Here is a 115,343-nt window from a genome sequence, read left to right as displayed (position 1 = left end):
GTTTCTTGCTTTTCTTTTATCTTTAAAATATTTAGTATAGGGTGCCTTATGGTACTGCCTTCTTTCTGTTGAAATAGATCAATGGGTTTTTCTTTATTATCGTAAGATCGCCTCTTTATTTCAAAATTTCTTAACTTATAGATATATCTTCCTATATCCCCAATAAAGGATCGATCTTTTAATGCGTCCTCAGGCTCTTGTAGAGTATTCATTCCCCAAAGTCCATAGGAAATGGCTATTGTCTCTTTATAGTCATCCTGAGGGAATTCTTCTAAGCTTATTTGATCACCTGCTTGAATAGCATATAAATTCTGTAAACCCTTTAAGAATACAGCTTTGCTATACCAAGGATTTTCTTCTATGTTATCATCACGAAAGCGATCTAGATCTAAAATATAAGCTATTTTTTCTTTTTCAAACTGTATGCTATAGTTTGCAGGCAGCTTTGATTTAATATTTTCATTTAACTGATTCAATTGTAAATGAATGAGATAATTTTTTAGTTCTTGAACCAGTTCTTCTCTTTCCATAAAACCTTTTTCTAGAAACATATATGTAGTTCGTATTAGTAGTAATCCCGTCAAAATCACCTGCGGATGTCTATTTAAGTAAATAATACTTTTATAGGCCTCTGCCTCAGCAGCAGCATAATTTTTATTTGTTAGCAAAACTGACAAAACCCGTGTAATACCATGACCTCTTTGATCCTGCCAATAAAACTTACTTTCGTAATAACTCTTGTTATCCTTGAACTTATTAATAAAGTTGCTAGGATTTCCATGACGATAGTATTGCCACAGTTTCAATTCCTCATAAAATCTTCGATAGTCTACAGCAACCTTTAACTCAGTTTCGCAATCTACCAGAGATTTTATCATGATCAGTATGACTTCAGTGACATAGCTATACTGGCCTTGTGGTTTTTCTATTGTAAGGTTTTCATTATATTTATATAAAAAGTCCTTCATTGCTTCCGTTTTCCCATCTGCATTTTCATTATAAAAACCTAGAGCATCACCATAAACCATCCACAAAAGAGCATTGGATATTTTCGTTTCCAAGGTCAACAACTTCTCCTCCTCTCATTGAATTATTCCTTTATTATAATATAAAAGATACAGCCCTTCAGCTGTACCTTTTATGTTACATTTTTTCCGGTGCTTTGATTCCTAATAGGGTTAAACCTATTTTAATTACCTGTCTAGCGGCAAGTACGATAGCTAATCTTGCCTTTTTTAGTTCTTCGTCTTCTACTAGTACAGGATGGTCGTGATAAAAACGGTTAAAGGCCTGAGCTAAATCAATAATGTGTCTCGTGACGATAGAAGGCTCATTTTTTCTTTGAGCATCTTGCACAATATCAGAGAACTGCTGTATTTTCTTTATCACTTCCATAGTGATATCATCCGTTAATAATGTTGTATTTACTTCACTGTCTATTTGTGTATTGGCCTTTCTCAAAACACTGCTTGCTCTAGCATGAGTATATTGAACATAAGGACCGGTTTCTCCTTCAAAGTTTAACACCTTTTCCCAGGAAAAAGTATAATCCTTAATACGATTATTTGACAGCTCTTGAAATATAATAGCCCCTACCCCTACTTCTTCTACTACTTGATCTATATTTTCTATATTAGGATTTTTTTCTAATATGATTTCTCTAGTTTTTTCTATTGCCTTCTTAAGTACGTCCTCTAAAAACACTACTCTTCCCTTCCTTGTAGCAATGGTTCCTTCTTCTAATCTAACCAATCCAAAGGGAACATGAATACAATCCTCAGCCCACTGGAAACCCATCACTTCAAGGATCTTTATCCATTGTTCAAAGTGCAAGTTTTGTTGAGAAGCTACAACATAGATATTTTTATAAAAATCATAGGTTTCCTTTCTATAAATTGCTGCTGTAAGGTCTCTGGTGATATATAGTGTAGAACCATCCTTTTTTCTAATCAACGCAGGAGGTAAACCATGGGCCTCTAGGTTTACAATATCTGCACCTTGAGATTTTTCTAATACACCTTTGTCCTCCATCATTTGTAAGACTCTAGGCATTTTATCAGAATAAAAACTTTCCCCTGCTAAGGAATCGAAGGAAACATCCAGCATTTTATATACACGGTTAAACTCTTCTAAGCTTACTTCTCTAAACCATTGCCATAATTTTAAGGCTTCTTCATCTCCGTCTTCAAGCTTCTTGAACCACATTCTTCCCTCTTCCTCTAAGTTGGGGTCCTTCTCTGCTTCATCATGAAATTGGATATATAGCTTTAATAAAGTTGGTATAGGACTTTCTCTTACTTCTTCTTCATTTCCCCATCTTTTAAAGGCTACGATCAATTTGCCAAACTGGGTTCCGTAGTCGCCTAAATGATTGATGGCTATGGTATTGAATCCTAAAAATTTATAGATTCTGTTGATGGAGCTGCCGATTACTGTACTACGGATATGTCCTATATGAAAAGGCTTTGCAATATTAGGAGAAGAAAACTCAACGATGACATTTTTTCCTTTACCTAGATCACTGCTGCCATAGCATTCTTTTTGTTCCAATACTTCTTTTAGCGTTTCCTTGATAAAAAAAGCTTTATGTATAAAGAAATTTACATATCCTCCAGCCTGTTGTACCTTTTCAAAGTAGTCGTTTATTTTAACAGCTCCAACAATTTCCTCGGCAATCAGTGGTGGAGCTTTTCTAAATGTCTTTGCTAGCTTAAAGCAAGGGAAAGCATAATCCCCCATATTTGGATTTGGTGGTACTTCCAGCATGGAAATAATTTCTTCTACTTCTAAGTCTGGTATTTGCTGTTTTAATACTTCAGCTACTTCTTGTTTAAAATCAAACATTCCTTTACCTCCTAAATAATATATTATAACAAAAAAACCCTCATCCCTAAAACTTAGAGACGAGAGTATAATCCCGTGTTACCACTCTTATTGGCACAATCTATGCCCACTTTTACTCCCGATAACGGTGGAAACCGCCTTGTCCTACTTATAAGTTTCGGACAGGACCTCCAAGGTGCGCTTCGACATAACTCTGTGCCAGACTCCCACCAACTCTGACTCGCTGAAACAAATCCTTATATCTACTTTCCTCATCATAGGTACATTGCTTATTCATTTTATCTGCTAATTAATATATCATATATTTTTACAATAATCAATGAATTTATACACACTTCTATTTTATATGCAAATTTGAAGCTTTTCTCTTGGGGTTTAAAATTCATAGATCCATATCTCTGTGCTATACATCTGCCTCCATAAAATTTTCTTCCGTATACACCTTAATATTTTTTCTCTTCAAAAGAGCAGCCGCAACACCATCACCTTCTGTTAATGTTTTTGTAAAGGAGCCATCATAAATCTTTCCACTACCGCAAGAGGGACTCCTTGCCTTCAAGATGGCGGCAATCACTCCGTTTTCTTCAGCTAATTTTAGTGTCTTTTCAGCACCTTTTACAAAGGCTTCAGTAACATCTTCTCCACCAGTATTCATTATGTTACCCTTCTTTTCCAGCACGTCTCCCCCTTGGATTTCTGCCGGCAGTCTTGGGGTAGTTAATCCCCCCAGCTCTTCAGGGCAAACTGGGAGAATATTTTTTTCACTCAGAAACTTTATAAGCTCTAAATTTTTATTGTTCGTACCATCATATCTACAATTAACACCTAAGAGACAAGCACTTACTAAAACCATATTCTCACCTACCTACATTTTCTACTTTAACTCTACAATAGTAACACCGGCCCCGCCTTCTCCATACTTGCCGTCTCGCTGACTTTTTACATGCCTATGCTTCTTCAGCATTTGCTTGATGCCTGCCTTCAATACCCCTGTTCCGACTCCATGGATAATTGTCACCTCTGTCAGTCCTGCTAAATACACATCATCTAAGTATTTGTCCACCTCTACATAAGATTCTTCTAAATTCTTTCCACGAATATCTAATTCATTTTTCGCACTGGTGGCCTTGCTTTTTACAATCTTTCCTAGTCCAGTAGTTTTTGATTGTTTTTTCTCATTTACATTTTCTAAATTAGAAACATGGATGTTCATTTTCATAATACCTATTTGAATAAAAACCTCTCCATTTTCGTTGGCTGGTTCTATCACATGCCCTACTTGATTTAAAGATAGTACCTTTACTGGATCTCCTGCCTTCAAGTTTTCTGGAGGTTTCCTGCTGGTTTTTGTAAAGAGTTTTTCTTCGAAACCTTCAGATAAGTTGTTTAACTGGCTATCCATATGGGTTTTTGCTTCTTGGATTTTTCTGTTGATTTCTTTTTCTTCTAACTCCACCTTTAATTTCCTTAGGTTTTCTACAACTTCTTCTGCTTCCTGTTTTGCTTCCTTGACAATTTTATAGGCTTCTTTCTTTGCTTCTTTTAGAATTTTTTCTCGCTGCTGTTCCAGTCTATCCTTCTTTTCTAAGTAACTGTCTAATGTAGCTTCTGCTTGTAATCTTAGACTGGCAGCCGTGTTTTTTTCTTTTTCTGCTTCTACCCTATTTTTCTCAATATTTTGCAGTAAATCCTCAAACTCAATGTTTTCTTTGGTTAACAGGGTCTTTGCCTCTTCGATTAGTTGGTTGGATAAACCTAGCTTTTTAGAAATTTCAAAAGCATTCGACTTCCCAGGAACACCTATCAACAGCTTATAGGTAGGTCTTAATGTCTCCACATCAAATTCCACCGATGCGTTTTCCACCTGATCCTTTAAGAGAGCATATTGTTTCAGCTCGCTATAATGGGTGGTGGCTATTACAGAAGTTCTTAAGCTTTTTAAATAATTTAAAACCGCCATGGCTAAAGCAGCACCTTCAGTTGGATCGGTACCCGCCCCAAGTTCGTCCAGCAACACTAAAGAATTTGGGGTAACTGCTTCTAGAATCTTTACAATATTGGTCATGTGGGAGGAAAAGGTACTTAAACTCTGTTCAATACTTTGTTCATCTCCTATATCCGCAAAGATATGATCATATACCGCTAATTTTGTTCCATAATCCGCTGGTACATGTAGTCCACTCTGGGCCATCATACTGAGAAGTCCTACTGTTTTGAGTGTGACTGTTTTACCACCTGTGTTGGGACCAGTGATCACCAATAGATGAAACTCTTCCCCCAGCCAGATATTTGTTGGCACCACTTCACTAGGATTTAGTAGTGGGTGTCGACCATTTTTAATAGCCACTTTGCCCTCTTGGTTTAAAGCAGGCTCTATCGCCTTCATGGATAGGGATAGCTTTCCTTTTGCAAAAATAAAATCCAGCTCCTGCAATATACTTTGGTTCCCCTTTATTTCCTCTCCTCTTTCAGCAATCATGGAAGAAATCTCCATCAAAATTCTTTCGATTTCTTTTTTTTCTTTAATTTTTAATTCTTTAAGTTGATTGTTTAATTCCACAACTGCCATAGGTTCAATAAACACTGTCGCTCCACTGGAGGACTGGTCATGTACTAAGCCTGGAAAGTGACTTCTGTATTCTTGTTTTACAGGAACTACAAATCTATCTTGTCTTATGGTGACAATGGCATCCTGCAAATATTTTTGATAGGAAGTGGAGTTAATAATACTGTTTAGTTTATTTCTTATAGCATCATTTTTAGAAGCCATCATTCTTCGAACGTTTCTTAATTCTGAGGAAGCATGATCGGAGATTTCTGTTTCGCTCAGCACACATACTTCGATCTTCTCTTCTATTTCCTTGACAGTATTCAGGCTCTGTATTAAACCCCTGATAATAGGGTACTCTGCCTCTTGTCTATCATCTTCTTTTAAAAATTGTTTTAGTTTTCGGGCAACAGCTAATGTATCTCTTAAATATAAAAGTTGTCCTGGATCCAGGTAAGAGCCAATCTCTGTTCTACGAACAAGGTGTAGAATATCATGTATCCCCCCTAGCGGAACATTGCCTCTTTTTATCAAAATACTTTGTGCTTCACTGGTCTCCTTCTGTAGCTGTTGTACTTTTTCAAGTTGATTAAAGGGTTTTAAGTTCTTGGCTAAATCCTTACCTAAAGAAGAAGCACACCCCTCAATCAATTTTTCAATGATTTTTGTATATTCTAGTACTCTTAAGCTTTTTTCATTCATTTGCCTTCACCTCTTGAAGCGTCTTGTTATAATAATTATATCAACTATATCTTGCACTTTTCTATTGTATCATATTACTTTTTGATGTTCTATTCAATTCCTTATAGGTATTTTCTAAATAATAGTAGGATGACTAACATTGGCAGGATTAAAAGCAGTTTCAATCCCTTATAGATATTTTCTAAATTAAGCAACTCAAGTCCACTAGAACATATAGAACAGTTTCAACCCCTTATAGGTATTTTCTAAATGTCTATGCAAAATCCGATGAGTATTTATTTGAGTGGTGTTTCAATCCCTTATAGGTATTTTCTAAATCAGAAAAAGAAAGAAGATATTCCAATTGACAGAATAAGTTTCAATCCCTTATAGGTATTTTCTAAATCAATAAAAATGGCTTTAAGAAAAGGATTTTTGATGGTTTCAATCCCTTATAGGTATTTTCTAAATCAATAACTTTCTGCGGGAGTAGCATATGAACTAAAATGTTTCAATCCCTTATGGGTATTTTCTAAATCGTTAAAGGTGAGCCTGTTATCTTAGGACAATTCGTGTTTCAATCCCTTATAGGTATTTTCTAAATGTATGTAGAAATAGAAAGTAAATGACCGATGCGGCGTTTCAATCCCTTATAGGTATTTTCTAAATCAGTGGGCGGTGAACGCTAGAAAGTGGGCAATGGAGTTTCAATCCCTTATAGGTATTTTCTAAATGGAAGAAAGAGATAGAGCAGAAAGAACAATTGAGTGTTTCAATCCCTTATAGGTATTTTCTAAATTTTTTAAAATTCCTTTTTAAAATAATCCTTTTCAAGAGTTTCAATCCCTTATAGGTATTTTCTAAATCAGGAGAAAGAGCTGCTGAACTAGGTAATAAACTACTGTTTCAATCCCTTATAGGTATTTTCTAAATCTCAACATCTATAGTAATGAAAACACGTTACATAAAGTTTCAATCCCTTATAGGTATTTTCTAAATCCATTAAACATATTGATTTTATCATGTTTGCTAAAAATTGTCAAAATTTAACTTAATTACTCAACTTCTTATTTTTTATAGGTGTTTGATCCTAACCTATTTAAATATCAATATCTTTTACAAAAATAAAATTGTCGTCGTTCTCCCGAGTTTTTTACCCGATTAGAGGTTGACGACAATTTTTCATGTATCTCTCAAAATTTATGTCTAAATCAGACTTTTAAATTTACAAAAAAATATCTTCCCCTCCTTTCTTAAGTCCATATTCTTCTCTTTTAGAATAGGTTTTAGACCTAAATATATAAAAAAGTATGGAATCCTCCTCTTTATTTATTTTACTTAACAGCTCATGCTTGAGTTTGACAAAGTTTGCTTCTGTAATATCTCCTTCTAGTACAGAGTTTTGTACCCAATTTAAATATTTTCTGGATGTTTTCAGTACTTTTCCAACACGTTTTATGTTTATATCATAGACTAATATCACAAACATTTTTTACCACCTTGAAATGTATGGAGTATATTCTTCTTCCTCCATAAAATGTTTTTGCAACTTATATGCTTCCATTCGAACCAATCTTTGATAAGATACATTTCTTCCAAGTTCTCTATGTGCAATAGTAGATGCTAATCTTTCATTAAAGCTTTGAACAAAGATTTTCCTGCCTTTTTCCTTTAACAAAATCCCTCCCATATCCTTTTCAAAATCTTTTTTTGTTAGCATCTTTTTCCCAATTAAAGTAAACATAATTCTATCAATGATAATAGGCTTAAAAATTTCTGCTATGTCTAGGTTTAATGTGAATCTTCTAAAGTTTGTAGTATGTAAATATCCAATACGAGGATCTAGATGAGTTTTGTAAATTTCACTTAAGACCAAAATATATAACAAAGAATTACCAAAGCTGATTAATGCATTTAACTCATTTTTAGGTGGTCTTCTGCTTCGTCCTTCGAATACAAAGTCTTCGTTTTCAAGAATAATATCAAAAGCTTCATAATAAGCTTCTCTAATATTTCCCTCAATGGCCATTAATTTAGCTACATTATTCATATCTTTTATCTTCGTACCCAAGTTTTCTATACTTTCAATAATTCCACCTAAATCCTTCCCCCTATTCTTATAGTAGACAAGTACCTTCAGTATATTCTTGTGGCTTCCATCTACGAAGCCCTTCGCAAGGAAAAGCCTTTTATCTTCTTCTAAGTAAAATCGAGCCTGATTCAATATCATATAACCAGAGTTTAAATGCTCCCTAGGATAATAAGTGCCCGAATAGTATCCATGATAGTTGAAAAAATGTAAACAGACCTCTTTTTGAGAAATAAAATCAATAAACTTCTTATTAAAAGTTACCTCACCAAAAATATATATATCATTTAAATCTTCAATAGGAATATAGGTTTTTCCTTCCTCTGTTTCAAAATAAATGGTGTTATCCTTGCGTCGAAACTCACCGTCACTGAATATATATCTTTTCTTTTTCATTTACTCACCCCCCTATGCATAACATAATTCATTGTAAGCACAATTTTTACAAAATGCTATTTTTTTTACTGATGGAGGCTGCTTTTGGTAGATAATCTGCAATATTTCCTTCGTGGTTTTACTTAATTCTGCCTCCTTTTCTTCTGTCAAAAAAACCTCTTTTCTTTTCTTTAGGAAACATCAAAGAGCCTGATGCCTGTATTCCCAAATCCTTGAGTTGTTTTAAGTAAAAAAGCAGCTGCATTCTAGCACTTTGTTTGAATTTTGAAGTTTTCTTTACCTCTCCCACTACAAGTTGTCCATTTTCTTTTTTAATTACATCGATTACAATATTCCCCAACGATATTTCTTTTTTATTTTTCTTGTAGCTTTCTTCATGAAAAAATCTTCCGATTTCTATATTGCTATCCTCCTGATCCGGTGTAAGCTGCCGACTCATTAACCAAACCTCTCGTTTACATATGTAATAATACCATATCAAGGTTCCTGTTATTTTGATTTCTTCCAAGATCTCTCCCCCAGACTTTATAAAATTAATATAAATAAGCCTCTAGATTTTCGGCCTTAAATCCAGTTTCTTCATCATAATAATCTTTCAACTGTGTCTTAGGAATCCAGTACATTTCTGAATATGCGTCACCTCTGGCACTAAATTCAATAGGTCTATTTTTCTTTAATTGATTAATTCTTACCTGAATGATATAATTACTTATTTTTGTAGATATTAGTTTTAGCAAGGTTTTCCTTCTATAATTATCTAACTCATGTATGAATTCTTCTAGGCTTTCTTTTTTCCCAAAAACATTTTTCAAATCTTCCATGGTGACCACTTCTCTCTTAAAAACCTTCTCATAAAGATCTGCTGTTCTAGTGGCCTCTTCATTCAATTCCACAAACACATCTTCTGCAGCTTCTGTATCGATTAATTTGAATTCTTCTAATGCGTTAAAATCAAGCTGTAAAATTCCTTCTTTCCACAGTTTAGAAGAAGTATCCGAAGCTCCTCGTTCTAGTGCATTATCATAATATTTTTCCGCAAGTACTCCATAATTTCCTTCATAAATTTCTTCTTGCTGCAACATCATTTCCAAGGTATCACTTCGAAGCATTAAGTCATACACATGACTACTATCCTTTTCGACTTTTACAATATAGACGGGACTATATTCACCTTTTTTTCCTTCTCGATTGACTCTGCCTGCTGTCTGTATAATTGAATCTAATGGTGCAAAATCACGAAAAGCCATATGAAAATCTAAGTCAACTCCCGCTTCAATGGTTTGAGTAGAAACCAAAATAACTGGGCGATTCTTTAACGCCTCCCTAACTTCCTTTATAACTATTCCTCTTTGAAGAGGAACAATATTAGTAGAAAGATAGTAAATAGGAACGTCTATTTCCTTAGCTATTAGTTGCTTCTTGATTTCGTTAAATATCCCAATGCTTCTTTTAATCGTATTGACAACGATCAATACCGATTGATTTTGCTGCCATTTTTGAAAAAATAGTTTTATAAATTCATCCTGATTTAGTTCTTTGTCCAAGATGGGAATAAGCTTCGTACGAGTTAATTGGCTAAAATAGCTTTCATAATCAGGAAGAAGTTTAATCTCCTTTATGTTTGCATCCTTAATTAATAGTTTGCCAAAGTCTAGAATTCTTGGTTGCGTAGCTGTCATCAGAATAAACCTGGTTCCTAAATATTCACTCAACTTTATTAAAAGTGCCCCCACAACAGGCATATATGCTTCAGGAATAGCCTGAGCTTCATCTAAGATCACTATACTCCCTGCAAGTTTATGTATCTTTTTAAGCAATCGGTTTTTTCCAGTAAAGATAGACTGAAATAGCTGTACAAAGGTAGTAAGTACAAGATCCCCTTCCCAAGACTCCACTTCCATTAACTTTTTGTCTACAGGAAGATTTTTTCCCCTAGGCTTTAATTGTGAAAAATCGTTTAATCGATGATGTACTATAAGTCTTCCATAGGTACCAAGAACATTTGCATATTCTGATTTATTTTGTTCTATAATGTTAACAAAGGGAATAACTGCAATAAGTCTAGATGTGTGATGTTCTATTTTCGAGATCTTTTCTTGAAGGGTCAAAGCTGCCTGTAAGGAAGCTAAGGTTTTTCCAATACCAGTTGGAGCGGTCAGCGTAAAAAATCGGACTTCTCTTAGTTCTTCTTCTGTTAAATTGTTCATGGAATTTAAAATGGTCTTTCTAGCTTTCTCTCTTTTATCAGCCAAGTCATAGGCTTTTTCTTTGGTACTTAAGTAGTTTTCCACCTGTATGGGGGAAATTGTCTTTGTTTCTTCCATTTTGACCTCAGCTGAATCCATTTTATCAGAATCAATCAGCAGGGAAAAAACATAAATTAGTATAAAGAACCATTTTGGATCCTTCATATTTCCACTACTCAACTCCCATGCAGTCTCAAATAGAGCATTATGTTTTATTATTTTTTCTGCTTCTTTTAATTTTTCGATGTTTTCCTCTATTTCGCCTTCTCCTAACTCCCATAAATCTACAGCAATTTGAGATTTATTTTTTAATAGGTTATCCCATTGTATCTGTAGCATTTTCCACATTTTCTTATTTTTGGATTTGTCTACAATTTCAATATCAACTGTTAGGGCATTGTGATGAAATCTGGCACATAGATAGGCAATTAACAATATAACTTGCTTTTCCTCATCTGACACCTTCTGAATTCTATTTTGTAAAGCTATATAAATATATATAGCAGAGATATGGGCATGTTGGCTGTAGGATGATGCTTTAGCATATTTAAGATGATCTTGAAAAAATGTCGTATATTTTCCAATATCATGGAATACACCTACTGTATAGGCAACTTCCTTTACAGTATCATTGGTAATATTCTCAAAGGAAACCATAGGGGAAACACGGTTTCTACAAACAGTTCCAACATTTATAAGATGCTCTTTTAATAACTGTTTATGTCCTGTTTTTCTCTCATAATGAGCTAAATACTCCATATACTGCTCCCTCCTTTGTGAATAGAAGCATCAAACCAAGAGCTTCGACGCTTCTATTCCATCCATATAATATTGGTTTGATCCTTCAACTGAATATATTCTTTCGCTCTGGCACGAATAGGACTACTTGAAAGACTGACCACCATTTGCCCTAAACCGTCCTGGGTTATTTGTCTTTCATCATTAAACTCTAATGGAACTTCTTCTTTTATTATTTTATATCCCTCCTTCATTTCCTCCACAACCAGATCCGCTACCTGCTTAAGGGGGATGGCAGTGCCTACATGAATAGGCTCCTGATCGCTTTTTTGTATTCCCTCATGAGTTCCCGCATATTCAAGCCAGCCTAAGCTAAATGCCGATCCTAATGCTAAACTGATTCCAGAAGATTGATAGGTTAAATGATCTCCTACCCGCTGCTCCAATTGATCTAAAATTTCTTTTTGATGATGACTTACCCATATCTGGTACTCTAAGAATCCTGTTCGAATATTTTGAGGAATCACCAACTCCGTAGGAGTTTGGCTATGATGTTCCATAGATCCATTAAAGTCTGTCTGTTTTTTTATCATTAAGTAATTAAGCGTTTGCATTGTTTTTTTAACGGGCTGATTAATTCCTACAGCAATCTTACATTCCTCTCGGTTGAAGACATCATAATAGGTGTCTCGCTCATACCCCAGTAATCCTGCTATTATACCTACTACTGTAGTACGTGGTGGAATAAAATAAGAGAGGGCAGAGGAATTAGAATAAACTTTCCTGAAATGAGCCATCTTGCCTTTTAATTTAAAGGAAACGATTTTCATTACTATTCCTCCATATCAATCGGTGCCCACAAATCTACCTCTTCGTATTCTGGAAAATTAAGCAGTCTACTTTCTGGTATATAGGGATGAATCCAACCAATAACCTTTTCGATATAGCCTTTATCCTTAATTTCTTCGATGGTTTTGGTCAAAGGAGAGAAATCCACCGTAACATCCTCAAGACTTCTTATCGATTTATTCTTCTTCCATGTAGTTTCAATAAATCTTCTCAAATCCCCTAGGTATCCATCAAATTGAGGCTTGTACACAATTTCTAAATAGAAGACTGGTTCTTGCCCCTGTTTACTATCGGTTTGATTCGTCATCATTCCCTGTACCAAGCTTTTTCTAAAAATATCTCGATCCTTCAGTGTCATACCCGTTTGTTTTCCACTATATTTATTGATAGTTCCATAATGAGCTACTAAGCTATAATAAACCTTTGGCTTTTTACCAAACGTAGAACTATCATCATTCATAATAGTAACAATAGTATTGGATTTCAATAATTCGACGGGATGTAGTGAATATCCCCAGGTCAACTGTACGGGGCCTGTAAAGGTTTTACTGATGCCATCTACCGCCATGGCACTTCCAAAAAGCCGAATATCAATTAAAGCATCCTTAATAATTTCTGTAATAAACAGATTATTAAATTGTTTAATGGCATCTTTTTCTTCCTTCCTACTTTTACTTACTTTTTCTTTCTCAAGATAGGTATTTTTATAATCATCTGTTTCACCAAAAAAATGCTTCCACTTTTCTTGTAAAACTTCATTTTTAGAGAATAATGCTTTTATTTTTTTTTCATCCTCTAAGTAGCTATCTTTTATATACTGAAACATAGTATCCATAGTTACTTTTGTATCGGCGATAGTATCGACAAATATTTGCTGTCCCTTCTTTTTTAAAAAATCCCTTATATCCCTTTTTCTTCTGGCATCACTTACCAAAAGAGTATTCGTTTCGTAATCCATTCTGGGCTTATTCTCTTGATCTGGATCTCCATTAGGATTCGTAAGGGTTGCTTGAAAACCAAATAAAAAATCACTGTTCTGATTGATAGTCATTCTTCTTCCCCCTCTTCATTATCAATATCTGTATCCTCTGAATTCAATTCATCTTTGCTGCCTTCCCATTTGCCAGCTAAGTAGCTATAACCAGACATAATATAAAAAACATTAGCATGTTCATCCAAGCTCCAGTAATCATTCATTGCACCATCATAATAAAGATGGAACCGATTATCTAAGGCCTCTGCATATAGGTCTAGCCTTTCATACTGAATCAGTTTTTCTATTACATCATAATAAAGTCTTAAAACTTCTCGCATGTTCATCCCTTGAAACTGAATCTTTTTCAAGATGGGTTTCTTTTTATGTCCTTTGTGGTACTGAGCTAAAGCCACCCTGTTAATTAGAGTTCCCAGGTAAAATAAAGCTTTTGCCTCCCTTGAAAATTGCTGTCGATCTAAGAAAGCTTCTACCTCTTCTATTGCTGTATTAATTTTTTCTGATGCTGTTATCAGTTTATCCATTGTTCCCTTCACCTCTCCGGTAAAAATTGTTTTTGAAACAAGCCCCAGTTCTTGAATGGATTGTAATAGTAGAAGATAACCTATAGAAATATTTCTAATGAAAAAGTCTACAGAACTCTCATTAAATTTATTCTTATAATAATCTAAGCCCATATTGTTGTAATTATCTATTCTTGCTTTTTCTAGCTGCTTTGTTCCCTTATCTAAAGCCTCTGTAAAATATTTGAAAATAGTTTTAGCATCAATCATGTAGCCTGATAGAATTGCATCATATAGAGATATCACTCGTTTTATATCCAGTTGATCTCCTGATTTATTAGTTCTTACAGGAACAAGAGAATAGATGTTTCCTAAAGTAAAATGATGAACATGTCCTTCTAACTTTTCTCTATTTTCATCAATAACATCAGCTACATTGACCAATCGTATGACTGGAATTTCTTCAATGGTTTGTAATATTGAAAGAGAAGTTCCATCGCTTCTATAGAAAACCATATTAGCACTATAGCCTTTTACTTTTTGCCGATAAGCATAATCTAACCCCTTCAACCATTTCAGTGCTTTTTGGGGATGAAAGGCCATGTCAATATCCTTGTGAATTTCCTGAACTCGCTCATAGTTAAAATCTGTTGTTAATCCCTCCGGAATAATAAAAACATTTTCATTGGCAATTCTTGAATTAAATTTACTGCTAATAATTTTTTCACCAGCCAACAAGTGTTTATAACAGGTTTTGCATATGCCGTAGCTGTCGTCACAGCTGTACTTCTTATTAAAGGAAGATGTGTTAATGGTGGTCGTAGTAAATACTTTATTGATACCACTTCTACTAAATTTTGCACTATAGCTGCTCAACACATCTTTACGTTTGCTTCCACATAGGTGACATATTCGTTCTATTCCATTAACCTTCTGTTCCTTCTCTTCTCCATCGTCCCCAAGATTATTTTCTTTCACCACTATTTCTTCATAATCTGAATGCTGAGATAGAACGACTTCATTTCCACTTTCATCAATAATAGTAGGCACAACCAAAACCATCTTATTCTTGCGGTTTTCTTCATTTATTAAGTAACGAATAAACCCTTCATAACTGTATTCATTATCACCAAGTATAATCTTTTTTTTTGCATGGTCTAGTTTGATTTCCTTCTGACCCTCTATAAATAACTTGTTTAAGTTTATCTGCCCCTGACCCTTTTTATTAGCTAGAGTAATTAATCCTTTATCTGATAGCTGTTTTAGTAAGTTTCCAATTGTCTTTTCTTGATTCTTATGCTTAAGCAAAATTTGATATAAATCACTGAAGGCAGAGGTCAAAATATAATGAAGACCGGTTGATTCTCGCACAATGTAATACTGAAAACCTGCAGCAGAATTATTACCAAAATAACGATATTCTTTAGAAGAATTTTCTGTAAGCCTTGTGAATAGTCTAAAATTGATTCTGTCTTTGGACATATCAAATACTAATTTGACCACAAAGCCTGCTTCATCAGACTTTAATTTCTTAGGCTGCTTTAATAAAGGATCTAAAATCTCTTGTTCTTGAGCAAAGGCTCTTCCTATACTGGCTGTCACTTGATTTAAATTCATCTTTTTACCCCCTTTCCTTATAATTACATAGGAGTTAACTTAAGCAAGTTATTTTCAAAACTACCTGAAGCTGTCATCCAAATCATATCAAAGAATCTTGTTGTGCCTAAATTAGACTGTAAAAAGTTTTTTCGATGTACTCCTTCTGGTTCTAAGATCCTTCGACTTCGCTTTGCTCCCCTCAGGATTACAAATTATAGTTTAAGTTAACGTTAATAATATTTTATATGGATTTAAATAATAGGTCCTTAAAAAATAGTGTATTACTTTGTTCTTTTAGCTGAATTAAGCCAAAGCCCTGTGCATTCTTACTTCCACATCCTGCTTCTAAAGCGATTTTAAGTAGTTCCCTTGGTCCTGTAATTTTAATTTTTCCTGTATAGCCCTTTATAATTGTTTTTTTATAATTAACGATTACCTGTTTACATGGAGATAGAGTTTTGACAGTAATACTCCCTTGAGGAGGCTCTGTTTTTAAAAAGGAGATGTATTTTTTCTTGAGATTTTCTGTAATTAGTCGGTTATAATCAGGATCTCCCGGTTGAAAGTAACAGGTATATTTTCTATTGTCCGGGCGCAGAAGGGTACTATATACCACAATAGGAGATAAGGTTCGTACGATAATTTCCTCACTTTCAACATCTATATGCTCACCCTCAAGGGAAGTGATTTTTAAATTGTTATTTCCCAATCGCACTATATTTCCTATGAGAAAAGTATGAGCTAGTGAGTTAAAGAACCCCTTAACTGGCGAGGTTATTACTAAATACATCGGTCCAGTAAAAACTATTTGTCCCCTGTCTTTATTAAGCTTATACTCCCCCATTAGTCTTGAAAAGGTAAACATTTTAAAGGAACGCGAATGATATTTAAAACCTTTTTCGTGAAGAAACTGTGATAAGTCTTTATTCAAACAATCATAAATAAAGCCTTGAATAATATGGTTATAATCAATAGGAAGTATCACTTGATGATTAGCTATAGGCTCCATCTTTATTTTTAGTAGCAAATAGATTCACAACCTTTCATATGCACATAGGACTTTCTGCCTATGTATATTACAATTTTCTACATACAATCATAAATTCCTGCTATATAATTGGAATTTATGTAAAATTTTACATATTATTGAGCGTTGCGACTTTTTGATTTTGAAGTTTTCATAGATTTTCCATAAGAATCAAGCAATTCTTTCAGTGTCATTTCATCAGAACATTGTCTTCCGTTTTTAAGGTAATATCTCAATAATTTTTCTAAAAAAAAACAATTTTCTTCTGGAAATTTTTTCATTATCCAATTCTCCTTTTTATTGTTATTGTTTTAAAGAATAAATTATAGATATAACAAAATTTCATTTATTCTGAATTTTTTGTATTTTAAAAAATTCCTTACTTTTTTAAAGTTAGCGGTAAAATGCTAAGTATATAATTACCTATAAAGACTTGAAACTTGTTTTTATTTATTAGGCAATAGATTATAGTATAATAAAAACCACTCTGCAATGATTGCAGGTGGTTTTTATTATACTATAATCACCCTACACCGCTATGCAGAGTGATTGAGTAGTTCAAATCCCTAAGTGGCAATCGCATTTACACAAATCCGATTACCTTAAAATAAACCATAAAACAAAAACTTAAGAATATTATTGCACTTACACACTACTCATTCAAATAATTCTTATTATGTACTCCCCACTCCTTCAACTGCTCGTGGGTGCCTATCCATACAGGTGTATGGAGTTTTACCATCTCGAATAACTCTGCTACATCTGAGTTAATCATTCGAACACATCCTAAGGAAGCATTTGTACCTATGGATTTTGGCTGGTTGTTGCCATGAATTCCATAGGAGCCTCCCCCTTTTAGGTTTAAACCCATCCATCGATAGCCTAAGGGATTGTTAGGAGAACCTCCTGCCACTGGAGCGGCTATTCCAGCACCTCCCCACCTTGGGTTTACTATTTTGTTAACAATAGTATATTTTCCTTCTGGCGTATAGGAGGAGTCTCTTCCTTGGGCAATAGGATATTTTTTAATTACCTGATCCCCTTTATAATAGGTGAGAATTCTTTTGGTTTTGTTAATGGCTATCCACTCCTTATTGGTGGGAGGAGTAGTAATAATATCAGAATATTGATAATTTTCATCCTCGAGCCTTTTTTCTAGAGCTTTATAAGATATTTCACCAAAAATCCCATCTACTGTAAGATTATGTTCACTTTGAAAACGCAAAACAGCGTTCCTCATATTAATTTCTTCGTTGCCATAATCTTTCTTATAATATCCTATTTCTTTAAGGACTACTTTATAGTCTATTTTTTCTTTCTCTACTTCTATTTCTATATCCTCTAACACTTCTATTTCTACTTCTATGACCTCTTTTTCTGCTTCCTCTAGTACTTCTTCAAGTATTTCTTCCAACACATCTTCTGGTGCTATAAAGTCATATTCCTCTTGAATGACGATATCCTCCTCCATTTCTATAGAATAATTTTCTACTGTGTCTGCAACTGTTGGTGTTAACATAGTGGTAGCAATACATAGTGATAAAATTTGCGCTAACACGACTTCACCTCCCTACTTTTTCATTTTTATTACAAATCTAAATTTTTTATTCCTAGTTTTTTAGACAAGCAACATGTTACTGCTTTTTTCATAAAAAATTTAAATTTATCTTTATTCCCTAGAAGAATGGGATATAATTATTAATAAATATCCTATCGTGAGGGGGAGGTCTATGAATACACTGCAAAGTCAAAAGGTATATAGTGAATTATGCACAATACTACTAGACAAAGACTTTTTAGAAGAACACCCAATAAAAAAGGAATTAATAAAAAAACATCTTGAAAATCCTAATTTTATTCATAATCTTGAAGCAATGTTAGTAGAAAATAACTATACCTGTGCTGCAGTATTTGAATTATGTAAAGATATGCTTCAAGCTTTATGGGGAGACAACTCACCGTCTCATCCTCTTCATTACATTTATCAATTCTCCCTTAGCCTTTCATTTCCCGACTCTGTAGAAATCACATTAAACACAAAACTAAATGAAGGCTGTTATTTATATCTTAAAGCATTAAGGGTAATTTCACAATATGAAAAATTGTTTGATCACGGTACTTTTGAAAGTAAGTTTCCTTTAAACCTACTGACTAAAGCAGAAGAAGACCCTTTAATGAATCTTCATGAGTATCATGCATTTCTTCACGCTTTCCATGATGAATACATTTATGAAATGATGAAGTTAAATTATGAAGTTGTTGGTCACAATACGTTAGCCCATATATGCGGGGTTCATTATCTTTCTGTATTTATTGCTAAACAATTGCTTAATAAGGAGGTTCCTTTAGATTTAGGCAGGGTTTCAGGTGCAGCAGCAGGGCACGATATAGGTAAATTCGGATGTAGAAGCTCTGAGTCTAAGCGAGTGGCCTATCTTCACTATTATTATACAGACCAATGGTTTAAAAATCATAACATACCCTATATCGGGCATATTGCATTAAATCATTCTGTGTGGGACTTAGAATTAGAGAATTTATCCATCGAGTCTCTCCTTTTAATTTACAGTGATTTCAGAATAAAAAACATGACTGCTGAAAATGGTCTTCAGGAAATGCAAATGATTAGTCTGAAGGACGCTTTTGAAACCATACTAAATAAACTAGACCAAGTGGACGAAGCTAAAGAAAAAAGATATCATCGGGTTTATATGAAGTTGAAGGATTTTGAAGATGCATTGATGGATATGGGTATCAATGTTGATCCTCTTGTAGTGATACAAGATGACTTAAGCGAAGAGAAAAAACACTATCCTATTATGCAGGGTAAAAAGATTTCAAATCATTTAAAGTATATTGCCATCCGTCATAATATCAACTTAATGTATAAACTACGGGATGAAACCTCCTTAAATGAGATTATAGAAGTTGCTAGAGCCGAACAAGATGCCAAAGTAATCAGGGAGTATTTAGACATCTTTCAAGAATATTCTACCTATTTAACTCAAAAACAAAAAATTATTGCTATGAAATTTTTATATGAGAAGTTGACACATCCTGAGGAGGATATCCGTAAACAATGTGCCTCTATTATAGGTGCTATGATTACGATCTTTGATGAGAATTATCGCAAAGAAATTCCTGAAGGATTATCCCTGGTAAAACCTGAGATAACCAGTAGTGAAATTTTAGATCAATATATAAAGCTTCTACTATATCCTAATCATAAGGTTATTCCTCTACACCGCAGATGGGTAAGGTATAACATAGGCATTTTAGCAGCTTCTTTATTTAATAAATCTTCACAACAACAGATAGAAGAATATCGAAGCGTACTGCTAAAATACTATGATGATTTAGAACAGTATGAAGAAGAAGTAAAGATTGTTTTAATGGAAGTACTAAAATATATTCCTTTAGACCCCCATACACCTGCCTTAGATACTGTAGTAAATTATATAATGCAAACCTTGCAAAGCGATTACAAGAATATCCGAATTTCTGCCTTAGATACTTTAAGCCACTTGCTTCAATATGTTTCCAAAGAATCAGAGGCTTATAGGAAAATAGAGAAATTTTTATGTGAAGTACAATATACTGCTCTTCCAGCGGAAAATTTCTTGCATTATAAAATGGCAAAGGCTTTATCCTTAGATGATGCTATTATAGAAAACATCCTTAGCTTTCATTATCAGGATATTAGTAAAATTTCTGATATGTTTTTAGATAATTTAAAAACTGAAACCAGTTGGATTATTAAAAAGTTTCATGTAGAACTACTTATGGAGTATACGCTTAAAGATGCCATCATCGATAAATTCTATATCGCCATGCACTTTTGTAATTTATTGAAGGTAAGTGCTGTAGAAACTGTAAGATGTGAAGCAGGAGAAGCACTGGTGAAGGTATTCCACCACCTTCCTATGGAACAAAGGAACGATATTGCTGTGGAATTACTTCGCACCCTTGAAATCGAAGGTGCTCAGTTTACAAAATACATACCTAGTTTTCTAGGGCAAATTATCATTTATCTCAAACCTGTAGAACTAGATGAAATTATTGAGGATGTTATTGAAAAGATCAAGCATGCTGATACACAGATTAACTCTTTACTACTAAAAACCATTGGGGTTTTTATTACTAACTATCCAAAGTATAAGGAAACATTTAAGGAGAATCAAGAAATCTATGAACAACGTTTATCAAAGCTATTAGGAATTTTACTAAATGGCTTGGTTCATCATAATCTTCAGATTAAACAAGTTTCTTTTAGTGTTATTGGTAAAGATGTTTTTGGTACGGACACTTTAACTTTAGAGGAAAAATATTATATATTTCAGCTGGTGGCAAAAAAAATCCTAACACTGCTAACAGATGCAGAAGAAAGTGAGTTGTTATTTCTTACTAATTCAGCAGGTTTAAATCATATTTATCGTTTTATCGCGGATTATAGATTTTTATATAAGGACATCGAAATAAAAACCAGCAATAAGGTCGCCTTTTTTCCTGGCTCCTTTGACCCCTTTACTTTAGGACACAAAGAAATTGCAAAAGCTATAAGAGATTTAGGGTTTGAGGTTTATCTTGCCGTGGATGAGTTTTCATGGTCAAAACGCACTCAACCTAGCATGATCAGAAAAAATATTATTCATATGTCCATTGCAGACGAAATGAATATGTATATTTATCCGGAAGATTTTCCTGTTAACCTTGCAAACCCTGAGGATTTACATCGTTTAAAAACCAGCTTTTATCCTTCTGATGTATATATGGTTGTAGGGAGCGATGTGATTTTAAATGCTTCCGCTTATAAAAATCCTACGGTTGAAGGTAATATTACTACTTTTCCTCATATCATTTTCGAGAGGCGAAGTGAGGATCTTGGTGATGAAAAAGTTCTTGACCTAGAAAAGTCTTTAGAAAACATACAGCAACCAGTGATTAAGTTAAATCTGCCACCACAGTATGAAGATATTAGTTCTACACAAATTAGAAATTATATTGATGAAAATAGAGATATCTCTAACTTAATTGACCCTCTTTCTCAAAAATATATATATAGCAACAATCTATATAGAAGGGAACCTCAATACAAGTCATTAATACAAACCGTCTCTATTGATATCGATGTTAGACATAATTTTAATTATGAGTTAATCAATACTCTTGCCTCTGGTTTCCATAAAAATTATCAACGGGCTTTTAGTAGTATTGAAAAAATAGGTCAGCAGCCTAATTCCCACATTGTTTTAATTCGTGATGTGAAAGAAAATGGTAAGATTTTAGCCTATTCCCTATTTCATTGGATTCCCTCTGATTTAATCTATCAAGAGTTTAAAGATAGTCGTATTTCTCAGTGTATTCGTGAGGGCTATACTGGAAGGATTATACTGATAGATGGAATTTTTGTTCGACAGGATGCAAAGCAGGATGATCTATATGAAATCATTCTATCCGAAACAATGGCATATTGTCTAAAAAATGACTATGGCTATGGCATTTTTGCCAATAAGATAGAAAATCCTACTTCTCCTGAATTGTTGGAGGTTTTAAAGCTCAGTGGATTTCAGGAGCTTCCCTGTCCTCAAGGAAGTCCACCTGTCTTAACTGTAAATATGATAAATCCTTGTACATTGAGCCTCGATATTCAAACCCTTATTAAAGAGCCCTTTAGAAGTAATGAACATGTGAAATCCATTGTTGCAGCTACTCGCAAAAGATTGCAACGGGCCCTTGTAAATCTTTATCCAGGTCATTTACTGCTTTCTTTGGATAGGGACTTAGTGGAGGAAGCCCTTGTGAAAAAAATCTGTCGTGAGAATGAAGTACCTCCGGTACCTCTGCAGCCCAGGAAGCTAGGACCTTCTATGTGTGTTCCTTTTGGCAACATACTAAATAGAGCCATCGTACCAAATACTGTGACAAAAACTCTCCATACTGAAAAAATGTTTAATCCTGATATAAGAGAATTTACAGTAGGACCCTTCCCCTACTATCTAGATTTAGTAAAACAAGCTAGAATGATTCATTCCTTCAACAGACCAGTAATCCTCGTAGATGACCTTCTGAACAAAGGCTACCGCATGAGGGTATTAGATCCAATATTAAAAAAGGAGAACATTCAAGTTAAGAAGATTATTGTAGGGATGTTGTCAGGTAGAGGTAAAGAGTTAATGGAAATTCAAAATAGAAGTGCGGATAGTCCCTACTTCATTCCTAAACTTCGCTTATGGTTTAATGAGGCATTATTGTATCCCTTTATAGGCGGAGATACCCTATGGAGAGGCGTCTATCCTAAAAAGAATATTCTTCCCTCCATTAACTTGATTCTTCCTTATACCTCACTTACTTTTATTAAGGAAGCCAATGATACTGATCTTTATAACTTCTCTCTCATATGTATAAAAAATGCTCTTGATATATTAAAGGTGCTGGAGATAACTTATCAAAAAATAAACGAGAGAAAGTTAACTTTGTCTCTATTGGGGGAGGTGTTTTTATATCCTCGTTCTCCTGATTTGGGAAAAAATATGTACTATGACTTTAATATAAATCCTTCTACACATCTTGAAAAAGATTTAGAGTTGTTAAAACGTCTGGAATATAGCTTCACTACATCTTATAGGGGGAGATGATACGTTGTATTATTATAGCTACTCAAATAAATTGTTATTGTCATTTCATGAGTGCACAACATTTAAAGCAGTAGATGAAAAACAACTACAACAGAGTGATAGCATAATTTATTATCTATATTCCATGGACCCATCTGTTTCTAGAAAGTCCTTTTGTATTTCTGATCCTTCTTTATTTCATTTAAAAGAAGAAGGGGTTCACCTGCTGCAACTTCACCAAGGGCAGGAAAAGAGTTTTCCCAGCTGGTTATATAAGAAAGTACAGGAAAGAAAGGTTATGGGGGTAAATACCGCCTTCCCTAACTGGCAGACAGTACTTTTTCATCAGCCTCCCCAAAAGTGGAGGGTACATATTGCAGGATTAGGTGATGTAGGAGGAACGCTCCTTACTGGTCTTCGCCTATTGGGAGGGGGATGTATTGACAGCATTGGTATCTATGACAGAGCATTGGATAAAGTGCAACGTTGGTGCTATGAGGCAAACCAGGTATATTCCCCAGGAAATGCTGATTTTCCAGAGGTATCCCCTCTTAATGAAGATGAAATTTTTGACTGTGATATGTTTGTATTCTGTATCGCTAAAGGCGTTCCCTCTATCGGGAAGGAAGCAAAGGATGTGCGTATGACTCAGCTTGAAGAAAACGCAAAGATAATAAAAACCTATGCTAAAAAAGCTCGTAATACTGGTTTTAAGGGACTCTTCGCGGTTGTTTCTGATCCGGTAGATCTTCTTTGTAAAATAGCTTTTGATGCCAGTAATACTAATGAGGTAGGGAATTTTGACTTCCAAGGTCTTGCTCCCGAACAAATTAGAGGCTATGGCCTTGGGGTTATGTATGCCCGTGCCCTTTATTTTGCAAAAACAAACCCTAAAACCCTCCACTTTTTAAAAGAAGGGAGAGCCTTTGGACCCCATGGAGAAGGACTTATTATCGCCGATAGTATTACAGACTATAACGAAAGCCTTTCTCTTTATTTAACTCATAAGGCCAAAACTGCTAATCTAGAAATAAGAAACATAGGCTTTAAACCTTACATCGCTCCTGCCCTATCCTCTGGCAGTCTGTCTATTTTGGCAACCCTTCAAGGAGATTGGCATTATAGTGCTACCTATATGGGGGGTGTTTATATGGGGGCAAAGAATCGCTTAAACCCCTCTGGGGTAGAAATCGAAAGATTATTAATGCCTGATTTATTATTAAATAGGCTGCAAAGCACTTATGAGCACCTGAGGAATGTTATATGACTTACTTAATCATGCCAGGGGAAGTTTCTAAACAATTGTGCGATATGGTAGAGGCTGCTACGAAAAACCATCAGGTAACTTCAATTAGGAATCATATCAATCTTCCTGACTTAAGAGATAAAAAAATCATCTTTGCTATTGAACTAGATCAATCAGGCATTAATATACCTATATATGAAATACTATCTTCCCTTTATGCTCAAGGCTATGAAGCTTTATCGGGTGCTTCAGCTGTCTTATTGATCCATAGTGCTAGTGAACTCCATACCAAAAATGTGGCAAAATCTATTGTTTTTAAAGCCAATCAATTAGGCTGTACTTTTATAGGTCATCCATTGGTGGAGGCTACTGCTACCTTAAGTAATTTTCGCACATGGCAAAAAACTTTTAGAAAGTCCTTAAAAGATATATCCTTAGACCTATCCTCCATTTTAGGTCAAAGGTTGCTAAATCAAAACTTCTCCATGGTGAAAAAACCTAAAATCTTAGCACTGCATGCCAGCTCCAAAAGCACCTCCAACACTTTAATGTTATGGCACATGGTAAAGAAGCATTTGCACCACTGTGAGATCGAAGAACTACATGTAGAAAATGGGACTGTCCTAGACTGTATTGGGTGTACTTATAACACCTGTAGGCACTTTGGCCTGCGAAGCAGTTGCTTTTATGGGGGAATCATGATCAAAGAGATTCTGCCTGCTATTGAAAACTCTGATGCAATTTTATGGATATGTCCCAATTACAATGACTCTATTTCAGCAAATCTTATGGCAGTGATTAATAGACTTACAGCTCTCTATAGAAAAATAAGTTTCTATAATAAGACTATTTTTTCTATCATTGTATCAGGAAATTCTGGTGGTGATGTTGTAGCAGAACAGCTTATTGATGCTCTCACCATCAACAAAGGTTTTAGACTGCCTCCCTACTTCTCTATGATGGAGACTGCAAATGATCCTGGAAGGATATTGGAGGTTGCAGATATTGAAAATAAGGCAAAGAAGTTTGCAGAACACATTCTCACCAATATAAAAACCTATGATTAATCATAGGTTTTCTTGGTTTTGCAACGTGTCAAAGCCCTTTGCAGCATTATAAGAGCTTCTTACAAAAGGACCGCTTTCTACAAACTTTATTCCTCTTTTTTCAGCTTCTTCTTTATAATGCTGGAACTTCTCTGGTGTAACATACTCCTGTACAGGAAGGTGTTCCTTCGTAGGGCGTAAATACTGACCAAAGGTGAGAATATCGCATTGAATCTTGACTAAATCCTCTACAAGTCCCATAACCTCTTCCTCTTTTTCCCCAAGCCCCAACATAATCCCCGTTTTTGTAAGAATAGAGGAATCCTTTGTTTTTACTCGCTGTAAAAGCTCTAAAGATCGCAAATACTGAGCTTGAGGTCTTACTACACTATATAGAGCAGCAACGGTTTCTAAATTATGGTTAATAATTTCTGGTTTAGCATCAATGACCTTTTGGATAGAGTTTTCTTTGCCATCAAAATCTGGAACCAATACCTCGATACTAGTTTTAGGATTATATTTCCTTACTGCTTTTATAGTATGTACAAAGTGCTCTGCCCCTCCATCTTCTAAATCATCCCTTGTCACAGAAGTAATTACAGTATGTTTTAGACCCAACTTTTTTACAGCTTTAGCAACGTTTTTTGGCTCCGCTGGGTCTGGATGAGTAGGTTCACCCTTTGTAACTGCACAAAATTTGCATTGTCTTGTACATATATCTCCTAAAATCATAAAGGTTGCGGTTTTATTTTTAAAGCATTCGCCTATGTTGGGACATTTAGCTTCTTGACAGACAGTGTTTAAAGATAAAGATACCAGCATTTCCTCCATCTTATTCAAACTTTCCTTCTCTGGAAGCCTTCTGATAAGCCACTCAGGTTTTTTATTTACCATAACAATCCCTCACTTCATTTATTGTTGTTTCCACCAATTCTACATTAAAAATCTTCTGAAAACTCTTTTTAACCTCCTCAGTAACCTGATTATATTCTACATTTGGATTTATTTCATTGATAGATGTCACACTAAATTCCGTAATTCCACAGGGGTTGATGAGATGAAAGTCTTCTAGATTTGTATTATAGTTTAAAGCAAAACCGTGCATGGCAACCCATTTTTTCATCCGAATGCCGATGGCACAAATTTTTTCATTTTCCACCCATACACCGATGTACTTGTCTTTTCTGCCAGCAGTTATCCCAAAGGCTTTTAAAGAACCAATAATGGTTTCTTCGATTTGGTGTACGTACCAATGTAAATCTTTCTTAAATTCCTTTAGATCCAATATTGGATACCCTACTACTTGTCCTAAACCATGATAGGTAATTTTTCCTCCCCGATCACTTTCGTAAACTTCTATGCCTTTTTCCTTAATTTCCTCAACAGAATACAAAAAATCCTTATAGGTACCGCTTTTACCAATAGTAAATACAGGAGGATGTTCTACCAGCAAAAAAATACCTATTAGTTCCTCATTGTTAAGGACATAGTCTAGTAACTCCTTCTGTAACTCATAAGCTTCACCATATTTCATTCGCCCTAAGTTTACCGTTAAAACCTTTTTCACCTCGTCCCTCTCCCTTATATATACAGTTTAGTCATAAATCAATAAAGAAATCGTTTTTATTTTATAATTTTTAGGATGAATACCCCATCATTTGGATAAAATCCTCAATAACCTCTAATTTTTCTTTATAGTCAGCTTCATATAAAGGTAAGCATCTTTTTACATTTTGTTGGCCACTAAGCAGTTTAGATGCAAAAGCTATACAGGTAACCTCTCCACAGCGTCTGCAATTTTGTTTTGGTAAGTAGCTATAAATTTCAATTGCTGTAGGTTTTGAACGCATTTCATCTAAGGGTTCAATTTTATCCCTTGATTCATGCACATTATTGATGAGTTCTTTAAGCTCATCGATAATATCATAGGCATCCGTCTCATTGATGGCCTTTGATACTGCTAGTTGATCTTTATATAGAGTAATGATTCTAAACTCTTTTCTTAAGGTCAAGCTAGGTATGTTTTTGTTGTAGATGACATCCTTTAAAGCTCCATTGACATAGGGTAAGATATCTCCAATATCTCTACTGAATTTTGCTTTAAATCTTACTTTAGAACTATCTGCAACACAGGATTGTATGTAAGTGATAATAATATCATCTAGATACATTGTTCTTCCCCCCAAAGTTTGACGTGTTTAATAATAACTTATCTTTTTTTTAATGTTTTGTCAATATTTTAACATGTTTAGTTGAAAACTTCCATTGACGCTACTTTGCTAATTATGATATGATTTTAACAAGGATACATAGTACTTCACAAGTTTTCAAAAGAAATGGAGGATTGTAAAATGTGTGAATCAGCAGCATATTTAATTACTGATAAAGGCGAACAAAAAATTATGGAAAATGTCGTTTACATGAAGCCTGAAAATGGCAAAGTTTTTTTAGCAGATCTTTTAGGAGAGCAAAAAATAGTAGAAGGCATTGTAAAGGAAATCAGGCTCATCGAACATAAAATTATCATTGCAGAAAAATAAAATATTTAAACTTCGGGGGGCCAAAGGATGATTATTGCAGTCATAGATGGTATGGGAGGAGGAATTGGAGGTCAGATTGTCAGTCACTTAAGGCAGGAGCTTCCTTCCCACTTTGAGATTTATGGATTAGGGACAAACTCTACAGCAACTTCTGTTATGCTAAAAAATCATGCTAATAAAGGTGCCACTGGAGAAAATGCTATTGTGGTATCTACAAAAAAAGCCAGTGTTATTATTGGACCTCTTTCCATCGTTATTCCGAATTCTATGATGGGAGAGGTTACTGATCAAATAGCCACAGCTATTGCTGATGCTGAAGCCTTTAAGATATTGCTTCCAGTTGTACCAGAAAACTTTGAATTAGTTGGTTTAGAGAATAAACCTTTAATGCTATTGATTAAGGATGCTATTAAACTTTTGAAAAAAGAGTTTAACATTAAATAAAATTACAGGAGGTTATACTATGTGTTGCAACGATAATAACCATTCACATGAACATCATCATCATCATTCTCACGAACATTCTCATGATCACGACCACGATCATCATCATGGCTGCTGTTCAGATGACAGTCATCTGAGTCAGGATGAAAAAACCTTAAGAGTATTGTTAGTGCATTGGATTAATCATAACAGAACCCATCAAGATAGTTTTTTAGAGTGGGTGGAGAAGGCAAAGAACATGGATAAAGCTGCTGCTGCAGATAATATTCAAAAAGCAGTAGAGTTCATGGAAAAAGCTAATGAAATGTTAATAGAGGCTAAAAAACATATGTAGGGGTTCCCTACATATGTTTTTTTATTTATATTGAGCATGGGATGGCTATTTTTCATAAAATAAGTTTTTTAGTTATAGAAAGGATAACTAAAAATAATATACATTTACTGTTTTACCAAGCCTTCTTAAAGTATTGATCATTTCACCAGTAATTCTAAACTTTTTTCCTAGTTTTGAAGAATTACCACTTTCTGTATGGGCTAAGTTTAAGGAATGACCTAAAAAAAAGTTTACATGTGTAGATTGATTTACCAGTCTATTGGCTAACATAGCGGCACCATTTTTTTCTTGTAATTCCTTCATTACTTCTATGGATATAGTTTGCATTAATACATTTTTTAAAATATTTAAGGTTTCATCCATTGTCAAAACCCCTTCTGTGATTAAATCAATTCCTTCCATATAAGAAATCGGTGGTACTTTTTTTGTAAGTGTCTTTATATCCATCTTTGCCTGCCTTTTTAACTCTCTAGCTACAATATTAGAAGCAGTTCCTCCACAGATGATTTTTTTACCTGGGCTTTCCATGAACTTTTCTACTAAGACAGCATCCTTCTCCTTTAGTATAGGAGGGCCTGTAAATATATTAATGGTTTTAGGTCTATTTACCTTGATAGTCAGTACACTTGCGTCATCTCCAGGCTTTTCTTCATATAAGTCACTACAGATAGTAAGCAAGGATTTAGAAATCATTAAAGCATTTTTACTACCACATAAAGACTCTAAATATTGTGCCACATGCTCCCATTCCCAACCATAATTTAATACTTCCCCTGCACCTGCATGGATTACACCGTCGGAAACAACAGTGATACAGTCGCCTTCCTTTAATTTGCATTGAATTTCTGTAATTTTCTTATCGTTAATAACTTTGGTACTTCCTTCCATTTTTGTCACCTTATTTTTTTCCTTTGAATAATAAAAAGGTAGCGGATTATCAAATATAGCAATATAGGCCTCTCCATTGTTTTTGATATATAGAATAGAAAAGGTAGAGTAAGCTATATCTCTCACCTTGCAGATGGGTAAGGTACTGGTAACTGTGTCGATAACCTCTGATAAATCAGAACCGTACTTTAACATAGTAGAGGCGATTTTGGCTGTTAGGGTTGCTAATATATTGGCTTTAACACCGCTCCTTAGGCCGTCCGATAAGACACAGATCGTGGCATCCTCTGTTCTAACAATCTCTATCTGATCACCGCATAGTTCCTCATTATGCTTATTCAATAAATCGAAACCTACTTCTATATGACCCCTCATCTATTCATCACCTGACTTTTCTACAGTTAAATCTAAAAATTTCTTTAAGATGACCTTTGTTTCAGCGGTTGTTTCTCCTAAAACGCTACAAATTTCCTGCGCAATCGTCATCTGTTTTTTGATAACCTTTTGTACCATTTCACCAGTTTTCTGTCGTACTTCCATTAATTGTTTTACTCTTTCTTCCTCTGTAGTTATGTTATTAAGAACAGCTAAGATGGCATCCTGTTCTTCAATATAAATCAAATTTTGCATTACAGTTAAATTTTGCATTTCTAGATAAACCTTCTGCCCAGAAATATTTTGTTTTGTTTCAAAAACTTCTAGATAGTCTAAACAGTCCAGTACCGTAGTTAAGTGCAATTTATTATCATGTGTTTTTTCAATGTTTAAATGTCTTATGGCCGCTGGATTGATGCTTAAAATTTCTAAACTTCTATTGACTAAAAACAGAAAGTTTGGTGAATGTTCAAATATTAAGTTAGATAATGTTTCACATTTTTTTCTCATATAAGGCAAGCACATATCTGTCTTATCCATGCCATTATAAATGGCTATGGCCTTTTCTCGACAAGTTTCATATCCACATGTACCACAATCTAACTCATCTTCTTTTTTAAACTTTCCCATTTCCTTTAAAATTTTTCTTATTTCCAAGTTATTAGGTAGCTCATTCCACACTCTCTTATCAAAGAAGTTTCTACGACACCCATCAGAAAATTCAACTGCTTCTTTAGAGGGCGTACCTGCTGTGTTTCTTGCATATTGTTTTACTTGCTTTGTTCTTGAAAAAAGATTTTCCTCAGCATTATGAAAATTCGGTCCTCCGATACATCCATTTAAACAAAAATTGATTTCTATGATAGCAGGATCTAATTCTTCTTGTTTAATGCTGTCTAAAACTTCTCTACTGTTTTGTGCCCCATGAACTTTAATAAAATCTTTACCCCCGTATAATTCTTCTTCCACTATAGGTAGTCCTAGAGCAGCATAAATCTTACCTTCTTTTGAACCTTCCTGATCAAAACACCCATCCTCTAAACGTTTTAAAGTAATGCCTTCTGAGATGATCCACTCTCTTAACTCTTTAAAACTCATGACTGCATCTAACTTTTGAATTTCTTGTAAAGACTCATCATTTGCTTCGATTCTAGCAGCTATACAAGGTCCAAAGAATACTACTTTTGACTTGGAACCATATTTTTCTTTAAGTAAATTAGCATGAATCATCATGGGTGGAAGTATCGGCAACATATAATTTATTAGTTCTGGATAATATTTTTGAACCATTAAGTTGACAGCAGAGCAATTAGAAGTAATATAATACTTTTGTTGGTCCGTTGTCCAAACTTCTTTATATTTATTAAAAAGTATATCTGAAGCCACAGAAGTTTCTTCGATGTATTGAAATCCAAGTTTTCTTAAAGCAGTGATTAGTTTTTTGTAGTTTTTCCCAAAATAAGCTACAAAGGTAGGATCAATACTTGCTACTAAAGTTCTATTACTATTCATAAGTGCTTTTACTCGAATAGAGCTATTTGCCATAGCTTTATTGTTTCTAGGACATACAGTAAAACATTTTCCACAGGCAATGCAACGAGATGGAGAAATTTCTGTTGTATTTTCTTTTAAATAGATGGCCTTTACAGGACAATTTCTAACACATTTATAACAATCTTTACAACCATGCTCTGATAAGGTTAAATCATAACTATTATTCACTATTCTTCCTCCCTTTAGGCATTACAAGTATACTGTTCCCTCTACTAAGTATAACATATTTTCTATAAAAAAAGATTTCCTTAAAGCACTTCAACCGCTTTAAAGAAATCTTTAAGTATAAAAAAGTTTTTATATCACTTTAATTAATCTTATTATCTTTTAGAATTTTTTCAACTGTAGGAAAGCGTTCAATATCTGTGTGAGGTAAAAAACAAGCAGAAATAAATTCATCCATATAAGTTGGATAAACACTTAACTCTATATAAGTCATGTGATTTGAAATCTCCTCTAGCTTTTTCCTTGCATCTTCACTCATTAGTGTAAGATAACATCCCATCAAAGAACTATTTCCTATATATACAAACTTATCTTTTTCTACATCAGGGAACAAACCTATCTCTATAGCTCTATCTATAGAAAGGCTGTTTCCGATACCTCCAGCAATATATATCTTATCGACAATAGAAAAATCCATTCCTAAGCTGGTAATCAGTGTAGAAAGTCCTGAATACACTGCACCTTTAGCCTTAATAAAATTATCAATATCAATTTCCGTGATGGTAATATCCTCTTGGATATCCCACTCTTCTTTAAAAGCTAGTACATATTCTCCAATGTTATACTCGTCAAATCGTATCCTATTATTATCAAGATTTTTATTTAATTTTCCCCTTCTATCGATCAAACCAGCTTTCAGCATTTCTGCAATAAGGTCTATGATCCCTGATCCACATATTCCCTTTGGCTTTTCATCATTTATAATCACAAGTTTGGGGTCATATGTTTCTCTGTTTATCTCAACTCTTTCAATGGCTCCACCAGCAGCCCGCATTCCACAACTAATTTCTCCGCCTTCAAAGGCTGGACCAGCTGAACAGGCACAGGTTACCATATAATCCTTGCTGCCAAAGACAAGTTCCCCATTGGTTCCTAAATCAATTAATAATACATTTTCTTCTGAAGTCCATATTCCAGAAGCTAAAACCCCAGCGGTGATATCTCCCCCCACATAGCTAGCTATAGAAGGTGTTATATACAAAAAGGTTTCAGAATTCATCTCTAATTCTAGTTCAGAAGCTTTAATAAAGGGTGCATTGGAAAATGTAGGAATATAGGGTTCTAGTCTCAAGTAGTCAGGATAAATCCCTAACAATAAATGTGACATCGTTGTATTCCCAGCTGCAACAAAAGCAATTACTTCTTCTTTGTCTATGCCTGCATCACGATACATCTTTACCAATAATGGATTGATGGTTTCATGTATGATGGCATGGCTTAGTTCTTCCAAGCCCTTCTTTTTTGTTGCATATATAATCCTATGAATAACATCGGCTCCATACTTCATTTGAGCATTACCAGCTGAAGCCTTCGCTAAAAGTTTACCCTGATAAAGATCCACAAGACAGGCAGCTACTGAAGTGGTTCCAATATCCAGTGCTATGCCATAAAGTCTATCTGTGGTATCTCCAGCTTCTATATTGACAATCATTGTTCTATTTTTTCCTCTAGGTATATGGGTGATGGTTACTTTAAACTCACTATCCCTTAAAATAGAAGGTAATTTTCTTAATATAGGTAATCTACAGAATACTTTTGAGTATCCTAGGTGATTTCTTAAGTGCCTCTTTATTCTATCCCAATCTGATATATTATCATCAAGGGTAGGTGCTTCTATCATAATATAATCCTTTTTTACATAGGAAGAAAATTTCATGCCATTATCTAAAACTTGAGCCTTTGCTCTTTCAAAAATCTCATGATCTCTTGGTCCCGATAAATCTTCTATCTTCATCCCCGCTAGATAGGAGGATTGTCCTTCAATCGTCTCAACAACTACGTCTTCTGTTACTTTCGTATCACAGGCCAATACGTATCCTGTTTTTAGCTCATCTGCTGTAATGTGACGGTTTGTCTTCGTATCAACTTGTCCTTCAACAATTTTAACCTTGCATTTTCCACAGGAAAGACTACCATTACAAGGGGCATCTATAAAGACATTTGCCCTTCTAGCAATCTCCAATAAACTCTCACCTATTCTTGCCTTGATTTCGATTCCTGCTGGTATAAACTTTACATTTATCATCTGAATACCCCTCCAATAATACTTGCCAGGATAAAGCGAGGCAATAGGATCATAAAAAAGCATAATAATATTTCTGCAAGGTATATTCCTCAGGCTAATCTTTAAAACATTGGCCTATCATTAGAGTCTACCTTGCAGAAACAGGTTTTTCATTTAAGTAAGTTAAAAATTATTCTAATCCACCTTGATAATCTTCAGCATTTAATAAAGCTTCTACTTCAGCTGCATCAGCTAACTTGATTTTAACGATCCAAGCATCATAAGGTGCTTCATTTATATATTCAGCTTCATCATCTAGTTTTTCATTTATTTCTAAAACTTCTCCAGTTACAGGAGCAATTAAGTCGGATGCTACTTTTGAAGATTCAACTACACCGAACTCTTCTCCAGCTTTAATTTCATCTCCTATTTCTGGCATTTCAACAAATAATACTTCGCCTAATTGTTGTTGTGCATAATCGCTAATACCAATTAAAGCAGTATCTCCTTCTACTTTTACCCAAGTATGCTCTTTATGATATTTTAAATTTTCTGGATACATATTTAAACCCTCCTTAAATTTTGTATAAGACTCCCACTATAAAAGTAGGAGTCTTATGTGTGTATTTTTACATTAATGGATCCATTTCTAAAGCTGGATGTCCTTTTTCAGTAAGGAAATTCAATACTTCTTCTGGATCAACTGCGATAGTTTCATCACAGATCATATCTGTAAAGTTATCTATTCCATACATTTCTTTAGCAGTTTGATTTAATCTTTCGCTTACATAGTCTTTTAATTCTTTAGGCATCCATACGATTCTCTTTGGACCACCTTCGTAAGCAGCGAACTTCTTAGAAGAGATGAAGAATCTTCCGTGTCCCATGAATCCTGGTGTTTGAACCCCACCACCACTCATAGAAGCAAGTTCTCCGAAGGTCATACCTACAGGTGTTGTTCCACCGTGCTCTCTATTTACGATAACTACACCATTAGCTTCTGGCATAATTCCAGCGATACACTCAAAACAACCACAAGAAGTCATAGGATCTTCCATTAAACTGTAAAGAGTAATTCTTTCTACAGCACCTTGTGATTTTTCAGCAACGTGCTCATTAACAGAATTCCAGATACCTTTATCTTCGTCTTCAACACCTTCTTTAAGAATTGGTTGACAAGGACCTGTTGGGTCTAACTCCTTAGTAGCTTTAGCATCTAACCAGCTTACCGCCCCACAAAGACCTAGTCTTTCAGGAGTAACGATACAAACGTGAGCTGGAGCAAAGGATTGACATAGTAGACAAGAGTAGAAAGTATCTACACTATCATCAGTTAAAGATGCAAGTCTTTCATCCCTTGCAGTATACTTAGGAATAGCATGAGTTTCCTTCATAGCAGCTACTTTTTCAGGATCTGTTACGATAGTGATTTGACACTTATCAACAACAGCATCAAACTCATCTCTCATTTTTGCATATAAAACTTCTCCAATATGCTTCAATCTAAATCCAGCATTGAAGGTATCATGGTTGATTCTGATCCAAGAAGTATCTCTTTGTCCTACGTGCATAACACCTTCTGTATAGTTCATGAAGTAGTGAATACGTCTTTCTAATACAGGCTCGAAGTCTTCTTGCATATTCTTACCAGCTACCTCAACAATGATTGCAAGTGGAAGACGCTTAGGAGTTCCTTCAATTTGATCAATGTCTGGTCCGATAATTTCTATCTTATGATCTTCGATATCACCTAAATCTCTAGCTTTAACTAATTCCCAACACTCAGTTTTGTTTCCACCAAATTCTACGTTAAGATCGTCTTTTCTAACTCTCTCACCTTCGAAGGCAGCAGCAAATCCAACTGGAATTGGAATTTCTGTAATCTTAATTTTGATACCTCTAGCTTCTAATGAAGTAGCAGGAACTTTATCATAGTCTTTTTGTGTTAATAATAATGTTGGCACTTCTAATACTGTTTGGTCAGTAATTACTGGGAATCCAAGAGCAATAGCACCTGCTCCAGCAGAAACTACTAACTCACTTAAAGGACCAAAGGCATTAACAAAAGCTGGTACTCTGTTTTTAGTATATTCCATATGTTCAGCAAGTTTTCCTGGCTCAACACCACCAAAGATAAGACTTGCTCTGATCGCTACAGATACAACGTGGATAACAGAAGTTACATCATATCCCAATGGGATTACTCTTAGTTCAAGTCCCATTTTCACATTTGCTTCTATAGCTTGATCAATAATCTTTCCAACTAAGAAAGTAAGTAAACCTTTTGATTGGTAATCTTTGATAACTTTAGCAGCTGTTTCGCTATCAGGACATTCTCCTAAAACAACGGCAACCCCTGGGATATCTCCAGTTACAAGTGGTACACCAAGTGAACGGATAATCGCATCACTGATATGCCCAGTACAAGGTGCCTCATAAGGTGTTTCATTTAAAGCGTACTTAACAGCTTCAATAATTTCTGCTGCAACTGCTGTAGCTAGACCTGCATTTAAAGCTGGCTCTAGTCGAGGTTGTTCATCGATTAAGCTCTTAACAACTCCGATAGCACCTTCTAAATCTTGCAGTGTGTTCATTTTTTGTCCAGTTGCTGCATAAATGATAGGAAGTGAATAAGCAGTTTCTGGAAAAGCTACTTTGTGGTCTACACCTTTTTCTTCGATAGCTTTTTTTAGCAGACCTTCAGCTGCCGCTAAAGCTTGGTTAGAACCAGTGTAAATAATATTAAACAAATTCATAAGTTGTTACCCCCTTTTTTATATTTATTACAAAAGTTATTATAAGTCTAAGTATGAATCAGCATATAGAATGTTGTTTTTAATAACATCACAAGATTTAATTGTGTCCATTAATTCTTTGTCACATGGATTGATGATTGCAGAAGAAAGTCCACATTGCATTGCCATAGCTGCAAAAGCTGAATCTAAAATTGGTCTTACATGCTTTGGAGCTCCATTAGAAACGTTACTTAATCCACCAGTAGTTTTAAGACCCATTTCAGTAATTTGTCTAATAGCATCTAAAACATCTGATTGCTTTTCTTGCATTCCTTTAATAACTAGGAAAAGCGGGTCAAATAATATGTCGCTTGGATCCATACCTAATCCCATAGCTTTTTCTAACATTTCTGTACAATAAGCAATACGTTCTTCAGTATCTCTTGGGATACCTTCTTTAGCACATAAACCTATAATCATTGCATCATGTTCTGCTGCTAAGTCAAATAAATCAATTCTTGGACCAGCATCTGCAGAGTTGATGATTGCTTTACCTCTTGATTTGTTATATACTTTTAATCCAGCTACCATAGCAGCTCTATTAATAGTATCTAATGCTAAAGGAACATTGTCAAATTCTTTTTGAATCAATTGAACAGCCCAAGTCATTAACTCTTCACCATCTTTTGCTGCTGGTCCTATGTTTACATCTACATAATCTGCTCCAGCATCAATTTGCTCTTTTGCTCTTTTTAATATAGGCTCAGGATTTCTCTCAGCTAATGCCTTTCTAATTACTGGTGAAATACAGTGAATTCTCTCTCCAATTACAAGGAACTTTTCCATGTAAATAACCCCCCATTTCTTATTTTTATATTAAGGAAAGGTGTGACCCTTTCCTTAATTTTAATCATACTAACTTATATATTATCTACGCAGTTGCATCTTCACTTGCTAATTGTTTTAAGAACTTTGGAATATGCATAGCTTCTTCTGGTCCTACAACAATTTCCCAGCCTGGCAACTCGTCTTCTAATTCACCCTTAAGTACAGCTACAAGTCCTGGAATAACTAACTTTCTTGATTTTGTTTTATCAGCTATACCACTATTTTTGATAAATTTACTAATGTTATCTGCACCAAATTTACCAGCAGCCCAAGCTGTAAGTACAGAATAACCGCCAGCATCTGGAACAGCTAACCATACTGGTACTTTAGATCTTTCAATCTCACCAGCTGCAATAAAGTAAGTTAAAGCAAAGTCAACAGTAATTAATACTGGAGAATTGTCATCTGCACCATTAATAGAATAGCAATCTGGCTCAACTCTCATTGGTCTTTGAGGATCAGTGTATACATTTTGTCTTAATGCAAATAACGGTAATGCTCTTGCATAGTCTATGTCATCCAGTACAACAATAGAACCATATTTTAATGTGAATAATGATGCTAAGGCAACTTCCATGTACTTGTCGCCACCTGTTAAATCATTAGCAAATACAACTGAAGGATAACCAAACTTTCTGTCCTGCTCTTTTAAAGCAGTTCTTCTGATTTGAACAACGTTTTTGAAGGTTTCTTTCACTGAAGGATCTTCTACAGCTAATAGTAACTCTTTATAGTCTAATGCTTGAACCTTATCTACTAAATCATATAATTCATCTAAATTAGCAGCTTTTAAACCTAAAGGAAGTTTTGCATCCTTCACTAGGTTTACCATAGCTTCATAATTGTCTTTTGTAGCACCATATACCACAGGTTTTTCATCTTTCACTAATTCTAAAGCTTCTTTAAGAACGTCAGCATCTTCACAAACTAGCATATAAACTAGTTGAGCATCGCTATCCTTAACTTTTTTAACAAGGTTGATGTAGTTGTCTTTGTTTGCTGTATATTTTAATGCAGCAATTTCAACCTTCATCTCTTCACCAATTCTTACATAGTTAACTTTTTTAATGTTAGCTAACTTTGCATCTACTTCTTCTGCAGTCATTGCATCGTTAAATGCTACTGCAAATCTATTTCTACTTACAAAAGTTTTTTCATGACGGAAAAGTACAGTTTCTCCACCTAGTGTATATTCATTATCACCAGTACCAATTTTAATAGCCTTCATTGGTGGTGCTGTAGCCTCAGATAATTTTTCTAATGCTTCTGCACTCATATGAGGACACTTACCTATTTCAACAGCTCCCGCTGCAACCTTCATACAAAATGCTAAACAAGTTGGAAAACCACAATCTTTACAGTTACTTTTAGGTGTTAATTTAAATATATCTAATCCTGTTAAAGCCATTTTTTCTTTCCCCCTTAAAAAATCATTTTACAAAGTATATTATTTATAAAATATGTTGTTGTTTATTTGAAAAATTTACGCTAATGCTGCTACAAATTTCTTTACTGTTTCCAATGATTTTGGATGACGAACGATCACTGCATCAGCACCTACTGTAATAATACTTGTAGCAGTTGATATTTCCATAGTAATACCACGTTCTTCTTTACATCCCCAATCTGGAGCATCTTCTACATCTGCAACAGCTTCTTTAACGTTCCATGTTTCAAAAGATACAGGTGTTATAATAGGCATTTGTAAAGTTTTGTCATTTTGGCTTAAAGCTGCTAATCTAATTCTATCTACAGTTGAGATAAGGTACTCAAATCCGTAACCTACAGCTGAACATCCAATGTGCATAACAACATCTTCAGTCTTAACACCAAGTTGGCCTAAAAGTACGTTTAATTGCTTTGCAAGGTTAATATCTACTGAAGATTCCGCGCCTACCTTATGACCATAAGCTAAACCTGCAGCAGCTCCAACACCTTTATAGTTTTCTTCTGTAGCAGCTAAAACAAGAACGTTCTTACCTTCAACAGCAGCAGCTACTTTTTCAAATAACTTAGCATCTTTATCATGGTTACCTGTTCCAGCAACAACTAGTGGTAAAGTAATGGCTTCAGCAACAGCTTTAGCAACTTCAGCACATTCTTCAACAGATTTATCTAATCCATTAGGATCAGCACCTATAAGTCTTAGACAGATAAAATCAGGATTTAATTCTTTTTCAACAAACTTTGCCCATTCAGCAGGATTGTTTGCTACATCCTTATACAATTCTTGTAAAGCTGGAATCCATTCTTCTGGATAAATATCTAAAATTTCAACACCTACTTTAGGTGTTTGACCTGCTGCACCATCAAAACTATAAAATGAAAGTGCTTCTTCTCCACCAACTTTAAAGGCTTTATCACCTTTACCTATTTCTACTTCATTAATCTTTCCTTTGTAATCCTGTACTGACATTTTAAATGCCACTAAAATCGCCCCCTTAAATAAAGTTACTATTAAAACTGGATTTTTGATAAGATATTTCTTAATGCCGTCTTAGAGATGGAATCCTCTGGAAGGTTTACCAGCGGTATTCCTTGGGCATCATATTCATAAACTTGTTGATCTAAAGGTACTACACCAAGCAAGCTTAATCCTTGTTTTTCAATTTCTTGTTTTGTGTCTTCTTTCAACTCACCATTTGCTACTCTATTCACGATAAGATGAATATTTTGAACACTAAGTCCTAGCTCTTTTACCAGTTGATTGATTCTTCCAACTGCTTGGATTCCTCTTTTTGAAGAATCACTTACTAATAATAGGGTGTCAATATGTTTGGTTGTTTTTCGGCTTAAATGTTCCATGCCGGCTTCATTATCAATTACTAAATATTTGTAGCTATCGGATAAGGAATCAATTTGTTCCCTAAGCATGCCATTTACATAGCAATAGCATCCTTGGCCTTCTGACCTACCCATAACGATAAGATCATATCCTCTACCTTCAATTAATGCACCATTCAATCGATATTTTAGATACTGAGCCTTTGTCATGCCACCAGGAAAACTATTCCCAGTATTTTCTCTTTTGCTAACTTCTTCTCTTATTTCACCTATAGTAAATTCAATTTCTTCACCCAATACTTCATTTAAGTTTGAATTAGCATCAGCATCTACAGCTAAGATAGGCTTTTCTCCTTTTTTTACTAAGTAGTCTATTAAAAGCCCTGTCAGTGACGTTTTTCCAGTGCCGCCTTTACCTGCTACAGCTATAGTGTATCCCATATAGTATCTACCTCCTGTTTGTTGTTGACAAAAGCTTCCCCTAATGGGACAGGGCTTTTTAATAGAACCCTATCCCTTATACAGAGTGAACGCAGGCTTTGTGTACATCATGCAATGCTTCCATAATACCTTCAGATAATGTTGGATGCGGATGAATAACATCTCCTACTTGCTCAGCAGTTAAACCTAACTCAACAGCTAAGCTTAATTCAGCCAAAAGGTCAGTAGCATGCGGGCCTACAATTGATGCACCGATAATTCTATCTTCAGCATCAGCTAGCACTTTAATAAATCCTTGGAAGTGACCCATAGCTTGAGCTTTTCCAAGTCCTCTAAAGTCAAATTTACCTACATGATATGCTATTCCCTTAGCATCAGCATCTTTTTCAGTGATACCAACAGCAGCTACCTCTGGTGAAGTATAAATACATCTAGGAACAGCTCTATAACTTACTGTTTTGTTTTTACCTAAAGCATTTTCTGCTGCTACCATACCTTCTTTAGATGCAACATGGGCAAGGAAAGGTGTGTCAACAATGTCACCTATGGCATAAATACCTTCGACGTTTGTCTCCATCTTATCATTTACAACAATTTTTCCTCTTTCCACGTTGATACCAACATTTTCAAGGCCTAGGTTGTCTAAGTAAGGTTTTCTACCTACAGACACCAACATTGCATCTGCCTCTAACTCTTTGCCGCCTTCTAAGTAGGCAACAACTTTGTCTCCTTGCACTTCACACTTTTCAATCTTTTGTCCAGTCATCATCTTTATTTTATCTTTTTTGAAGGATCTTTCCAACTGTTTTGCTACATCTTTATCCTCAAAAGGTAATAACTGATCAGCCATTTCAACAATGGTTACTTTTGTGCCTATTTTACTAAAAAACTGTCCAAACTCACAGCCAATAACACCCCCACCTAAAATCATCAAAGATTCAGGTGCTTCTTCTAAATAAAGAGCTTCATCACTAGTAATGATCTTCTTACCATCGTAAGGGAAAATCGGAGGAACAATCGGAACTGAACCAGTAGCTAAAATAATTTTATCTGCTTCAATTACTTCCTTAGAACCATCTTCCTTCTCAACTTCTACTTTGTTTTTATCGATTAACTTTCCAAAGCCGCTGATCAGCTTGGCACCTTTTTTATCAAATAAAAACTCTATACCCTTAACTAGTTGATCTACAATTTTATCTTTTCTTTTCATCATATACTGGAAATCCGCTTCAATACTACCATTAACATTTACACCATAGTCTTTCGCTTCTCTAACACCTTCAAGCATATCAGAACAAGCTAGTAAGGCTTTGGTTGGTATACAACCTACGTTAAGACAGGTTCCTCCAACTCTCTTTTTTTCAACTATAGTTACATCCGCTCCCAGCATCGCTGCTTTGATGGCTGCTACGTATCCCCCTGGACCGCCTCCAATTACAACTACCTTCACGTTCAACCCCCCTTTTGCAAACTATAAACCAGCTGCGTCTAGAATTGCAGGTACATTTTCTTCGGCACCAATAGCCATGATGTGTACCCCATCACATAGGTTTTCTTCTCTTAGCTGTCTGATAAATTCTCCAGCTATTTTAATACCTTCTTGTACTCTTAAGTCTTTTTCTGTGTTTTTCATTCTTTCAATTAATTCATCTGGAACAAAGATTCCAGGAACATTATTGTTCATGAATTTTGCCATAGGAGCAGATTTTAGAGGAATAATACCTGCTAATACTTTTGCATTGATATGCTTTGTTTTTTCTCTAAATTCTCTCATAGTATCCATATCAAACACAGCTTGTGTTTGGAAGAATTTTGCTCCTGCTTTTACTTTCTTTTCCATTTTAAGGATTTGTGCTTCCAAAGGATCAAATCTTGGAGTTACACAGGCTCCTAATAAGAAGTCTACTCCTCCTTCTATATCATTGCCCACCATATCTTTTCCGCCGATCATAGTTGTTGCAGCTTGTAGAATACCAACACTGTCTAAGTCATATACTGGCTTAGCACCTGGATGATCTCCCACTACTGTATGGTCTCCTGTAAGTGCTAGCACGTTTGGAATTCCAAATACAGCAGCAGATAAAAACTCACCTTGAATAGCAATTCTATTTCTGTCTCTACCGGTCATTTGCAAAACAGGCTCTAAACCTTCGTCTTTTAATAGTTTACAAGTAGCTAAAGATGTAGCTCTCATAACAGCTGATTGGAAATCTGTTACGTTAACACCATGAACTCTTCCTTTAATGGCTCTGGCACACTCCATTAAATGATGAAAATCCGTTCCTTTAGGAGGAGCCATTTCCGCCGTAACTGCAAACTCTCCATTTTCAATTGCATTTCTTAATAAGCTCATTATAATACCCCCTTTATCAAACTAAGCTTCAACAGTTTCTTTACTTTGATCTTTTAAATTAATTCTTCTTGGACTATTGCCCTTTGCAAAATCTTTAGGTTCTCTTAATTCCATCATGTTTGCTAATTGTCCACTTTCTTTTAACTTTTCAAAGATTAAAAGCCATGCACAATCATTGTCACTGCTAACTTCGCACTTTTTATTTTTCGCACCACCACATGGTCCGTTGATTAAACCTTTAGCACACTTTGTTATAGGACAAATAGATGCTGTCCATCCAAGTTCACACTCACCACAGGCTCTACAGGCTTCTTCAAATTGTCCGATTCTTTCTATTTCACCGATAAACATTGTATCTGTACCAGGATATACTGCACTCTTAACAACCTTTGCAACTGTTTGTGTACCGTCACCACATGATAAAGAAAGTACAGCATCAGCACTACTTAGCTCATCTTTTAATTTTTTAAGATCTTTTTTTGTATTTAATAAGTTACAGGCTGGTTCAAGAACGATTGAAGCTAACACTTCTTTGCCTTCTGTTTCTAATAGTTCCTTCATAGCTTGTAATTCCTCTTCGCCACCAACTTTACAAACGGTAGCACATTCAGAACAACCTGTTACAACTACCTTTTTACTATCCTTTAGAAACTTTAGAACTTCTTCAAAAGGCTTTTTTTGTGAAATAATCATTTTTTATTCCCCCTTAGTTCAACAAAGTTACCCTATTAACTTAGCGCACCAGTTAAAAGCATCTTTAACTTAAAACTGGTACAATAAGTTAACTAAGTACTTACCTATAAATTGTTTTGTTGCTTGCAGGCTTTTACTACATGCTTCGCTAAAATAGATGTAGTAACAGAACCTACTCCGCCTGGTACTGGTGTAATCATAGCTGCTTTTTCTTGAACATTGTCAAAATCTACGTCTCCACACATATTACCTTCTGCATCTACGTTGATACCAACGTCAATTACTACTGCACCATTAGCAATCCAGTTTTCTTTTACTAGTCTTGGCACACCTACACCAACTACTACAACTTCTGCTTGACTAGCTACTTTAGCTGAGTCTTTTGTAAAGATGTGGCATACTGAAATAGTAGCATTTTCGTTTAATAACAATAAGGCTGTAGGCTTACCAACAACCATAGAAGCCCCGATAACAGCACAGTCTTTGCCCTGTAATTCTACTTCATAGAACTTTAGAATTTCCATTACTGCTGTTGGTGTACATGGTGGGAATCCTGTTTTGTCTCCTTCTGTCATCTTTCCAACATTTACTGGGCTAAAGCAGTCTACGTCTTTTTCTGGAGCAATAACATATTTGATAACGCTTTCATCTAGTTGCTTTGGCAATGGTCTAAAAATTAGTATTCCATTAACAGCCTTGTCTTCATTTAATTTTTTCAATTCTTTTACAAAGTCGTCTTGAGTAATATCTTCTGCTAATTCAAAAACTTCTGTTTCAACGCCTACTTTTTTACATTTGCTAAGAGCACCTTTTTCATAAGCTAAATCGTCTGATCTAGCACCAACACGTACGATAGCTAGCTTAGGTTGAATGCCTTTACCTTTTAATCCTTCAATCTCAACTACCAAGTCTTCACTGATCTTATCAGCAACTGGTTTCCCCTTTATTACTTGTCCCATTTTCAAACCCCCTATTAATTTTTATATATTTTAAACATCTTGCTATATGTTGATAGCCTTCGCTACTTAAACTTATATGTTAACAGGTGTTTTCCCTTTACCTAATATTGTCGCTTTTTAATTATTCTGAAAGTACTTTTTCTACTTTTTTATAGACATCGTCAGCGATTTTTACTCCCTCTGCAACCAGTCTATCTGTCTCTTCTTTAACAGCACTTACATATTCTTGATCTTTGATCATTCCAATGTTAATGATTACGTTTAGCTGTCCACTGATCAAAGCTGCTCTTAAACATTGAACCCCTACCCCTACATCACTTATAGCTAACTTAGAACCTTTGTCAACTAAGTCCTCATGTAGTTTTATTGCCTCATAGGAAGTTCTTACTATTTTAATCGGTACACTACAAGCATTTTTCAAAGCATCTTGCAGCACTCTATCTTTTTCTGCTTTTTCTTCATCTGTATTTGCTGGCATACCATAAGCTTTTGATAATGGTAAAAACTCTTCAGCATCTTCATCCACCATCTTCAAGAAGCAGTTTTGAACTTCTTCTGTTTTTGCTAAGATTGCCTTAACTTGCTCTTCATACTGTGCATATTTTTTCTTTCCTATAGTTAAGTTACATACCATCCCTGCTAAGGCAGTTCCCAATGCCCCTACTAAAGCTGCTGCGCCCCCGCCTCCGGGGACCGCAGCTTTAGAGGCAAGGACGTTAGTAAATTCAACACTACTCTTATCTACTAACTTCATTGTCCTTCCTCCTAGTTATGTATTTTTAGAATAAACCTGTGATTACACCTGATTCATCAACATCAATTTTTTCAGCTGATGGAACTTTTGGTAATCCTGGCATTGTCATAATTTCTCCAGTAAGAGCTACTAGGAATCCAGCACCTGCTGATACTTTTACTTGTCTTACAGTAATATTGAAGCCTGTAGGTCTTCCTAATACATTTTGGTTATCAGTTAAAGAATACTGAGTCTTAGCCATACAAATTGGTAATTTGTCAAAGCCAAGTTTTGTTAATCTATCTATTTCTTTTAGAGCGGCTGGTGTGAAGTCTGCATTGTCAGCACCATAGATTTTTTGAGCAATCGCTGTAATCTTATCTTTGATAGGTGCATCTAATTCATATACATATTCTAATGTACTTGGTTGTTCAGTTAGTCTTATTACTTCCTTCGCTAACTCTTCTCCACCTTCTCCACCTTTTGCCCATACTTCTGATAAAGCTACGTTTACACCTAATTCTTGACACTTGCTCTTTACAAGAGTTAATTCTGCTTCAGTGTCAAGTGGGAATTTATTGATAGCTACCACTGCTGGTAATTTGAATACTTGTGTTATGTTTTCTACGTGCTTTAATAAGTTTGGTAAACCTTTTTCTAATGCTTCAAGGTTTTCTTGATTTAAATCTTGTTTTGCTACACCACCATTGTATTTTAATGCTCTTACAGTTGCAACGATGATTACTGCATCAGGCTTAAGATCTGCCATTCTACACTTGATATCTAGGAACTTTTCTGCTCCTAAGTCAGCACCAAATCCTGCTTCTGTTACTACATAATCAGCAAAATGCATTGCCATTTTTGTAGCAATTACTGAGTTACAACCATGAGCGATATTTGCAAATGGTCCACCATGTACAAATGCTGGTGTTCCTTCTAATGTTTGTACTAAGTTAGGCTTTAGAGCATCCTTTAATAATGCTGCCATAGCTCCATGAGCATTTAATTCTCCAGCTGTAACTGGCTTATCATCTTTTGTATAAGCAACAATAATTTTGCTTAATCTTTCCTTTAAGTCTACAATATCACTTGCTAAACAGAAAGCAGCCATTACTTCAGATGCAACAGTAATGTCAAAACCATCTTCTCTTGTGATACCATTACCTTTACCACCTAATCCATTTACCATATTTCTAAGTTGTCTATCGTTCATATCCATAGCTCTTCGCCATGTGATTTTTCTATTGTCAATTCCTAGTTGGTTACCATGGTTGATGTGATTGTCAAGCATAGCTGCCAATAAGTTGTTAGCTGCACCTATAGCATGGAAGTCACCTGTAAAGTGTAGGTTGATATCTTCCATTGGGATTACTTGAGCATATCCACCACCAGCAGCTCCACCTTTAACACCAAATACTGGTCCAAGAGATGGTTCTCTTAAAGCAACAATAGTTTTCTTGCCAAGTCTACTTAAGGCGTCTGAAGTACCTATTGTTGTAGTAGTTTTACCTTCACCTGCTGGAGTTGGGTTGATAGCAGTAGTTAAAATCAACTTTGCTTTTTTACCACCATTGTCTTGCTTAAGTAAATTATAGTCCACCTTTGCTTTGTACTTACCATAAAGCTCGATGTCATTCTCTGTTAAATTTAACTTTGAAGCAACCTCTCTAATGTCTTGTGGTGTGGCTTCTTGTGCAATTTCAATATCACTCTTGAAACTCATTTATAAAACCCCCTTTAATTTGTTTAAATATAAGTACTTGAATCTATTTGAATTTTAAGTACTTTCTCTTTAATTTGCTTGTTTGAATCAAAGGATTGCAGGTTTTTCCTGCTTATGTCTATAAAGCGCCCTTTAATTTGTCAGAAATCTTTTGAACTTCTTTCTTAATCTGCTCATTTGAGTCAAAGGGTGACAAATCACTTCTGTCAGAGTCTACGATATTGGGATTGTAATGGATAAACCCTAGGCATTCATCTTCATGTACATTTTCTAGTATGAATTTTTCATCTTGTTCATTTCTTATTTTATTAGCTACTACAAATATTTTCTTAACCCCGATATCTTCTGCCAATGTTTTTACTTTTCTATAGGTCTGTAGACTTCTTTCCCCTGGTTCTACTACAACAATAAAGGCATCTACAAATTTTGCTGTTCCTCTGCCTAAGTGTTCTATGCCTGCCTCCATATCCATCACTACTACATCTTTATTACCTAATATTAGATGAGACGTCAACGTTTTTAACAGGACATGCTCAGGACATACACAGCCTGAACCACCAGTATCTACTGTTCCCATAGTCAACACCTTTACACCGTTGTATTCCTTGCAGTATTGCTCAGGAATATCGCTTACTTTTGGATTCATTTTAAACATTGTACCAAAAGTACCGGGAGTAGAGGCTGTTCTCTCAGCTACTAGATTTTTCATTTCGGAAATTGGAACAATTTCATCTATCAATTGTTTTGGAAACCCTAGTGCTAATGCTAAGTTAGCATCAGGATCTGCATCTACACCTAAAACACTATAACCTTCTTCTGCTAATAATCTACTTATCATTGCTGCAAATGTTGTTTTACCTACTCCGCCTTTGCCTGTTATAGCTATTTTCATTTATATCACCTATATTCCTAAGTTTTTTAGGTTATTATCTATATTTTTCTGAGATATTAATCTTTAACAATCTTGTTAAAAATTAATTTCCTCAGGAATTTGCACATTTTATTTGAGACAATTGCTCTAGACAACTAGAGCAATTGCCTCAATTTCATCATCATAAATCTATTGTAAAACTATTGTAAATATTTTGCAAGTCCTAAGCGTTTTCTACAGCACATTCTTTTTCTTCAGCTCTTGCTGCAAGTTTTTGCTCTAGTTTTGTACGCTTTTCTTCGATTCTTGCTAACATCATATCAGTTAATTCGTGTGGGTTTGTGTTCACAAAGAACTTAGCCCCTGTCATATCTTCAATCTTGTTGGTTAGGATATCTGTAAAGTGTTTAGAACCAGTTACTGGAGGTGTTACTCCTAAGAATACGTCGATACCACTAGATACAACATATAGTCCGATACCTACAGCCTTCTCTGACATCCACTCTGGAGCTACCCCTACTACTGGTAAATCACAGTTGTCTACTCCCATCAAGTCTGCTACTGCACTAACTATTTTTAAGATACGAGTATTATCTACACAAGATCCTAAATGGATTACTGGTGGGATATCAACTAATTCACATACCGCTTGCAATCCTTTACCAGCTAATTTAACAGCATCTTTGCTTAATAATCCTGCTTTAGCAGCGGCTTGTGCAGCACAACCTGTAGTTACAACGATAACGTCATTGGCGATTAACTTTTTCATGATTTCTATGTGACTATATTCATGTCTAGTTTTTGGATTGTTACATCCAACAATACCTGCAGCTCCTCTTAAGACACCAGCCTTAAGAACATCTGCTAATGGCTTCACTGTTCCTTGAGGATCTATATGAGAGTTTACAACTCTATCTAATTGCTTAACAACAGCCTCTACAGAGTAACCTGTGATTGCTTGAGTTTTTGACTCTGGTATAAAGATTTTTTCTTTCTTTCTGTTGCCATAGTTTAAAACTGCTTCTCTTACGATAGCCTTTGCAGACTCTAAAGCTGTTACTTCATGGAATTCTATATGCGTTGCACCTTCAACCTTAGCCTTTGGTGAAGTAGTGATAAACTTAGTATGGTAGCAACTTGTCACTGGTGTTAGTGATGGGAAGATACACTGAACATCCACGATAACAGCTTCAATTACACCTGTTAATACTGCTAATTCTTGTTGGTAGAAGGTTCCAGCTATTTTTACACCATGTCTCATGGTTACTTCGTTACCTGTACAACACATACCTGCTAAGTTGATACCTTCAGCCCCTACTTCTTCAGCTAGCTTAATGATTTCTGGATCATTGGCTGCCAAAACAACAGCTTCAGATAAACTTGGGTCATGACCATGAAGTAAGATATTTACTTGATTTTCTTCTAAAACTCCTAGGTTAGCTTCAGTCATTCTTGGCGTTGGGGTTCCAAATACGATATCACTAAGTTCAGTTCCCATCATAGAACCGCCCCATCCATTTGATAAAGATGTTCTCATTGCTATACGAAGCATACTTTCAGCATCAGCTGTACATCCTATACTTGTAGAATGCATTACTGTTGCGATTTCTCTATCTATCGCTCTAGGAACAATGTCTAGTTCCTCCCAAATTTTCTGTCTTGGTGCTGGAGCTCTTTTGGGGAATCTTAATGTACCAAAAGGCTTACCAAATTCATTTAATGCTACTTCAGCAACTTCATGAGCGATATCATAGATATCTCTACCTTCTGTCTTTACTTCCCACTCTTCAGCTAATGCTAATAATTTTTTCTCATCTTTAATATTGTAAGCGCCATCTCTACTAGCCATATGCATTACATGTGCTATATCTCTAGCATGATCGGAGTGAGCTGATGTTCCTGCAGCTACCATTCTTGCAAAGTTTCTAGCTACAATTGTATCAGCTGTAGCTCCACAAATACCTCTTTGAGCACCTTTGCCTTCAACTGGGCTTACTCTACAGGGACCCATAGCACAAATTCTACAACATACGCCTTGCTCACCAAAACCACAAGGTGTCTTCATAGCTTTTTTTCTGTCCCACATGGTTTCTACACCTTCTGCTTCTGCTTTCTTGATCAACTGATCATCGATACTATCAAGAGATATCATTTTTTCTTCACTCATTTTTAACTCCCCCTAATAAAAATATATTTTATTGAACACATAAAAAACTATATCACAAATAAAAGCTTCATGCTTTTTTATAAGACTTCATTTCTTATGTGTTTTATCAAAACTAAAAAAAGTATTGTTTTTATTTCTAAGTAGATTTCAGTGAATTTAATTAGACTACAATCATTAAGGCAAACTATTTTTATAAACAAGTAGTAAAGCATAAATAATTGTGCTACATTTGACAAGTTTGGTTAGATTTATTTTTGAAATGATTGGAACTGATAGTGTCCCACTTAAAATGCAAGCGTTTTTATTTGTTAATTATATAACAAAGTTTTTTAAAAAATTATAAAAAAATTTGTTAATAAAATATCAAATATTAATAAAAAAAATGTTAATTTTCAGTTAACATATCATTGTTTTTTACTTGTTTTAAGTGTACCATACTTTTATTTTGTTTGCAATGAATATTTTGATTTTTTTCCAAAAAAATGTACCAAGCTATCCTTTGGGGACTTCTTGGATTTGAATTTCTTTAGAACATAGTATTCTGTGTATTCGGTTACTGGAATTTATTGTTGAATAGAGTCAAGTAGAAGTGGATTATGTAGTATTTTGGAGAAAATTTAAAACAAAAAAAACAAAACATGAAGTTATTCAGATCTATTTTAAAGATCTAGCAAAACCTTCATGGTTTTTAAAAGCTTCCTGCTTTAATTAGTTATTCTATTTATTATGTAATACATTTTACCATATTTTTTATATCGTGTAAAGAGTTTTTATAAATTGTTTTCGTTTTGAATTTATCAATCCTTTGTTATAATTTTACATAAAAAGGGTTAGACATATTTTTATGTGAAAACAATAAAAGCCTGTAGAAGGCTTTTATTGTTTTCAACAGATTTATATCTAAATCTTAATTATCGCAAAAAACTAATTAAATACGTCTACTAAATTATTAAAGATTTCCTGCTTTTCTTTTATCTTACCTTCATTACCTAATACACAAAAATGATTTTGTTCCATTACTCCCTTGATTAAGTTACTCAATTCTTTTATATCTTCTGGCTTTATGCTAAGTACTTGGTCTCTTTCTCTTTGTAAATCTTCTTCTGCGATCTGACTAATGTAATAGGCTGTTGCTTCTTGGCCCTTCATAGAGGGAGTCATGGGGGCATCCATTTTGCTGATGGTGCCAATTACAAATTTTGTCATTTCTCTTTCAGTAGAGGAAAATCCACTTAAATATTTATAAGCTTCGTCATACACCTTTAAGGTTTTATCTAAATTAGGATCTCTATAGGAAGTAAAGTATAGATTTCCATTTCTGCTAAAGCCTGCCATAGCACCATAGGCTCCTCCTAATACCCTTACCTTATTCCATAAGTAATTCAAACTAATGATCGTCTTTAATACTTGAAGGTGTCCCGTGTACTGATGCCCTAGTTTTTGGAAGTTGTAAGCCTTAGCTACATACTGTACTTTACTTGAAGTCAATAACCCCTCATTCTTTGGCGAGTAATCAAATTGATACTGCTGTTTTTCTAACTTTTTATCTCCTATACGTTTCATCAAAGAAACAAAAGATTCTTGAAAAGCTTTATAATCTTTTTCTTCTATAGTTAAGCTAACAAGTAGGTTTTCTCTATTAAAGATTATTTTAGCTGCCTTTTCTAAGTTGCTTTGGATTTCCTGTACTTTATCATCAAAGTTTCCTTCTAATTCAGTAATAAATTTATAAAAATCTATCCCTATACACAGTTCTTTATATTGTCCTATCGGTGAAAAGTAAGAGGTCACTCTCCTAGCAGCTACAATATGTCCATCCTGCAAAATATTCATTTCCAGTCTAGACTTTACTTCTCTAATAATCTCTTTTAATCGTTTTACTTCAGTAAATTTTGTGTTTTCAATAAGCTCACCTAAAATTTCAAACAATTTAGGCATCTGCTTTACTAAAGCACTAGATCTTACTATAAGCTTAGGGAAGTACTGACTATCATCATTCTTCAGAGAATAAGCTTCTACATTAAAGTCTATTCCTCCAGTATAAATATTAATTTCATTAGACAAGTCTTCATAGTTGTACTTTTCTGTACTTACCTTTCCTAGTACCGAACTCAGCAGACTAACATAGGGAATGAGTTGTTGCGGCACAGCTGAAGTATCAAACAATAGATTTGCATAAGCTATTTCGTTGGTAAACATTGAATGTAGCAAAACAGGTATATCTTCTTCTGTTTTTTCTATCAAAGGTACTTTATCTACCTTTGGCTCTATATCCGCTAAAGAAAGTAGTGGGATTTTTTCTAAATCTTTAGGATCGTTAGATGCTTCTTGATATTGTTTTAAAGTTGCTGTTTTTTCTACAAGTTGGTTAATCTCATCTTTCGATAACTGTTTTTTGTATGCTTGCAATTTTTGTTTTACTTCCACTTCTTTTTCATGAGCTAAACCTTTCTTGGGTTTTACCATTAAAACAGATCTATGCTGATTATTCAAAAGGTGTTCCTTTATGAGTTTTTCAAAGTAATCTGTAGTTAGAGCTGTTTTGATCTTTGCCAATACCTCTTCATAAGCTAAATGAAGCATTGGGTCTGCATCATAAAGCCAACTTTCCATACTCTTCATACAGTAAATCAAACCTCTCGGATATCTACCATAATCCCCTTCTCTTAACTTGAATTCGTAAATATTCACTGCTGCTTCAATGAGTTTTTTATCTATACCTTTGTCCGTCAACTCTTTTAACGTATTAAAAACCAGCTTTTCAAATTTTTCTTGGTCTTCCTCATTAGCATTTTTTACAACAACACTTAGTACTGGCTGAAAAATACTATGATCATAGGAACCAAAGACATCTTTTCCTAAATCTGCTTCTAACAAAGCTTTTTTTAGTGGTGCTGCTGGTGTCTCTAACAATAAATAGGTTAAGATATCAAAAGCCAAATGTAGTTCTGGGTTTGTAGACTTGCCTACAACAAAGTTTAGACTTAAAAAAGTTTTATTCTTTTCATCTTCATTATCTGAAATAGAGTATTCTACAACAGAAGTTTTAGGTTCCTTATAAGGGGGTTGTAGATCAATTTTAGAATCCACTTCAATTCTGTCAAAATCCTTTAAGTAAGCTTCATTTATAAACTTTAAATGCTCCATAATATCACCGTCTCCATATAAGTAAATGTAACTATTAGAGGGATGATATAGTTTGCTGTGAAAGTTTACAAAGTCCTCCTGTGTTAACTCTGGAATTACCTCAGGATCGCCACCGGAATCATATTTATATGTAGTATCAGGAAATAAAGATTCCTGCATTTTTCTAAATAGTACCTGTTCAGGAGAAGAGAAGGCTCCCTTCATTTCATTATAAACTACACCTTTATAAGTGATTTCATCCTCAACATTTTCTAGTTCATAATGCCATCCTTCCTGCATTAGTATTTTTTTCTCGTTATAAATATTGGGATAAAAAACAGCATCTAAGTAAACATGCATTAAGTTTAAAAAATCTTTATCATTTCTACTGGCAATAGGGTACATTGTTTTATCTGAAAAAGTCATAGCATTTAAAAAAGTGTTTAAAGATCCTTTAGCCAGTTCGACAAAAGGATCTTTTGCCGGAAAGTTTTTTGATCCACATAAAACTGCATGCTCTAAGATATGAGGTAGTCCAGTGCTATCGGTAGGAGGTGTTCTGAAGGTAATGGAAAACACTTTATTATCATCGTCATTTTGTATATAAAGTAGCTGTGCCCCACTCTTCTCATGTTCAAATACTCTTCCCATAGCATTCATTTCTTTTATCTCTTTTTCTTGCACTAATTTAAAACCATTATAGCTTTGTCCTACTGAAAATACCATAAATAAATTACTCCCTTCCAGTTTAATTAGTAAACGCCCTCAGCACAGCTGAATATAGAGCTTTTTACTGCATTTTTCCCAAAACTTATAGAATACATTCTATATATATTGAATTTCCTTAACCTGCTATTCTTATTCACTTATTTTTCTTATGATTATGTATTTTTCTAAAAATACTGCTTTAAATGGTCCCTTATTATTTTATACTCTTTTTGCAGTCGTTCAAACAAATCCTCTAACCCATGCTGTTGAGACTTTCTGCCGCACTTCTCTAGTTCATATGCAATATCATATATTGTGTTGATTCCAAGACAACCAGAAGATCCCTTTAGTTTATGGGCTCTTTTATATAGATTATAGTAATCCCTCAACTTCACTGACTCTTCTATCTCCTTTAATAGCTTTCCTCCGTATTCTTCATCTATAAAGTCTTGTATTAGTTCCCTAAGCAAAGCTTCATCTCCACCAAGATTGTTAATAGCTGCTTCCGTATCTACCTTTCTTTGAAAAAAATCATTCTCTGCTAATGTTTTTTCAACAATCCTATACAGCTGATCTGGATCAATGGGCTTTGCTATGAAGGCATCTATTCCTGCCTTTATACACTTTTTCTCATCCACCTCACTAGCACTCATGGCCACAACTGCAGCAGGATGTTCTTGGTATTTTTCCAGCTTTTTAACCGTAGCCGCCACTTCAAAACCATCTACTTCAGGCATGTAGATATCCACTAGTATTAGATTAAACATCTGTGCCGCAAGAAGTTTCAAGGCCTCTTCTCCATTTGAGGCTATGGTCACGTGCCACCCCTTCTTTTTTAACAAAGTATCTACTATTCTTTGATTAATCTTTTCATCCTCTACCAATAGGATGTGTATGGGAATATTATCTAATTTCAGCATATTTTTCCTCCTAATTTTCTATATGAAAAAGGCCTCAAATCTACCAAAATTTGGTGATAAGTGCCTCTAATGACTTTTATTTTTTTTCTGGATAACCTCTATAAAAACATTTACTAATGCAGGATCAAATTGTCTTCCTGCATAATCTCTAATTTCTTGCAGAGCTTCTTCAGGTTTTAGTGGCTTTTTATATATCCGACCATGAAGCATGACGTAATAAGCTTCCACAATAGCCAATAATCTTGCTGTAATAGGAATTTCTTCTCTTTTCACTCCCAAAGGATAGCCACTGCCATCCCACCACTCATGATGAAGTAAAATAGCCTCTGCAATAGGCATCAAGTTTCTAGAAGAAGAAGCAATTCTATATCCGGTGACAGGATGTTGCTTTATTATTTCCCGCTCTTTTTCTGTTAAAGCTGTGGTCTTATTAAGAATCTCCTTAGGAATAGCAATTTTACCTATATCATGAAACTCTGCTAGTAAAGCTAGTTCTGACAACAATTTTAAAGAAAGACTCATAAAGCTTCCTACTAAAAGAAGATTTTCTTTAATTTCCTCTATATGTTCCTTCGTTTCATGGGTCTTTTCAATCAAACTCTCCTTTAAAGAGCTAATGATTAATTCGTGAGCTCTCTTGCTAGATATTAACTTGTTCTTATACATTTTATCTTCTGCTTCTTTTAGCAGCCTTTGAATATCTTGACTTTCTTGAACTTTTGTTGAATAACCTAATGCTATACTAGTTTTAACCAAACAATCGGTTTCTTGTTTGCAAAAATTTGTTATACGCTGACAAATAGTTTTTGCCTCTTCTTCATTAGTTTTGGGGAGCAAAATTACAAATTCATCTCCCCCCCACCGGGCAATAAGGTCTTCTACACGACAACTTTGCTTTAGTTTTTCTGCGATCCTAATCAGAAGTTTATCTCCCTCATTATGACCAAATACATCATTAGCCAGCTTAAGACCATTGATGTCTCCTATGATTACACTTAAAGGTAGTTGTCTTGGAACATCATATCTTTTCAATTCTTCTTGAAAGTACGTCCTATTATAGAGTCCTGTTAGTGCATCATGAAAGGTTAAAAATTTAAGCTTCTCTTCTGAAGTTTTTCTTTCTGTAATGTCTGTTATTAGAATGGATAAGTAGCCATCCTGAAGTTTACTCACTGTAATAGAAAACCATTTTCCTACATAATCAAGAAAATATTCCTTTATATGAACCTTTTCCCCATAAACAGCTTCATTAAAAATTTCAATGTCCTTTAACAGATGATTATACTGCTCTAGTTGCAATATTTCATTAATGGTTTTACCCAAAATATTTTCTTTTTTTATACCAATCAATTTTTCAAAAGCATCGTTAACTTCTAAAAGAATATAATCTACAGGTTTATTAGTTTCATCAAAAACAATTTTGCAGTAGATAAATCCATCAAACATATTATCAAAAATATTTCTATACTTCACTTCATTTTCTTTAGCCTTTTTCTTCATTCTATGAGCATAGGTGGTCATTTCTATATTAGCATGCAAGTCCATTTTCCGAAAGGGCTTTATCAGATAAGCAAAACCACCTGCTGTTTTAGCTCTACTCAGAGTGATTCCATCAGACAATGCCGTTAAATAGATAATAGGGACATCAAAGAAGCTTCTAATTTTATCAGCAGTTTCAATACCATTCATTGGTCCTTCAATCTCTATATCCATTAAGATCAAATCAGGCTCTTGATGAAAACATGAAGCAATAGCATCTTCTCCTGTAGCAACACTATCAACCACCTCATAACCTAAACTTATCAAGGCACTTTTTATAATTTTTGCTGTTATTTTACAGTCTTCAACAATTAGAATCCGTACTTTCTCCATCTACTCACCTACGTTACAATTAAGTTTGTATATTCCTCTACTATATTAGTTATGCTAACATTCTAATATAATAGTAACATAGTTGCTATCCATTTTCCATTTTAAATCTCAAAAAACATCTGATGGAGAATAACTAACTATAAAACAAAAACCTCTTTCATCTAGGAAGGAGGTTACCCATTTTAAAAAAACTCATTATTTTTTCGTTTCCATTCGCCATTCCTTTAAATACTTCCTTAATTCCTTTACTTTCCCCGAGAATACAAACACCTTCATATATACACCTCCACATAATATGCTTCTATGGCTTCATCATTCTATTTATATTGTATTTTTATCTTCTCAAAAATATGATGCATATTATACTTTTTATAATTATATTATAAACGAACGTTTGTTCGTTGTAAAGATGTAAATTATACTTTTGAAAATCTCTAATTCTCGTCTCTCTCCTGTACTTTATTTGTTGAATCTTTTTGCTTTCCACTCCATACCCATACTAAAGCAAAGCCAATAGCAAAGATTAATATAAGATAAGGTTTAAAGGAATAGGGCAGAAGTGCTCTAGAAGAACCTAAGATTAATCCCGCAAAAAAATAAGAAATAATGCTCCTGTATTTTTCGTATATATTATTCAAAATCTTGATCAGAAGAAAAATCCCCATAACACTTCCTATGCCAAAGGTTAATAAATTTAATAGTTCTAACTCTTTTATAGAGTATAAAATACTGTCATAAATTCCTAAGACAATTAGTACAGAACTCCCTGGAATCCCTGGTATAATCATAGCAGCACTAGATAGTATGCCACCTAACATTAATAAAATTAAACTAACCTCCTCCGTCTCTACCATAAGTCCGATGGGCTCTCCTCCCATAGAATATCCCACAAGCAGTCCTAAAATTAAAAAGAAAGTTCCTTGTAAATTAAGCTTTTCACAGGGCTTTAAGACTGGTCGAATAGAAGCTATCAAGCATCCCATAAGAAAAATAGCTGTCTGATCCCTAAAGGATTCAAAGAATAACGCAAAAAGCATGCCGCTGGCAAAAATACCTATAAGTGTCCCACCTAGTAGCGGTAAGTAAGGTTTTATGTTAAGTTTGGCTAAATCCTTCAACATATTTTCATAAATACCGAAGATAAGAAAAACCGTTCCTCCACTCATGCCTGGCAATACAATAATAAAGCCTAAAATTATTCCTTTAATCATTCGCCTAATCCGCACCTCCAACTTATGTTAAATTCTACAAATTATACTTAATCTTACTCCAAAGATATATAATAGTCAATGAAAGCTTACCCTTTAAACATACAAATTTCTTAAGGAATTTTTCATTTCCATACCTTTTAAAAAATAAGTCCTCCATCAGTTTTAGAAATGAACAATGAACATCGTAGTCATTTTCTATAAAAGTATACGGTCTATACTTTATTAAGCTTTGTAGTTGATTATCTATAACAGTCTTTTATTATTAAGGTTAATTTTACATGATAAAAAAGGTTATAGATTAAAATATCTATGAAGATACTAATAGCAAGGAGGGATTTTATGGCCAAAAACAGATTTAAAGAAAAACATCTAGGTCGAACAATAGAGCATCATACAACCGCTTCATTAATGAATATGAAAGATCTTAAACCTGTATCTAGAGTACCTATTCCAGATGAAGTAGAAATAAAAAACGCTAAGGAGTACGTAGATACAAATGAAAAGTAATTAAAAGCTATTTTTTGTGACTTAAATGTTTAAAAAAGGGACTGAATTCAGTCCCTTTTTTATTTAATACTGCATTTCTGCCAACCGTCTATAGGTTTCATATCTATCTTTAGCGTTTTTCTCTGCTGCTTCAAACAACTCGTCAGCTATCTCTGGGAATACGTTCATGATTTGTGAATATCTTATTTCTCCTTCAATAAACTCTCTAAAGGGCTCTTTTGGTTCCTTTGAGTCTAAAATAAATGGATTTTTTCCTTGTTCCTTTAATTCTGGGTTAAAGCGATATAGATGCCAGTATCCCGCCTCTACCGCCTTCTTTTCCTGTACTACACTTGTGCCCATGCCGGTTTTAATACCATGACTAACACAAGGTGCATAACAGATGATTAAGGAAGGTCCTTTATAAGCCTCTGCTTCAGTGATGGCTTTTATGGTATGATTCATATTAGCTCCCATCGCTATTTGAGCTACATAGACATAACCATAATTGGTTGCCATTAACCCTAAATCCTTTTTACGGATTCTTTTTCCAGAAGCTGCAAACTTTGCTACAGCAGCGGTAGGCGTTGCTTTTGAGGATTGTCCACCTGTATTAGAATAAATTTCTGTATCCATTACAAAAAGATTTACATCTTCTCCTGAAGCTAACACATGATCTACGCCTCCATAACCTATATCATATGCCCAACCATCTCCTCCAAGAATCCATACAGAACGTTTAATCAAATAATCCTTCTTTTCTAAAATTTCTTTGATAATAGGATGATCTTGATACTGTTGGTTCTCGATAAGATTCAGCAGTGCTTCTGAAACCTCTCTAGATTTTTCTCCGTCGTCCATTGCTTCAAGCCATCTCTTACAAGCATCTTTGAGATTACTATCTAAATCGCTATTTAATACCTGTGTCATTAAATCTGCTAATCTTTCTCTAATTTGTTTGGCAGCTAAGTACATACCAAAGCCATATTCAGCATTATCTTCAAATAGTGAGTTAGCCCATGCTGGTCCTTTGCCATCAGCAGTAGTACTATAGCTAATAGATGGTGCACTGGCACCCCAGATAGAAGAACAACCTGTGGCATTGGCAATCATCATTCTATCTCCAAAAAGCTGGGTTATTAGCTTAACATAAGCAGTTTCACCACATCCTGCACAAGCACCATGAAACTCTAGTAAAGGTCGAGCAAATTGACTGCCTTTTACGGTTTTCTTGTCCATTAATTCATCTTTTTCTTTCACTGACAGAGCATACTCCCAATTTTCTTCTTGTCTTACTGTTTCCTTTTCTGCATCCACCATCACCAAAGCCTTTTCTGGTGCAGGGCAAATATCAGCACAATTAGCACATCCAGTACAATCCATCGGACTAATTTGAATACGATACTCCAACCCTTCTAAACCTTTACCAATAGCTTTTTTAGTTTCAAAAGTATCTGGTCTAGCCTGCATTTCCTGATCATTAAGAAGTAAAGGCCTGATAACAGCATGGGGGCAGACATAAGCACACTGGTTACATTGAATACACTTATCTGTCTGCCACTGTGGAATCATGACAGCAATCCCTCGTTTTTCATAAGTCGTTGTACCTAGAGGGAAAGTACCATCCTCCATCCCTTTAAATGCACTTACTGGCAGTTCATCTCCTTCTAATCTTGCCATAGGTCGTTGTATATTTTTTACAAAATCTGGTTCTTCTTTTATAGGCAATGCTTCTTCTTTGGCTTGACTCCAGCTAGCTGGAACATTGACCTTCAATAAGCCTTGTATTCCTTGATCCACAGCTTCATAATTCATCCTTACAATTTCTTCACCTTTTTTACCATAAGTATCTTGGATAGCTTCTTTTAAGTACTTAACAGCATCTTCTTTAGGAATAACATTCACTAAATTAAAGAAAGCTGCTTGCATAATCATATTAATTCTTCCGCCAAGACCAATTTCATGTGCAATTTTCACTGCATCAATAATATAAAAATTAATATTGTTTTCTGCAATATACTTTTTAATCGTTGCAGGGATCTTGTCTTCCAGTTCCTCTTGAGACCATGGACAATTTAGCACAAAATTACCGTTTTTCTTAAGACCCTTTAATAAATCATAGTGGTGTAAATATGCTTTGTTGTGACACGCAATAAAGTCCGCATCATAAACGAGATAAGGAGACTTTATAGGTTTTTTACCAAATCTTAAGTGAGAGACTGTTGTTCCACCAGATTTTTTACTATCATAGGAAAAATAACCTTGTGCATACAAGTTTGTTTTATCTCCTATAATCTTGATAGCTGTTTTATTAGCACCCACTGTTCCGTCAGAGCCTAAACCCCAAAACTTACAGCTGATGGTACCTTCAGGAGTAGTCTCCACAATACTTTCTTCTGGTAAAGAAGTATGGCTTACATCATCCACAATTCCTATAGTAAAGTGATCTTTTGGATTTTCTTGTTTTAGATTATCAAAAACTGCTACAATTTGAGCAGGTCTTGTATCCTTAGAACCTAATCCATATCTACCTCCAACAATAATAGGCTTTTCTGCTCTATCATAGAAAATACTTCTTATATCTTCATAAAGAGGCTCTCCAAAGGATCCTGGTTCTTTCGTTCTATCTAGTACTGCTATTTTCTTGACTGTTTTTGGGAATACATCGAAGAAATACTTTGGTGAAAAAGGTCTATACAATCTTACCTTAATGGCTCCTACTTTTTCACCCTTGTCTATTAAATAGTCTATTGTTTCTTCTATCGTGTCACAACCAGAACCCATAGCTATAATAATTCTATCGGCATCTTCAGCACCATAATAGTCAAAAGGATGATACGTTCTCCCTGTTATTTTAGTTATTTCTTTCATATAATTTGCAACAATATCCGGTACCGCATCAATAAAAGGATTTGCTACTTCTCTACCTTGGAAATATATATCTGGATTCTGAGCAGTTCCTCTTGCTACTGGATGTTCAGGGCTTAGAGCTCTATCTCGAAACTCTTTTACTGCTTGGTAATCCAATAGTTTATCTAAGTCTTCATAATCAATCAATTCTACTTTTTGATACTCGTGAGATGTTCTAAAGCCATCGAAGAAGTGTAAAAATGGTACCCTTGATTTAATAGCAGCTAAATGGGCTATTCCTCCTAAATCAATTACTTCTTGAACACTACTGGAGGCTAAAAGAGCAAACCCAGTTTGTCGAACCGCCATAACATCTTGATGGTCTCCAAATATAGATAATGCATGGGCTGCTACTGCTCTGGCACTCACATGAAATACTCCAGGTAGTAGTTCACCTACCATTTTATACATATTAGGAATCATCAATAGTAATCCTTGAGAAGCTGTGTAGGTTGTAGTTAGTGCTCCTCCCTGTAGGGAACCATGAACAGTTCCAGCAGCTCCTGCTTCTGACTGCATTTCTACTACCTTCACTGGTTGCCCAAATAAGTTCTTCATTCCGTGGGCAGACCATTCATCTACCCCTTCTGCCATAGGTGAAGAGGGAGTGATTGGATAGATTGCCGCTACTTCTGTAAAAGCATAGGATATATAAGCAGCAGCTTCATTTCCATCCATTGTTTTCATTTTCTTAGCCATAAAATTCCTCCTTTGCATATGTAAAAATACTTTTTTAGTTAATATATAGTATTTGCTTATCAAATCTTATTATTTAACCTTTTTAGAATATCATACATAAAATAAGATTTAATTCAGGAGAGTTTTTGTTTTCTCTAAATTATTTACTATATTGCATCGGAGAGGAAAAAAACTCCCCTTCAAACCTATTGAGATAAATATTCTCAAAGTCTTAAAGAGGAGTTTTGTTTTTTATCTATATTATGATTATGCTACTGTTCTTCTATTTAAAATTGCATTCAATGCTACACCAACGATAGCTGCAAAACTCAAACCACTTATTTGTACTACGTCATTTATAGGAATACCTACAGAGATCCCAAAGTTTGATCCTAAACCAAGAACTAAGATAGATATCATAATTAATATGTTTTTCACATTGAAGGCTACACTATTATCTTTTATAGTTCTTACACCTATTAAAGCGATCATACTAAACAGCATTATACTAATACCTCCCATAACAGCCACAGGAATACTGTTTAGAAAACCTCCAACCTTAGCCACAAACCCTAAAACGATAGCAAGTACTGCAGCGATTCTTAAAATGGAAGGATCATAGTTTTTTGTAATAGCTAGTACACCAGTGTTTTCACCATAGGTAGTATTAGCAGGTCCTCCTAAAAATCCAGCAGCTAATGTTGCCAACCCATCACCTAACAATGTGCGGTGTAGACCTGGATCTTCTATAAAGTTTTTCCCTACTACTTGACCATTTGTTGTTATATCACCAATATGCTCCATAAAAACAGCCAATACTACTGGAGCAATAATTGCTATGGCTCCTAGTTCAAACTTTGGAAGAGTAAAGTTTGGTACTGCAAAGAATTGTGCTTCTCTTATAACTTCAGTATTTACAAGACCTACATTAAGAGAAATAAGATATCCTACCACAACTGCTATTAAAATCGAAAGCTGCTTTGTAAATCCTTTTGCCATTAAAGTAATTCCTAATGCTGTAAAAAGTGTAATACCAGCAATAATAAAATGATCTGATGCCATTCCATAAGCAACCGGCACTAAATTCAAACCAATCACGATAATCATAGGTCCTACTACCTGTGATGGTAAGTATTGTTTAATTTTATTTACCCCTACCTTTTGAATTATAAAGGACATTAGCACATAGATTAATCCCGCTACCATAATACCACCTTGAGCATAAGCTAAGTCTCCGTTGTATAAACTACCTACAGTTATAATTACTGGTATAAAAGCAAAGGATGAGCCTAAAAATACAGGAACCTTACCGTAAGTAACAAGGTGAAACAACAGTGTTCCTATCCCTGCTGATATTAAAGCAACGGAAGGGTTTAAGCCTGTTAGCATTGGTACTAATACAGTTGCTCCAAACATAGCAATCAAGTGTTGTAGACCTAAAATTAACTTTTTAGCAGAATCTAATGCTGTAGCATTTTCTTTTACTTGAAGATTTGTTTTTGTCATTGTGTTTTCTGTCATCATAAAAACCTCCTTTTATTTTGGGTTAAAGGAGAAAATGATTTTTCTCCCTTTTCAACCTCACTGGGTTGAATTAAAGGTATATCTATAAAACATAAAAAAACTTCTTAGCCGCCGGCAAGAAGTCATAATTATCCTATAATCTACTATTGCAATTATATATAACCATCTTACCAGCCTCACTGGACTGAATTAAAGATACTTTGTTTTCAATTAAAGTAATTATATCACTTTTATCCTTTAGATGCAATAGACAACAAACAGTTTATATCTTTTTAATATAATATATATTCTAAAATTTTAATATTTTTATCGTAGCGCTAGTTTACCTATGATTTGTCATCCTGAGGGGAGCAAAGCGAAGTCGAAGGATCTTAGTGTTAGTGAAATTCTTCGTTATTTCAAGATCCTTCGCTATGCTCAGGATGACAATAAGTTAACGCTTATGATATTTTAAGATGTCTTTAACCACTTGCTGATGTTCATCGCATCCTAAAACTTCTTGAGGATCTAGTGAACTTCTTTGCTCAATTAAAATTCCTCGGTCATACTTAACAGTTAAAATTCTTCTTATAGATTCCTCCAACCTTTCCTCCGTTATTATTCCTTCTTTAATAGCTTTCAATAAGCCTTCATAGGCCTTTTCAAGAGAGGATGGCATGAGTAAAATATCAGCACCTGCCTGAAAAGCTAGAACTGCTGCTTCTTCTGGTCCCCAATATTTTGTAATGGCCTCCATTTCTAATGCATCTGTAATCACCAATTTTTCATGTTTTAAGTCTTTTCTCAGTATGTCCATTATTATTTTTTCTGAAAATGTGGCTGGCAAAGAGTTTGAAGTGATGGAAGGCACCTGCAAATGTCCCAACATTACCCCATCCACCTCTGCTTCAATCCCCTTTTTAAAGGGTACAAATTCCACTGCCTCTAATCTTGCTATATCGTGTGGAAGAATCACAGCACCTTTATGGGTATCTAATGAAGTATCCCCATGTCCCGGGAAATGCTTGACAACAGCACTAATATTTTCATCTTGTATCCCTTTTACCACTTGTGCTACCATTTCTCCTACTCTATAAGGGTCATTGCCGAAGGAACGTTCTCCAATTACAGGGTTTCTTGGATTTGTATTGACATCTGCTACAGGGGCTAAGTTCATATTAAACCCTAGAGAGGCTAGTTCTTTTCCTAGTAATCTTCCTACTCTATAAGCAAGCTCCAGATCCTCTGTGTCTCCTAGCACTTTGTTATTTGGTAACTTTGTTGCAGGCATCTTAGGACTGCTATTCAATCTACTGACAATGCCACCTTCTTCATCAACAGCTATAAATAAAGGTGTTTTGCTTACTTGCTGCATATCTTCAATTAAGCGTTGGGTCTGTTCTATTGTGTCTATGTTTTGAGAAAAAAATATCACACCCCCTAAGTGATAGTTGGAGATTTTATTTCTTGTATTCTCGTCTAAAATGGTCAGGGGTCTATTCTTTGCATCATATCGAAAATCAGGCATAAGCACTTGTCCCACTTTTTCTTCAATGGTCATGTTTCTTATATATTCTTCGATATAAGAAGCTTTTTCATCAGTTGAATTTTTCTCTTCATCACGAGATACTTCTACAGCGTTTTCTACTAAGACAATTGTGGTTGTACTACTTTGGCAGGCTATTAAATAAAACCCGTTCCACAGTAAAAAAAGCATAAGAAAGAGTTTTTTATTCATGGTATTTCTCTCCTGCTGTGGCCACTTCCTGTGCAAAACTTTCATACTCTATGGATGCCCGCTGCTGTGCTAAACTTCTTATATGATTCATTTCTTCAAAGTTTAGTCTAATCAATTCTACTATTCTGCCGTCCAATGCGAAGGATTTCTCCATATCTGCCAGAACATCTAATGTTTTCTCACATGACATGCCTTTTCTATAGGGTCTGTCTTCTGTTATTGCAGTGAATACATCTGCTACTGCCATAATTCTAGCACCTTCTTCTAAAGCATCTCCTATAATATGAAAAGGGTAACCATTACCATCTAGGCGTTCATGGTGATAAGAGGCATAGGTATTAATATCCTGTAATCCATCGATTTCATCTAATAAATGATAACTATAGTAAGCGTGAGACTTGATAATATTATATTCTTCATCTGTAAGTCTATCGGGCTTCATTAAGATTTCGTTAGGTATAGCCAACTTTCCTAAATCATGCAAATATCCAGCAATTTCAATTTTTTTGCAATCTGCTTCCGACCATTGAAGCTCTTTAGCTAAAGCCTTTGCCACTGCTGCTACACCACTACTATGAATAGAAGTAAATCTACTTCGAAAATCTGTAATACGTGCAAAGACCTTTGTGATTTGTAATAGCTTCTCTAAATCTAACTGTAAGTTACATTCTGCCCACATTTTTCGTAGTCTATCGTCAATAGATGGGGAAACGACATCTAACCAAAAACTTTCCTTTGACTTTATTCTTTGAAAGATTTTGACCAGTTCTGGATGAAACATTGTGTCACTATTTTTCTCAATGATAGTATTGATTTTATTGACTTGACCTATAATTTCTTTTTCTTGGTCAATAGCTACAGAAATACGATCTGCTAAATGTACGATATGACTTTCAATAGGCACTTCTTCTTTTTCATAATATTTCCCCTTACCCCTCTTCCAATGCAAATGATGATATTTTATTACTCTTCCTACATTTTCAAGATCTTCAAAGTCCTTTAGTAAAAAATATCCAGTAACCGCATGTCGATAAGCATTCTCACTCTCAAACTCTAAAGCACTAATTCTATCCCCTAGATTCAAACATCCAATGTCATGCAATAAACTAGCTATTACAAGTTCATTACGATTTTTATTGGATAACTCCAGCTCTTTACCTATATTGTAGGCAATGTAAGCCACTTGCTTATGATGATTGTTTAAAACAGGACTTATTAAGTCAATAGCATTGGATACCATCAAAGTTAAATCTAAAAGAGATATATCTAAATCTTTTTTATTCATATATCCACCTCTGTAAAAATTTTATTATATTTAATGTATTTATATGTTCTAAATATATATTATAGCATAAAATTTAAGCTTATCCAAAATGTGGATAAGCTTAAATAGTAAAGTAATATACTGTTTTAAACCAATTTTACTTGGTGATATACTTTTTTCCCTTTTTTTACAATAATCTTGCCTTCTTGAAAATCATTTGTAGTAAGGATGTGATTCAGGTCTTCTATCTTATGATCTTCTACACTGATTCCTCCCTGCTGTACAAGACGTCTTCCCTCTGACTTTGATGCGATTAAACCAGTTTCTATTAGCAGGGTTAAAATGTCTATTCCCTCATCAAATCTAGCTTTGTCCATCTCTGTAGTGGGCATTGACTCCGACACAACACCTCCACCAAATAGCGACTTAGCCGCCTCTTGAGCCTTCTTAGCTTCTTCTTCTCCATGTACTATTTTCGTAACTTCATAAGCTAAGACTTCTTTAGCCTTATTGATCTGGGCACCTTCTAATGCACCAAGTCTTCTTACTTCCTCCATCGGCAGGAAGGTTAATAAAGCTAAAGTCTTTTCTACGTCTTTATCATCAACATTTCTTAAGTACTGATAAAACTCATAGGGAGAAGTTTTATTGGCATCTAACCATATGGTACCTGCTTGTGTTTTACCCATTTTTTTGCCTTCACTGGTGGTAAGTAATTTAAATGTCATGGCATACACTGAATCTCCATCCACTCTACGAACCAATTCATAACCTGCTAAAATATTAGACCATTGATCATTGCCACCCAACTGCATTTTACAATTATGCCTGCGGTATAATTCTAAAAAGTCGTAGGCTTGCATTAACATATAGTTAAATTCAAAAAACGTCAAACCATCTTCTAATCTGCTTTTATAACATTCTGCTGTAAGCATTCTATTCACTGAAAAATGTCTTCCCACTTCTCTTAAGAAGTCAACATAGTTTAACTCCAATAACCAGTCTGCATTGTTTTCTATAATAGCCTTACCATCTTCAAAGTCTAAGAACTTAGAGATTTGATCTTTAAACCTCTCAGCATTTTTAGTAATGATTTCTTTTGTCAGCATCTGCCTCATATCACTTCTACCAGAAGGATCTCCTACCATTGTGGTTCCTCCACCTAATAAGACAATGGGTCTATGACCAGCTCTTTGCATATGCATCATTACCATAATTTGTAGAAAGTGACCAAGTGTTAAACTGTCAGCGGTTGCATCAAAGCCTATATAAAAGGTTGTAGATTCCTTACCTAATAGTTCCCTTAGTTCTTCCGGGTGGGTTGCTTGTTCTATATACCCTCTTTCTTTTAATACATCAAAGATATTCTGCATTTTTTTCCCTCCTAATTTTTATGTGAAAAAGAAAAAGGGCCTTATATCATCCTTGCGCTAAGGACGAGTAAGACCCGTGGTACCACCTTAATTTGCATCTATTCCAAAGATGCCTCTTTGTCAATATATCGGTTGACTGCCGCAATGATTTCCCATTGAAACTCCCGAGTGTAATTCACAACTTTATGTACTATAGACTTTTCACCCACCAGCCTACTCTCTATATTGTAACCACAAAGCGCTACTTTATCTCTTTCATCGTTTGTAACTATCATTTTTCAACTATAATATTATATTCACACACTTCTGTCAAGGCATCTATCAAAAATTTATTCAACACCTCTATAATAATGGCCTCTAGTAAAGTTGCTAATCCCTAATTCCTTGATCATGCTTTTCTCCTTATCTAGTAAGCTTTGTCGGCATGTTCTTATAACTTCAGCAATATCTTGTGGATTTTCATTAGTAAAGATTAATCTTAAAGAAGTGACACCTATCTCCGTAAAACTTTTTATTTTATCAATCATGTACACAGGATAATTATTTATTATGATACTTCTTCCCCAATCATCTTTTGCAAAAGGGAAAACAGCCTTCTTATCATCCTTTAGCCCCCAATGATAATAAAAGGGTCTACTTTTACAGTGGTCACAATAATCTTGGCATTGATCACCACTGGTTAGAGGACAGGTTTCTGTAGTCATAATAGCTAATTTCCCATAAACCAATGCCTCTACCTCTAGATCTTTACTGGCTCTGATCTCTCTAATGCCTTTTAAGTCCAGTTCATTGGAAAGACTTATTCCCTTAAGACCTCTTTCTTCTAAAAAAGTAATGGTACTACTATTCATAATATTTAAGGTTGTATCTGCAATAATAGGAAGTTGTAAAGTGTTTCTTCCGAAGTCTATTATACCTAACTCTCCAGCTAAGATGCCGTCAAATTTATATGTTTTTAATTTTGTCTGTAGGATTTTGTTCTCCTCATCCTTAATAATCGAGGGGCTTCTGAAAAAAATTTCTACATTGTTAGCCTTGCATAGTTCTATAGCTTTTTGAAAGTTCTGTAGGTTACCATAATAAATCCTATCAACCTTTTCTTGTAATACATACTGCAGTTGTTCTAAGGTATCTACCTGAACTGTTAACTTAGGCAGTCTAGCATCTTCTGTAGGCTTTTTTGAGTTTTCTACCAAAGTTGGAATATGGTCTAGGGAATAATTCACTGAATCATGAGATCTTTTATGTTTATTCTTTCTAATAGTCATTAAATCTTCTATGCTTTCTCTTCTAATTTTATTAATGACAGAAATAGGTATAGCTATACTTCCTTCCACTTCCACCTTCATTTCTTGTAATTGAAAAGGAGTATTGCCTAATTTACTCAAATTCTCTATAATCTTTTCCTCCGTTAAGGGGACTTTTTCGGCCTTTTCCGCAACCTCTCGGCTTTCTTTATACACAGTATTTCCCTCGTCATCCCATATATATAACTTTAAAGGTTCTGCCAATTGCACCTTAAGTTCTCCCCATATACTGACTTTCTTGTTTTCTATATCGTTGCTGTAGGTTTTTTCTAAGTCCTTTGATAGTTGCAAGTCCAACGTCTTATAAACCCTATCATCTTTTTTTATCTTGCCCTCTATTTGTATTTCTACTGTTTCTCCTGCCTTTGCCTCATGGATCAATTTATTATGTAGGTACATTTTATTGACAGTTCCTCCTATACTATCACTCCCCCAGACTTCAATGCCGTCTCCTTGTCGTATCCCCTCTGTCAGCTTTATTCTTACTCTTTTTTTTCTGTCGTCATAAGCATCTACTTTTCCTATAGCTAATCCCCTATTATTGGGTTTTTCAGCATTTAGCATCTTCTGTGGCGGGCTGCCTAAAATATAGCCCTCAGTAAATTTCCGATTAAACATTTGTGTTACTTCCTTTATAACAACTGTATGTAGCAATTGCTGCTTCTTATTTAGATAGTCGTCTATAGCTCTACGGTAAGCTCTAACAATAGAGGCCACATATTGAGGTTTTTTCATTCTTCCTTCAATCTTAAAGGAGGCTGCACCACTCTCTATGATTTCTCCAATGTTTTGTAAAGTATTTAAGTCTCGGGTACTTAAATAAAAGGAAGGTCTTTTTTTCTCTTTTCCTTCTTTATTATGTAAGGAGATCATTTCATACTGTTTTCTGCAAGGTTGTGCACACCTCCCACGATTTCCGCTGCGACCTCCTATAATACTGCTCATTAAACACTGACCTGAATAAGCATAGCAAAGTGCCCCATGGACAAATACTTCTAACTCCATTCCTGTGTTTTCATGGATGGTTTTTATATCTTTTACACTTAATTCTCTAGCCACCACCACCCGACCAACGCCCATTTCCTTCAGTAACTGAATACCTGCACTATTATGCAGGGTCATCTGGGTACTACAATGAATTTCTAAATCAGGGAATATCCTTCTAAGAATTCTAACAACCCCTAAATCCTGTACAATCACAGCATCTACCCCTATACAATACAGATCAGAGACGTATTTTATCAGCTCTACAACTTCAGCATCTTTTATTAGGGTGTTTATTGTAACATAAACCTTCACCCCTCTTATATGGGCATAGTCTATAGCCTTTTCTAAGGTTTCTCCATCAAAGTTGGAGGCGTAAGCTCTGGCACTAAAAGCTTGTCCCCCTAAATAAACTGCATCTGCTCCATTTTGAATAGCTGCCATCAAAGCTTCATAAGAACCAGCCGGTGCTAATAGTTCTACTTTTTTCATAGATTTTAACAACCTTTCTTTTTTATATAAATAACAAAAAGTAGTAATATTATTATATCACTACTTTTTAAAAAACTTTCATTACCTTCAATTTATTCTTTATTATTATGTTCTTCTAGTTGCTTTTGAACCTGAACCAATGCTATTCGATTTTCAAAAAGTTTATTTTGTAAATCATTAATGATGTTTTCTGCATTTACTAAATCTTCATCTCGATTTTGTAGCTTTTCCTTTAATTGAGTGTTTTCCTCTTCAATATTTTCTTTTGAAAGTACTAGTTCTTCAACCTGCTTTTGAAGAAGTTGAAATTCTTCTTTTTTCTCCTCCAACTCCTTTAATAGGACATTGTAACGTTCTTGTACATCTTCTAGCTTATTTAGGGGGTCTACTTGCTCTCTTGTTACTGCATCTAGCTGTTTTTGTAGTTTGAAAAATTGATCTGCTATGTTAATACAGGTCAATACTGCAATCATAGAGATACTTAATTTACTGTTATTTTTTGCAACTAAATCCATTTGTTCATCAACAAAATTTCCTATTTTTAGTAGGTATTCTTTGGATTCTATTCCTATAATAGGATAATCTTGGCCATTTATTTTTACTGTTACTTTATTTTTCGTTTCCATAGTAGATCAACCCCTTATCTGCCTTATAGGATTTCATTATATATCATTTCTTTATAAATAACCAATATCCTGCTAAAAAAGTTATTCTCAAAAAATTTTTTCTACTATTCTCTTAAGACGCCTCCTAGAACTTCTTTGATCACTTCTAAAATTCTTTCTTGAACTTTATTAACTTCTTCCTCTTTTAAGGTGCGATCCTTGTGTCTATAGGTCAATGTATAAGCGACACTTTTATATCCTTCATTAATTTGATTTCCTCTATATACATCAAACAAACTATAGCTTTCTAGGATTTTTCCACCTTCTGCAGTAATAATATCCTCTATTTCCTTCACCAATGTAGTTTCCTTCACTACTACTGCAAAGTCTCTAGTAATCGATGGATATTTAGGCAGCGGCTGATATAACTTATCTAAACGTGTTAACTTAAGTAACTGGGTAAAGTCTAGTTCCGCACAATAACATTTTTTATGAATACCATAGTTTTCCATGACCTCAGGATGAATTTCACCTAATGTCCCTATTGTATAATCAGAGTAAACGATGTTACCACATCTTCCTGGATGGAAGCTTGGATGATGCTTTTCAACTACATACTCATAATTTTTTATACCTAATCTTTCTAATAGGGTATTTACAACACCTTTTAAAGTGAAGAAATCTTCTTCCCCATACATTCCTAAAACTAAGTTCATTACTTCATAAGGCAAAGGATCAGAGGTATCTAGTTTAGGAAGAAAAATTCTCCCTAACTCAAAAGCTCTGAAATTCTCCACTTTTCTATTAAAATTCCTTGCTGCTACCTCCAGTAAGTTAGGTAGAAGCGTAGTCCGCATAACGCTGGTTTCGTCTCCAAGCGGGTTTAATAGGTGAATGAAGTTTCTTTTAATGCTATCTTGTCCTACTCTGATCTTGTCAGCACCTTTAGGACTTACAAAAGAATAAGTAAGTATTTCATTTAGTCCCATAGCATTTAATGCTTCTTTTGTAATATCTTCGATAATTTGTCCCCGTGTTTTTCCACCAACAACAATGTTTCCTCTAGCCATCGTTGCAGTGATACGATCATATCCATAAATTCTTCCTATTTCTTCAACAAAGTCCGCCTCTTGGTTTAAATCAATCCTATAGGTAGGAGCAATCACTTCTAAAGTATCTCCTTGGTCCTTTACATCTATCTCTAGCTTTTGTAAAATTTCTCTCATTTCCCCATTGGTCAAAGCTGTACCTAATAAAGCATTGATGCGATGAGGTCGAATACTTTGCTGTTGAGACTGGTGTTTTTCAGGGTACACATCTACAGCCCCCTTTAACACCTTTCCTGCTTTTAATTCTTCTATTAGCTGACAAGCACGGTCTGCTGCTATACTGGCGATATTAGGATCTAAGCCTTTTTCAAATCTTGAAGAAGCTTCTGTTCTTAATCCCAGTTGTTTTGAAGTCAGACGAATACCTTCTGGATGAAAGTAAGCTGATTCTAATAGAATAGTTTTTGTTTTAGAAGTAACTTCGGATTCTTCTCCACCCATCACACCAGCTATAGCTAGAGATTTTTTTGTATCACAAATCATCGTTATATAGTCTTTAACTTTTCTTTCTGTCCCATCTAATGTCTTAAAAGTCTGTCCACGTTTACCTTTCTTGACAACAATTGTATGATCTTCAATATAATCTAGGTCAAAAGCATGTAAAGGTTGTCCATACTCTAGCATAACATAGTTTGTTATATCTACGATGTTATTAATAGGCCTAACCCCTGCCCTTGCCAACCTTTGCTGCATCCATTGGGGTGAAGGTTCAATAGTAACATCTTCTATCACTCTGGCTACATATCTTTTACAACCTTCAGTATCTTCTATGACTACCTTTACTTGATCAGCACTGCTTTTCTCTATTTCCTTTACTTCAATATCAGGATACTTTAATGTTGTTCCTATTGTAGCACCCACTTCTCTAGCTATCCCAATCATACTCAAACAATCTGGTCGATTGGAAGTAATTTCAAACTCTATAACCTCGTCTTGAAGATCTATTACTTCTAACAAATTTTTTCCTAAAGGATAAGCTTCCTTCAGTATCCAAATACCATCTTTTTGATCCTCTGGTATAACGGACTTAGGTATGGCAAGTTCTTCTTGAGAACAAAGCATTCCCTGTGAAACCTCACCCCTAAGCTTTCCTTTTTTTATCTTTACACCTCCAGGTAGTTTCGCTCCGTCTACAGCTACAGGTATGTAATCACCTACTGCTATGTTGGTGGCTCCCGTAACAATTTGCAAACATTCTTCTCCAATATCTACCTTAACAATCACAAGTTTATCTGCATTGGGATGATTTTTAATCTCTTCAATTTTACCGATAACCACACCCTCAATATCCATCCCAGTTTTTTCTACCGTTTCAACCTTTGACCCTGACATCGTCATTCTATCACATAAATTTTTTATATCTATATCAATATCAACATAATTTCTCAACCATTTTACAGGTACTAACATCTATGAAATCCTCCTCTACTTTTTACTAAAACTATCCTTAAAACTGATCTAAAAACCGCATATCATTTTCAAAGAACAATCGAATATCGTCTACCCCATATTTTAACATAGTCAGACGGTCTATACCCATACCAAAAGCAAAACCGCTGTATATCTCAGGATCAATACCACAATTTCTAAGTACATTTGGATGCACCATTCCAGCCCCCAATAGTTCTATCCATCCACTACCTTTACAGAAGCTACAACCATCTCCACCACATTTAAAACAAGATGCGTCTATTTCTGCACTAGGTTCAGTAAATGGAAAGTAATGAGGTCTAAATTTAATCTCTGTATTGCTGCCTAAAAATTCTTTAGCAAACACTTCTAATGTACCCTTTAGATCTCCTAACGTAATCCCCTTGTCTACTACTAAACCCTCCAATTGGTGAAACATTGGGGAATGAGTGGCATCTGGTGTATCGTTTCTGAAACATCTTCCCGGAGAAATAATACGAATAGGAGGTTTCGTTCTCTCCATTACTCTTACTTGCACAGGAGAAGTCTGAGTTCTTAAGATCACATCCTTGTTGAAGTAAAAGGTATCCGTCATATCTCTTGAAGGATGATTGCTTGGAGCATTTAAAGCATCAAAGTTATAATAAACTGTCTCTACCTCAGGCCCTTCAGCAATTTTAAAGCCCATTCCTATAAAAATGTTTTTCAACTCATCTAGTCCTTGTGTTAAAGGATGTTTTTTTCCTAACTTTACTTGCTTACCCGGCATAGTAATATCAATTGCCTCAGCCTCTAACTGTTGTTGTAAAACCTTATTTTTCATGGTCTTTTTTGATTCTTCTAAAAGACTTTCTATTGCTGCCCTCACTTCATTGGCTATTTTACCTACGATAGGTCTTTCCTCTGCAGATAAGCTCCCCATACCCCTCAATATTTCTGTCAGTTCACCTTTTTTTCCTAAGTATTTTACTCTAGCTTTTTCTATCGTCTCCATAGAATCTGCCAGCATAATCTCTTTTTCTGCATCTTCCTGTAGTGCTTTTAACTTATTTTCCATAACAAAACTCCTTTCTTTCTTAAGTAGTATAACAAATTTTTCCTTTTATACAACAAAAAACCTCCATCCCCTAAAGGGACGAAGGTCTAATCCGCGGTACCACCCTAATAGCACAGTATTTTGTGCCTCTCTAAGACAATAACGGTGTCCTTCCGATAAAGCCTACTACAATGTAACCTTCAGCTCTACAGCTCCAGAGCGAACTTCTGCTATACTTATTTGAAGTGTTCTCAGCCCATGACAACTTCTCTCTGTAAAACAGTTTATAACATACTTTTCTCCTTCTTAGCTATTACCATTATATATGTTTTGATTTATCATTAACTTCTTGTACATCATATAGGCCGTTATGGAGCCAGTTAGTTCAAAGATTCTCCAAAATGTGTTTGCTATTTTCACCGAACCACACTCCTTCCCTTAGCCAATCATCGTAGATTTATTATAGCATAGGTCAGGGATGGAAAACAAGGGAGAGCACCGAAATAGCTGTAAGTTTTTTGAAATTTCTAAAGATTTACAGCTTGTGCTCCACTGCTTTATAAATCAAAATAGCTGCAGCAGTAGAAGCGTTTAAAGACTCTATTTTTCCTAGTATAGGTATTTTTATGGATAAATCTACATAATGCAAAAGGTTCTCATCTATACCATTGGCCTCATTACCGATGATGATAGCAATCTTACCCCTATAGTCTACCTTGGTATAATCATAATCAGTATTTAAATTACTGGCTATCAATTTAACATGACCTTTTTTCAAAACCTCAATCCATGTATTATTGTCATTTACTTCTATGATTGGGATATGAAACAAAGCCCCCATCGTAGCTCTTATAGTCTTATTATTATAAGGGTCCACACAGCCCTTTGTCAAAACAACTGCATCCGCACCAGCGGCTTCAGCGGTTCTTATAATGGTCCCCATATTACCGGGATCTTGAATTCTATCTAGTATTAGAAAAAAGGCATCTTCTTTTATATTGAGTGTATCTAGGCTATGGTCTTGTATATTGACTACTGCCATAATACCTTGAGGAGTTTCAGTATGGGATAATGTATCAAATAGTTTTTTCTCCACCTCGTAACTTTTATACTTTTTAATCCCCCGCTCTAAAAGCTCTCTTCCTCCCTGTACCGCCTCTACATCTTCTGTATAAAGGAGATACTCTATAGGCACTTCGTGCAAAATACATTCTTCTATGATACGAATACCCTCTATCATAAACTGACCATGTATTTTTCTGTTTTTCTTGTTTTCTAATGCTTTAATATGCTTGATAAGCTTATTTTGCTGGCTGGTTATTACTTGTTTCTCCATTACAATTCACCTAAATTCAAGGATACTATTTTTGTAACTTTTTCAAATCATTGTTGTGACCAATCACTACCAAAACATCCCCTCTATGCACCACATCACTGGCGGTTGGTGACACATTAATGTGATTACCATGTTTTACCGCCATAATGTTAATACCAAACTTCGAGCGAATATTCAAATCTAGTATAGATTTTCCATTCCACTCATCTAGTGCAGTGATTTCCATGATGCTATACTCTGGTGCTAATTCTATATAGTCTAATATGTTGGTAGAAACTAAATTGTGAGCAACCCGCATACCCATATCTCTTTCAGGGAAAACTACTCTGTCGGCACCAATTTTATATAGTACTTTGGCATGTATCTCACTTTGTGCCTTAGCCACTACATACTTCACCCCCAGATCCTTTACAATCAACGTCGCCATAATAGAAGATTGGATATCAGAGCCTATGGTAATTACAGCAACATCAAAATTTCTTAATCCCAAAGAGCGTAAAGCATGTTCATCCGTAGCATCTGCCTGAACAGCATGGGTTACTTTGTCAGAAATACTTTGCATAGTTTCCTCATTTTCGTCTATAGCTAATACATCATGTCCTAGTTTATAAAGATTTTCTGCAACACTTCTGCCAAATCGTCCACAACCAATGATCACATATTGCTTCATGTTTTCACCTTCCTAACCTACAATTATTTTTCCTTCAGGATATTTTATTATGCCTTTATTTTTTCTTTGTTGTCTTGCTAATGCATAGGCAATGGTCAAAGGACCCACTCTGCCGGAAAACATCATAAATATAATGACCATTCTCCCTGGAATAGTTAGCTCCGAGGTAATGCCCAGAGACAAGCCTACTGTGCCAAAGGCAGAAGTCGCCTCAAATAATACATCTAAAAACGAAGTGCCTGCTTCTGTTATCGTTAGAACCATAGTGATAACAATGATTAAAGTGATTCCTATAACTGCCACTGTAATGGCTCTGTTCACAATATCTCTTGGAATTCTCCTATGAAACAACTCAGTATCTTCTTTACCTCTTATTACTGAAACGACGGTGAAGAGGATCACACCTAATGTGGCGGTTTTGATTCCCCCAGCTGTAGAAGCAGGAGAACCCCCAATGTACATCAATACAATGGTAAGGAGTTTAGAGGCATTGGTCATTGCATCTAGGGCTATGGTATTGAATCCCGCTGTCCTTGTGGTCATAGATTGAAAAAAACCTCCTAGCAACTTACCGCCAACACTTAATTCTCCTAAAGTTTCTGGATTATTCCATTCTAAAATTAAAAATCCTCCAAAACCAATCAGTAATAATAATGCAGTAATAAATAAAACCATCTTTGTATGTAATGAAAGGCGTTTTAGGTTTTTATGATTCATCAAGTCTACCATGACCGAAAAGCCGATACCTCCCACAATGACTAAAAAGCCGATGGTAAGATTTACAATAGGATCACTCACATAAGGTGTCAGACCTCTACCTTCTCCAATAATGTCAAATCCTGCATTACAAAAGGCAGAAATGGCATGAAATATGGAGTAGGAAATTCCCTTGATCCAACCGTATTCTGGTATAAACCTAAAGGAGAGGAAAAATGCACCTATACCTTCTATCATAAAGGTACCTACGATAATATACTTTGTAAACCTTACAATCCCTTCTAGAGAATACTGATTTAAGGCTTCCTGCATAATCAATCTTTCTTTTAAAGATATCTTTTTTCCTAGCAAAATGGCAAACATCGTTGCCATTGTCATAAAACCCAGTCCACCTACTTGAATTAATATGACGATGACTGTCTTACCAAAAACAGTCCAATGGGTTCCTGTATCTACCACCACTAATCCTGTAACACATACAGCAGACGTAGCAGTGAAGAGAGCATTAACAAACCCAATACTCCTTCCATCTTGAGATGCAATAGGTAGATTTAGTAATATGGCCCCAACCAAAATGACGACTGCAAACCCCGCTACCAAAATCTGTGTCGGCTCAAGACGTAGGTTTCCTAGCTTTTCCTTCATCATGTAACACCACCTAAATTTATGTTCCTAAATACGTTTTGCCTCTCGTTTCTACAAGATAATTTAAAGAGCCCTTATGTAAGGACTCTATTGATTATGCGTTTAGCTTTTCTTTTGCTACGTTTACTAATTGAGCAAAACCTTCTTTATCATAAATAGCCATTTCAGCTAATACTTTTCTATTCATTTCGATACCGGCTGTTTTTAAACCGTTCATAAATCTTGAATAAGATAATCCATTTGCTCTAGTTGCAGCATTGATTCTTGTAATCCATAATTTTCTAAAATCTCTTTTTCTTAATTTTCTACCAGCATAAGCATGTTTTAAAGCCTTCATTACAAACTGATTTGCAGGTTTAAATAGTTTGCTTCTAGCACCCCTAAAACCTTTTGCCAGTTTAAGTATTTTTCTATGTTTTTTCTTAGCGTTAACCGCTTTTTTTACTCTAGCCATTGTTTACAACCTCCTTTAACGATATCTAATTTGCTATAATTTGTGCTAATTTTTTGGCTTCACCTTTAAACACCAATGCAGCTTTACGTAGGTTTCTTTTTCTCTTAGCTGTTTTCTTGGTCAAGATATGACTTTTGAAAGCCTTCATTCTTTTAATCTTACCTGTTTTTGTCTTTTTGAATCTCTTTGAAGCTCCTCTATGGCTTTTCATTTTTGGCATTATTACTTCCTCCTTCTAATCTATGAATTCTTGGGAGTCAAGACCATAATCATTTGTTTCCCTTCTAGCTTTGCTTCTTTTTCAACTAAACTGATTTCAGTTAGTAAATCCTTAAAATCATCAATAACTTTTCTACCCATACTGACATTACTAAGTTCTCTACCTCTGAAGCGTAAAGTTACTTTTACTTTATCTCCATTCTTCAAGAACTTCGTTGCCTGTGCTACCTTAACTTGCAAATCATGTTTTTCAATATTAGGGCTAAGTCTAACTTCTTTAACGGTAACAACTTTTTGATTCTTTTTGGCCTCTTTTTCCTTTTTAGCTAGCTCATATTTATACTTTCCATAGTCCATGATTTTGCATACAGGGGGTTTCGCCTGTGGTGCAATTTTTACTAAATCTAAATTTTTGCTATTGGCCAATTTTTGTGCTTCCTTAGCTGCTACGATTCCTAGCTGATCTCCATTGGAGTCAATAAGTCTAACTTCCTTATCCCTAATTTCTTCATTAATTTGAAGCTCGTTAATATCTCTAATAATTTGACACCTCCCAATAAAAGTTCCCAATAAAAAAAACGAATAGTCTTTTACTATCCGCTTCCAATTCAATAACATAACAATGATCATTCATCTATTTCCATTAACATAGTCAGTTATGAACCTTTGCAACTTATGCTGCAAGGTGAGAAGCGGTATCTTCTACTTTGTTTTCTATAATAGAATATCAGTACCATCATCATTTGTCAAGCTATTTATTTCAAAAATTTTTATGCATTTATTTTTCTTCATATATTTACCTTCGTTTTTCTTCTCCATACCTATCATGTTTGTTTATGATTTTGGGTATGCTACTTTTAAAGACATATAAGGTGGTGATACAGTGAAGAAAAAAATAATACTCATACTGTTCTTGTTTTTTCTAGGTTTAACCTTCTTCTCTAGTCTCTCATCCTTTGGAGGAAACGAGTTCAGTATTGGTTTTGGAGGTAAAGATCGTCTAATACTTATTGCTGTAACAGCTTTCTTGTTTGTTTACTACATCAAGTTGGATAAACCCTTCCAATATGCACATGCTATGATAAACGATGAGAAAAAAAGCTGTGAAAATAACAATGAGGTCTTTACTAAACCAAAGGTAACCTTTGAAGATGTAGCAGGCTTAGATGAAGTAAAAGAAGAGCTAGTTGAAGTGATTGACTTTATTAACCAAACAGAAAAGTATCAAAAAATGGGTGCTAAAATTCCTAAAGGAATTATGTTCTATGGTCCCCCAGGTACTGGTAAAACCCTACTAGCTTCCGCTGTAGCTGGAGAAACGAAGTCAACTTTTTTTACAGCAAGCGGTTCTGAGTTTGTGGAAAAATATGTAGGCGTTGGTGCTAAAAGAGTACGTACCTTGTTTGAAAAAGCAAAAAAAGAGGCACCAAGTGTTATCTTTATTGATGAAATTGATGCCATTGGTGCTAAAAGACATTTAGATAGTAATAATGAAAAGGATCAAACCTTAAACCAGCTTCTCATAGAATTAGATGGCTTTAATACAGATCAAAGCGTTGTAGTCATTGCTGCTACCAACCGTCTTGATTTATTAGATGAAGCTTTACTTAGACCTGGTCGTTTTGATCGTCACATGTTTATTGGCAATCCAAACGTGAGGGCAAGAGAAGAAATTCTTAGGGTCCATACAAAAAATAAACCTTTAGATGAAAGTATTAAAATCCAAGACCTAGCTAAAAAAACCCATGGTATGAGTGGTGCTCATTTATCCAACATCGCTAATGAGGCTGCTATTATCGCTGTAAGAGAAAATAAAACAACAATTTCTATAAAACATTTTGAACAGGCTATTGAAAGAGTCATTGCTGGTTTACAAGTAAAAAACCCAACTGTGTTACTCAAAGAAAAAGAGATTGTTGCTTATCATGAAGCTGGTCATGCTCTAATTGGCAAGATACTCAATACCGATATTGTGCAAAAAGTATCTATCATCCCAAGGGGTCAAGCTTTGGGCTATGTATTACATATGCCTCAGGATGATCGTTATATTATGACTAAAGAAGAATTGTGCAGTAAGATCATGGTAATGTTGGGAGGTAAAGCTGCTGAAGAATTAATTTTTGGCCACCTTTCTACAGGTGCCAAGGATGACTTAAAGAAGGTAACCGATATAGCTATGCAAATGGTTTGTGAATATGGCATGAGTGATTTGGGCTATATGTCGAATAACGCTACTATGATGCAGGTTTTAGGAAGACAAATCAACAAAGAAATGAATAAAATTATTGATGACTGCTATGCCATGACTCAGCAGCAACTACAAAGCTATAAAACAGAGTTAGAAAAAATTTCTTCTGCTTTAATGGAGCGAGAAACTTTAAACTGTGATGAGTTAAATGAATTATTAGGAGATTTTATAGTAAAGCCTACAACACAGGAAGAAGTAAAAGAAACAAAAGAAGAACTGGAAGCTGTATAACGAATAAAAGGAGCAGATTTTTTTCTGCTCCTTTTGTCTTTATTGTTTTTATGGGATGATTTTTACTTATATATTCTTGTTTTCTATTTCCTCTAACAAGTCTTGTATAAAAGAAGCCGCTTCCACACTTCCAAGCTCTCCCTTTTCTCTAGACCTTACCGCTACTGATTGTGTTTCTACTTCTTTGTCTCCTATTACCAGCATATAGGGTACTCTAGAAAGCTGTGCTTCTCTGATCTTATAACCTATTTTCTCATTTCTAGTATCCACTTCTACCCTTAATCCCTTTTGAGCCATTTCTTCCTTAAGCTTTAATGCATACCCATGATGATGATCAGTAATAGGTAGTATTTTTGCTTGTATAGGTGCTAACCACGCAGGGAACTTACCAGCATAATGTTCAATCAAAATACCAATAAATCTCTCAATACTGCCAAAGATAACCCGATGAATCATAATAGGTCGATGTTTTTCTCCATCTGCACCTACATAATGGATATCAAATCTTTGAGGCATTTGAAAATCTAATTGTATCGTACCACACTGCCATGTTCTTCCGATGCAGTCCTCCAAATGAAAATCAATTTTAGGGCCATAGAAGGCACCGTCTCCTTCGTTAACTTTATACTTTAATTGCTTTTCATCCAATGCCTCCTTCAAAGCATTGATGGCCAAATCCCACTCTTCATCGGTTCCCATAGAGTTCTCTGGTCTAGTAGAGAGTTCTATATGGTATTTGAATCCAAAGATGTTATAAAAATAATCTACAAAATCAATAACTCCAATGATTTCATCTTTGATTTGTTCTGGCAACATGAAGATATGGGCATCATCCTGCGTAAAACATCTTACCCTCATCAATCCGTGCAGTGCACCTGATAATTCATGTCGGTGCACTAGTCCAAGTTCTCCCATTCTAATAGGAAGATCTCTATAACTGTGCATTTTTCTCTTATACATTAGTATAGATCCTGGACAGTTCATTGGTTTCACCGCATAATCAGCCTCATCTATCTTCGTAAAGTACATATTTTCTTTATAATGATCCCAGTGACCTGACTGATGCCATAAATCTTCATTTAATATAATCGGTGTTCTTATTTCTTCATAACCTCTTTTGATATGTTCAGTTCTCCAGAAAGATTCCAACTGATTCCGTAAAACCATTCCTTTAGGATGGAAGAAGGGAAAGCCTGGACCCTCTTCCTGTAAACTGAAAAGGTCTAGTTCTTTTCCTATTTTTCGATGATCTCTTTTCTTAGCTTCTTCTAATCTGTGTAGATATTCCTCTAAATCTTTTTTCTTTTCGAAGGAAGTACCGTAAATCCTTTGGAGCATCTTGTTTTTTTCATCACCACGCCAGTAAGCACCAGCTATACTTAGTAGTTTAAAAGCCTTTACTTTATCTGTTGATAAAACATGAGGTCCAGCACAAAGGTCTACAAATTCTCCCTGCTTATAGAAAGAGATGGTTTCATCCTCTGGAAGATCTTGGATCAACTCTACTTTGTAAGTCTCATTCTTTTCTTCCATAAGTTTTAAAGCTTCTTCTCTAGAAAGTTCAAATTTCTCCAAATCTAATTTTTCCTTCACGATTTTTTTCATTTCTGACTCTATTTTTTCTAAATCTTCAGGAGCAAATTTATGCTCTGAGTCAAAATCATAATAAAATCCATTGTCTATTGCAGGACCAATAGCTAATTTTGTATTAGGGTATAGCCTTTTTACTGCCTGTGCTAAGATATGAGCACTTGTATGTCTCAAAAAATCCTTTCCTTCTTCATCCTCGAAACGCAGAATATTTATATTACAGTCTTTCTCTACTTTATAGCTTAAATCTACTGCCTCATTATTTACTTCAGCACCAATGGCCACTCTTGCCAAACCTTCACTGATTTCTTTAGCAATATCATAAATAGATGCTCCTTGATCTACTTCCTTTACAGTGCCATCTTTTAATGTTATTTTTATTTTTTGCACTTTTCTTCCTCCTTCACGTAATATAAATAAAAAAAGCCCCTCATCCTGTAAAAATACTAGGACGAGAGACTTAGCTTCCCGCGGTTCCACCTAATTTGATAAAATCCACCTCAATCATTGACTCTAACGTTGTCACCGGTTTTCTTTTCACATCTTTATGCTAATCAGAAACAGCTCAAGGGTAGTTTTCAGTTAGTCCTTATACAAAAACATTTGCAGCCTAAGATGTTTTCTCTCTAAGTATTGGAGTTAACTTACTTTTCCTTTTCATAGCTAGAATATATTATTTTAGATTATTATATTGATGAAAAAAGTTTTTGTCAAGGTATTCTTAAGTTATTTTTTCAATTTGATAAAGAAAATATACCAGCTATATAGGTTCCAATAAAATTAGTTTTTACGCAGTCTGCCACCCCTGTAGCGTAGCAAAAGGAGTTGTCCCTGTGGGATACGTCTTTACTGCAAATTATATATATTTCTTATATATATATCTACTGTAGTAAAATAATAATAACACCTTGTAGCAAACCAATAACAAAACCCAAAACAGCACCTAATATTTCAATATGTTTTAACTCGTTTTTAGCAATATTGAAAACAATTTCTTCTAATCGATCCATAGGGAAATCATTGATTTTTTCTTCAATCATTTCTGCTATCTGTATGCTGGAAGCACTCTTTTCTATAATACTCTCTACAATATCAGCAACAATTTTTTCTCCCTCTTTGTTTATGATGTCATCTATATAACCTTGAATCATCCCTTTAAATGCTGATGGAATAATTCCTGGCAAACGCTCATTGATAAGTTTACTGATCTTGCTTTTAATCACTAAAAAAATTTCTTCTTTATTATCATTATTCACCAGTCTAGATACAATATCTTCAGCGGATAACAGGTCAGCCTCTATGGTTTTTCCAATACTCACTGCAATTTCATTTCTTCTTTTAGGAATTAGTCCCTGTATTTTTATATGTAACAAAGGAATTTCTATAGGGTCAAAAGGCCTAAATAGTAGTTTTACCGCTAAAAGATTCGTTACCCAACCAATAATAGCACCTATGGAGGCCAGGAAAGCTATTGTTATCAAGTTCATTGTTTCACCTCTTCTTAAGTTTTTCATAAAATCCCATAAATGATTATACCATGTTATTTTTCTATTGCAAGTAAATATTTATCCATATTTTACTTTCATAGGACTTCACTTAACCCTATTATTTCCAATATTTCCTCGCCAACTGTCATCCTGAGCATAGCGAAGGATCTTGGAATAACGAATTTTTTTCCTAATTCTAAGATCCTTCGAGTTCGCTTTGCTCCCCTCAGGATGACAAATTATGGATTAAGTTAACACCTGTCATTTTACTTTTAAAGTATAGGTATCCCCTATAAAAAAACAAAAGTCTTCCTTTGGAAAATTTAAAGGATGACTTTGTTGAAACCAATATACGGAAATTATAACTTATCCACAATTTATAAAGTTTATAATTTCCTATTGGTTATAAAAAAGCTCCTTTCTCAAAGGAGCCTACCTATTCTTTCTCTACTTTTACTTTTACTTTGCACCAATCACAGCTATCACATACTTTTACCTTATTTACAAATACCCGTGATATTGTTTTAATGATCTCCACATTACTAAGATTAGATATTTTATGAATAAAAATTTGATTAGGAGCAATGGTGATTAAGGAACTAATCAGCAAATCTTCATAGTTAATATCTTTATCTACCATTTCGGTAGCCACCATTTTTAAGTAATCATTGTTTACTATATTTCCATATTGATCATATAATTTATACTTGCTATCCTCTTCTAATAGGATATGCACGATATCAATTTTCGCTTCTTGAATATCTACAAAATACTTTAATAGCTTAATAAACTCATTATACTCTTTGTTCATAAGAAAGTCTTCTACTGCCCTTTCCACTAAATCCTGCAGCTCTAAGGTATAATCCTTCAATCTAAAAGTGATAAAACCTTTGAGGTTGATTTGAGAACTAGTTTTAAGGTGCTCCATCATTTGCTGAATCATAGTAAATTTTCTATGATGAACTTCATCATGTGCATCCTTCATCCTGTCACTTTGGTTCTTTAAATCTACTTTAATTATATTTTCAATCTCCATCCGTTCTTTTATACTAAAATAGTAATAGTCGTAGTTAATAAGCTTATGAATTAACAAAGGCTCCTCATATATTTTTATATATTCAAACAATCCATTGGCTATACAATACTTAAATATATTTATAAAATCACTAATAGGATAATTTTTCACACTTTCTATTTTTACATTATATTCCAAAATACCAAAAGATTCATGATAAGTAACACTTTCATCTATTTCAATTTCCTCATTTTTAAAAGGTTCTATTTGTTTGCTTAGTTGTTGCTGTAATTCCTCTACATTTTCCTCAACAATAATTGACAGCAAATTCATCTGTATCACTCCTTCCTGCTGTATTAGTAGTATATGTTTAATTTTTTATCATATTCTATATGATTTATTACATATAATTGAAATTAATCCATTTCTATTAAAGGAATCAAAGTTCCATAATCTTGCAAATTCTTACTACTTAAACTTCTTGCTTTTTTATTATATTTTTTTAAAAAAAAGCAAATTTTTTCATAGTCTTCATGAAGAACAATGTTCCCATAAAAACCCAGTGTTTCTTGGTCTAAGTAACCACAGGCACCTCCTATAAAGCCATAGTTGACTCCCGGTAATAAAATCCCTCCTTTTGCAATCAATAAAGAATCTATACCAAACTTTACAACTTCTTGATGAATTCCATGGTCTGAAGTAATGATGGCCTTTTTATCCACTACCACCACAGAACACTTTGTATAGCCTTGGGCAACATGTATTTGCACAAAATTTCTTTTTTGTAAGTAATTTAATAGCACTTCATCTGTATATTTAAAGTTGTGTATCACATAATTGCCTACCCTACAAATATTATATGCAATATTATCAGGGTAGTTACTCTTTAAATAAGTCTTTCCTGCAAAGACTCGAAACCCTAAAGATTCCAACTTTGACTGATAATATTGCATAAGATTTGGAGCAACAAGAATGTCTCCCCCACCTAAATGCTGTACTACCATATCAGGATGTCCTTTAACAGCTTCATATAATTCATTACATGCCACAGTGCTTATTAAGCTTATACCCTGTTCTTCTAATACTTTAACAATCTCTTCATCTATTCTATAATCTACTAGTGCATATTTCACGATGTTCTTAGGGAGATGAGGTGCTTCAATATGTTTTCCTTGCATAATGATCCCCTTCACGATAATATTTTCTTATATAGATATCTTATCTTAAACCCTGCATAAAAAAATGCTACAGTTAAATACTTGTAAAGAAGTCTATAGCTATCGTTATTCTTATGCTTTTCAGTGTTGTTATAATAAAAGCATAGTCAATAATATTCATGTCATTTTCTTATTAAATATTATTGACTTTTCACTCCATCAGTACTAAAATTTTATCCTAAGAGGTGATTCCATTTGTCTACAATAATACGTATATCTGAAATGCTTTCCATCGCTTTGCATAGTATGGTGGTTATTGCTCATAAAAACCAAGAACTGTTGAATGTTAAAGAAATAGCCAAAATAATAGGTTCTTCAGAATCCCATTTGTCCAAGGTATTACAACGCCTTGTAAAGGCTAATTACATCCGTTCTGTTCGAGGACCAAAAGGAGGATTTTCTCTTTTAAAATCTCCAGAAGAAATTACTTTTCTAGACATATACGAAGCAATAGAAGGACCCTTCACCATCAACCAATGTCCCACCAATTGTCAGATATGTTCCTTTAAATCCTGTATTTTCGGAGGTCTTCCTCAAAAACTTAGTGAAGAATTTATTGAATATTTAAAAGGACAAAAATTAAGCGACGCCTTAGCCGCTTTAGACTAAGGGTCGCTTAATATCTATATATAAATTGGGGCTGGGGGCTATTATGCTAATGCTTCTCCCAAGAAGATATTGATGTCATTTTCTACATCAGTGATGCCGCCTATTCCAAAAGTTTCTACTAATACTTTTGCAACATTTGGTGATAAGAAGGCAGGCAGTGTTGGCCCTAAATGAATGTTCTTAACACCTAGATATAATAAAGCCAATAACACAATTACTGCTTTTTGCTCATACCATGCAATATTGTAAGCAATCGGTAATTCGTTGATATCTTCTAACTGGAATACTTCTTTTAATTTAAGAGCTATCACCGCTAATGAATAAGAATCATTACATTGTCCTGCGTCTAGTACTCTTGGTATGCCTCCGATATCTCCTAAATCAAGCTTATTGTATCTATATTTAGCACATCCTGCTGTTAAAATCACTGTATCCTTCGGTAGTTCCTTAGCAAACTCTGTGTAATAGTCTCTAGACTTCATTCTTCCATCACAGCCAGCCATGACAAAGAATTTCTTAATGGCTCCACCCTTAACTGCTTCCACTACCTTATCAGCAACACCTAAAACAGCATTATGAGCAAATCCACCTACAATTTCTCCTTTTTCTATCTCAACAGGGGGTTGACACTTTTTAGCATGCTCTATGATTTGAGAAAAATCTTTCTCTCCACCCTCTGCTTCGATATGCTTTAATCCTTCAAAGCCTACAACACTTGTAGTATATACTCTATCTTTATAAGCATCCTTTGGCGGTATTAAGCAATTGGTTGTCATAAGGATTGGCCCGTTAAAGGATTCAAATTCTTTATCTTGCTTCCACCAAGCATTTCCATAGTTTCCTACAAAATGATCATATTTCTTAAAGGCTGGATAGTAATTGGCTGGTAACATTTCACTATGTGTATATACATCAACACCAGTTCCTTCTGTTTGTTTTAGTAATGCCTCCATGTCTTTTAAGTCATGACCACTGATTAATATACCAGGATTATTTCTTACACCTATATTTACTTTAGTAATTTCAGGATTTCCATAAGTACTTGTATTGGCCTTATCTAATAATGCCATGACATCTACTCCAAACTTCCCAGTTTCCATGGTTAGTGCCACCAATGCATCAGCACTTAGGGTATCGTCTGTTGTAGCTACTAAAGCCTTTTGCATAAATTCAAAGAGGGCTTCTTCTTTATAACCTAATACATAAGCATGCTTAGCATAAGCAGCTATACCTTTTACACCATAAATGATCAATTCCCTTAAGGATCTCACATCTTCATTTTCAGTAGATAATACACCTACAGTTTTAGCTTTTGCTGCAAACTCTTCGATACTTTCAGCAGTCCAAGTAGCCGCATCATGAAGGTTACCTTCTAATTTTCCTCCAGCTTGAAGTACTTGTGCCTTCACTTCTTCTCTTAAAGCCAAGGCCTTTTTGATTCTCTCTACAAATGCATTTTCATCAAAGTTTGCATTTGTAATCGTAGCAAATAAACTTTCCATAATAAATTTATCTACTTCTTCCTTCTTTACTTCTAGCTTTTTAGCCTCTAGGTTGTAAATAGAAATCCCCTTCAATAAATAGATCAGTAAATCTTGTAGATTAGCAACGCTATCTGTTTTACCACAGACACCCTTTACACTACATCCTGACCCTTTAGCCGTTTCTTGACACTGAAAACAAAACATACTCATTCTCCATCCCTCCACTTATTTTTTCATTTTCTTGTTATTGGTAATTATGTCTATATAAGCATTTTAGTACTTTAATGCTTAATTGTCAATAATCTAGACTTGTGATATTTGTCACATAAACGATTGCCCCTCTTAGGTAAGTTCCCTTCAACAAACTAAATACATCCAACCGTAAATATTTATAGTGACTATTTACCCAAGATGAAAAAATCTAATCAAAAACTTAAAAATCAACTAGAACACTTTGCTCTAGTTGATTTTTTCATTATCCTTCAGTAATTACATCTTCTATTGCTGCACCTGGAGGCACTATAGGAAACACGTTATCATCTTTATCAATCATACAGTTAATTACTACGGGTCCTTTGCTTTCTAAAGCCTTTTTAAATACTTCTTCAAATTCCTCTTTTTCGGTAACCTGATACCCCTGTGCTCCATAAGCTTCTGCTAATTTTACTAGGTTAGTACCTCTATCCAAGTTGGTTTCTGAATAGCGTTTATCATAAAATAGTTTTTGCCATTGTCTAACCATACCTAAAACCCCATTATTTAAAATAACCACAATAATAGGAAGATTATACTTTATAGCTGTAGCCAATTCATTGGAGTTCATCTGGAAACTACCATCTCCAGCAATATTGATTACTTGTTTGTCAGGCTTAGCAAGCTGTGCTCCTATACAAGCTCCTAACCCATAGCCCATTGTACCTAACCCTCCAGAAGAGATAAAGGTCCTTGATTTTGTAAATTTATAATATTGGGCTGCCCATATTTGATTTTGTCCTACCTCGGTTGTAATGATGGCTTCCCCTTTTGTTATTTCATAGATTCTTTCCATAATATATTGCGGCTTTAGATGTTCTCCTTGTCTATAACCTAAAGGATACTTTTCTTTCCACTCTTTTATTTGGTTCATCCATGATTGATTTTCCTGAGGAGCTAAGCTTTTGTTCAATCGTTTTAGGACTTCCTTCACATCACCTATAATATGATAATGCGTCTTGATATTTTTATTGATTTCTGCTGGATCAATATCAATTTGAAGTACCTGAGCATTAGGTGCAAAAGCTTCTACTTTGCTAACCACCCGATCACTAAACCTTGCTCCTATGGCTATAAGTAAATCGCATTTTGTGGCTGCTAAATTAGAAGATTTTGTACCATGCATACCTATCATACCAGTAAAAAGCTCGTGGGTAGCTGGAAACCCTCCTAGCCCCATTAGGGTACAACATACAGGTGCTTTTACTTTTTCAGCAAAGGCTACTAGGTCACCATTGGCATCCGCCTGGTTTACTCCCCCTCCTACATAAATCAGAGGTTGTTGTGAATTTTGTAAAAGTTCTAAAGCATGGTTTATGTTTTCCTCAGTAATATATTCTGTCACCTTATCTATTGCTATAGGCTCTTCTTTAATATATTCTGTCATTTGAGCTGTTATATCCTTTGGTATATCCACCAACACAGGACCGGGTCTACCTTCCTGTGCTATATAAAAAGCTCTTCGAACTGTGGCTGCTAAATCCTTAACATCCTTCACAATAAAGTTATGTTTTGTTATAGGCATTGTAATTCCTGTTATATCCACCTCTTGAAAACTATCTTTTCCCAGTAATGCTAAAGGAACATTTCCTGTAATAGCTACCATAGGAACAGAGTCCATATAGGCTGTGGCAATACCTGTAACTAAATTCGTAGCTCCTGGACCAGAAGTTGCCATACAAACCCCTACTTTTCCTGTCGCCCTAGCATAGCCATCAGCTGCATGAGATGCTCCTTGCTCATGAGAAGTTAAGATATGTCGAATCTCATCTTGGTGTTTATAAAGGGCATCATAAATATTTAGTACCGCCCCTCCAGGATAGCCAAAAATAGTGTCTACACCCTGTTCCTTTAAACATTCTATTAAAATTTCCGCACCTGTTAGCTGCATCCTATTTCCGCCTCCTTTTTATCCTTTAAGTAATGCTTTATCTCAATTTTCTATCTACTTTAGTTCTCCTACAATTAGTTTTCCCATTTCCTGTGTTCCTACTAATGTCATACCTTTACTCATAATATCTCCTGTACGATAATTCTTTTCTAGCACTTTTATTACTGCTTCTTCAATGACTTGTGCCTCTTTATCTAATTGTAGAGAATAACGAAGCATCATAGCCGCAGATAAAATGGTTGCTATAGGATTTGCTTTATTTTCTCCTGCAATATCTGGTGCCGAACCATGAATAGGTTCATACATTCCTAGATTCCCCTCTGCAAGGGATGCTGAAGGTAACATACCTATAGATCCTGTAAGCATACTGGCTTCATCAGATAGTATATCGCCAAACATATTACTAGTGACGATTACATCAAACTGTTGAGGATATCTTATTAACTGCATTGCTGCATTATCTACATACATATGATCTAAGGCAACCTCTGGATAATCCTTAGCTACCTCCACAACTACAGAACGCCATAATCTAGAACTTTCTAGGATATTGGCCTTATCTACGCTGGTTACTCTCTTGTCTCTTTTCATAGCTATTTCAAAGGCAGTTCGGGCAATTCTTTCTACTTCTCCAACGCTATAAGCTTCTGTGTCATAGGCTTCTTCTCCCATTTTGCCTTCCTTTTTTCTTCCTCTTTCACCAAAGTAGATTCCCCCGGTCAACTCCCTTACTACGCATATATCAATACCTTGTTCAACAATATCACTTCTTAAAGGCGATGCTTCCTTAAGAGCTGTATATAAAACCGCTGGTCGAAGGTTGGCGTATAAGCCCAATGCTCCTCTTAATCCTAATAATGCCTTTTCTGGTCTTTGATCTCCCGGAAGGGTATCCCACTTAGGACCTCCAACTGCCCCTAGTAAAACTGCATCACTGTTTTTACAAACTTCTACCGTTTCCTCTGGAAGAGGTTTTCCAGTTTTGTCGATGGCAATCCCCCCTGCCAATACCTCTTGGAAGGAAAATTCATGGCCATATATTTCTCCAATTTTATTTAATACTAAAATCGTTTCTTCTATTACCTCTGGTCCGATCCCATCCCCTGGAATGGTTGCTATATTGAATTTCATATCTATTCCTCCATATCCTTTATTTCTTTAAGTTGTTCTTAATATATTGAATAAGTCCGTCAGCTGCCATAATATTTTGCATAAATTCTGGAAAAGCTTCACCTTGATAAGACTGGTTTTTTGTTAGATTATAAATAACCCCGGTGCTAAAATCCACCTCTACTTCATCGCCACTTTCAATGTTTTCTACCGCTTCTTTACATTCAAGAATTGGCAACCCAATATTGATGGCATTTCTATAAAAAATTCTTGCAAAAGTAGTAGCAATGACACAAGATACCCCTGAAGCTTTTATTGAGATAGGTGCATGCTCTCTTGAAGAACCGCAACCAAAGTTTTTGTCCGCTACAATTAAATCCCCTTGCTTTACTTTTTTAGCAAAATCTGCATCTATATCTTCCATACAATATTTAGCTAACTCCGCTGGATCAGAGGTATTTAGATATCTTGCAGGAATAATAACATCTGTATCTACGTTACTGCCGTATTTAAAAACGCTTCCCTTTGCTTTCATGGTTTTTGCCTCCTCTATGCTATATCTTCTGGATTTGAAATTTTTCCTGTTAAAGCTGAAGCTGCCGCCACAGCTGGACTTGCTAAATATACTTCAGATTCAGGATGTCCCATTCTTCCTACAAAGTTACGGTTTGTAGTAGCAATGGCCCTTTCACCCTTTGCAAGAATACCCATATGTCCTCCAAGACATGGTCCGCAGGTAGGTGTACTTACTACTGCTCCTGCTTCAATAAAGTCCTCAATTAAACCTTCTCGTAATGCTTGAAGATAAACTTTTTGTGTCACTGGGAAAACAATTACTCTTACACCTTTTGCCACCTTTTTACCCTTTAAGATTCCAGCAGCTACCCTCATATCCTCTATTCTACCGTTGGTACAAGAACCAATTACTACTTGATCAATTTTCACTTCACCAACTTCATCAATCGTACGAGTATTGTCAGGTAAATGTGGAAATGCTACAGTAGGTCGAATGGTACTTAAATCAATCTCATATACTTTATCGTATTCTGCATCTTCATCAGCAGTATAGATGGTATACTCCTTCGTTGAATGTTCCTTTACATAAGCTAGGGTTTTCTCGTCTACTGGGAAAATTCCGTTTTTCCCCCCCGCTTCAATAGCCATATTTGCCATAGCAAGACGATCATCCATAGACAAGTTTTTAACACCCTCCCCTACAAATTCCATAGACTTATAAAGGGCACCATCTACGCCGATCATACCTATAATGTGTAAAATAACATCCTTACCGCTCACCCATTTAGAAAGTTCTCCCTTTAATACAAACTTTATAGCTGATGGCACTTTAAACCAACATTTTCCTGTGGCCATTCCTGCTGCCATGTCTGTACTACCAATCCCTGTAGAGAAAGCTCCTAAAGCACCATACGTACAGGTGTGAGAGTCCGCTCCAATTACCACATCTCCAGGTACGACTAATCCTTTTTCTGGGATAAGACCATGCTCGATCCCCATCTCTCCAATTTCGAAATAATTTTCAATCTCTTTTTCGTAAGCAAACTCTCGAATCATTTTGCATTGCTCAGCACTTTTAATATCTTTATTAGGTGTAAAATGATCTGGAACAATAGCTACTTTTTTCTTATCAAATACATTCTCTACCCCGATTTTTCTAAATTCATTTACAGCTACAGGCGTTGTAACATCATTCCCTAAAACCAAATCTAAATCTGCTTGTATCAATTGACCAGCTTTCACAACTTCTAATCCTGCATGAGCTGCTAATATTTTTTGTGTCATCGTCATTCCCATTTTTATTCATCCTCCTGTTAGTAAACTCGACTCACCTTTACCTAATCAAATATACGCCCTTATTTTATCTTCGATATCTTTGATTAATTTATATTCAATAGAATCTACTAAAGCAATCCAACTGGCTTCAATAATATCTGATGAAACCCCCACCGTTGTCCATACGTTATATCCATCAGTAGACTCGATTAATACGCGAACTTTAGATGCAGTAGCAATAGTGGTGTCCAATACCCTAACTTTATAATCCTTTAAGTGTACTTCCTTTAACTGAGGATAAAAAGTTTCTAACGCCTTTCTAAGAGCTTTATCTAGAGCATGGACTGGTCCAACACCTTCAGCTACCGTCATTTCAATTTTGCCCTCCACATTGATTTTCACCAATGCTGAAGCTATGTTTTCTCCTCCCGGCTGATTTTCTCCAATAATTTTATAGTTGATCAGTTCAAAGAAGGGTTTGTATTTTCCTAAATGCTTTCGGATCACTAAATCAAAAGTGCTTTCTGCTCCTTCGAATTGATAGCCTTCATGCTCCAGTTCCTTCAAGCGATCTATAAGTTTTTGTGTCTCTGGAGAGTTTTTCTTTATATTAGGATTAATTTTTTGTATCTTAGCTAATACTGTACTTTTTCCTGAAACTTCTGACATTAAAACCCGTCTTTGATTGCCTACTTTTTTAGGATCAATGTGTTCAAAGGATTTAGAAGCCTTATTTATACCATCAATGTGCATACCACCTTTGTGAGCAAAAGCACTGTTTCCTACATAAGGTTCCCTTTCATTCATGGCTACATTAGATACCTCTGCCACTAACCTGGCAGTGGAGGTAAGGTTCATCATCTCATCCTCGTGAATACATTGTTTTCCACGCTTTAATTGAAGATTAGCAATAACTGTACTTAAGTTTACATTTCCGCATCTTTCTCCAAAACCAATATAGGTTCCCTGTACCTGCGTAGCACCTGCTTCTACCGCCATAACAGTGTTTGCTACTGCCATACCACCATCATTGTGACAATGAATACCTACCTTAACAGGAAACTTTCCAGCAACTTCTTTTGTAATCTTATATATCTCATCGGGAAAAGCACCCCCGTTGGTTTCACAAAGAGCTAGCCAGTCAGCGCCTCCTTTTGCTGCTGCTTCTAACGTGGCCATAGCATAAGTTGGATTTGCTTTGTATCCATCGAAAAAGTGTTCGGCGTCGAAAATCACTTCTTTACCTTTTTCTTTAAAGAAGGCAATTGTATCCTGAATCATGGCTAAGTTTTCTTCTAAAGTGGTTTTAATAATATCTGTAACATGAAAGTCCCAACTCTTACCAAATATTGCTACTGCTGGAGTATTGGCATCTAATAGTGATTGAACGTTATTATCCTCTTCTACATTGATATTGGCTCTTCTAGTGCTACCAAAGGCAGTTAATTTAGCATGTTTGAGTTTTTCCTCTCGCATATGGGCAAAGAACTCTAAGTCCTTAGGATTAGAGCCGGGGTTACCAGCTTCAATATAGCTGATCCCCAAAGCATCTAATGCCCTTACTATTTTTATCTTATCTTCTACTGAAAAGGAAATACCTTCAGCCTGTGCCCCATCTCTTAAAGTGGAATCAAATACTTCTATTTTATTGTTCATTTAATTTCACTCCTCTTGCCATTCTAACTCACTCAGCATTTTGTTAATAGCATTGATGTAAGCCTTAATACTGGCCTCTACCACATCGGTACTAATTCCTCTTCCGTGATAAATTTCTTCTTGCATCTTTATCTTCACAGATGCTTCTCCCTGTGCATCTTCCCCCTCTGTAACAGAGTTTAAGGAATAGTCCTCTAGAGAAAAGCCATTTCCAACGATTTTATCAATTGCCTTAAAGGCAGCATCTACTGGTCCATGTCCGGTTGCAACTTCTTCAATTTCCTTGTCATTTTTTATTAGTCTAACAGTTGCAGTTGGCGTAATAGTATTCCCACTATTTATAACAAATTGACCTAGTTTACAGAACTCTTTAATTCTTACGGATTTTTCTTCTACCAATGCCTCTAGGTCTTTATCGTAAATCATTTTCTTTTTATCTGCTAAAACTTTAAACTCTAAGAAAAGTTTATTTAAATCATCTTTAGACAAGTGATAGCCTAATAGGTTTAACCTTTCTTCGAAGGCATGGCGTCCTGAGTGTTTTCCTAGAACTAGCTTATTATTAGTAAGTCCTACAGACTCAGGGGTCATGATCTCATAGGTATTTTTATGGGCTAGCATACCGTGTTGATGTATCCCCGACTCATGGGCAAAAGCGTTGTCTCCTACAATAGCCTTGTTGTGCTGTATTTTCATGCCAGTTAGCTTAGTAACCAAACGACTGGTAGGATAAATTTCCGTAGTTTCTATATTGGTAGTTAAATCGTATAGGTCTTTTCTCGTATTCAGTGTCATAGCAATCTCTTCTAAAGCTGCATTCCCAGCTCGCTCTCCAATACCATTGATGGTACATTCTAGTTGAGTAGCCCCAGCCCTAGCAGCAGCTAATGTATTAGCTACAGCTAAACCCAAATCGTTATGACAGTGAACAGAAATCTCTGCCTTATCAATGTTTTTTACATTATTCCTAATATTTAATATAAGATTATAATACTCGTCTGGAGTGGTATACCCTACTGTATCAGGAATATTAACTACCGTTGCTCCTGCTTCAATGACTGCCTCAAGGACCTTATAAAGAAAAGCTGCTTCTGTTCTTGAAGCATCCTCCGCAGAAAATTCCACATCACTACAAAGGCTTTTGGCATACTTCACCATTGCAATAGATCGTTCTAACACTTCTTCTTCAGTGGCTTTAAGCTTATACTTCATATGAATAGGAGACGTCGCTATGAAGGTATGTATCCTAGGAGATTCAGCATGTTTAACAGCTTCATAAGCTCTTTTTATATCCTCCGGCAACGCTCTTGCTAAACTAGCCACTTTACAATTTTTAATCGTTTCTGCAACTGCTTTTACTGCTGCAAAATCTCCAGGGGATGCAATAGCAAAACCTGCTTCGATTACATCCACCTTTAACCTTTCCAGCTGCCTTGCTAGTTCAAGTTTTTCTTGTAGGTTCATACTACAACCCGGTGATTGTTCTCCGTCTCTTAAGGTTGTATCAAATATTTTTATATGCTTTGCCATTTACATCCCTCCAGCCTATCTCAATTTATTTTTTTAACCAAGTCATCATCTTTCTTAATTCTTTACCTACTACTTCGATTAGACCATTTTGTTCTATTCTTCTTCTAGCACTGAAAGCAGGACGATTTGCTTGGTTTTCTAAAATCCAGTTCTTTGCAAAAGTTCCTTCTTGAATTTCCCCTAAAATTTTCTTCATTTCTTTTCTTGTATCTTCAGTAACAACACGTTTACCAGCAACATAGTCTCCATATTCTGCTGTATCACTAACAGAATATCTCATATAGCTTAATCCACCTTGATTAATCATATCTACAATAAGTTTCATTTCGTGAAGACACTCGAAGTACGCTACTTCTGGTTGATATCCAGCTTCCACTAATGTATCAAAACCTGCCTTAATTAACTCTGATACACCACCGCATAGTACAGCTTGTTCTCCGAATAAGTCAGTTTCTGTTTCTTCTTGGAAAGTAGTTTCAAGAATACCAGCTCTAGCTCCACCAAGACCTGCTGCATAAGCCAATGCAATGTCTTTTGTATCGCCAGTAACATCTTGATAAATAGCAAATAGACAAGGCACCCCTTTACCTTCTTGATATTGAATTCTTACTGTATGTCCTGGTCCCTTAGGTGCCACCATAAATACATTTACATCTTGTGGTGGTACAACTTGACCATAATGAATGTTGAATCCATGTGCAAAAACTAAATACTTTCCTGCTGTTAAGTTTGGTTCTATGCTTTCTTTATATAATTTCGCTTGTTTTTCATCGTTAACTAGGATCATAATCACGTCTGCTTCAGCAGCTGCTTCAGCTGCTACAGCAACCTTTAGTCCAGCCTCTTCTGCTAACTGCCAAGATTTACTACCTGTATATAAGCCTACGATCACCTTTACCCCAGATTCATGTAAGTTTAAAGCATGGGCATGACCTTGGCTACCATATCCAATTATTGCTACAGTCTTTCCCTTTAATAATTCTAAGTTACAGTCATTTTCATAATACATTTTTGCCATTTTATGTTCCTCCTCAAATTTATAATTAATATTGTTTTATTTAGTTACTCCATCGTCCTAAGGCAGTCATACCTGTGCGGACAATTTCCTTAATACCATAACTCTTCATCATATCAATAAAAGCCAAAACTTTTTCTTGATCCCCTGTCATCTCCACTGTTAGATGCTCACTTGCCACATCGATTACTTTTCCTCTAAATATGTCTACCACTTCTAAAATGGATGCTCTAGTAGATTCATCTGCAGTTACCTTTACTAAAGCTAACTCTCTATAAACTGCTTCTTCAGGCTTTAATTCTGTAATTTTCACTACATCAATGAGCTTGTTTAATTGTTTTTTTATTTGGTCTAAGGCTTGATAGTCTCCATTTAATACAATGGTTAAGCGACTTAACCTTTCATCCTCTGTCCCACCTGCTGTAAAACTATCGATGTTGTATCCTCTTCTACTAAACAATCCCGATACTCTACTTAATACGCCCGGTTGGTTTTCCACCAATACGGAAAGCACATGTTTATTCATGGTGTACCCTCCTTTTAATTATAACTTAAATTTTTTAAATTATTGTAAGATATTTTCACCAATAATGCAAGAGTTTTTTAATAAATAATTAATTTACATGTAAAATTTTTAACTCTTCTAAAATTTTGAAAATTAGCTCCAATAAAAAATCCCCGCCACTGCATAATTATAAACTGAATTATACAGGGACGAGGAATTATTCCGCGCGTTACCACCCTAACTTGCATCTACTTCACAGCAGAAACCACTCTCTAGGTTCTATCAAACCCTTGCCTATAACGGGGCTTACCGTTTACCTCTTACTGGAGCTATGTATCTGGTTTCAGAGGAACTGCTTGGGAGGGATTTGTATTCCACGACAGTATCGGTTCACAGCTACCACCGACTCTCTGAAACTGCTTTATGCAAAATACCGTTCTCCTTCATTGCATTTGTATATGTTGTTATTAAATTTTGAATTTAATTTTTAATTTAATTTATGTATTGTATTCTAACAATATCCGCTAACATTGTCAAGTGCTTTTAAAAAACTTTATAAAAATTTTAATATTAAAGAAATTTTCTATAATAAAAAAAAATGAATTCTTTTAAATTCATTTCTTCGTTTACTTCTTTTAATTTTATTGGAGGCGGCACCCAGATTTGAACTGGGGAATAAAGGTTTTGCAGACCTCTGCCTTACCACTTGGCTATGCCGCCGAAACTTTATATTGGAGCGGAAGACGGGACTCGAACCCGCGACCCTCGCCTTGGCAAGGCGATGCTCTACCACTGAGCCACTTCCGCGTCTTTTATAAAATTAGTTATAATATTGGTGCCCAGAGGCGGAATCGAACCACCGACACGGGGATTTTCAGTCCCCTGCTCTACCGACTGAGCTATCTGGGCTGGTGGGCGCAACAGGACTTGAACCTGTGACCCCCTGCTTGTAAGGCAGGTGCTCTCCCAGCTGAGCTATGCGCCCTCAACAGTGACAAAATCTAGTATACATTATCCTGGTCACTATTTCAAAGCTTATTTTAGACAGTATTCCATGATTACAACTAGATAAGTCACTTTATATACCTATAGCTTCTTTTTTCTGTTGTTTTTATAATTCTTCTAATAATTTTTCAAGTTCTTCTTTGTTAAAATAATGTTTTTCATTACAAAAGTGGCAAACTAACTCTGCGCTCTCATCTTCTTCAATAATTTCGGTTAAATCTTTTCTACCGATACTTATTAAAGCTCTCTCAAATCTACTTTTATTACAATCACAAACAAAGTCCACTTCATATCTTTCCACGACTTCTGGGGATAAATCTCCTAAAACATGGTAAAGAATGTCCTCCTCCTTCATCCCTTGATCCATTAGCACTGTGATTGGATCAAGAGAGAGAAGTTTTTCTTCCAATTTCTCTAATACTTCTTCTTCTATATTGGGCAGTACTTGTATGATAAAACCACCGGCTGCCTTTACAGTATAGTCTCTTTCTACCAAAACGCCTAATGCTATCGCAGAAGGCTGCTGCTCTGAGTGTAGAAAATAAGAGGCAAAATCCTCTGCTATTTCTCCCGATACTAAAGCAGAAGTTCCTATATAAGGGTCCTTTAGACCTAAATCTTTAATAACGGTGATGTCACCATTTGCCCCTACAGCCTTTCCTACATCTAACTTTCCAGGCTTTATATAGCTACTCTCCACCTGTGGATTAGCTACATATCCTTTTACATTACCTTGACTGTTTCCTACTACTACAATACTTCCTAATTCTCCACCACCATTAATTTTTACAGTAAGTTGATGATTTTCACTTTTTAACATTAAACCCATCATAGAGGCAGCTGTCATTGTCCGTCCAAGGGCAGCGATAGCTACTGAAGATGTTTCATGAATTTGTCTGGCTTTTTCCACCATACTAGTTGTGTTAGCAATAAAAGCTCTAATACTATTATTGGCAGCAGTAGCACGAATAACACAGTTTTTCATAGTTCCACCTCTTTCTTTATTATCTTATGTACACTACTTAGTATGCCATGTTTTTGTTTATTCACTAGTCCTACAGAAAAAATTTATACATGAAAAAAAACAAGTTGGCATGCCAACCTGTTTCAAATTCATGGTAAATTCTTATATATTTAATCCCTGAGGATTTGACTACAAGATTAACCTACATATTTCTAATATTATCCTCTACTTACGTTTGTAGCTTGAGGTCCTTTGTCACCTTGAACAATTTCAAATTGAACTGTTTGACCTTCTTCTAATGTTTTGAATCCATCCATTGTAATTGCTGAAAAGTGTACGAATACATCGTCACCGTTTTCTCTTGAAATAAATCCATAACCTTTTTCAGCGTTAAACCACTTTACTGTACCTTTTTCCATTTAAAAATTCCTCCTAAAACTTAATTTAAATTAAACAAAGACACTATGTATCCCCATTCATTATTAGTTTAACATAGGCAAATATTGATGTCAACTTTTTTTTCGTGTATACATTTCGCCTACCCTCTGATTTTACTATTCTTCAGCTACTTTTTTCAATTGTTTTTTTCGTACTGTCATAAGACCACCAATTCTTCCTGTCTCCTTGGCAGTTAAACCTCCCCAACCCAACTTTTTCACTTTGTCTATGAGACCTAACTCTTCAGCAATCTCATACTTCATCATTAAGTCAGGGGTAAACTCTTTTTCTGGTTGATTTTTCGTCATACAAATCCCTCCCTATTTTTTATTATGGTATAAAAATGGAAGAAATATACAACCTTCTCTATCCAAGGCCAATAATTTCTCTGATTTGTATGATAGCAATTAATAAAAACAAAGGTAGTACTAATAGTAAAGGGATAAAATCCCCTAAGGACACAGAGTGTATTGTCTTTTCATATTTTTCGTCTTCTTCTTGTAAGTTATTCCTCTCTAGAAGATTTTTTTGTTTTTCTCTATCTTTTTTTATTATTTTTATTAAACGAAAAGCAAGATAACTAGTGATTATAGCTATCATACCAAAAACCAGCACATTGATCAGCAAAGCCAACGTTGTGGAGATTTCAGGTGCTGCTTCTTGGCTTTCCTCTAAGAAGCCAGCAAACTTATTAAGAACATATCCTAAAGTAACAGCAAAACCATTATTAACAATATGTCCAATCATTCCTGCGTAGATAGAATTTGTTAAAATAATTAGATAGGAAAATACTAATCCTAATACGATAGGCCCAAGCAAATTGTATAGGTTAAAATGAAATATTCCAAATAAAATGGAGGAAATAATAATAGCTTTTTTTGTTCCCAAGTTTTCATAACCCGGAAGTATAAATCCTCTAAAAAACACTTCTTCACAAATCCCCGCTGAAACAGAAATGATAAACATTAAGACAATGTATTCTGTTGGATTCGTAGCTGTAGGCAATTCTGGTATGTTTAGGTTTCCCAGCATGCTCATTAGAGCCATAAAAAGGGCATTAGCAAAAACAGCCGCAGGGTACATAAATAGCGTTATGAATACTACTAAAATACTATGTTTTATACTAATTTTGTTAAAGCGCATTGTTTTTTTTATAGGAATCTTCTTCATTTTTAAGTAGATGATAGGAGGCAGTAATATCAAGAGATATTGTGTTATAATTAACCCCCATTTTAGACTTAAACTTTGAAAATAAAACCCCAGAGTAAAGAAAAGAATAGCCCCAATTAAGTATAAAATATTGGCATCTACTAATCTTAATCGTTTCTCTTCTAACATGCAGCACCTCCTTATTATATTTATATTTCATTGGCCTTAACTTAAACCTTAATTTATTGTAATGCACCACGATATTTTAGCAAATTAACATAAACTTGCAATCCATAACCCAGAACTTTTTCATCAAAATTAAATTTTCCATTATGCAGAGGATAAGTAAAACCTTTTTCTTGGTTTTTAGTGCCTAGAAAAAAGAAAAGTCCTGGAATTTCTCTTTGATAGAAGGAAAAATCCTCTGCTAGCATAATAGGGTCTATGATTTCTATATCATCTATACCACACTTTTCTTGAGCTTCAATAAAAGTTTCTGTTAGATGAGGATCATTATATACTGCTGGATACATATCCCTAATTATCATGTCAATCTGACATCCATAATTGATCTCAAGCCCCTTTTTAAAGTCCATCATTCTTTTCTTAATTAAATCATAGGTTTCTTGACTAAAGGTCCGTATGGTTCCTTCCAGCACGGCTTCTTCAGCTATGATATTGCGTTTTTCTCCTGCCTCTGCTCTTCCTATAGTAATCACAGCGGGTTCAATAGGGTTGATATTACGGCTTATAATAGTTTGCATACCTAGCACCATTTCACTGGAAACAACAATACTATCTACACCTACATGGGGCATAGCACCATGAGCACTTTGTCCTTTGATAAAAATATCAAATTCTCCATTCTGTGACATCATTGCTCCAGGTCGAAGTCCCAATTGGCCTTCCTGCAATCCTGGAAAAAGATGCAGACCATATATTTCTTCAACACCATACTTTTTTAAAAAACCTCCCTCTAAAATAGGCAGTGCTCCACCGGGACCTTCTTCTGCTGGTTGAAATAATAAAACGATATTATCCTTTAGCTTTTCTTTGTTTTCCACTAGAGTTTTTGCAAGACCTAAAAGAATGGCTGTATGACCATCATGTCCACATGCATGCATTTTTCCGGTGTGTAGTGATTGATACTCTAACTGATTTTGTTCCTGCATCCCTAAAGCGTCTATATCAGCACGAAAACAATAGGTTTTTTTAGGGTCTTTACCCTGAAAGTAAGCTATGATACCTGTTTCTAAGACATTTTCCTCATACTTTATATCTAACTGTTGTAAATAGGTTTTGATATATTGAGAAGTCTTTTCCTCTTCCAAACCCAATTCAGGAATTTTATGTAAATCTCTCCGAAGTTTCTTTAGTTCTTCCAGTAAGTTTTTGATTTCTATAGATAATTCCAAGTTTCTTCCTCCCCTAATTTTTTTGTCTATTCTATTTTATAGTTTTTCTCTCTTTAAAACAACTTATTTCATTGGTTGTATGTTATATTTTGCTATTTAAAGTTTTATAACACACTTTTTTAATTTTTTCATAGTATATTAAAGACAGTTATTTTTTATTGAAAATACTAATATATATAAGTTGTAGTAAATATCTTACACTTAAGTTGTAAAAATTTTATTGCAACTTATGTACATAATAATACTACAGCTTATCAATAGGGTAAGTTAGTATGCGAATGTTGGTGTTGAAGGAAAGTAGGCAATCCAAGAAAGGAATGATTACAAATGAGTAGTAAGGTTGAAAAGCTAAAAAATTCTTTTGACTTAACAGAGGCACAAGCAATTGCAAAATTTATAAAAGAATCAAAAAAATCTACGCCAGTTAAGGTTTTTGTTCAAGGGAAACTTCAACCCGCTATATCAAAAGAAGTGAAGGTTTTTGGACAAGAAAATTTTTGGATTCTAATTGGAGAGTACGAAGAAATAGCTGAACTCTTAGATAAAAACAAGAAAAATATTGAGGACTATTACTTAGAGAATGACCGAAGAAACTCCGCTATTCCCCTGATGGAAATTCTTCATCTTCCAGCAAGAATTGAACCTGGTGCCTTAATAAGAGAAGGGGTGGAACTAGGTAAAGATGCAGTGATCATGATGGGGGCCGTCATAAATATTGGTGCTAAAATCGGTGAGAACACTATGATCGATATGAACTGTGTCATCGGTGCAAGAGGCTTGATTGGTAAGAACGTTCATGTGGGGGCGGGAACAGTAATTGCAGGAGTTTTAGAACCTCCTAGTAAAGACCCTGTTATTATAGAGGATGAAGTTTTTATAGGAGCTAACGCTGTGGTGTTGGAAGGTGTAAGAGTAGGCAAGGGAGCTGTGGTTGCCGCTGGTTCTGTTGTAACAAAGGATGTGCCTCCTAATACGGTAGTTGCTGGAACACCAGCAAGAATTATTAAGGCAAAAGACGCAAAAACTACTGACAAGATTAAATTGCTAGAAGATTTGCGAGGATAAAAAAAGTGTCTCAAAAATGAGGCACTTTTTTAGCGGTCTTCTTCCGTGACAATAAATACATAAGGAATATTACGGTAGTAGTCTCCATAGTTCAGTCCGTAACCTACCACAAATTTGTCTGGAATGGTGAACCCTACATAATCTGGCACCAATTCAACCTTTCTTCTCTCAGGTTTGTCCAACAATACACAGCTCTTAATACTGGCAGGGTTTTTCTTATTTAAATGCTCCATAACATGTTTCATCGTTAAAGCAGAGTCTGTAATGTCATCCACTACTAAAACATCATAGCTAGTTAAGTCTTCTGTTATATCTGATACAATTTCTACTGAACCACTGCTTTCTAAATCATGACCATAACTAGAGGTGGTTATAAAATTTATTTTAACTGGAACACTTATTTCTCTCACCAAATCTGCTGCAAAAATAAAACTTCCCTTCAATAGAGAAATTACATACAGTTTTTTATCCTTATAATCAACAGACAACTGTTGCCCTAACTCTTTTAATCTTTTTTTTATGTCTCCTTCTGAGCAAAGGATTTCCCATGCTTTCTTATCTATGTCCATTGGTTCCCCTCCATTGTTTTACTCTATAATATCATTCAATATTCTAATGTAAACAACTCCTTATGTCAAACTATTTATTAGGACAATGGTTAATATATAAATGAATATTTTATTTATTCCCCTGTTATACCATAATTATTTATAAGGCTTGTTTTGTATAGTCAATAAAATTTCTTTCATTTCTTTTAATAAAACAATAATTTTGTTAAGTGAATATTGTATAGATATTAAAATGATCAACAGAATAGCTGCAGCCACAATATAATTCCCATAGTTTGGCATTTTATTCCCCCTTCATTTTAAGATTGGTAAGAACAACGATGAACCCATTTAAGTAAACTTATTAATTCTTATGTTGTTCTTAATTATAACATAATTTCTGACATGCTCCCACCCTCTATGCTCATACTTAGAGGAGCTTATTTGAAAAGTAATGATTGCTATGTTGCATTTCTAAATATACAATATAATTAGCGATTCTTGGTAATTGGCGTTTTAAAATACCATCGGAATAAGGGTGATTATGTATGATGAATTTTTTAGTAAACAAATGTAGTCAAAAAACCGCTGTTGTATATTTGCTAATTAGTGCTTTTTTACTGAGTCTAGGTGGTGTATTTATCAAATCCATACATCTGCATCCCTTTGCTCTTGCTGGCTTTAGGAGCAGTATTGCTGCTATATTTGTATGGTTTATGATTGAAAAACCTAAATTTACTTGGTCCAAGACTCAAGTTCTAGGGGGATTGGCTTATGCAGGGATGATGCTCTCCTTTGTAACTGCCTGTAAATGGACTACTGCTGCAAACGCTATATTATTGCAATACACTGCCCCTATTTATGTAGCTTTGTTTGGTTTCATGTTTCTAAAGGAAAAGACTACACGTTTGGACTGGATTACAGTTTTTTGCGTTTTTAGTGGTATGACTTTGTTTTTTGTCGGCGACCTACAACCCCAAAATATTATAGGAAATCTATTAGCTATTGTCAGTGGAATGAGTCTTGCTGCTATGGTGCTATTATTACGAAAACAGAAGGATGAATCCCCCTTTGAATCTCTACTGATAGGAAACATTTTCACTGCAATCATTGCACTTCCGTTTATGCTACGCTCCACCCTTGTTGTTACAGATTTTGCTGGTCTATTGTTTTTAGGCGTTTTTCAACTAGGGCTATCTTATCTGTTATATGCTGCCGCTACTAAACAGGTTACTGCCATGGAGACTGTACTTATCACTGTCATTGAACCAATCATGAATCCTGTCTGGGTTTTATTATTGATTGGAGAAACCCCTGGAAAATGGGCCTTTGTAGGTGGTGCAGTTGTACTTATCGCTGTCACTATGAGATGCATTTTAACCACGCTTCATTTGCAAAAAAATAAATTTACCGCTTCATCCTAATATGAAAAACTACCGTCTTCACTTTGCAAACGGTAGTTTTTATATTATCAAAATGTTTTACCAAAATATTCTTTTTCCATATTTGTCCAAAATCTTTATCAAAGGATATCCTAACCCATAACATGCTATTAATTGTCCTAGTCCAACCCATCCCATAATTGCCAATAAAGGCATTTGGTCTGGTGTCCCTAAGAAAATATAATACAACATGGCTCCTATGATCACTGCATTGACTAAAACAGGCGGTAGAGGCACTAAAGCTCTTTTAGGAATCTTATAGGAAAGATATGCAGCTACTAAAGTAGCCAAACCTCCAAGGATAATATCCAGTATTCCATAAGGGCCAATAATATTAGATACAATTACACCTATCGTTAATCCAGGAATAGCTGCTGGTGTAAAAAAAGGTAGTATTGTCAATGCCTCAGCTACCCTAACTTGCACCATTCCATAGGCAAAAGGTTTAAAAGCTTCCACCAACACCACATAGATAGCTGCAATCATAGCAGCTTGGGTTAAAAACCTAGTTTTTTTCATTTGTTTACCTCCAAATCCGTAGTTTTGTTTATGGTCAGGATGGTTACGAACTGACCCCCAGCAAAGTTTGCTACTTTATACTATAAGAATCTTAAGGATTGAAAGCTCAAGACTCATAAATCCAATTAAATCATATACTGTCCTATTTTGTCAATAAGAGACGACTATTTTAACCTTTCTGCATATTTTTGTAACATTCTCCACACTTCTTCTCTTGTAGCAGGATCTTTTGGTCTAGAACCATCGCTTATGCCATTATCCATTATCCAGGTTCTCGCTAATCTAGCCCATTCTGGTGATTCTTGATTTTCTTCTACTTTTTCAATATACTCTATATATGGACATTTTAACCAATGGGTCCATCCTGCTGAGTCTGTGCCACTAAGAGATGATTGTATCACTCCTTGTCTGGTACCTCTTGCTTCTATTACTTTTCCCTCACTGATATACACACCTATATGCCCATCTTTCCAGACACAAATCCCTGGAATATCTGGCATAGTCCTTATGTCTCCCTTTTCTGTAGCCCGATTGTACATCATATTGGCACTAATATCTGTCGCTGCATCGTACTTAATATTTCCATCATTCCACCAAAGGTAAGATTTTATAAGCCCCGTACAATCAGCAGTCCTTTTTCCCATCCAATTTTGTCTTATGAACTCTTGGAAACTTCCTACATTCGTTGGGTATTGTAATATTTTTTGCTGCAACAAATTCTCAGTCAGTACCTGACCAAAAGTTCCCCACACATAGCCCCATTTTTCCTCCAAAGTTTTTTTACAGTGTTCTATCAAACCATAGTTATCCATTTTAATCCCTCCTCTATATCTTAAATATGCACAAGCTCTCTTAATTGTTCCTTAAGATAGGTACTTTTTTAAGACTACCGTAGCTATTTATGTTATAATCTGATTAGAGAAAAATATGTTAAGAAAACATTTCATAAATATATTATTTTTTGTATACTTGTTGTTATAATAATAAAATGTATTTTACTTAATATTTAGGAGGAACAAAAATGTATCCTATACAAATCATTACCGATAGTACAAGTGATCTCTCTTTAGAAATTCTCCAAGAAAAAGGAATTGCTATGGTGCCTTTATATGTTATTTTTGGAGAAAAAGATGCTTATAGGGATAGCATAGAAATTTCAACAGAGGATTTATATAAAAAAGTCGATGAAACGGGAGAGCTGCCTAAAACCTCTGCTCCTACACCAGTTGATTTTCACAATGTCTTTAAACCCTATATTGATGAAGGTAAAAGCATTGTATATATTGGTCTATCCTCTCAATTATCCGCTACCATACAAAATGCTAAAATAGCTGCTTCAGAGTTTCCTGAAGGATCCATTGAAATTGTGGATTCCCTAAATTTATCAGCTGGTATAGGATTGTTAGTCTTAAAAGCGGTGGATTATGTTAGAGAAGGTTTGACTCACCAAGAAATTGCAGCTAAAACAAGAGAAATGATTTCAAAAATGCGAACTTACTTTGCCATTGATACATTACAATACTTGCAAAAAGGCGGTAGGTGCTCATCTATTCAAAGTTTTATTGGAAACATGCTAAAGATCAGACCCATTCTTAAAGTAGTAGAGGGAAAAATTCTTCTTGATCAGAAGACAAGGGGTAAAAGAGAAAAAACCCTAAATACATTGTTGCAGCAAGTCTTAAAGGATTCAGATCAGATAGATACGGATAGAATGATTATCATTCATTCCCTTGCTCCTGAGGATTTATTGTACTTAAAAGAAGAACTTCTAAAAGTATTAGAAGTTAAAGAATTAATAGCCCTAGAGGCTGGATGTGTCGTCTCCAGCCACTGTGGACCAAAAACCGTGGGTATTATGTACAATGTTAAATAATGCTTCATTGTGAGCCGTGAATGTTTTTTATCACATTATTATCATCTAAAACAATTTCTTCACCATAGGCTGCCTTAGAAAACAATTTTTCTGCTTCTTCTAACGTCAGTCCTTTTATCATCATTTTTTTAGGATCTGCTTCTCCTATACCTTCTTTGTATAGTTGGTAAATATACTGCACAGCTTGAGGTAAAAAACCTAAGAGCCTAGCCCCGATAGCATCTGCAGCTACTGGATCTGTAGCTGCTATCACTAATCCTTCTGTATTTACTGCTTTGCCATTAGAAGGGCCTGTTCCTATCATGGTTTTATCTAGACTTACAATAGCTAAGTCTATAGGTACTTTTTTGGATATCGCTGCTATAAATCCATGCAAATCTTCATGAATACCTAACTTTTTTTTAGGAAACCCGTGAACTTCCGCAGGCGGCCATCCTAGTGCAATATTTTTAATGGAAGCACTTACAGTGGCTTCTTCATGCTGCTTTAACTGTGTAAAGCTTATAAGTACATCTGTTTCCTGCAGTAACTTATTAATTTTTGTACTTTTAATAATATTATGTTCTAATACTAGTTCTGTATAAGGGCCATAATTCAAATCGATAAATTCTACATTTTCCTGTTGAATAATCTTATCATAGCCCACTTCTTGAAATACCTTTAATGTATCATCTCCACCAGAACCTGTAGCTACAACAACACTTGCAGGATTTTTAGCTTTTATATATTGAATGAGTTTTTGTAAAGTTTGAGGTCCTACAACAGTAGCTGTGTAGGGGGGTTTTGATTTTACCCAATTAGGAGTAATCACTACCCGATCTCCTGGCTTGATGATTTCATCTATGGGTAATAGGTCTATAGCCTCTACTATAGACAACTGTTCCAGCTGATTATGGGTTATGCCGACAATGGGTTCCTGCACTCTTCTATTTCTCATTTTTTCCTCCAACTAGCTTTTTATTATATTTGTTCCCACTAGATAGTATCTTATGCATATAACAAACCCTCAACATACGAATAAAAACCCACCAGCTAAACTAGTAGGTTTTTATTTTATGTATTACAATTTCGACAGCCATTTCATCAGCACTGGCCTATGTATATCTACCGCCTTAACAGGACACAACTCTTGGCAACAAAAGCACCTTATACATTCATCTAGTCTTACCCTCGGTTTATTACTTACCATATCAATCACTTTTGGTGGACAACTTTCAGCACAATCACTACAACCCACACAATCATCATGCATGAAAACTGGTTTTGGCTGCAACATATTGTTCAGTATATCTCTTAAAAATTTTGGTAGTTTGCCTTCCAGCAAGTCTAAGCTCCTTATTTCAGGCACAACAAAATCTGTAAGAAGAAAACTGTCAACTTTTTCACCTTTTAAATCAATATCTTCAAAGTTTCCTTTACATAATCCTCTTTCTATAGCTCTCTGAATCGTTGGAACCTTTGCAGGTGTTAGTCCTATCAGCGATGTTGCTACAACATCCAAATGATATGGGCTTGTTGAAGCAAGCACCGCCCCTATCTCCCTTGGATCTCCTGCACTAGGTCCAGCACCCTCCATCCCAACAATACCATCCATAAAGGATAAGATAGGATTAGCAGCTAAACATATGTCCACAAGAGCATTAGAAAAATCTTCATTATTAGGCATTCTTACATGATATTCTGCCTTTTCAAGCCCCGCAACGATCCCAAACATATTTTTAACAGCACCGGTAAACATCATCATCCCATGGGTTTTAAGCTTTGAAACTGATATCACTTTGTCTACTTCCTGTAAGACTTCAATGGCAGTAATTCGTTTTAAGATTAATCCATTTTGATTTTGTATATCTATCGTATTCGTATTAAAGTTTAGTTTTGCTCCTACCTCTGCCGCTGCTGCTTCAATACCGCAAGCTTTATAAACGCCTCTAAGCAGTGAACTATTAAAGGGGCCCCCTGGACTATCACCAATAATTACCTCTGCCCCATATTCTATTAATACCTGTGCTAATGCCTTTGTAAATACTGGATGGGTTGTAGTGGCATCTTCAGGGTTTTTTTTCATCAATAAATTTAGCTTTAATAGAACTTTGTCTCCTCTATTAATAAATTTACCTATACCGCCTAAATGATCAAATGATTTTTCTATAGATTCTTTAATAAGTTTATCATCATATTCTCTACACTGAATGAGAGAAACTATTTTCTTCTCCAAATAAACCCTGCCTCCTAGTGATCCTTCTCTCCTAAAACCAGCTTGTAAATTCCCCTAGCTACACCACTGTCATCGTTGCTATCGGTGATATAATCTGCCTGTTGTTTTACATAGACTTCTCCATTGCCCATAGCCACAAAGGTTTTGACATAATCCTTCATAGAGAGATCGTTATAATTATCTCCAAAGGCTATGATTTCATCTCCATGAATATCTAAAATTTTTCCTAATGCCTCGATGGCTTTTCCTTTGGATACACCCCGATTCATTACCTCTATATTATCATACCATGACTTATTTACTTCTACAGAATCAATTTTACTAATAATGTTTTTGATATTTTCCAAGTTTTTAGGATCATCATCCATAATAGATATTTTCAATACCTTTATGTCCTTTACCTTTAAATATGAAGCTGCATCTTCTAGTTGAAGAATCTTAATCTGATCCTCTTCTTTTTGTTTTTTGTTCCAATTATGATACTTTAAAGCACTATGGCTTAAAGTTTCCACATAAAAATTTTCTTCATCATAAAATTGAAAATATAGATTGTGTTCTTTGCATAGCTCAATCACCTTCAATACATCCTCTGTTTTGATAGGATTAGAATAAATACCTTCTTCTCCTAATGGTTCTTTTATAAAGGCACCATTACACGCAATGATGGGAGTAGCAAGCCCTAAGAGTTTTGCATAAAATCCTGCTGAAGTATAGATTCTGCCAGTAGCAATAGCTATCTTTACACCACATTTCATAGCTTCTCTTAATGCTCTTTTATTTTCTTCACTTATTTCGTGCTTACTATTTAATAAAGTTCCATCCATATCTAACACAGCTAGCTTATATTTCATTCCATCCCTCCTTTTATAACATTTTTTCTCACTGATTTCAAAGGTATTCTTCCTCTTCCCCACTTGCTTGTCAATAGTACCATAGCCTCATTAGCCTTTAAAACTTGCATAAAACCTTGCTTTTCAATTGACAAAATATTAACAGTATCTTATAATGGAAATAAGATACTAAGTGATAATTTGTATTTATTTCTAGGGGGGAATGGGTTATGGAGACTTTAGTAAAGTTTTTGAAAGACAATAACTGTAAAATCACGCCACAACGTATTGCAATTTATCAAGCTGTAAAAGATAGTGAGGATCACCCTAATGCTGAAGCTATTTACAAAAAGCTTGCCCCTGCATATCCAACCATCAGCCTAGCTACTGTCTACAAGTCCTTAGAGCTTTTTGCAGGATTAGGGTTGGTGCAAGTAATTAATATAGGGGAAAATAGCTTTAGATACGACTCAAACACTACAAGTCATCCTCATGTCGTGTGCAACAAATGCCAAAAAGTTGAAGATTTAGAAAATGAATTTTTCAAGCATTTGTCCAAAAGGGTAGAAAGTTTAACAGGTTACCAAATCGACAATCAGCACCTTTGCTTTTATGGTGTATGTGACGCCTGTGTACCTTCTTAAAACACTTGAAAGTTCAAGTGTTTTTTACTTGATCATCGCTTCCTGTAAAGCCTCTGCAAACTTCTCATTATTTGTTTCATCTTTTATTGCTATCCTGAAAAAACTTTTATCCAAGTTGCTAAAGTTACTACAATCTCTAATTAAAATATTTTTTTCTAACAGTTTTTTCTGCAGCTGTAAAACATCAACATTTGGTTTTAAAATTTTTACAAGAATAAAATTAACAGAAGGAGAGAAAATTTTCAGTCCGTCTATTTCTTTTAATTTTTCCACAAATCGCTTCTTTTCATTCTCCAACCATCTATGAGTTTTTTCAACATAGTTTGTTTCTGCTAATAATACTTTTCCAAAATATGCTGCAAATGTATTTATACTCCAGGGAATCGCTCCACTTGAAATTTTTTCCTTAAGTTTCTCATTACTACATAAACCAAATCCTAATCGCAATCCTGGTATCCCATAAAACTTTGTAAAAGCTCTTACAATCACTAAATTCTCGTATTCTCGATAAGACTGCATCATGCTATAGGATTCTTCTTCACTTACAAAGTCCATAAAGGCTTCATCTATCATTAAATAGATATTCTTTTTAACAGCTTGTTCTAATACCTTTTTTATTTCTTCTGCCTTTAATAGCTTACTGGTAGGGTTATTTGGATTACATAAAATCATTAGATCAATATCCTTATCCATTGCCTCTAACAGTTCTTGGATATTAACACGAAAGTCCTCTTCTTCATGTAAAGCATGCTTCACAATTTCACTACCACAAACTTTTAGTGCTCTTTCATATTCACTAAAGGTAGGTGCCAAAATCATGGTTTTTTTGGGGTTTAATGCGTGAATCGTATCAAAAATAATCTGTGCAGCACCATTTCCTACGAAAATATCCTTTTTATCAACACAGTAATATTCTGCAATAGCCATTTTTAATTCCTCATAATGAATATCAGGGTAGTGTTGAAGGTCCTCTATGCTATGTAAAATCATTGTTTTTAAAGAATCTGGAAGTCCTAAAGGATTAATATTCGCACTATAATCTAGAAGATCATCTTTGTGAATATTGCACTTTCTTTGTATCTCAAATATATTACCACCATGGGCCATATGACCAATCTCCCATCATTAATTTTAGTATAGTAAAAAATAGCATCGCCACTGCAGAGGTCCAATACATTAAATCAATCGTTTTAAGAATATGGCTTTTATTTAACACATCTAAAGAGTTTCCTATGGTAGGTTTATAAACTTCTCTACCAAAGTATTTATTGGTGCCCCCAAGTTGTATTTCTAAAGCTCCTGCTACAGCAGCCTCAGGATAACCAGCATTTGGACTGTTGTGTTTATCGTTATCCCTCAAAACAGTTTTGACAGCTTGGCTACAATTTTTTCTCCTCAAGACAGCAGCAATGATAACAAAGATAGCTGTTAGTCTTGCAGGGATATAGTTTACAACATCATCAAATTTTGCAGAAAATCTACCAAAGTATAAATATTTGTCATTTTTATAGCCCACCATAGAATCTAAGGTATTGGCAGCTTTATAAGCCATTGCCAAAGGAACACCACCTATAAAAAAGTAAAACATAGGTGCAATAATACCATCAGAAATATTTTCGCCAATGGTTTCAACCGTAGCTCTTGTAATTTCCTTTTCATCTAAGTCTTCTGTATCTCTACCAACAATATAGGATAAGGCTGTACGGGCATCCTCTATACTTCCATCTTCTAGTTTTTTATATACCTTTCTTGTTTCAACATCTAAACTCTTGGTGGCCAGCACAGTATAACCCAATAAAACCGATACAAAAACTCCTAAGTAAGCATGTAAAGAATAAGCTATTTTAATGATTGCTGAGGTGAGAACATAGGCGGTTACAATGACAATAACCGCCAGAACTATCCCCATTATAAATTGACTTTGTGTGCTTTTCTTTAAATTAAGTAATTTTTTTTCTAAATAGCTGATAAAATTGCCAATATAACGGACAGGATGAGGAAACCCCTGAGGGTCTCCTAATATTAAATCCAGTATGTATGCACTAAGTAGGACCTTCATCCTTTATACCTCCATGATCTTATAAATTTTTTCTAGATCAATGCTTTCTTTTACTAACTTAGCAAGTTTATCGTATTCCTTTTCTTTAAAGTCTTGGAAGCTTTTTTCCTCCTTCAACTCAGATGTAAGACCTTTTTTGTTTAATATATTATTAATCATCTTCTGGGTGAAGCTTATTTCATCAAAAATTCCATGAATATATGTACCAAAAACTCTGCCATCCTTGCTTACAGCTCCATCTGAGTAAGCAACTTCTTGACCTAATTTTTGTGTAATCTGTAATAAGGGCTTTACACCTTCCTCCAGCTTGGTTCTTCCCATGTGTATTTCATATCCTTTAATGGCAGTATCTTTACATTCCTTTAAGATCTCATTATCTTCAAAGATAATTTCTCCTTCGATTTGTGTAGTTACCTTTTCTCCTTCAAAGGTGGTTTCTACCTCCAGCAGTCCCAATCCCTTTATCTCTTTAAGACTGCTCTCTACTCCAAGAGGGTCTACTATTTTCTCCCCTAAGATTTGATATCCCCCACAAACACCTATGATATGGCTGCCTTCCTTGTGTACTCTTAAAATTTCTTTTTCTAAGCCACTTTCTCTTAAATACTTTAAATCAGCAATTGTATTCTTAGAACCAGGAA

Annotated in this window: 95 protein-coding genes, 4 tRNA genes, 1 pseudogene, 1 CRISPR repeat array and 5 other annotated features (2 of these 106 only partly in view); of the genes and pseudogenes, 13 read left to right on the top strand and 87 right to left on the bottom strand. The window is 35.0% G+C overall.

Annotated features, from left to right (window positions below):
* From CACET_RS05205 to CACET_RS19375, 14 genes and pseudogenes are all read right to left on the bottom strand, one after another.
* Positions 1 to 1,067, bottom strand: partial view of an ADP-ribosylglycohydrolase family protein gene (locus CACET_RS05205; protein ID WP_044823313.1) — the 5' portion only. The gene continues 76 nt to the left of window position 1, outside the view; only the first 1,067 of its 1,143 coding nucleotides appear in the window; the start codon lies at positions 1,065 to 1,067; its stop codon lies beyond the left edge, outside the window.
* Positions 1,068 to 1,143: 76 nt separating this feature from the next.
* Positions 1,144 to 2,844 carry an arginine--tRNA ligase gene (gene argS, locus CACET_RS05200; protein WP_044823314.1) on the bottom strand — a complete coding sequence of 567 codons (1,701 nt, stop codon included), beginning with the start codon at positions 2,842 to 2,844 and terminating at the stop codon, positions 1,144 to 1,146.
* Between the two features lie 52 nt (positions 2,845 to 2,896).
* Positions 2,897 to 3,111 (bottom strand) — a binding site (T-box leader).
* 136 nt (positions 3,112 to 3,247) lie between these two features.
* On the bottom strand, positions 3,248 to 3,697 hold the full coding sequence (locus tag CACET_RS05195) for a 2-thiouracil desulfurase family protein (RefSeq protein ID WP_044823315.1): 450 nt from the start codon (positions 3,695 to 3,697) through the stop codon (positions 3,248 to 3,250).
* A gap of 21 nt (positions 3,698 to 3,718) precedes the next feature.
* Complete coding sequence (locus tag CACET_RS05190) at positions 3,719 to 6,094, bottom strand: endonuclease MutS2 (RefSeq protein WP_044823316.1); 2,376 nt, start codon at positions 6,092 to 6,094, stop codon at positions 3,719 to 3,721.
* A gap of 90 nt (positions 6,095 to 6,184) precedes the next feature.
* Positions 6,185 to 7,072: a CRISPR direct-repeat array (repeat unit 30 nt; unit sequence GTTTCAATCCCTTATAGGTATTTTCTAAAT).
* A gap of 226 nt (positions 7,073 to 7,298) precedes the next feature.
* Complete coding sequence (gene cas2, locus CACET_RS05185) at positions 7,299 to 7,562, bottom strand: CRISPR-associated endonuclease Cas2 (protein WP_044823317.1); 264 nt, start codon at positions 7,560 to 7,562, stop codon at positions 7,299 to 7,301.
* A 3-nt stretch (positions 7,563 to 7,565) separates the two neighbouring features.
* Entirely contained in the window at positions 7,566 to 8,558 is a 993-nt protein-coding gene (gene cas1b / locus CACET_RS05180; RefSeq protein ID WP_044823318.1) for a type I-B CRISPR-associated endonuclease Cas1b, read from the bottom strand.
* A gap of 12 nt (positions 8,559 to 8,570) precedes the next feature.
* Positions 8,571 to 8,997: pseudogene (locus CACET_RS05175) on the bottom strand (CRISPR-associated protein Cas4).
* 94 nt (positions 8,998 to 9,091) lie between these two features.
* A complete protein-coding gene (locus tag CACET_RS05170) occupies positions 9,092 to 11,563 on the bottom strand; it encodes a CRISPR-associated helicase/endonuclease Cas3 (RefSeq protein WP_044823319.1) in 2,472 nt (823 codons plus the stop codon).
* Between the two features lie 53 nt (positions 11,564 to 11,616).
* Positions 11,617 to 12,372 carry a CRISPR-associated protein Cas5 gene (gene cas5, locus CACET_RS05165; RefSeq protein ID WP_044823320.1) on the bottom strand — a complete coding sequence of 252 codons (756 nt, stop codon included), beginning with the start codon at positions 12,370 to 12,372 and terminating at the stop codon, positions 11,617 to 11,619.
* A 2-nt stretch (positions 12,373 to 12,374) separates the two neighbouring features.
* Positions 12,375 to 13,442 carry a CRISPR-associated protein gene (locus CACET_RS05160; RefSeq protein WP_044823321.1) on the bottom strand — a complete coding sequence of 356 codons (1,068 nt, stop codon included), beginning with the start codon at positions 13,440 to 13,442 and terminating at the stop codon, positions 12,375 to 12,377.
* Complete coding sequence (locus CACET_RS05155) at positions 13,439 to 15,505, bottom strand: TM1802 family CRISPR-associated protein (protein WP_044823322.1); 2,067 nt, start codon at positions 15,503 to 15,505, stop codon at positions 13,439 to 13,441. Before CACET_RS05155 ends, CACET_RS05160 begins: the two co-directional genes overlap by 4 nt.
* A 223-nt stretch (positions 15,506 to 15,728) precedes the next feature.
* Positions 15,729 to 16,514 carry a CRISPR-associated endoribonuclease Cas6 gene (gene cas6 / locus CACET_RS05150; protein ID WP_044823323.1) on the bottom strand — a complete coding sequence of 262 codons (786 nt, stop codon included), beginning with the start codon at positions 16,512 to 16,514 and terminating at the stop codon, positions 15,729 to 15,731.
* A 116-nt stretch (positions 16,515 to 16,630) separates the two neighbouring features.
* Positions 16,631 to 16,795, bottom strand: coding sequence for a hypothetical protein (locus CACET_RS20370; RefSeq protein WP_158385973.1), 165 nt, complete (start codon positions 16,793 to 16,795; stop codon positions 16,631 to 16,633).
* A 371-nt stretch (positions 16,796 to 17,166) separates the two neighbouring features.
* Positions 17,167 to 18,072 (bottom strand): L,D-transpeptidase family protein, encoded by a 906-nt coding sequence (locus CACET_RS19375; protein WP_052661219.1) that lies wholly within the window; start codon positions 18,070 to 18,072, stop codon positions 17,167 to 17,169.
* Positions 18,073 to 18,244: 172 nt separating this feature from the next.
* On the opposite strand from CACET_RS19375, the gene CACET_RS05140 reads away from it, so the two are divergent.
* The 3 genes from CACET_RS05140 to CACET_RS05130 are packed head-to-tail and all read left to right on the top strand — an operon-like array spanning position 18,245 to position 25,441.
* Entirely contained in the window at positions 18,245 to 23,149 is a 4,905-nt protein-coding gene (locus tag CACET_RS05140) for a cytidyltransferase (protein WP_044823324.1), read from the top strand.
* Between the two features lie 4 nt (positions 23,150 to 23,153).
* Complete coding sequence (locus tag CACET_RS05135; protein WP_044823325.1) at positions 23,154 to 24,395, top strand: lactate/malate family dehydrogenase; 1,242 nt, start codon at positions 23,154 to 23,156, stop codon at positions 24,393 to 24,395.
* Positions 24,392 to 25,441 (top strand): flavodoxin family protein, encoded by a 1,050-nt coding sequence (locus CACET_RS05130; protein WP_044823326.1) that lies wholly within the window; start codon positions 24,392 to 24,394, stop codon positions 25,439 to 25,441. Before CACET_RS05135 ends, CACET_RS05130 begins: the two co-directional genes overlap by 4 nt.
* Here the strand turns inward: CACET_RS05130 and lipA are convergent, their stop codons facing one another.
* The 3 genes from lipA to CACET_RS05115 all read right to left on the bottom strand — a co-directional run bounded on the left by lipA (position 25,442) and on the right by CACET_RS05115 (position 27,591).
* On the bottom strand, positions 25,442 to 26,314 hold the full coding sequence (gene lipA / locus CACET_RS05125) for a lipoyl synthase (protein ID WP_044823327.1): 873 nt from the start codon (positions 26,312 to 26,314) through the stop codon (positions 25,442 to 25,444). It lies immediately after the preceding gene.
* Positions 26,304 to 26,987 carry a lipoyl(octanoyl) transferase LipB gene (gene lipB / locus CACET_RS05120; RefSeq protein ID WP_044823328.1) on the bottom strand — a complete coding sequence of 228 codons (684 nt, stop codon included), beginning with the start codon at positions 26,985 to 26,987 and terminating at the stop codon, positions 26,304 to 26,306. The genes lipA and lipB overlap by 11 nt, the downstream gene beginning before the upstream one ends.
* A gap of 70 nt (positions 26,988 to 27,057) precedes the next feature.
* Positions 27,058 to 27,591 (bottom strand): (Fe-S)-binding protein, encoded by a 534-nt coding sequence (locus tag CACET_RS05115; RefSeq protein ID WP_044823329.1) that lies wholly within the window; start codon positions 27,589 to 27,591, stop codon positions 27,058 to 27,060.
* A 180-nt stretch (positions 27,592 to 27,771) separates the two neighbouring features.
* On the opposite strand from CACET_RS05115, the gene CACET_RS05110 reads away from it, so the two are divergent.
* The 3 genes from CACET_RS05110 to CACET_RS05100 are packed head-to-tail and all read left to right on the top strand — an operon-like array spanning position 27,772 to position 28,738.
* The gene (locus tag CACET_RS05110) at positions 27,772 to 27,960 is read left to right on the top strand and encodes a CooT family nickel-binding protein (protein ID WP_044823330.1); all 189 of its coding nucleotides are present in this window, start codon (positions 27,772 to 27,774) and stop codon (positions 27,958 to 27,960) included.
* A gap of 27 nt (positions 27,961 to 27,987) precedes the next feature.
* Positions 27,988 to 28,404, top strand: a complete 417-nt coding sequence (locus CACET_RS05105; protein WP_044823331.1) for a DUF3842 family protein — start codon at positions 27,988 to 27,990, stop codon at positions 28,402 to 28,404.
* A 19-nt stretch (positions 28,405 to 28,423) separates the two neighbouring features.
* Positions 28,424 to 28,738, top strand: a complete 315-nt coding sequence (locus tag CACET_RS05100) for a DUF8180 domain-containing protein (protein ID WP_044823332.1) — start codon at positions 28,424 to 28,426, stop codon at positions 28,736 to 28,738.
* Positions 28,739 to 28,825: 87 nt separating this feature from the next.
* On the opposite strand, the gene CACET_RS05095 is transcribed toward CACET_RS05100, so the two are convergent.
* The 21 genes from CACET_RS05095 to CACET_RS04995 all read right to left on the bottom strand — a co-directional run bounded on the left by CACET_RS05095 (position 28,826) and on the right by CACET_RS04995 (position 57,969).
* The gene (locus tag CACET_RS05095; RefSeq protein WP_044823333.1) at positions 28,826 to 30,001 is read right to left on the bottom strand and encodes a SpoIIE family protein phosphatase; all 1,176 of its coding nucleotides are present in this window, start codon (positions 29,999 to 30,001) and stop codon (positions 28,826 to 28,828) included.
* Positions 30,002 to 31,723: a [Fe-Fe] hydrogenase large subunit C-terminal domain-containing protein gene (locus CACET_RS05090; protein ID WP_044823334.1), complete on the bottom strand. Its 1,722-nt coding sequence runs from the start codon at positions 31,721 to 31,723 to the stop codon at positions 30,002 to 30,004.
* 139 nt (positions 31,724 to 31,862) lie between these two features.
* The gene (acsV, locus tag CACET_RS05085) at positions 31,863 to 33,806 is read right to left on the bottom strand and encodes a corrinoid activation/regeneration protein AcsV (RefSeq protein ID WP_044823335.1); all 1,944 of its coding nucleotides are present in this window, start codon (positions 33,804 to 33,806) and stop codon (positions 31,863 to 31,865) included.
* A gap of 169 nt (positions 33,807 to 33,975) precedes the next feature.
* Entirely contained in the window at positions 33,976 to 34,347 is a 372-nt protein-coding gene (gene gcvH / locus CACET_RS05080; RefSeq protein ID WP_044823336.1) for a glycine cleavage system protein GcvH, read from the bottom strand.
* A gap of 67 nt (positions 34,348 to 34,414) precedes the next feature.
* Entirely contained in the window at positions 34,415 to 36,541 is a 2,127-nt protein-coding gene (gene acsB, locus CACET_RS05075) for an acetyl-CoA decarbonylase/synthase complex subunit alpha/beta (protein ID WP_044823337.1), read from the bottom strand.
* A gap of 39 nt (positions 36,542 to 36,580) precedes the next feature.
* Positions 36,581 to 37,366, bottom strand: coding sequence for a carbon monoxide dehydrogenase/acetyl-CoA synthase methytransferase subunit (acsE, locus tag CACET_RS05070; RefSeq protein WP_044823338.1), 786 nt, complete (start codon positions 37,364 to 37,366; stop codon positions 36,581 to 36,583).
* 85 nt (positions 37,367 to 37,451) lie between these two features.
* The gene (acsC, locus tag CACET_RS05065) at positions 37,452 to 38,816 is read right to left on the bottom strand and encodes an acetyl-CoA decarbonylase/synthase complex subunit gamma (protein WP_044823339.1); all 1,365 of its coding nucleotides are present in this window, start codon (positions 38,814 to 38,816) and stop codon (positions 37,452 to 37,454) included.
* A gap of 75 nt (positions 38,817 to 38,891) precedes the next feature.
* A complete protein-coding gene (gene acsD, locus CACET_RS05060) occupies positions 38,892 to 39,836 on the bottom strand; it encodes an acetyl-CoA decarbonylase/synthase complex subunit delta (protein WP_144414724.1) in 945 nt (314 codons plus the stop codon).
* A 29-nt stretch (positions 39,837 to 39,865) separates the two neighbouring features.
* On the bottom strand, positions 39,866 to 40,633 hold the full coding sequence (locus tag CACET_RS05055; RefSeq protein WP_044823340.1) for an ATP-binding protein: 768 nt from the start codon (positions 40,631 to 40,633) through the stop codon (positions 39,866 to 39,868).
* 76 nt (positions 40,634 to 40,709) lie between these two features.
* Positions 40,710 to 42,083, bottom strand: a complete 1,374-nt coding sequence (lpdA, locus tag CACET_RS05050) for a dihydrolipoyl dehydrogenase (protein WP_044823341.1) — start codon at positions 42,081 to 42,083, stop codon at positions 40,710 to 40,712.
* A 21-nt stretch (positions 42,084 to 42,104) separates the two neighbouring features.
* On the bottom strand, positions 42,105 to 42,986 hold the full coding sequence (locus tag CACET_RS05045; RefSeq protein ID WP_044823342.1) for a methylenetetrahydrofolate reductase: 882 nt from the start codon (positions 42,984 to 42,986) through the stop codon (positions 42,105 to 42,107).
* A 21-nt stretch (positions 42,987 to 43,007) separates the two neighbouring features.
* Positions 43,008 to 43,679: a methylenetetrahydrofolate reductase C-terminal domain-containing protein gene (locus CACET_RS05040; RefSeq protein WP_044823343.1), complete on the bottom strand. Its 672-nt coding sequence runs from the start codon at positions 43,677 to 43,679 to the stop codon at positions 43,008 to 43,010.
* 104 nt (positions 43,680 to 43,783) lie between these two features.
* On the bottom strand, positions 43,784 to 44,638 hold the full coding sequence (locus CACET_RS05035) for a bifunctional 5,10-methylenetetrahydrofolate dehydrogenase/5,10-methenyltetrahydrofolate cyclohydrolase (protein ID WP_044823344.1): 855 nt from the start codon (positions 44,636 to 44,638) through the stop codon (positions 43,784 to 43,786).
* Between the two features lie 121 nt (positions 44,639 to 44,759).
* The gene (locus tag CACET_RS05030) at positions 44,760 to 45,392 is read right to left on the bottom strand and encodes a cyclodeaminase/cyclohydrolase family protein (protein WP_044823345.1); all 633 of its coding nucleotides are present in this window, start codon (positions 45,390 to 45,392) and stop codon (positions 44,760 to 44,762) included.
* Positions 45,393 to 45,417: 25 nt separating this feature from the next.
* Entirely contained in the window at positions 45,418 to 47,094 is a 1,677-nt protein-coding gene (locus CACET_RS05025; protein WP_044823346.1) for a formate--tetrahydrofolate ligase, read from the bottom strand.
* 118 nt (positions 47,095 to 47,212) lie between these two features.
* Positions 47,213 to 47,986 carry an ATP-binding protein gene (locus tag CACET_RS05020; protein WP_044823347.1) on the bottom strand — a complete coding sequence of 258 codons (774 nt, stop codon included), beginning with the start codon at positions 47,984 to 47,986 and terminating at the stop codon, positions 47,213 to 47,215.
* A 202-nt stretch (positions 47,987 to 48,188) separates the two neighbouring features.
* Positions 48,189 to 50,132: an anaerobic carbon-monoxide dehydrogenase catalytic subunit gene (cooS, locus tag CACET_RS05015; protein WP_044823348.1), complete on the bottom strand. Its 1,944-nt coding sequence runs from the start codon at positions 50,130 to 50,132 to the stop codon at positions 48,189 to 48,191.
* Positions 50,133 to 51,056: 924 nt separating this feature from the next.
* Positions 51,057 to 53,984: an insulinase family protein gene (locus CACET_RS05010; protein WP_044823349.1), complete on the bottom strand. Its 2,928-nt coding sequence runs from the start codon at positions 53,982 to 53,984 to the stop codon at positions 51,057 to 51,059.
* 167 nt (positions 53,985 to 54,151) lie between these two features.
* On the bottom strand, positions 54,152 to 54,886 hold the full coding sequence (locus tag CACET_RS05005) for an Hpt domain-containing response regulator (RefSeq protein ID WP_044823350.1): 735 nt from the start codon (positions 54,884 to 54,886) through the stop codon (positions 54,152 to 54,154).
* A gap of 66 nt (positions 54,887 to 54,952) precedes the next feature.
* On the bottom strand, positions 54,953 to 56,758 hold the full coding sequence (locus tag CACET_RS05000) for a diguanylate cyclase domain-containing protein (RefSeq protein WP_052661220.1): 1,806 nt from the start codon (positions 56,756 to 56,758) through the stop codon (positions 54,953 to 54,955).
* A 434-nt stretch (positions 56,759 to 57,192) separates the two neighbouring features.
* On the bottom strand, positions 57,193 to 57,969 hold the full coding sequence (locus CACET_RS04995) for an undecaprenyl phosphate translocase family protein (RefSeq protein ID WP_044823351.1): 777 nt from the start codon (positions 57,967 to 57,969) through the stop codon (positions 57,193 to 57,195).
* A gap of 339 nt (positions 57,970 to 58,308) precedes the next feature.
* Here CACET_RS04995 and CACET_RS19780 point away from each other — a divergent pair, with 339 nt between their 5' ends.
* Complete coding sequence (locus CACET_RS19780; protein WP_082058090.1) at positions 58,309 to 58,476, top strand: CDIF630_02480 family spore surface protein; 168 nt, start codon at positions 58,309 to 58,311, stop codon at positions 58,474 to 58,476.
* Positions 58,477 to 58,539: 63 nt separating this feature from the next.
* Here the strand turns inward: CACET_RS19780 and nifJ are convergent, their stop codons facing one another.
* The 16 genes from nifJ to infC form a co-directional block, all read right to left on the bottom strand.
* The gene (gene nifJ, locus CACET_RS04990; RefSeq protein WP_044823352.1) at positions 58,540 to 62,064 is read right to left on the bottom strand and encodes a pyruvate:ferredoxin (flavodoxin) oxidoreductase; all 3,525 of its coding nucleotides are present in this window, start codon (positions 62,062 to 62,064) and stop codon (positions 58,540 to 58,542) included.
* A 246-nt stretch (positions 62,065 to 62,310) separates the two neighbouring features.
* A complete protein-coding gene (locus CACET_RS04985) occupies positions 62,311 to 63,549 on the bottom strand; it encodes a uracil-xanthine permease family protein (RefSeq protein WP_479722672.1) in 1,239 nt (412 codons plus the stop codon).
* Positions 63,550 to 64,000: 451 nt separating this feature from the next.
* A complete protein-coding gene (locus CACET_RS04980) occupies positions 64,001 to 65,284 on the bottom strand; it encodes a glycoside hydrolase family 3 protein (RefSeq protein WP_044823354.1) in 1,284 nt (427 codons plus the stop codon).
* Complete coding sequence (locus CACET_RS04975) at positions 65,277 to 66,569, bottom strand: HD-GYP domain-containing protein (RefSeq protein WP_044823355.1); 1,293 nt, start codon at positions 66,567 to 66,569, stop codon at positions 65,277 to 65,279. The genes CACET_RS04980 and CACET_RS04975 overlap by 8 nt, the downstream gene beginning before the upstream one ends.
* A 125-nt stretch (positions 66,570 to 66,694) precedes the next feature.
* The gene (tyrS, locus tag CACET_RS04970) at positions 66,695 to 67,921 is read right to left on the bottom strand and encodes a tyrosine--tRNA ligase (protein WP_044823356.1); all 1,227 of its coding nucleotides are present in this window, start codon (positions 67,919 to 67,921) and stop codon (positions 66,695 to 66,697) included.
* A gap of 56 nt (positions 67,922 to 67,977) precedes the next feature.
* Positions 67,978 to 68,189 (bottom strand) — a binding site (T-box leader).
* Between the two features lie 61 nt (positions 68,190 to 68,250).
* A complete protein-coding gene (locus CACET_RS04965; RefSeq protein WP_044823357.1) occupies positions 68,251 to 70,704 on the bottom strand; it encodes a U32 family peptidase in 2,454 nt (817 codons plus the stop codon).
* A gap of 92 nt (positions 70,705 to 70,796) precedes the next feature.
* Positions 70,797 to 71,330 carry a cell division protein ZapA gene (locus CACET_RS19370; protein ID WP_052661221.1) on the bottom strand — a complete coding sequence of 178 codons (534 nt, stop codon included), beginning with the start codon at positions 71,328 to 71,330 and terminating at the stop codon, positions 70,797 to 70,799.
* A gap of 104 nt (positions 71,331 to 71,434) precedes the next feature.
* The gene (pheT, locus tag CACET_RS04955; protein ID WP_044823358.1) at positions 71,435 to 73,828 is read right to left on the bottom strand and encodes a phenylalanine--tRNA ligase subunit beta; all 2,394 of its coding nucleotides are present in this window, start codon (positions 73,826 to 73,828) and stop codon (positions 71,435 to 71,437) included.
* Positions 73,829 to 73,865: 37 nt separating this feature from the next.
* Positions 73,866 to 74,885, bottom strand: coding sequence for a phenylalanine--tRNA ligase subunit alpha (pheS, locus tag CACET_RS04950; protein ID WP_044823359.1), 1,020 nt, complete (start codon positions 74,883 to 74,885; stop codon positions 73,866 to 73,868).
* Between the two features lie 71 nt (positions 74,886 to 74,956).
* Positions 74,957 to 75,181: a binding site (T-box leader), on the bottom strand.
* Positions 75,171 to 75,284 (bottom strand): YqzL family protein, encoded by a 114-nt coding sequence (locus CACET_RS21275; protein ID WP_144414723.1) that lies wholly within the window; start codon positions 75,282 to 75,284, stop codon positions 75,171 to 75,173. Its footprint overlaps the feature before it by 11 nt.
* Before the next feature lie 115 nt (positions 75,285 to 75,399).
* Positions 75,400 to 76,200 carry a TrmH family RNA methyltransferase gene (locus CACET_RS04945; RefSeq protein ID WP_044823360.1) on the bottom strand — a complete coding sequence of 267 codons (801 nt, stop codon included), beginning with the start codon at positions 76,198 to 76,200 and terminating at the stop codon, positions 75,400 to 75,402.
* A gap of 25 nt (positions 76,201 to 76,225) precedes the next feature.
* Entirely contained in the window at positions 76,226 to 76,870 is a 645-nt protein-coding gene (locus CACET_RS04940; protein ID WP_044823361.1) for a potassium channel family protein, read from the bottom strand.
* 12 nt (positions 76,871 to 76,882) lie between these two features.
* Positions 76,883 to 78,232, bottom strand: a complete 1,350-nt coding sequence (locus tag CACET_RS04935) for a TrkH family potassium uptake protein (RefSeq protein ID WP_044823503.1) — start codon at positions 78,230 to 78,232, stop codon at positions 76,883 to 76,885.
* Positions 78,233 to 78,326: 94 nt separating this feature from the next.
* Positions 78,327 to 78,686 (bottom strand): 50S ribosomal protein L20, encoded by a 360-nt coding sequence (gene rplT / locus CACET_RS04930; RefSeq protein ID WP_044823362.1) that lies wholly within the window; start codon positions 78,684 to 78,686, stop codon positions 78,327 to 78,329.
* Positions 78,687 to 78,711: 25 nt separating this feature from the next.
* Positions 78,712 to 78,906: a 50S ribosomal protein L35 gene (rpmI, locus tag CACET_RS04925; protein WP_044823363.1), complete on the bottom strand. Its 195-nt coding sequence runs from the start codon at positions 78,904 to 78,906 to the stop codon at positions 78,712 to 78,714.
* A 20-nt stretch (positions 78,907 to 78,926) separates the two neighbouring features.
* The gene (infC, locus tag CACET_RS04920; RefSeq protein ID WP_082058099.1) at positions 78,927 to 79,523 is read right to left on the bottom strand and encodes a translation initiation factor IF-3; all 597 of its coding nucleotides are present in this window, start codon (positions 79,521 to 79,523) and stop codon (positions 78,927 to 78,929) included.
* 460 nt (positions 79,524 to 79,983) lie between these two features.
* Between infC and CACET_RS04915 the strand changes: the two genes are divergently transcribed.
* A complete protein-coding gene (locus CACET_RS04915; RefSeq protein WP_201774901.1) occupies positions 79,984 to 81,384 on the top strand; it encodes an ATP-dependent metallopeptidase FtsH/Yme1/Tma family protein in 1,401 nt (466 codons plus the stop codon).
* Between the two features lie 66 nt (positions 81,385 to 81,450).
* On the opposite strand, the gene thrS is transcribed toward CACET_RS04915, so the two are convergent.
* The 4 genes from thrS to CACET_RS04895 all read right to left on the bottom strand — a co-directional run bounded on the left by thrS (position 81,451) and on the right by CACET_RS04895 (position 86,654).
* On the bottom strand, positions 81,451 to 83,364 hold the full coding sequence (thrS, locus tag CACET_RS04910; protein WP_044823365.1) for a threonine--tRNA ligase: 1,914 nt from the start codon (positions 83,362 to 83,364) through the stop codon (positions 81,451 to 81,453).
* 54 nt (positions 83,365 to 83,418) lie between these two features.
* Positions 83,419 to 83,644, bottom strand: a binding site (T-box leader).
* A gap of 211 nt (positions 83,645 to 83,855) precedes the next feature.
* Entirely contained in the window at positions 83,856 to 84,461 is a 606-nt protein-coding gene (locus CACET_RS04905) for a DUF445 domain-containing protein (protein ID WP_044823366.1), read from the bottom strand.
* Between the two features lie 436 nt (positions 84,462 to 84,897).
* Positions 84,898 to 85,809 carry a putative sporulation protein YtxC gene (ytxC, locus tag CACET_RS04900; RefSeq protein WP_044823367.1) on the bottom strand — a complete coding sequence of 304 codons (912 nt, stop codon included), beginning with the start codon at positions 85,807 to 85,809 and terminating at the stop codon, positions 84,898 to 84,900.
* A gap of 83 nt (positions 85,810 to 85,892) precedes the next feature.
* Complete coding sequence (locus CACET_RS04895; protein WP_044823368.1) at positions 85,893 to 86,654, bottom strand: DUF6873 family GME fold protein; 762 nt, start codon at positions 86,652 to 86,654, stop codon at positions 85,893 to 85,895.
* 234 nt (positions 86,655 to 86,888) lie between these two features.
* Between CACET_RS04895 and CACET_RS04890 the strand changes: the two genes are divergently transcribed.
* Complete coding sequence (locus CACET_RS04890; protein ID WP_044823369.1) at positions 86,889 to 87,302, top strand: RrF2 family transcriptional regulator; 414 nt, start codon at positions 86,889 to 86,891, stop codon at positions 87,300 to 87,302.
* Positions 87,303 to 87,343: 41 nt separating this feature from the next.
* Here CACET_RS04890 and hcp read toward each other — a convergent pair whose 3' ends face one another.
* The 18 genes from hcp to CACET_RS04800 form a co-directional block, all read right to left on the bottom strand.
* The gene (hcp, locus tag CACET_RS04885) at positions 87,344 to 88,996 is read right to left on the bottom strand and encodes a hydroxylamine reductase (protein ID WP_044823370.1); all 1,653 of its coding nucleotides are present in this window, start codon (positions 88,994 to 88,996) and stop codon (positions 87,344 to 87,346) included.
* 265 nt (positions 88,997 to 89,261) lie between these two features.
* Positions 89,262 to 90,929 carry a biosynthetic-type acetolactate synthase large subunit gene (gene ilvB, locus CACET_RS04880; RefSeq protein ID WP_044823371.1) on the bottom strand — a complete coding sequence of 556 codons (1,668 nt, stop codon included), beginning with the start codon at positions 90,927 to 90,929 and terminating at the stop codon, positions 89,262 to 89,264.
* 54 nt (positions 90,930 to 90,983) lie between these two features.
* Complete coding sequence (gene leuB, locus CACET_RS04875; RefSeq protein ID WP_044823372.1) at positions 90,984 to 92,060, bottom strand: 3-isopropylmalate dehydrogenase; 1,077 nt, start codon at positions 92,058 to 92,060, stop codon at positions 90,984 to 90,986.
* Between the two features lie 19 nt (positions 92,061 to 92,079).
* The gene (leuD, locus tag CACET_RS04870; protein WP_044823373.1) at positions 92,080 to 92,574 is read right to left on the bottom strand and encodes a 3-isopropylmalate dehydratase small subunit; all 495 of its coding nucleotides are present in this window, start codon (positions 92,572 to 92,574) and stop codon (positions 92,080 to 92,082) included.
* A gap of 14 nt (positions 92,575 to 92,588) precedes the next feature.
* On the bottom strand, positions 92,589 to 93,851 hold the full coding sequence (leuC, locus tag CACET_RS04865; RefSeq protein WP_082058091.1) for a 3-isopropylmalate dehydratase large subunit: 1,263 nt from the start codon (positions 93,849 to 93,851) through the stop codon (positions 92,589 to 92,591).
* Between the two features lie 45 nt (positions 93,852 to 93,896).
* Positions 93,897 to 95,486, bottom strand: coding sequence for a citramalate synthase (gene cimA / locus CACET_RS04860; protein WP_044823374.1), 1,590 nt, complete (start codon positions 95,484 to 95,486; stop codon positions 93,897 to 93,899).
* Between the two features lie 6 nt (positions 95,487 to 95,492).
* A complete protein-coding gene (locus CACET_RS04855) occupies positions 95,493 to 97,016 on the bottom strand; it encodes a 2-isopropylmalate synthase (RefSeq protein ID WP_044823375.1) in 1,524 nt (507 codons plus the stop codon).
* Positions 97,017 to 97,041: 25 nt separating this feature from the next.
* The gene (ilvC, locus tag CACET_RS04850; protein WP_044823376.1) at positions 97,042 to 98,034 is read right to left on the bottom strand and encodes a ketol-acid reductoisomerase; all 993 of its coding nucleotides are present in this window, start codon (positions 98,032 to 98,034) and stop codon (positions 97,042 to 97,044) included.
* Between the two features lie 40 nt (positions 98,035 to 98,074).
* Complete coding sequence (ilvN, locus tag CACET_RS04845; protein WP_044823377.1) at positions 98,075 to 98,557, bottom strand: acetolactate synthase small subunit; 483 nt, start codon at positions 98,555 to 98,557, stop codon at positions 98,075 to 98,077.
* Positions 98,558 to 98,738: 181 nt separating this feature from the next.
* Positions 98,739 to 98,992, bottom strand: a binding site (T-box leader).
* 189 nt (positions 98,993 to 99,181) lie between these two features.
* Positions 99,182 to 99,256 (bottom strand) — tRNA-Cys (locus CACET_RS04840).
* A gap of 12 nt (positions 99,257 to 99,268) precedes the next feature.
* Positions 99,269 to 99,343 (bottom strand) — tRNA-Gly (locus CACET_RS04835).
* A 26-nt stretch (positions 99,344 to 99,369) separates the two neighbouring features.
* A tRNA-Phe gene (locus CACET_RS04830) sits at positions 99,370 to 99,445 on the bottom strand.
* Positions 99,446 to 99,521 (bottom strand) — tRNA-Val (locus CACET_RS04825).
* Positions 99,522 to 99,647: 126 nt separating this feature from the next.
* Positions 99,648 to 100,526: an Hsp33 family molecular chaperone HslO gene (gene hslO / locus CACET_RS04820; RefSeq protein WP_044823378.1), complete on the bottom strand. Its 879-nt coding sequence runs from the start codon at positions 100,524 to 100,526 to the stop codon at positions 99,648 to 99,650.
* Positions 100,527 to 100,723: 197 nt separating this feature from the next.
* The gene (locus CACET_RS04815; RefSeq protein ID WP_044823379.1) at positions 100,724 to 100,924 is read right to left on the bottom strand and encodes a cold-shock protein; all 201 of its coding nucleotides are present in this window, start codon (positions 100,922 to 100,924) and stop codon (positions 100,724 to 100,726) included.
* A 135-nt stretch (positions 100,925 to 101,059) separates the two neighbouring features.
* Entirely contained in the window at positions 101,060 to 101,251 is a 192-nt protein-coding gene (locus CACET_RS04810) for an alpha/beta-type small acid-soluble spore protein (protein ID WP_044823380.1), read from the bottom strand.
* Positions 101,252 to 101,309: 58 nt separating this feature from the next.
* On the bottom strand, positions 101,310 to 102,281 hold the full coding sequence (locus CACET_RS04805; RefSeq protein ID WP_044823381.1) for a type II CAAX endopeptidase family protein: 972 nt from the start codon (positions 102,279 to 102,281) through the stop codon (positions 101,310 to 101,312).
* A 53-nt stretch (positions 102,282 to 102,334) separates the two neighbouring features.
* Positions 102,335 to 103,507, bottom strand: a complete 1,173-nt coding sequence (locus tag CACET_RS04800; protein WP_052661222.1) for a M20 metallopeptidase family protein — start codon at positions 103,505 to 103,507, stop codon at positions 102,335 to 102,337.
* 327 nt (positions 103,508 to 103,834) lie between these two features.
* On the opposite strand from CACET_RS04800, the gene dapD reads away from it, so the two are divergent.
* Positions 103,835 to 104,572 (top strand): 2,3,4,5-tetrahydropyridine-2,6-dicarboxylate N-acetyltransferase, encoded by a 738-nt coding sequence (gene dapD / locus CACET_RS04795; RefSeq protein ID WP_044823382.1) that lies wholly within the window; start codon positions 103,835 to 103,837, stop codon positions 104,570 to 104,572.
* Positions 104,573 to 104,601: 29 nt separating this feature from the next.
* Here the strand turns inward: dapD and hpt are convergent, their stop codons facing one another.
* Both hpt and CACET_RS20675 read right to left on the bottom strand, forming a co-directional pair.
* Positions 104,602 to 105,141, bottom strand: a complete 540-nt coding sequence (hpt, locus tag CACET_RS04790; protein ID WP_044823383.1) for a hypoxanthine phosphoribosyltransferase — start codon at positions 105,139 to 105,141, stop codon at positions 104,602 to 104,604.
* Positions 105,142 to 105,276: 135 nt separating this feature from the next.
* Positions 105,277 to 105,423, bottom strand: coding sequence for a hypothetical protein (locus CACET_RS20675; RefSeq protein ID WP_169747281.1), 147 nt, complete (start codon positions 105,421 to 105,423; stop codon positions 105,277 to 105,279).
* 245 nt (positions 105,424 to 105,668) lie between these two features.
* On the opposite strand from CACET_RS20675, the gene CACET_RS04785 reads away from it, so the two are divergent.
* The gene (locus CACET_RS04785) at positions 105,669 to 106,544 is read left to right on the top strand and encodes a DMT family transporter (protein ID WP_052661223.1); all 876 of its coding nucleotides are present in this window, start codon (positions 105,669 to 105,671) and stop codon (positions 106,542 to 106,544) included.
* 57 nt (positions 106,545 to 106,601) lie between these two features.
* Here CACET_RS04785 and CACET_RS04780 read toward each other — a convergent pair whose 3' ends face one another.
* Entirely contained in the window at positions 106,602 to 107,081 is a 480-nt protein-coding gene (locus tag CACET_RS04780) for a QueT transporter family protein (RefSeq protein WP_044823384.1), read from the bottom strand.
* 164 nt (positions 107,082 to 107,245) lie between these two features.
* The gene (locus CACET_RS04775) at positions 107,246 to 107,893 is read right to left on the bottom strand and encodes an NlpC/P60 family protein (protein WP_052661224.1); all 648 of its coding nucleotides are present in this window, start codon (positions 107,891 to 107,893) and stop codon (positions 107,246 to 107,248) included.
* 209 nt (positions 107,894 to 108,102) lie between these two features.
* Between CACET_RS04775 and CACET_RS04770 the strand changes: the two genes are divergently transcribed.
* Entirely contained in the window at positions 108,103 to 108,954 is an 852-nt protein-coding gene (locus CACET_RS04770; protein ID WP_044823385.1) for a DegV family protein, read from the top strand.
* Positions 108,955 to 108,958: 4 nt separating this feature from the next.
* Here the strand turns inward: CACET_RS04770 and CACET_RS04765 are convergent, their stop codons facing one another.
* The 4 genes from CACET_RS04765 to CACET_RS20365 all read right to left on the bottom strand — a co-directional run bounded on the left by CACET_RS04765 (position 108,959) and on the right by CACET_RS20365 (position 112,154).
* Positions 108,959 to 109,891, bottom strand: coding sequence for a DUF362 domain-containing protein (locus tag CACET_RS04765; protein ID WP_044823386.1), 933 nt, complete (start codon positions 109,889 to 109,891; stop codon positions 108,959 to 108,961).
* Between the two features lie 123 nt (positions 109,892 to 110,014).
* Entirely contained in the window at positions 110,015 to 111,169 is a 1,155-nt protein-coding gene (locus CACET_RS04760) for a DUF362 domain-containing protein (RefSeq protein ID WP_044823387.1), read from the bottom strand.
* 14 nt (positions 111,170 to 111,183) lie between these two features.
* Complete coding sequence (locus CACET_RS04755) at positions 111,184 to 112,020, bottom strand: Cof-type HAD-IIB family hydrolase (RefSeq protein ID WP_044823388.1); 837 nt, start codon at positions 112,018 to 112,020, stop codon at positions 111,184 to 111,186.
* On the bottom strand, positions 112,017 to 112,154 hold the full coding sequence (locus CACET_RS20365) for a hypothetical protein (RefSeq protein ID WP_158385971.1): 138 nt from the start codon (positions 112,152 to 112,154) through the stop codon (positions 112,017 to 112,019). Before CACET_RS20365 ends, CACET_RS04755 begins: the two co-directional genes overlap by 4 nt.
* Positions 112,155 to 112,229: 75 nt before the next feature.
* Between CACET_RS20365 and perR the strand changes: the two genes are divergently transcribed.
* Entirely contained in the window at positions 112,230 to 112,643 is a 414-nt protein-coding gene (gene perR, locus CACET_RS04750) for a transcriptional regulator PerR (RefSeq protein ID WP_044823389.1), read from the top strand.
* A 24-nt stretch (positions 112,644 to 112,667) separates the two neighbouring features.
* On the opposite strand, the gene cobD is transcribed toward perR, so the two are convergent.
* The 3 genes in view from cobD to CACET_RS04735 are tightly spaced (at most 3 nt apart) and all read right to left on the bottom strand, a layout consistent with a single transcriptional unit that may run on beyond the window.
* Positions 112,668 to 113,750 (bottom strand): threonine-phosphate decarboxylase CobD, encoded by a 1,083-nt coding sequence (gene cobD / locus CACET_RS04745; protein ID WP_044823390.1) that lies wholly within the window; start codon positions 113,748 to 113,750, stop codon positions 112,668 to 112,670.
* Positions 113,734 to 114,702: an adenosylcobinamide-phosphate synthase CbiB gene (gene cbiB, locus CACET_RS04740; RefSeq protein WP_044823391.1), complete on the bottom strand. Its 969-nt coding sequence runs from the start codon at positions 114,700 to 114,702 to the stop codon at positions 113,734 to 113,736. Before cbiB ends, cobD begins: the two co-directional genes overlap by 17 nt.
* Before the next feature lie 3 nt (positions 114,703 to 114,705).
* Positions 114,706 to 115,343, bottom strand: the 3' end of a protein-coding gene (locus CACET_RS04735) for a cobyric acid synthase (RefSeq protein ID WP_044823392.1). Its footprint extends 889 nt past the window's final position; the window shows 638 of its 1,527 coding nt (coding positions 890-1,527); the start codon falls outside the window, past its right edge; the stop codon is at positions 114,706 to 114,708.

Origin of the sequence: Clostridium aceticum, from assembly GCF_001042715.1 — a bacterium.
Taxonomy (GTDB): Bacteria; Bacillota; Clostridia; order Peptostreptococcales; family Natronincolaceae; genus Andreesenella; species Andreesenella acetica.
This window is presented reverse-complemented; position numbering and strand designations above follow the sequence as displayed.

Coding starts and splice junctions, on each gene's coding strand:
- CACET_RS05155 (WP_044823322.1), bottom strand. CDS start 15,505: ATGAATTTAAATCAAGTGACAGCCAGTATAGGAAGAGCCTTTGCTCAA.
- cooS (WP_044823348.1), bottom strand. CDS start 50,132: ATGAGTGAAGAAAAAATGATATCTCTTGATAGTATCGATGATCAGTTG.
- cas1b (WP_044823318.1), bottom strand. CDS start 8,558: ATGAAAAAGAAAAGATATATATTCAGTGACGGTGAGTTTCGACGCAAG.
- cas5 (WP_044823320.1), bottom strand. CDS start 12,372: ATGAAAATCGTTTCCTTTAAATTAAAAGGCAAGATGGCTCATTTCAGG.
- CACET_RS04975 (WP_044823355.1), bottom strand. CDS start 66,569: ATGAATAAAAAAGATTTAGATATATCTCTTTTAGATTTAACTTTGATG.
- CACET_RS05190 (WP_044823316.1), bottom strand. CDS start 6,094: ATGAATGAAAAAAGCTTAAGAGTACTAGAATATACAAAAATCATTGAA.
- infC (WP_082058099.1), bottom strand. CDS start 79,523: ATGTTATTGAATTGGAAGCGGATAGTAAAAGACTATTCGTTTTTTTTA.
- CACET_RS04945 (WP_044823360.1), bottom strand. CDS start 76,200: ATGGAGAAACAAGTAATAACCAGCCAGCAAAATAAGCTTATCAAGCAT.
- ilvC (WP_044823376.1), bottom strand. CDS start 98,034: ATGGCAAAAATGTATTATGAAAATGACTGTAACTTAGAATTATTAAAG.
- ytxC (WP_044823367.1), bottom strand. CDS start 85,809: ATGAATTTGCTGTCAATTATTGTTGAGGAAAATGTAGAGGAATTACAG.
- CACET_RS05100 (WP_044823332.1), top strand. CDS start 28,424: ATGTGTTGCAACGATAATAACCATTCACATGAACATCATCATCATCAT.
- gcvH (WP_044823336.1), bottom strand. CDS start 34,347: ATGTATCCAGAAAATTTAAAATATCATAAAGAGCATACTTGGGTAAAA.
- CACET_RS04965 (WP_044823357.1), bottom strand. CDS start 70,704: ATGAAAAAAGTAGAACTATTAGCACCGGCTGGTTCTTATGAAGCTTTG.
- CACET_RS04770 (WP_044823385.1), top strand. CDS start 108,103: ATGTATCCTATACAAATCATTACCGATAGTACAAGTGATCTCTCTTTA.
- hcp (WP_044823370.1), bottom strand. CDS start 88,996: ATGAGTATGTTTTGTTTTCAGTGTCAAGAAACGGCTAAAGGGTCAGGA.
- CACET_RS05045 (WP_044823342.1), bottom strand. CDS start 42,986: ATGAGCTTATTAAGAAATGCAATTGAAAATGGAGAGTTTGCAGTTACG.
- pheS (WP_044823359.1), bottom strand. CDS start 74,885: ATGGAAAATAAGTTAAAAGCACTACAGGAAGATGCAGAAAAAGAGATT.
- cbiB (WP_044823391.1), bottom strand. CDS start 114,702: ATGAAGGTCCTACTTAGTGCATACATACTGGATTTAATATTAGGAGAC.
- CACET_RS04995 (WP_044823351.1), bottom strand. CDS start 57,969: ATGATTAAAGGAATAATTTTAGGCTTTATTATTGTATTGCCAGGCATG.
- CACET_RS04985 (WP_479722672.1), bottom strand. CDS start 63,549: ATGACAAAAACAAATCTTCAAGTAAAAGAAAATGCTACAGCATTAGAT.
- CACET_RS04765 (WP_044823386.1), bottom strand. CDS start 109,891: ATGAGAAATAGAAGAGTGCAGGAACCCATTGTCGGCATAACCCATAAT.
- acsB (WP_044823337.1), bottom strand. CDS start 36,541: ATGAATTTGTTTAATATTATTTACACTGGTTCTAACCAAGCTTTAGCG.
- CACET_RS05195 (WP_044823315.1), bottom strand. CDS start 3,697: ATGGTTTTAGTAAGTGCTTGTCTCTTAGGTGTTAATTGTAGATATGAT.
- argS (WP_044823314.1), bottom strand. CDS start 2,844: ATGTTTGATTTTAAACAAGAAGTAGCTGAAGTATTAAAACAGCAAATA.
- CACET_RS05010 (WP_044823349.1), bottom strand. CDS start 53,984: ATGGTATTTTCAGTAGGACAAAGCTATAATGGTTTTAAATTAGTGCAA.
- leuD (WP_044823373.1), bottom strand. CDS start 92,574: ATGAAAGCAAAGGGAAGCGTTTTTAAATACGGCAGTAACGTAGATACA.
- CACET_RS04780 (WP_044823384.1), bottom strand. CDS start 107,081: ATGAAAAAAACTAGGTTTTTAACCCAAGCTGCTATGATTGCAGCTATC.
- CACET_RS05130 (WP_044823326.1), top strand. CDS start 24,392: ATGACTTACTTAATCATGCCAGGGGAAGTTTCTAAACAATTGTGCGAT.
- CACET_RS05035 (WP_044823344.1), bottom strand. CDS start 44,638: ATGGGACAAGTAATAAAGGGGAAACCAGTTGCTGATAAGATCAGTGAA.
- CACET_RS05160 (WP_044823321.1), bottom strand. CDS start 13,442: ATGACTATCAATCAGAACAGTGATTTTTTATTTGGTTTTCAAGCAACC.
- CACET_RS20370 (WP_158385973.1), bottom strand. CDS start 16,795: ATGAAAAAATTTCCAGAAGAAAATTGTTTTTTTTTAGAAAAATTATTG.
- CACET_RS05170 (WP_044823319.1), bottom strand. CDS start 11,563: ATGGAGTATTTAGCTCATTATGAGAGAAAAACAGGACATAAACAGTTA.
- CACET_RS04905 (WP_044823366.1), bottom strand. CDS start 84,461: ATGAACTTGATAACAATAGCTTTCCTGGCCTCCATAGGTGCTATTATT.
- perR (WP_044823389.1), top strand. CDS start 112,230: ATGGAGACTTTAGTAAAGTTTTTGAAAGACAATAACTGTAAAATCACG.
- CACET_RS05115 (WP_044823329.1), bottom strand. CDS start 27,591: ATGTATCTAGATGATATTATTATCACTTACATACAATCCTGTGTTGCA.
- CACET_RS05140 (WP_044823324.1), top strand. CDS start 18,245: ATGAATACACTGCAAAGTCAAAAGGTATATAGTGAATTATGCACAATA.
- CACET_RS05000 (WP_052661220.1), bottom strand. CDS start 56,758: ATGGAGAAAGTACGGATTCTAATTGTTGAAGACTGTAAAATAACAGCA.
- CACET_RS04805 (WP_044823381.1), bottom strand. CDS start 102,281: ATGTTAGAAGAGAAACGATTAAGATTAGTAGATGCCAATATTTTATAC.
- leuB (WP_044823372.1), bottom strand. CDS start 92,060: ATGAAATTCAATATAGCAACCATTCCAGGGGATGGGATCGGACCAGAG.
- acsV (WP_044823335.1), bottom strand. CDS start 33,806: ATGATAAATGTAAAGTTTATACCAGCAGGAATCGAAATCAAGGCAAGA.
- CACET_RS05030 (WP_044823345.1), bottom strand. CDS start 45,392: ATGAAGTTAGTAGATAAGAGTAGTGTTGAATTTACTAACGTCCTTGCC.
- lipA (WP_044823327.1), bottom strand. CDS start 26,314: ATGGTAAATAAAAAACCTGAGTGGCTTATCAGAAGGCTTCCAGAGAAG.
- CACET_RS04785 (WP_052661223.1), top strand. CDS start 105,669: ATGATGAATTTTTTAGTAAACAAATGTAGTCAAAAAACCGCTGTTGTA.
- CACET_RS04755 (WP_044823388.1), bottom strand. CDS start 112,020: ATGAAATATAAGCTAGCTGTGTTAGATATGGATGGAACTTTATTAAAT.
- CACET_RS05110 (WP_044823330.1), top strand. CDS start 27,772: ATGTGTGAATCAGCAGCATATTTAATTACTGATAAAGGCGAACAAAAA.
- CACET_RS04775 (WP_052661224.1), bottom strand. CDS start 107,893: ATGGATAACTATGGTTTGATAGAACACTGTAAAAAAACTTTGGAGGAA.
- CACET_RS05040 (WP_044823343.1), bottom strand. CDS start 43,679: ATGATTATTTCACAAAAAAAGCCTTTTGAAGAAGTTCTAAAGTTTCTA.
- CACET_RS04915 (WP_201774901.1), top strand. CDS start 79,984: ATGATAAACGATGAGAAAAAAAGCTGTGAAAATAACAATGAGGTCTTT.
- CACET_RS05020 (WP_044823347.1), bottom strand. CDS start 47,986: ATGAAAATAGCTATAACAGGCAAAGGCGGAGTAGGTAAAACAACATTT.
- CACET_RS05025 (WP_044823346.1), bottom strand. CDS start 47,094: ATGAGTTTCAAGAGTGATATTGAAATTGCACAAGAAGCCACACCACAA.
- CACET_RS05095 (WP_044823333.1), bottom strand. CDS start 30,001: ATGAGGGGTCATATAGAAGTAGGTTTCGATTTATTGAATAAGCATAAT.
- CACET_RS05105 (WP_044823331.1), top strand. CDS start 27,988: ATGATTATTGCAGTCATAGATGGTATGGGAGGAGGAATTGGAGGTCAG.
- CACET_RS04810 (WP_044823380.1), bottom strand. CDS start 101,251: ATGACGAAAAATCAACCAGAAAAAGAGTTTACCCCTGACTTAATGATG.
- nifJ (WP_044823352.1), bottom strand. CDS start 62,064: ATGGCTAAGAAAATGAAAACAATGGATGGAAATGAAGCTGCTGCTTAT.
- dapD (WP_044823382.1), top strand. CDS start 103,835: ATGAGTAGTAAGGTTGAAAAGCTAAAAAATTCTTTTGACTTAACAGAG.
- acsE (WP_044823338.1), bottom strand. CDS start 37,366: ATGGAAAAGTTCCTTGTAATTGGAGAGAGAATTCACTGTATTTCACCA.
- cas2 (WP_044823317.1), bottom strand. CDS start 7,562: ATGTTTGTGATATTAGTCTATGATATAAACATAAAACGTGTTGGAAAA.
- CACET_RS04855 (WP_044823375.1), bottom strand. CDS start 97,016: ATGGCAAAGCATATAAAAATATTTGATACAACCTTAAGAGACGGAGAA.
- CACET_RS04815 (WP_044823379.1), bottom strand. CDS start 100,924: ATGGAAAAAGGTACAGTAAAGTGGTTTAACGCTGAAAAAGGTTATGGA.
- CACET_RS05055 (WP_044823340.1), bottom strand. CDS start 40,633: ATGGGATACACTATAGCTGTAGCAGGTAAAGGCGGCACTGGAAAAACG.
- tyrS (WP_044823356.1), bottom strand. CDS start 67,921: ATGCAGAATATCTTTGATGTATTAAAAGAAAGAGGGTATATAGAACAA.
- CACET_RS04895 (WP_044823368.1), bottom strand. CDS start 86,654: ATGCAAGGAAAACATATTGAAGCACCTCATCTCCCTAAGAACATCGTG.
- ilvB (WP_044823371.1), bottom strand. CDS start 90,929: ATGCAGCTAACAGGTGCGGAAATTTTAATAGAATGTTTAAAGGAACAG.
- hslO (WP_044823378.1), bottom strand. CDS start 100,526: ATGAAAAACTGTGTTATTCGTGCTACTGCTGCCAATAATAGTATTAGA.
- CACET_RS05005 (WP_044823350.1), bottom strand. CDS start 54,886: ATGCTGAAATTAGATAATATTCCCATACACATCCTATTGGTAGAGGAT.
- leuC (WP_082058091.1), bottom strand. CDS start 93,851: ATGGGAATGACGATGACACAAAAAATATTAGCAGCTCATGCAGGATTA.
- hpt (WP_044823383.1), bottom strand. CDS start 105,141: ATGGACATAGATAAGAAAGCATGGGAAATCCTTTGCTCAGAAGGAGAC.
- CACET_RS04980 (WP_044823354.1), bottom strand. CDS start 65,284: ATGAATAAAAAACTCTTTCTTATGCTTTTTTTACTGTGGAACGGGTTT.
- acsC (WP_044823339.1), bottom strand. CDS start 38,816: ATGGCTTTAACAGGATTAGATATATTTAAATTAACACCTAAAAGTAAC.
- rplT (WP_044823362.1), bottom strand. CDS start 78,686: ATGGCTAGAGTAAAAAAAGCGGTTAACGCTAAGAAAAAACATAGAAAA.
- cimA (WP_044823374.1), bottom strand. CDS start 95,486: ATGAACAATAAAATAGAAGTATTTGATTCCACTTTAAGAGATGGGGCA.
- CACET_RS19370 (WP_052661221.1), bottom strand. CDS start 71,330: ATGGAAACGAAAAATAAAGTAACAGTAAAAATAAATGGCCAAGATTAT.
- rpmI (WP_044823363.1), bottom strand. CDS start 78,906: ATGCCAAAAATGAAAAGCCATAGAGGAGCTTCAAAGAGATTCAAAAAG.
- CACET_RS20675 (WP_169747281.1), bottom strand. CDS start 105,423: ATGCCAAACTATGGGAATTATATTGTGGCTGCAGCTATTCTGTTGATC.
- ilvN (WP_044823377.1), bottom strand. CDS start 98,557: ATGAATAAACATGTGCTTTCCGTATTGGTGGAAAACCAACCGGGCGTA.
- CACET_RS04935 (WP_044823503.1), bottom strand. CDS start 78,232: ATGAAGGAAAAGCTAGGAAACCTACGTCTTGAGCCGACACAGATTTTG.
- CACET_RS04940 (WP_044823361.1), bottom strand. CDS start 76,870: ATGAAGCAATATGTGATCATTGGTTGTGGACGATTTGGCAGAAGTGTT.
- pheT (WP_044823358.1), bottom strand. CDS start 73,828: ATGTTAGTACCTGTAAAATGGTTGAGAAATTATGTTGATATTGATATA.
- cobD (WP_044823390.1), bottom strand. CDS start 113,750: ATGGCCCATGGTGGTAATATATTTGAGATACAAAGAAAGTGCAATATT.
- CACET_RS19780 (WP_082058090.1), top strand. CDS start 58,309: ATGGCCAAAAACAGATTTAAAGAAAAACATCTAGGTCGAACAATAGAG.